Source organism: Streptococcus sp. 20925_1_77 (assembly GCF_041432125.1).
Lineage (GTDB): Bacteria > Bacillota > Bacilli > Lactobacillales > Streptococcaceae > Streptococcus.
The window spans coordinates 1-115,343 of record NZ_JAPVZB010000001.1; the positions used below are offsets into that span (position 1 = coordinate 1).

The 115,343-nt window shown below is 39.6% G+C and carries 118 protein-coding genes, 1 pseudogene, 1 riboswitch and 1 other annotated feature (1 of these 121 running past the window's edge); of the genes and pseudogenes, 16 read left to right on the forward strand and 103 right to left on the reverse strand.

Annotated features, from left to right (window positions below; all coding sequences use genetic code 11):
* Positions 1–28 precede the first annotated feature (28 nt).
* From glpK to O3626_RS00060, 12 genes are all read right to left on the reverse strand, one after another.
* Complete coding sequence (gene glpK / locus O3626_RS00005) at positions 29–1,537, reverse strand: glycerol kinase GlpK (protein WP_371494466.1); 1,509 nt, start codon at positions 1,535–1,537, stop codon at positions 29–31.
* Positions 1,538–1,721: 184 nt separating this feature from the next.
* Positions 1,722–2,396 (reverse strand): ankyrin repeat domain-containing protein, encoded by a 675-nt coding sequence (locus O3626_RS00010; RefSeq protein ID WP_155167768.1) that lies wholly within the window; start codon positions 2,394–2,396, stop codon positions 1,722–1,724.
* Positions 2,397–2,554: 158 nt separating this feature from the next.
* Entirely contained in the window at positions 2,555–3,310 is a 756-nt protein-coding gene (locus tag O3626_RS00015; RefSeq protein WP_371494468.1) for a CPBP family intramembrane glutamic endopeptidase, read from the reverse strand.
* Entirely contained in the window at positions 3,307–4,062 is a 756-nt protein-coding gene (locus O3626_RS00020; protein ID WP_371494470.1) for a CPBP family intramembrane glutamic endopeptidase, read from the reverse strand. The genes O3626_RS00015 and O3626_RS00020 overlap by 4 nt, the downstream gene beginning before the upstream one ends.
* Before the next feature lie 18 nt (positions 4,063–4,080).
* On the reverse strand, positions 4,081–4,500 hold the full coding sequence (locus tag O3626_RS00025) for a hypothetical protein (protein ID WP_371494472.1): 420 nt from the start codon (positions 4,498–4,500) through the stop codon (positions 4,081–4,083).
* 3 nt (positions 4,501–4,503) lie between these two features.
* Positions 4,504–5,391 (reverse strand): DUF4300 family protein, encoded by an 888-nt coding sequence (locus tag O3626_RS00030; RefSeq protein ID WP_371494474.1) that lies wholly within the window; start codon positions 5,389–5,391, stop codon positions 4,504–4,506.
* A gap of 201 nt (positions 5,392–5,592) precedes the next feature.
* Positions 5,593–6,366, reverse strand: a complete 774-nt coding sequence (locus tag O3626_RS00035) for an Ltp family lipoprotein (protein ID WP_239683564.1) — start codon at positions 6,364–6,366, stop codon at positions 5,593–5,595.
* 161 nt (positions 6,367–6,527) lie between these two features.
* A complete protein-coding gene (locus O3626_RS00040) occupies positions 6,528–6,839 on the reverse strand; it encodes a hypothetical protein (RefSeq protein WP_003003574.1) in 312 nt (103 codons plus the stop codon).
* A gap of 110 nt (positions 6,840–6,949) precedes the next feature.
* Positions 6,950–8,707 (reverse strand): glycoside hydrolase family 13 protein, encoded by a 1,758-nt coding sequence (locus tag O3626_RS00045; RefSeq protein WP_371494477.1) that lies wholly within the window; start codon positions 8,705–8,707, stop codon positions 6,950–6,952.
* Positions 8,708–8,909: 202 nt separating this feature from the next.
* Positions 8,910–9,416, reverse strand: coding sequence for a hypothetical protein (locus O3626_RS00050; protein WP_371494479.1), 507 nt, complete (start codon positions 9,414–9,416; stop codon positions 8,910–8,912).
* A gap of 8 nt (positions 9,417–9,424) precedes the next feature.
* A complete protein-coding gene (locus O3626_RS00055) occupies positions 9,425–9,637 on the reverse strand; it encodes a zinc-ribbon domain-containing protein (RefSeq protein ID WP_371494763.1) in 213 nt (70 codons plus the stop codon).
* A 286-nt stretch (positions 9,638–9,923) separates the two neighbouring features.
* Positions 9,924–10,319, reverse strand: coding sequence for a hypothetical protein (locus tag O3626_RS00060; protein ID WP_134974839.1), 396 nt, complete (start codon positions 10,317–10,319; stop codon positions 9,924–9,926).
* A 990-nt stretch (positions 10,320–11,309) separates the two neighbouring features.
* On the opposite strand from O3626_RS00060, the gene O3626_RS00065 reads away from it, so the two are divergent.
* Genes O3626_RS00065 through O3626_RS00075 form a run of 3 tightly spaced genes read left to right on the forward strand, consistent with a single transcriptional unit; the run spans position 11,310 to position 13,653 of the window.
* Positions 11,310–12,128: a MerR family transcriptional regulator gene (locus O3626_RS00065; protein WP_070660375.1), complete on the forward strand. Its 819-nt coding sequence runs from the start codon at positions 11,310–11,312 to the stop codon at positions 12,126–12,128.
* On the forward strand, positions 12,125–12,940 hold the full coding sequence (locus tag O3626_RS00070; protein ID WP_070660371.1) for an ABC transporter ATP-binding protein: 816 nt from the start codon (positions 12,125–12,127) through the stop codon (positions 12,938–12,940). Before O3626_RS00065 ends, O3626_RS00070 begins: the two co-directional genes overlap by 4 nt.
* Entirely contained in the window at positions 12,937–13,653 is a 717-nt protein-coding gene (locus O3626_RS00075) for an ABC transporter permease (protein ID WP_023917887.1), read from the forward strand. The genes O3626_RS00070 and O3626_RS00075 overlap by 4 nt, the downstream gene beginning before the upstream one ends.
* Positions 13,654–13,888: 235 nt before the next feature.
* Here O3626_RS00075 and O3626_RS00080 read toward each other — a convergent pair whose 3' ends face one another.
* The 10 genes from O3626_RS00080 to aac(6') form a co-directional block, all read right to left on the reverse strand.
* The gene (locus tag O3626_RS00080) at positions 13,889–14,332 is read right to left on the reverse strand and encodes a GNAT family N-acetyltransferase (protein WP_371494482.1); all 444 of its coding nucleotides are present in this window, start codon (positions 14,330–14,332) and stop codon (positions 13,889–13,891) included.
* Positions 14,333–14,347: 15 nt separating this feature from the next.
* Entirely contained in the window at positions 14,348–14,785 is a 438-nt protein-coding gene (locus tag O3626_RS00085; protein WP_023026904.1) for a hypothetical protein, read from the reverse strand.
* A 12-nt stretch (positions 14,786–14,797) separates the two neighbouring features.
* Positions 14,798–15,136, reverse strand: coding sequence for a type II toxin-antitoxin system RelE/ParE family toxin (locus O3626_RS00090; protein WP_371494485.1), 339 nt, complete (start codon positions 15,134–15,136; stop codon positions 14,798–14,800).
* Entirely contained in the window at positions 15,129–15,422 is a 294-nt protein-coding gene (locus O3626_RS00095; RefSeq protein ID WP_049474732.1) for a hypothetical protein, read from the reverse strand. Before O3626_RS00095 ends, O3626_RS00090 begins: the two co-directional genes overlap by 8 nt.
* Before the next feature lie 259 nt (positions 15,423–15,681).
* On the reverse strand, positions 15,682–16,419 hold the full coding sequence (locus tag O3626_RS00100) for a DUF4336 domain-containing protein (RefSeq protein WP_003003604.1): 738 nt from the start codon (positions 16,417–16,419) through the stop codon (positions 15,682–15,684).
* Between the two features lie 32 nt (positions 16,420–16,451).
* A complete protein-coding gene (locus O3626_RS00105; protein WP_371494487.1) occupies positions 16,452–17,228 on the reverse strand; it encodes an alpha/beta hydrolase in 777 nt (258 codons plus the stop codon).
* Between the two features lie 272 nt (positions 17,229–17,500).
* Entirely contained in the window at positions 17,501–17,992 is a 492-nt protein-coding gene (locus O3626_RS00110; RefSeq protein WP_195327069.1) for a phosphoribosylanthranilate isomerase, read from the reverse strand.
* 88 nt (positions 17,993–18,080) lie between these two features.
* Positions 18,081–18,833, reverse strand: a complete 753-nt coding sequence (locus tag O3626_RS00115; protein WP_371494490.1) for a lysostaphin resistance A-like protein — start codon at positions 18,831–18,833, stop codon at positions 18,081–18,083.
* Positions 18,834–19,013: 180 nt separating this feature from the next.
* Positions 19,014–19,622 carry a Type 1 glutamine amidotransferase-like domain-containing protein gene (locus tag O3626_RS00120; RefSeq protein ID WP_070465751.1) on the reverse strand — a complete coding sequence of 203 codons (609 nt, stop codon included), beginning with the start codon at positions 19,620–19,622 and terminating at the stop codon, positions 19,014–19,016.
* Between the two features lie 47 nt (positions 19,623–19,669).
* On the reverse strand, positions 19,670–20,098 hold the full coding sequence (gene aac(6') / locus O3626_RS00125; protein WP_002912789.1) for an aminoglycoside 6'-N-acetyltransferase: 429 nt from the start codon (positions 20,096–20,098) through the stop codon (positions 19,670–19,672).
* A 378-nt stretch (positions 20,099–20,476) separates the two neighbouring features.
* Between aac(6') and O3626_RS00130 the strand changes: the two genes are divergently transcribed.
* From O3626_RS00130 to O3626_RS00145, 4 genes are read left to right on the forward strand one after another with little or no spacing between them, the layout of a single operon-like run.
* Complete coding sequence (locus tag O3626_RS00130; RefSeq protein ID WP_001813542.1) at positions 20,477–20,722, forward strand: hypothetical protein; 246 nt, start codon at positions 20,477–20,479, stop codon at positions 20,720–20,722.
* A complete protein-coding gene (locus tag O3626_RS00135) occupies positions 20,719–21,054 on the forward strand; it encodes a hypothetical protein (RefSeq protein ID WP_000806926.1) in 336 nt (111 codons plus the stop codon). The genes O3626_RS00130 and O3626_RS00135 overlap by 4 nt, the downstream gene beginning before the upstream one ends.
* A 12-nt stretch (positions 21,055–21,066) precedes the next feature.
* Positions 21,067–21,435, forward strand: a complete 369-nt coding sequence (locus tag O3626_RS00140; RefSeq protein WP_000567222.1) for a hypothetical protein — start codon at positions 21,067–21,069, stop codon at positions 21,433–21,435.
* A complete protein-coding gene (locus tag O3626_RS00145) occupies positions 21,422–21,721 on the forward strand; it encodes a DUF5960 family protein (protein ID WP_001072467.1) in 300 nt (99 codons plus the stop codon). Before O3626_RS00140 ends, O3626_RS00145 begins: the two co-directional genes overlap by 14 nt.
* Positions 21,722–21,838: 117 nt before the next feature.
* Here O3626_RS00145 and msr(D) read toward each other — a convergent pair whose 3' ends face one another.
* From msr(D) to O3626_RS00220, 15 genes are all read right to left on the reverse strand, one after another.
* Positions 21,839–23,302, reverse strand: a complete 1,464-nt coding sequence (gene msr(D) / locus O3626_RS00150; protein ID WP_000420313.1) for an ABC-F type ribosomal protection protein Msr(D) — start codon at positions 23,300–23,302, stop codon at positions 21,839–21,841.
* Positions 23,303–23,421: 119 nt separating this feature from the next.
* A complete protein-coding gene (gene mef(A) / locus O3626_RS00155) occupies positions 23,422–24,639 on the reverse strand; it encodes a macrolide efflux MFS transporter Mef(A) (RefSeq protein ID WP_000417519.1) in 1,218 nt (405 codons plus the stop codon).
* A gap of 385 nt (positions 24,640–25,024) precedes the next feature.
* Positions 25,025–25,195 (reverse strand): hypothetical protein, encoded by a 171-nt coding sequence (locus O3626_RS00160; RefSeq protein WP_000873143.1) that lies wholly within the window; start codon positions 25,193–25,195, stop codon positions 25,025–25,027.
* 390 nt (positions 25,196–25,585) lie between these two features.
* A complete protein-coding gene (gene rlmD, locus O3626_RS00165) occupies positions 25,586–26,941 on the reverse strand; it encodes a 23S rRNA (uracil(1939)-C(5))-methyltransferase RlmD (RefSeq protein WP_371494492.1) in 1,356 nt (451 codons plus the stop codon).
* 62 nt (positions 26,942–27,003) lie between these two features.
* Entirely contained in the window at positions 27,004–28,320 is a 1,317-nt protein-coding gene (locus O3626_RS00170) for an LCP family protein (RefSeq protein WP_371494494.1), read from the reverse strand.
* Positions 28,317–29,171 (reverse strand): prephenate dehydratase, encoded by an 855-nt coding sequence (gene pheA / locus O3626_RS00175; protein WP_371494496.1) that lies wholly within the window; start codon positions 29,169–29,171, stop codon positions 28,317–28,319. Before pheA ends, O3626_RS00170 begins: the two co-directional genes overlap by 4 nt.
* Complete coding sequence (locus tag O3626_RS00180; RefSeq protein ID WP_371494498.1) at positions 29,162–29,647, reverse strand: shikimate kinase; 486 nt, start codon at positions 29,645–29,647, stop codon at positions 29,162–29,164. The genes pheA and O3626_RS00180 overlap by 10 nt, the downstream gene beginning before the upstream one ends.
* Positions 29,640–30,923: a 3-phosphoshikimate 1-carboxyvinyltransferase gene (gene aroA / locus O3626_RS00185; RefSeq protein WP_371494500.1), complete on the reverse strand. Its 1,284-nt coding sequence runs from the start codon at positions 30,921–30,923 to the stop codon at positions 29,640–29,642. The genes O3626_RS00180 and aroA overlap by 8 nt, the downstream gene beginning before the upstream one ends.
* A gap of 172 nt (positions 30,924–31,095) precedes the next feature.
* Entirely contained in the window at positions 31,096–31,434 is a 339-nt protein-coding gene (locus O3626_RS00190) for a YlbF/YmcA family competence regulator (RefSeq protein ID WP_003014453.1), read from the reverse strand.
* Between the two features lie 99 nt (positions 31,435–31,533).
* Positions 31,534–32,640 (reverse strand): prephenate dehydrogenase, encoded by a 1,107-nt coding sequence (locus O3626_RS00195; RefSeq protein WP_251457644.1) that lies wholly within the window; start codon positions 32,638–32,640, stop codon positions 31,534–31,536.
* A gap of 16 nt (positions 32,641–32,656) precedes the next feature.
* Positions 32,657–33,823, reverse strand: a complete 1,167-nt coding sequence (gene aroC / locus O3626_RS00200; protein ID WP_371494502.1) for a chorismate synthase — start codon at positions 33,821–33,823, stop codon at positions 32,657–32,659.
* Between the two features lie 6 nt (positions 33,824–33,829).
* On the reverse strand, positions 33,830–34,903 hold the full coding sequence (aroB, locus tag O3626_RS00205) for a 3-dehydroquinate synthase (RefSeq protein WP_371494504.1): 1,074 nt from the start codon (positions 34,901–34,903) through the stop codon (positions 33,830–33,832).
* Positions 34,904–35,064: 161 nt separating this feature from the next.
* Positions 35,065–35,937 (reverse strand): shikimate dehydrogenase, encoded by an 873-nt coding sequence (gene aroE / locus O3626_RS00210; RefSeq protein ID WP_371494506.1) that lies wholly within the window; start codon positions 35,935–35,937, stop codon positions 35,065–35,067.
* On the reverse strand, positions 35,927–36,604 hold the full coding sequence (aroD, locus tag O3626_RS00215; RefSeq protein WP_371494508.1) for a type I 3-dehydroquinate dehydratase: 678 nt from the start codon (positions 36,602–36,604) through the stop codon (positions 35,927–35,929). Before aroD ends, aroE begins: the two co-directional genes overlap by 11 nt.
* On the reverse strand, positions 36,601–37,764 hold the full coding sequence (locus O3626_RS00220; protein ID WP_371494510.1) for a class I SAM-dependent rRNA methyltransferase: 1,164 nt from the start codon (positions 37,762–37,764) through the stop codon (positions 36,601–36,603). The genes aroD and O3626_RS00220 overlap by 4 nt, the downstream gene beginning before the upstream one ends.
* Positions 37,765–37,994: 230 nt before the next feature.
* Here O3626_RS00220 and O3626_RS00225 point away from each other — a divergent pair, with 230 nt between their 5' ends.
* Positions 37,995–40,154: an LTA synthase family protein gene (locus tag O3626_RS00225; protein WP_371494512.1), complete on the forward strand. Its 2,160-nt coding sequence runs from the start codon at positions 37,995–37,997 to the stop codon at positions 40,152–40,154.
* 51 nt (positions 40,155–40,205) lie between these two features.
* On the opposite strand, the gene pulA is transcribed toward O3626_RS00225, so the two are convergent.
* From pulA to O3626_RS00245, 4 genes are all read right to left on the reverse strand, one after another.
* Positions 40,206–42,515 carry a type I pullulanase gene (gene pulA, locus O3626_RS00230; RefSeq protein WP_371494514.1) on the reverse strand — a complete coding sequence of 770 codons (2,310 nt, stop codon included), beginning with the start codon at positions 42,513–42,515 and terminating at the stop codon, positions 40,206–40,208.
* Between the two features lie 78 nt (positions 42,516–42,593).
* Positions 42,594–43,556, reverse strand: a complete 963-nt coding sequence (locus O3626_RS00235; protein ID WP_003014385.1) for a diacylglycerol kinase family lipid kinase — start codon at positions 43,554–43,556, stop codon at positions 42,594–42,596.
* A gap of 9 nt (positions 43,557–43,565) precedes the next feature.
* Entirely contained in the window at positions 43,566–45,524 is a 1,959-nt protein-coding gene (gene ligA, locus O3626_RS00240; RefSeq protein ID WP_371494516.1) for an NAD-dependent DNA ligase LigA, read from the reverse strand.
* A gap of 243 nt (positions 45,525–45,767) precedes the next feature.
* Positions 45,768–46,277, reverse strand: a complete 510-nt coding sequence (locus tag O3626_RS00245) for a QueT transporter family protein (RefSeq protein WP_003006740.1) — start codon at positions 46,275–46,277, stop codon at positions 45,768–45,770.
* Positions 46,275–46,381: riboswitch (PreQ1 riboswitch) on the reverse strand. It overlaps the preceding gene by 3 nt.
* A gap of 28 nt (positions 46,382–46,409) precedes the next feature.
* Between O3626_RS00245 and O3626_RS00250 the strand changes: the two genes are divergently transcribed.
* Positions 46,410–46,853: a GtrA family protein gene (locus O3626_RS00250; protein ID WP_021153029.1), complete on the forward strand. Its 444-nt coding sequence runs from the start codon at positions 46,410–46,412 to the stop codon at positions 46,851–46,853.
* Positions 46,854–46,878: 25 nt separating this feature from the next.
* On the opposite strand, the gene O3626_RS00255 is transcribed toward O3626_RS00250, so the two are convergent.
* The 17 genes from O3626_RS00255 to O3626_RS00335 form a co-directional block, all read right to left on the reverse strand.
* Positions 46,879–47,586 carry a B3/4 domain-containing protein gene (locus O3626_RS00255; RefSeq protein ID WP_070666048.1) on the reverse strand — a complete coding sequence of 236 codons (708 nt, stop codon included), beginning with the start codon at positions 47,584–47,586 and terminating at the stop codon, positions 46,879–46,881.
* Positions 47,583–48,047, reverse strand: coding sequence for a MarR family winged helix-turn-helix transcriptional regulator (locus O3626_RS00260; RefSeq protein ID WP_371494519.1), 465 nt, complete (start codon positions 48,045–48,047; stop codon positions 47,583–47,585). Before O3626_RS00260 ends, O3626_RS00255 begins: the two co-directional genes overlap by 4 nt.
* A gap of 249 nt (positions 48,048–48,296) precedes the next feature.
* A complete protein-coding gene (locus tag O3626_RS00265; RefSeq protein ID WP_195423047.1) occupies positions 48,297–49,268 on the reverse strand; it encodes a YihY/virulence factor BrkB family protein in 972 nt (323 codons plus the stop codon).
* Between the two features lie 83 nt (positions 49,269–49,351).
* Complete coding sequence (locus tag O3626_RS00270) at positions 49,352–50,212, reverse strand: methionyl aminopeptidase (protein ID WP_003003694.1); 861 nt, start codon at positions 50,210–50,212, stop codon at positions 49,352–49,354.
* A gap of 20 nt (positions 50,213–50,232) precedes the next feature.
* Entirely contained in the window at positions 50,233–51,510 is a 1,278-nt protein-coding gene (gene spxR / locus O3626_RS00275) for a CBS-HotDog domain-containing transcription factor SpxR (RefSeq protein WP_049515543.1), read from the reverse strand.
* Complete coding sequence (locus tag O3626_RS00280) at positions 51,503–52,054, reverse strand: GNAT family N-acetyltransferase (RefSeq protein ID WP_024055817.1); 552 nt, start codon at positions 52,052–52,054, stop codon at positions 51,503–51,505. The genes spxR and O3626_RS00280 overlap by 8 nt, the downstream gene beginning before the upstream one ends.
* Positions 52,055–52,110: 56 nt before the next feature.
* Positions 52,111–53,370, reverse strand: a complete 1,260-nt coding sequence (locus O3626_RS00285) for a UDP-N-acetylglucosamine 1-carboxyvinyltransferase (RefSeq protein ID WP_223325723.1) — start codon at positions 53,368–53,370, stop codon at positions 52,111–52,113.
* Positions 53,371–53,562: 192 nt separating this feature from the next.
* Positions 53,563–54,753: a methionine adenosyltransferase gene (gene metK / locus O3626_RS00290; protein ID WP_371494522.1), complete on the reverse strand. Its 1,191-nt coding sequence runs from the start codon at positions 54,751–54,753 to the stop codon at positions 53,563–53,565.
* Between the two features lie 409 nt (positions 54,754–55,162).
* Positions 55,163–56,389 (reverse strand): ABC transporter permease, encoded by a 1,227-nt coding sequence (locus O3626_RS00295; protein ID WP_371494525.1) that lies wholly within the window; start codon positions 56,387–56,389, stop codon positions 55,163–55,165.
* A gap of 264 nt (positions 56,390–56,653) precedes the next feature.
* The gene (locus O3626_RS00300) at positions 56,654–56,953 is read right to left on the reverse strand and encodes a hypothetical protein (protein ID WP_371494527.1); all 300 of its coding nucleotides are present in this window, start codon (positions 56,951–56,953) and stop codon (positions 56,654–56,656) included.
* Between the two features lie 136 nt (positions 56,954–57,089).
* Positions 57,090–57,530 (reverse strand): hypothetical protein, encoded by a 441-nt coding sequence (locus O3626_RS00305; RefSeq protein WP_070586085.1) that lies wholly within the window; start codon positions 57,528–57,530, stop codon positions 57,090–57,092.
* Positions 57,531–57,703: 173 nt separating this feature from the next.
* On the reverse strand, positions 57,704–58,171 hold the full coding sequence (locus O3626_RS00310) for a deaminase (protein WP_176745522.1): 468 nt from the start codon (positions 58,169–58,171) through the stop codon (positions 57,704–57,706).
* Between the two features lie 104 nt (positions 58,172–58,275).
* Positions 58,276–58,635, reverse strand: a complete 360-nt coding sequence (gene rplT / locus O3626_RS00315; RefSeq protein WP_000124830.1) for a 50S ribosomal protein L20 — start codon at positions 58,633–58,635, stop codon at positions 58,276–58,278.
* 49 nt (positions 58,636–58,684) lie between these two features.
* Positions 58,685–58,885 carry a 50S ribosomal protein L35 gene (gene rpmI / locus O3626_RS00320; RefSeq protein WP_003003453.1) on the reverse strand — a complete coding sequence of 67 codons (201 nt, stop codon included), beginning with the start codon at positions 58,883–58,885 and terminating at the stop codon, positions 58,685–58,687.
* 33 nt (positions 58,886–58,918) lie between these two features.
* Positions 58,919–59,449, reverse strand: coding sequence for a translation initiation factor IF-3 (gene infC, locus O3626_RS00325; RefSeq protein WP_003003721.1), 531 nt, complete (start codon positions 59,447–59,449; stop codon positions 58,919–58,921).
* Between the two features lie 16 nt (positions 59,450–59,465).
* Positions 59,466–59,594: a sequence feature (ribosomal protein L20 leader region), on the reverse strand.
* Positions 59,595–59,617: 23 nt separating this feature from the next.
* Positions 59,618–60,298: a (d)CMP kinase gene (gene cmk, locus O3626_RS00330; RefSeq protein WP_070586083.1), complete on the reverse strand. Its 681-nt coding sequence runs from the start codon at positions 60,296–60,298 to the stop codon at positions 59,618–59,620.
* A 14-nt stretch (positions 60,299–60,312) separates the two neighbouring features.
* Positions 60,313–60,768, reverse strand: a complete 456-nt coding sequence (locus O3626_RS00335; protein ID WP_003006692.1) for an SAG1386/EF1546 family surface-associated protein — start codon at positions 60,766–60,768, stop codon at positions 60,313–60,315.
* Positions 60,769–60,813: 45 nt separating this feature from the next.
* Between O3626_RS00335 and O3626_RS00340 the strand changes: the two genes are divergently transcribed.
* On the forward strand, positions 60,814–61,014 hold the full coding sequence (locus O3626_RS00340; RefSeq protein ID WP_003006690.1) for a ferredoxin: 201 nt from the start codon (positions 60,814–60,816) through the stop codon (positions 61,012–61,014).
* Between the two features lie 9 nt (positions 61,015–61,023).
* Here O3626_RS00340 and O3626_RS00345 read toward each other — a convergent pair whose 3' ends face one another.
* The 20 genes from O3626_RS00345 to O3626_RS00440 all read right to left on the reverse strand — a co-directional run bounded on the left by O3626_RS00345 (position 61,024) and on the right by O3626_RS00440 (position 85,057).
* On the reverse strand, positions 61,024–61,500 hold the full coding sequence (locus O3626_RS00345; protein WP_371494531.1) for an EbsA family protein: 477 nt from the start codon (positions 61,498–61,500) through the stop codon (positions 61,024–61,026).
* A gap of 94 nt (positions 61,501–61,594) precedes the next feature.
* Entirely contained in the window at positions 61,595–64,099 is a 2,505-nt protein-coding gene (locus tag O3626_RS00350) for an LTA synthase family protein (protein WP_371494533.1), read from the reverse strand.
* Complete coding sequence (locus O3626_RS00355) at positions 64,099–64,968, reverse strand: rhamnan synthesis F family protein (RefSeq protein ID WP_371494765.1); 870 nt, start codon at positions 64,966–64,968, stop codon at positions 64,099–64,101. Before O3626_RS00355 ends, O3626_RS00350 begins: the two co-directional genes overlap by 1 nt.
* Entirely contained in the window at positions 64,961–66,169 is a 1,209-nt protein-coding gene (locus O3626_RS00360; RefSeq protein WP_371494535.1) for a DUF6165 family protein, read from the reverse strand. The genes O3626_RS00355 and O3626_RS00360 overlap by 8 nt, the downstream gene beginning before the upstream one ends.
* The gene (locus O3626_RS00365; protein WP_023917808.1) at positions 66,169–66,978 is read right to left on the reverse strand and encodes an ABC transporter permease; all 810 of its coding nucleotides are present in this window, start codon (positions 66,976–66,978) and stop codon (positions 66,169–66,171) included. The genes O3626_RS00360 and O3626_RS00365 overlap by 1 nt, the downstream gene beginning before the upstream one ends.
* Positions 66,978–67,919 (reverse strand): glycosyltransferase family 2 protein, encoded by a 942-nt coding sequence (locus O3626_RS00370; RefSeq protein WP_371494537.1) that lies wholly within the window; start codon positions 67,917–67,919, stop codon positions 66,978–66,980. Before O3626_RS00370 ends, O3626_RS00365 begins: the two co-directional genes overlap by 1 nt.
* On the reverse strand, positions 67,916–69,064 hold the full coding sequence (gene cps2T, locus O3626_RS00375; protein WP_371494539.1) for a beta 1-4 rhamnosyltransferase Cps2T: 1,149 nt from the start codon (positions 69,062–69,064) through the stop codon (positions 67,916–67,918). The genes O3626_RS00370 and cps2T overlap by 4 nt, the downstream gene beginning before the upstream one ends.
* Positions 69,065–69,209: 145 nt before the next feature.
* Positions 69,210–70,457 (reverse strand): glycosyltransferase, encoded by a 1,248-nt coding sequence (locus tag O3626_RS00380; protein ID WP_371494541.1) that lies wholly within the window; start codon positions 70,455–70,457, stop codon positions 69,210–69,212.
* A gap of 9 nt (positions 70,458–70,466) precedes the next feature.
* The gene (locus O3626_RS00385; RefSeq protein ID WP_371494543.1) at positions 70,467–71,765 is read right to left on the reverse strand and encodes a DUF2142 domain-containing protein; all 1,299 of its coding nucleotides are present in this window, start codon (positions 71,763–71,765) and stop codon (positions 70,467–70,469) included.
* A complete protein-coding gene (locus O3626_RS00390; RefSeq protein WP_371494545.1) occupies positions 71,752–74,703 on the reverse strand; it encodes a rhamnan synthesis F family protein in 2,952 nt (983 codons plus the stop codon). Before O3626_RS00390 ends, O3626_RS00385 begins: the two co-directional genes overlap by 14 nt.
* A gap of 178 nt (positions 74,704–74,881) precedes the next feature.
* A complete protein-coding gene (locus O3626_RS00395; RefSeq protein ID WP_371494547.1) occupies positions 74,882–75,658 on the reverse strand; it encodes a glycosyltransferase family 2 protein in 777 nt (258 codons plus the stop codon).
* Positions 75,648–76,004, reverse strand: coding sequence for a DUF2304 domain-containing protein (locus O3626_RS00400; protein WP_371494549.1), 357 nt, complete (start codon positions 76,002–76,004; stop codon positions 75,648–75,650). Before O3626_RS00400 ends, O3626_RS00395 begins: the two co-directional genes overlap by 11 nt.
* On the reverse strand, positions 76,004–76,720 hold the full coding sequence (locus O3626_RS00405; RefSeq protein WP_371494550.1) for a glycosyltransferase family 2 protein: 717 nt from the start codon (positions 76,718–76,720) through the stop codon (positions 76,004–76,006). Before O3626_RS00405 ends, O3626_RS00400 begins: the two co-directional genes overlap by 1 nt.
* A complete protein-coding gene (locus O3626_RS00410) occupies positions 76,721–77,689 on the reverse strand; it encodes a glycosyltransferase family 2 protein (protein ID WP_371494552.1) in 969 nt (322 codons plus the stop codon). It lies immediately after the preceding gene.
* Positions 77,690–77,706: 17 nt separating this feature from the next.
* Positions 77,707–78,651: a glycosyltransferase family 2 protein gene (locus O3626_RS00415; protein ID WP_223344599.1), complete on the reverse strand. Its 945-nt coding sequence runs from the start codon at positions 78,649–78,651 to the stop codon at positions 77,707–77,709.
* A gap of 5 nt (positions 78,652–78,656) precedes the next feature.
* Positions 78,657–79,910, reverse strand: a complete 1,254-nt coding sequence (locus O3626_RS00420; RefSeq protein ID WP_371494554.1) for a polysaccharide biosynthesis C-terminal domain-containing protein — start codon at positions 79,908–79,910, stop codon at positions 78,657–78,659.
* Between the two features lie 331 nt (positions 79,911–80,241).
* Positions 80,242–81,279, reverse strand: a complete 1,038-nt coding sequence (locus O3626_RS00425) for an acyltransferase (protein WP_371494556.1) — start codon at positions 81,277–81,279, stop codon at positions 80,242–80,244.
* A 59-nt stretch (positions 81,280–81,338) separates the two neighbouring features.
* Positions 81,339–82,190 carry a dTDP-4-dehydrorhamnose reductase gene (rfbD, locus tag O3626_RS00430; RefSeq protein WP_049496057.1) on the reverse strand — a complete coding sequence of 284 codons (852 nt, stop codon included), beginning with the start codon at positions 82,188–82,190 and terminating at the stop codon, positions 81,339–81,341.
* Positions 82,191–82,251: 61 nt separating this feature from the next.
* Positions 82,252–84,135: a hypothetical protein gene (locus O3626_RS00435; protein ID WP_049496060.1), complete on the reverse strand. Its 1,884-nt coding sequence runs from the start codon at positions 84,133–84,135 to the stop codon at positions 82,252–82,254.
* Positions 84,128–85,057 carry a glycosyltransferase family 2 protein gene (locus tag O3626_RS00440; protein ID WP_371494559.1) on the reverse strand — a complete coding sequence of 310 codons (930 nt, stop codon included), beginning with the start codon at positions 85,055–85,057 and terminating at the stop codon, positions 84,128–84,130. Before O3626_RS00440 ends, O3626_RS00435 begins: the two co-directional genes overlap by 8 nt.
* Before the next feature lie 121 nt (positions 85,058–85,178).
* Between O3626_RS00440 and O3626_RS00445 the strand changes: the two genes are divergently transcribed.
* Together O3626_RS00445 and O3626_RS00450 are read left to right on the forward strand one after the other, a co-directional pair.
* Complete coding sequence (locus O3626_RS00445; protein WP_371494561.1) at positions 85,179–86,159, forward strand: Gfo/Idh/MocA family protein; 981 nt, start codon at positions 85,179–85,181, stop codon at positions 86,157–86,159.
* The gene (locus O3626_RS00450) at positions 86,156–87,241 is read left to right on the forward strand and encodes a DEAD/DEAH box helicase (protein ID WP_371494563.1); all 1,086 of its coding nucleotides are present in this window, start codon (positions 86,156–86,158) and stop codon (positions 87,239–87,241) included. The genes O3626_RS00445 and O3626_RS00450 overlap by 4 nt, the downstream gene beginning before the upstream one ends.
* Before the next feature lie 42 nt (positions 87,242–87,283).
* Here O3626_RS00450 and O3626_RS00455 read toward each other — a convergent pair whose 3' ends face one another.
* The 6 genes and pseudogenes from O3626_RS00455 to O3626_RS00480 all read right to left on the reverse strand — a co-directional run bounded on the left by O3626_RS00455 (position 87,284) and on the right by O3626_RS00480 (position 92,025).
* Complete coding sequence (locus O3626_RS00455) at positions 87,284–88,666, reverse strand: polysaccharide deacetylase family protein (RefSeq protein ID WP_371494565.1); 1,383 nt, start codon at positions 88,664–88,666, stop codon at positions 87,284–87,286.
* Positions 88,666–88,856 (reverse strand): annotated as a pseudogene (locus O3626_RS00460) (hypothetical protein). The gene O3626_RS00455 and the pseudogene O3626_RS00460 overlap by 1 nt, the downstream one beginning before the upstream one ends.
* Positions 88,857–88,935: 79 nt before the next feature.
* Entirely contained in the window at positions 88,936–89,316 is a 381-nt protein-coding gene (locus O3626_RS00465) for a VOC family protein (RefSeq protein WP_371494567.1), read from the reverse strand.
* Positions 89,317–89,348: 32 nt separating this feature from the next.
* The gene (locus tag O3626_RS00470) at positions 89,349–90,701 is read right to left on the reverse strand and encodes a sensor histidine kinase (protein WP_371494569.1); all 1,353 of its coding nucleotides are present in this window, start codon (positions 90,699–90,701) and stop codon (positions 89,349–89,351) included.
* Positions 90,685–91,365, reverse strand: a complete 681-nt coding sequence (locus O3626_RS00475) for a response regulator transcription factor (RefSeq protein ID WP_003003305.1) — start codon at positions 91,363–91,365, stop codon at positions 90,685–90,687. Before O3626_RS00475 ends, O3626_RS00470 begins: the two co-directional genes overlap by 17 nt.
* A 135-nt stretch (positions 91,366–91,500) precedes the next feature.
* On the reverse strand, positions 91,501–92,025 hold the full coding sequence (locus O3626_RS00480) for a hypothetical protein (RefSeq protein ID WP_371494571.1): 525 nt from the start codon (positions 92,023–92,025) through the stop codon (positions 91,501–91,503).
* A gap of 204 nt (positions 92,026–92,229) precedes the next feature.
* Here O3626_RS00480 and O3626_RS00485 point away from each other — a divergent pair, with 204 nt between their 5' ends.
* Complete coding sequence (locus O3626_RS00485; protein ID WP_070666117.1) at positions 92,230–92,763, forward strand: biotin transporter BioY; 534 nt, start codon at positions 92,230–92,232, stop codon at positions 92,761–92,763.
* Between the two features lie 141 nt (positions 92,764–92,904).
* On the opposite strand, the gene O3626_RS00490 is transcribed toward O3626_RS00485, so the two are convergent.
* Both O3626_RS00490 and O3626_RS00495 read right to left on the reverse strand, forming a co-directional pair.
* The gene (locus tag O3626_RS00490) at positions 92,905–93,627 is read right to left on the reverse strand and encodes an ABC transporter permease (RefSeq protein ID WP_371494573.1); all 723 of its coding nucleotides are present in this window, start codon (positions 93,625–93,627) and stop codon (positions 92,905–92,907) included.
* 1 nt (position 93,628) lies between these two features.
* Positions 93,629–94,585 (reverse strand): ABC transporter ATP-binding protein, encoded by a 957-nt coding sequence (locus O3626_RS00495; protein ID WP_371494767.1) that lies wholly within the window; start codon positions 94,583–94,585, stop codon positions 93,629–93,631.
* A 106-nt stretch (positions 94,586–94,691) separates the two neighbouring features.
* Between O3626_RS00495 and O3626_RS00500 the strand changes: the two genes are divergently transcribed.
* The gene (locus tag O3626_RS00500; RefSeq protein ID WP_070666125.1) at positions 94,692–95,402 is read left to right on the forward strand and encodes a LytTR family DNA-binding domain-containing protein; all 711 of its coding nucleotides are present in this window, start codon (positions 94,692–94,694) and stop codon (positions 95,400–95,402) included.
* Entirely contained in the window at positions 95,402–96,679 is a 1,278-nt protein-coding gene (locus O3626_RS00505) for a sensor histidine kinase (protein WP_371494576.1), read from the forward strand. Before O3626_RS00500 ends, O3626_RS00505 begins: the two co-directional genes overlap by 1 nt.
* 97 nt (positions 96,680–96,776) lie before the next feature.
* On the opposite strand, the gene O3626_RS00510 is transcribed toward O3626_RS00505, so the two are convergent.
* From O3626_RS00510 to truB, 13 genes are all read right to left on the reverse strand, one after another.
* Positions 96,777–99,320 (reverse strand): M1 family metallopeptidase, encoded by a 2,544-nt coding sequence (locus tag O3626_RS00510; RefSeq protein WP_371494578.1) that lies wholly within the window; start codon positions 99,318–99,320, stop codon positions 96,777–96,779.
* A gap of 130 nt (positions 99,321–99,450) precedes the next feature.
* Positions 99,451–100,104 carry a phosphate signaling complex protein PhoU gene (gene phoU, locus O3626_RS00515; RefSeq protein WP_021152974.1) on the reverse strand — a complete coding sequence of 218 codons (654 nt, stop codon included), beginning with the start codon at positions 100,102–100,104 and terminating at the stop codon, positions 99,451–99,453.
* 12 nt (positions 100,105–100,116) lie between these two features.
* A complete protein-coding gene (pstB, locus tag O3626_RS00520; RefSeq protein WP_003003393.1) occupies positions 100,117–100,875 on the reverse strand; it encodes a phosphate ABC transporter ATP-binding protein PstB in 759 nt (252 codons plus the stop codon).
* Positions 100,876–100,904: 29 nt separating this feature from the next.
* Entirely contained in the window at positions 100,905–101,708 is an 804-nt protein-coding gene (gene pstB / locus O3626_RS00525) for a phosphate ABC transporter ATP-binding protein PstB (RefSeq protein WP_003006600.1), read from the reverse strand.
* Positions 101,709–101,718: 10 nt separating this feature from the next.
* On the reverse strand, positions 101,719–102,603 hold the full coding sequence (gene pstA, locus O3626_RS00530; RefSeq protein WP_003006597.1) for a phosphate ABC transporter permease PstA: 885 nt from the start codon (positions 102,601–102,603) through the stop codon (positions 101,719–101,721).
* On the reverse strand, positions 102,593–103,504 hold the full coding sequence (pstC, locus tag O3626_RS00535; RefSeq protein ID WP_014713132.1) for a phosphate ABC transporter permease subunit PstC: 912 nt from the start codon (positions 103,502–103,504) through the stop codon (positions 102,593–102,595). The genes pstA and pstC overlap by 11 nt, the downstream gene beginning before the upstream one ends.
* A 3-nt stretch (positions 103,505–103,507) precedes the next feature.
* Positions 103,508–104,386: a phosphate ABC transporter substrate-binding protein PstS family protein gene (locus tag O3626_RS00540; RefSeq protein WP_371494580.1), complete on the reverse strand. Its 879-nt coding sequence runs from the start codon at positions 104,384–104,386 to the stop codon at positions 103,508–103,510.
* Positions 104,387–104,492: 106 nt separating this feature from the next.
* Positions 104,493–105,797, reverse strand: coding sequence for an RsmF rRNA methyltransferase first C-terminal domain-containing protein (locus O3626_RS00545; protein ID WP_371494582.1), 1,305 nt, complete (start codon positions 105,795–105,797; stop codon positions 104,493–104,495).
* Positions 105,798–106,568, reverse strand: coding sequence for an inositol monophosphatase family protein (locus tag O3626_RS00550; protein WP_371494584.1), 771 nt, complete (start codon positions 106,566–106,568; stop codon positions 105,798–105,800). It abuts the gene before it with no gap.
* Positions 106,558–106,836 (reverse strand): UPF0223 family protein, encoded by a 279-nt coding sequence (locus O3626_RS00555; protein WP_009732659.1) that lies wholly within the window; start codon positions 106,834–106,836, stop codon positions 106,558–106,560. Before O3626_RS00555 ends, O3626_RS00550 begins: the two co-directional genes overlap by 11 nt.
* Positions 106,837–106,848: 12 nt before the next feature.
* Positions 106,849–107,250 carry a Spx/MgsR family RNA polymerase-binding regulatory protein gene (locus tag O3626_RS00560; protein ID WP_009732658.1) on the reverse strand — a complete coding sequence of 134 codons (402 nt, stop codon included), beginning with the start codon at positions 107,248–107,250 and terminating at the stop codon, positions 106,849–106,851.
* 171 nt (positions 107,251–107,421) lie between these two features.
* On the reverse strand, positions 107,422–108,342 hold the full coding sequence (locus O3626_RS00565) for a bifunctional riboflavin kinase/FAD synthetase (RefSeq protein WP_371494587.1): 921 nt from the start codon (positions 108,340–108,342) through the stop codon (positions 107,422–107,424).
* A 4-nt stretch (positions 108,343–108,346) separates the two neighbouring features.
* Positions 108,347–109,243: a tRNA pseudouridine(55) synthase TruB gene (truB, locus tag O3626_RS00570; protein ID WP_371494589.1), complete on the reverse strand. Its 897-nt coding sequence runs from the start codon at positions 109,241–109,243 to the stop codon at positions 108,347–108,349.
* Between the two features lie 180 nt (positions 109,244–109,423).
* Between truB and O3626_RS00575 the strand changes: the two genes are divergently transcribed.
* Positions 109,424–110,740, forward strand: coding sequence for an FAD-containing oxidoreductase (locus O3626_RS00575; RefSeq protein WP_371494591.1), 1,317 nt, complete (start codon positions 109,424–109,426; stop codon positions 110,738–110,740).
* 32 nt (positions 110,741–110,772) lie between these two features.
* On the opposite strand, the gene O3626_RS00580 is transcribed toward O3626_RS00575, so the two are convergent.
* From O3626_RS00580 to pcrA, 4 genes are all read right to left on the reverse strand, one after another.
* Positions 110,773–111,573 carry an alpha/beta fold hydrolase gene (locus O3626_RS00580; RefSeq protein ID WP_371494593.1) on the reverse strand — a complete coding sequence of 267 codons (801 nt, stop codon included), beginning with the start codon at positions 111,571–111,573 and terminating at the stop codon, positions 110,773–110,775.
* Positions 111,574–111,603: 30 nt separating this feature from the next.
* On the reverse strand, positions 111,604–112,047 hold the full coding sequence (locus O3626_RS00585) for an N-acetyltransferase family protein (RefSeq protein WP_371494595.1): 444 nt from the start codon (positions 112,045–112,047) through the stop codon (positions 111,604–111,606).
* 9 nt (positions 112,048–112,056) lie between these two features.
* The gene (locus O3626_RS00590; protein ID WP_371494597.1) at positions 112,057–113,331 is read right to left on the reverse strand and encodes a DUF2130 domain-containing protein; all 1,275 of its coding nucleotides are present in this window, start codon (positions 113,329–113,331) and stop codon (positions 112,057–112,059) included.
* 370 nt (positions 113,332–113,701) lie between these two features.
* Positions 113,702–115,343, reverse strand: partial view of a DNA helicase PcrA gene (pcrA, locus tag O3626_RS00595; protein ID WP_371494599.1) — the 3' portion only. The gene runs 644 nt beyond the window's last position; the window shows 1,642 of its 2,286 coding nt (coding positions 645–2,286); its start codon lies beyond the right edge, outside the window; its stop codon occupies positions 113,702–113,704.

Below are 115,343 nucleotides of genomic sequence, written 5' to 3' on the forward strand. Positions count from 1 at the left end.
TCATAAACTATTCATTTGATTGATCCCTTTAGTCATCAGACTCCGCAAATACTTGAGTAGCTTTGACTGCTTTCTTCCACCCCTTGTACAGCTCTTCCTTACGAGATTCATCCATCTTGGGTTCAAAGATTTGGGCTGCTCCATGAAGAGATTTTAATTCTTCCAAGTCCTTCCAATAGCCTACAGTCAGACCTGCTAGGAAGGCCGCTCCTAAAGCAGTGGTTTCCAAGTTTTTGGCGCGAGCAATCGCAATCCCAAGAATATCTGCCTGAAACTGCATTAAATAATCATTTTTCGCTGCCCCTCCATCTACTTTTAGGACTGGGATAGAGGTTTTAGCATCTACCTGCATGGTGTCGATGATATCGCGTACTTGATAGGCAATGGATTGAAGGGTTGCTTTGATAAAGTCTTCCTTGGTCGTTCCCCGGGTAAGTCCGAAGACAGAACCACGCGCCTCTTGATTCCAATATGGTGCTCCAAGACCCGTAAAGGCAGGGACCACATAGATTTCATCCTGGTTCTGGGACTTCAAAGCATAGGCCTCTGACTCAGGTGAACTGTCGATCATACGCAGACCGTCACGAAGCCACTGAATGGCACTTCCAGCGATAAAGATAGATCCTTCAAGGGCATAGTAGACCTTACCATTAATCCCATAACCAATCGTCGTCAGCAAGTTATTCTCTGATAACTGCATCTCCTCACCTGTATTCATGATGATGAAAGATCCAGTTCCATAAGTATTTTTGACCATCCCAGGTTCAAAGGCCAATTGGCCAAAGAGAGCAGCCTGCTGGTCTCCTGCCATCCCTGCAATCGGCACTTGTCCACCGTAGAAATGGAAAGGAGCTGTCTTGCCATAGATCTCAGAGTTTGAACGCACTTCAGGAAGCATGGCTTTAGGAATGTTGAGAATTTCTAAGATTTCATCGTCCCATTTCAGTTCCTTGATATTGTATAGCATAGTCCGCGCAGCATTGGAATAGTCTGTCACGTGGGCAGCTCCATCCGTCAGCTTCCATACCAGCCAAGTATCAATGGTTCCAAAGAGCAATTCTCCTTTTTCTGCACGCTCTTGTGCTCCTTCTACATGGTCCAAGATCCAACGGACTTTAGTCGCTGAAAAGTAGGCATCGATAACTAGACCTGTCTTTTGGTGGAAGGTTTCTACATAGCCTTGGTTTTTAAGTTCTTCAGCCAGTGGAGCAGTTTGACGAGATTGCCAGACAATGGCATTGTAAATAGGAAGCCCCGTGTTCTTATCCCAAACAACTGTCGTTTCCCGTTGATTGGTAATGCCAATTGCTTCGATTTGATTGGGCTTGATGCCACTTTCAATAAAGACCTCAGCGATCACCGACTGCACCGAGTTCCAAATTTCATTGGCATTGTGCTCCACCCAACCAGCCTGAGGAAAAATCTGAGTGAATTCCTTTTGACTAGAGCTAACTTGCTCGCCTTTTTTATTAAAAATGATAGCCCGCGAACTAGTGGTTCCCTGGTCAATCGCCATGATGAAAGTTTCTTGAGACATAAACTGCCCTCCTAAATTAGATACTTAAAAATCTTGTTCTTTCATCAACTAGTATACTCTATTTCATCATGGATTTGTATCCATTTTTTAAAGAAAATTCGGTCTAACATTTTCCTAGTACTTCCAGCTCTATCAGACCAAGCAAAAAGAGCCCTAAGACTCTTCAAAGTCATATTTCAAACGCTTATAAAGATCTGCTCTGATCTAAGCGATTTAAGAATTCCATGGTAGGGCTGTCCTGGTAAAGTTCTTTAAGAGGAATGTTCTGATAGACCGCTATTTCGTCCGCAGTCACACCGTAACGAATTAATAGATCATAAATACGATTTAAATCATGACGTAATTCATCCGTTATGAGGACATTATCGCTTGTTTCTTTTGTTTTCCAATAATAAGATGGCAGAACTTCCTTGGTTTCAATTAAAATAGTTTGCAACAAAGTCCCACCATGGCTGTCCTTCTGAGAGATATCGGCCCCAAGTTCCAACATTTTCTCAAAAACCTTGAAAGACCGGTCAGCCTTTTCCTTAGACGAATACATCTCATATTGGCCATTCCAGCGTTTGATCATGCGCCTACAGTCAAATACAGCTCGTCCACCCGCTGTTTGGAGGACTGGTTGACAAAATGGATTCAGCTCTGTCGGCTCTTCAATAAAGTTAAGATCTGCTCCTCTATCAATGAGTAAGTCTGCAATATCTAAATGTCCCGATTTGATAGCGACTTGAAGGAGCGACTGCCCCTGATCTCTTTTAGGTTTGTCACCCGAAACAGCATTGACTTCTTCAGGCTTTTTATCCAATATCTGACGGACTCCCTCTATATCTCCTCTTCGCAACAACTGAAAGGTCTTTTGCATGTTTTTCCCCCTCTCTCATTATAGATAAGAATGACACTGTGTTGATACTTTGATCCTATCTCTAGGTTCTTCGTTAAACTGATTATAGCATTTTATGGACTCTACATTGAAGTCCTAAAGGCTAAAGATGACAGACTCCCACCGAAAGAGATTCAACTCTATTTCTCTGATTTTCGTGCAGCCACCAGCCAAGAGGCTACTAGAATTTCGAAAATAACTAGAAGGATAATCTGAGGAAGCGAGCTCTGAACCAGCATGAGGACAGCCAGACTATCAATTAGCATATGAGCAAGGATACAAGGAACAGCTCCTTTCGAGTACTCCTTGAGCGCTCCAAATAGGAAGGCATTCCCTAAAATCATCAGGTAAAAGATAAGATAGTTGGACGAACCTGCTGTAATCCAAGGGAGTTGATAGATAGGAATATGCCAGAGGAACCAGACAATGGAAAGAAGCATCATTTTAGGTATAAAGTACTTACTATAGGAAAGATGATCTTGTAAAAACCAACGCCAACCGACTTCTTCTAGGCCTCCATATAATAAGGTCCAGGGGAAATAAATGAAGAAGGCCAAGAGGGAGTTCCCAGTAAAGCGAACGTTCATAAGCAGGATGGAAATCCCATAATAGATGACGGGGATGAAGAAAGCTAGGATCCAAGATAGGGAACTTTCTTTTTGAAGAAAGACCTTTTTGAAAAATTCACCCAAGGAGTTGACTTCACTCAACACCAGAGAAAAGACAGCCGCCACAATCAGGGGAATCAAGTTCATTAGGATAAACAGTAGTGAGGTCCCCATACTACTTCCATCTGGGAAAAACCAAAGGATCACTTGCCCTACTAGAAAGGTAGCTAAGAGGGCAGTCATTGCATACCAACTAGCGACTGATTGTTTTGAAATAAATTTGCTCATTTTTCTTCCTTTACAGTTACATACTTCTTTCTTGCAATCATGATTGCTAAACTAATAATAAGAAATTTACTAACTATAGATAGCCATACATCTTCATTCACTATCATCTGAGACAAGGAATTGATACAGGCATGAGTCATGACACAGAGCCATAAATTTTGCGTTTTATGATACAAGGCCGATAAGATAAAGCAGTTAGTTAGCAGACCTACTAGAAACGGAAACAATTGAATGACAGCTAAAGAACCGTCGATATAAAAATATAGTAGATGCCAACTAGACCAAGCTAAAAAGGTGATCAAAGTAGCTGAAAAATAAGGTATTTTTTCCTGCAAAGTTGGTTGAAAGAAATAACGCCAGCCAATTTCTTCAACTCCACCAAAAAGAAGAGCCTTGAAAAAGAGCACTACTGGCAAGACCAACGATTGAGTGGTGATCTTACCACCTAAGATAAATGGGAAAAAGTCAAGCAACAAGAAAACGAGCACCAAGCAATAATTTGCCAAACTGTCTTTGACTTGAAAAAAATCTTTTAAAACTTGTTTGAAACTAGATTGATAGTAACTAATGCTTGCAAGACTCCCCCAAAAAACAGATGATAAGCCACCTACAATAATAGCGATGATCCCAAATGATGATGTAAAATCGACCTTGACTCCTCCTGCTCTTAAAAAACAAACCAGAAGGCTGACTCCTAATACTTGACCAAAGGTCCCTAACAAATACATAGATAGGGCTTGCTTTCTATTCATTCGTGATTCCTTTTTCTTTCAATAATTACCAGTGCTATCTACCTTAAACCCATACCTGCCAGCATTTCGTTTGAGCTTCTCAACCAGAGCTTCATTCCGCTTACTTTTTCCAAAAAAGAAGGGAATAGTCTTTCCGTTTCTAAGCTCGATATAGAAAGCATAGCGAGCCCCGCCACCAGATCGTCCACGAAAAATTGCATACGTGATTTGCTTGATCTCTTTCAGCGGGATCCTGCGACGACTGAAACACAGAGCGACATGGATATAGAAGATTCCATAGCTAATATGGAAAGGAGCAAAGAAGGGACCTCCACTACGTCTCACAATTGCCCTTCTTCTCAGGAAAAGGAGAAGACTGAAAAAGAGCAAGAAAATGAGCACATATAGAATCGGAGCATACTCCATTATCTTTCTAAATTCTAACACGCTGTCTTTCATCCTCTACTTCATCTCAACCCATTTTTCATTATCCATGATAAAGGGCTTAGCCAGACCTTCGCCTGTGTAGTCTTGGTACTTGGTCTCCAAGTATTTGTAGACATCTTCCTTAGTCGCAAACTTAATGGCTTGATAGGGCTCTTCAAAGGTCAGCTTTTCGACAAAGAGATAGCCGTCCTTAGCAGGAACCAAGACACCGACGTGACCGACAAAAAGGGTATTGCCATCTAGGTTATCATGAACAATAACAGAAAGCATGCGCGCATTTTCATTGAACTTGAAGTGAGAAAAATACTCTTCCATCTTCTTAGCATGGACCTTGACATCCGTTGTAGCTTCTGTCGGAACCCGTGAATACAGAATGTTAAAGGCTTCCTTGTCTGCCTCATCGAAGACCTTGCCTTTGTCAATGGCATCATTGTCCACGAACAAGAGTTCACTATCCGCTTTCATCTTAGGGATCTCGATGCGATTCTTCAGAAGAGTATAGCTATTGATCCGGCAGTTGGTCCCGACGAAATCGCCCTTTTTCTTGGTCCACAAGTCACTGATCTTCTCAACATTGTAGTCTGTTTTCTTGAAGGTGCTGAAGTCACCCGTTAAGCCGACCGAGCCGACAATGCTATCGTAATCTGTTACCAGACCCAAAAATTTATCTACACTGTCCTGATCCAAATAAGCAGACAAGAGAGTCCGCACTTCTTCGACACTCGCCTTGCTATTGAGGTTGCTGTAGCTTCCCTTGTAGCGCTCCTTATCTGAACTAGATTTCTGTACAGTGGAACTTGCCTGCTTTTCCTTGTATTGCTTTTGGTTGCTACTACAAGCCACTAAAGCAAAGATCGCCAAGGCACAGCTAGTAAGGTGCATGAATTTTTTAGATGGTTTCATAAACTGGTTCCTTCTCTATTGATTAAAATGTTTGTTCTATAAATTTTTCATATCGATAATCCTTTTCCTCTATTATAGTTTAAAACTAGCTTTGCTCCAACTATTTTTTACGAAATGAGAAAAGTTTATAAGTAACAAAAAAGAGCTGGCAGACTGTCCAGCTCTTTAATATGTTACAAAAATCAAAATTAAAATTATCGTTTAATCAGACCAATCTATTTTTGCATGTTCTATTGCGTACTCAGCTTCTTCCTGAGTAAATTTTCTATATTCAACAAGTATTTCTAATAACCTTTCTTTCGAAATGTTGCCACCGTTTGCATAAGATTCCGCTTTTTTCACAGCTTCCTCTTTCCAATCGAAATGACCTTGTTCTATGGCATAGTCAGCCTCTTCTTGAGTAAATTTGTCAATATTTATAAGTTGTTCAACTAATTTTTCTTTCGAATAATGAAACTCTTGATTTGATTTTGCTTTTAAAAGTGCTTGCTCTTTCCAGTTTACATTAAGCTTATTTAAAGCGTACTGAGTAGCATCCTCTGAATACCTATCATACTCAGTAAGATAAATTTTAATTTGCTGCTGCGATAAATGCTTTTTTGACCAAGATTTAGCTTTTTCATATGCCCTTGTATATTCTGGATATAGTAAAGTTGGAGGAAATAGTCCTTTCATAAACATATTCATTAATGATTCTAAATCATCCTTATTTTTTCTATCACTTGAAGAAGCGTATTCTTGTTTTGATGATTCGAAATCATCCTTATTTCCATCACTTGAGGTAGAGTAATTTTTTTCAGAATTAGTTACTATTTTTCCCGTATAGGAACTTTTCCATTCATTATAACTTCTTTCATAACTATATACCATAAAAGCTATCCATCCTACAAACAATCCAAAAATTGTAAAAATAACTATCAAAAATTTTTTCATCATGAATACCTTTACTTGTTTTTCTCCAATGGAATCTTTCATCCCTCTGGAACTGCTTTCATTAGTATTATATCATGAAATATTGTTCATTTTTATTTACTAGTGTAAAAGTCTCTATGGCTAGTAAATAATAAAGTGACTGCATTTCAACTGCAATCACTCGTTCTATTGTGAAATAAAAAATAACAAAGTGTAATAAAAGATTATTTAATCTTGTGTTTGTTCATCTTTTCTTCAAAGATAGCTGTCATAATCTTGCGGAGCTCTTCTCCTTCTTTTTCAGGAAGGTCCCCTTGACGTTTCGCCACGGCATAGAGTTCAGGGTATTGTTTGGCTACACGCTCAACTGTCTTAGTCGTCGCATGCCCTCTGACAAAGAAAGGAATGCGTTTAATCCATTCTTGCGGTACAAGAGCAAGCAATTTCTTCGCTGCTTCCTTATCAGAAAGCTCAGCCGTGCTCAATCCTTGCTTGATTTGTTCTTGTTCTTTTTCTGTAAAATCTTTCAATTCCATAGTAAACTCCTCATTTGTTTATCTAAGGACACATTATACACCTATGGAGGGGAATGTACAACTAAAGGATTTCGGAAAATAGCACACAAATGCGTCCATTAGAAATAGTTTTATACGTTTAGCTCTTCTCTATAAATAACAAATCCATTTGGCTGAATGATCACTCGATCATCCGATATGCTTCCAAGACTGATCAGATCAGCTTGTCCTCTTTCTATGACAAAGGCTTTCTTCGAATGGTTAAAGTAGGCTTTGAGAAGATGGCCTTCATGCCGCCATTCTACTGCTACTACATCTAGCTCTACTTCTTCCAGACTCACTTTTCCATGTTGGATCAACTCTGCCACTTCTTTTCGGAGCTGGATCAAGTCCTTCATAAAGTTCAGCATGTCATTGTCTTCTGACACGCGCTCCCAAGGCATGACACGCCGGCAATCCGGGTCTGGGCCGCCGATGAGGGCTAGCTCCGTCCCATAATAGATACATGGCGTTCCGCGTTGCAGATAGAGGAAGGCAAGAGCAGACTTGACGGACTGAAGATCGCCTTTGGCCGTCGTCAAGATGCGCTCTGTATCATGCGAGTCCAAGAGGTTGAACATCACCTCAGAGATTTGCTGCCTGTAGTACATCGACTGGCTATTGATCTCCCAAATGAAGCGTTGCGTCTCCTTATGCCCCCGCAGGAAATAATCCTTGATACTTTCAGAGAGGGGATAGTTCATCACCGCATGGAACTCATCACCATTGAGCCATGGTTGGGACGAATGCCAGATTTCTCCGAGGATATAGAGGTCTGGCTTCTTAGCCAAGACCGCCTTACGGAAATCTCGCCAGAATTGATGGTCGATTTCATTGGCCACGTCCAGTCGCCAAGCATCGATATCAAACTCTTCAATCCAGTAAGTCGCAACCTTCAAAAGATAGGCCTTCACCTCTGGATTAGCCGTATTGAGCTTGGGCATATAGCCCGCAAAGGCAAAGGAATGGTAAGACAAGTCGCGACTATTCCACAGATTTTCTGAGGAGACAGGGAACTCTTTAATATGGAACCAGTCCTTATAAATCGAATCCTCCCCGTGTTTGACCACATCCTGCCATTGGGGTGAATCATAGCCAATATGGTTGAAGACGGCATCCAGCATGATCTTCATCCCACGCGCGTGGGCCTCTTTCACCAGCTGGCGGAAGGTCTCCTTATCACCAAAATGTTGATCGATTTCAAAATAGTCAATAGTATCGTACTTGTGATTGCTTGGTGATTCAAAAATCGGGCAAAGGTAGAGCCCTGTAATTCCTAACTCTTCCAAGTAGTCCAAGTGATCGATGATCCCCTGCAAATCTCCACCAAAGAAATCCAACATGGTAGGGGCAATAGACGCATCCCAAGGACGGACACCTTCTGGAGAAATGGCTGGATTCCCATTGGCAAAACGCTCAGGGAAGATCTGATACCAAACTGTCTGAGCTACCCAATCCGGTACAGCGCACCCATCAATCTCATGGATAAAAGGAAGCTTAAAGCCATTCATGACGAAGTCCAGGTTCTCCTTGGTGTAAGCTGCCACACCCCGGTCTCCGTACAAGATCTTCTCTCCCGCTGTATCCTCTAATTCAAAGAGGTACTGGATCCGTGCATGGCGGACAGATACCGACACTTGCCAATAATCAAAGAGATCGTCGGTCGTCACCTTGTCCATTTCCTTGGTTGCCTCATATAGATCCTCTATAAAAATAAAGGGATCCCCATAGTGCAAGACAATCCGTTTGATATCCTCTTTCTTGGTCCGGATGCGAATGTGAAGCTGGCCGTCCTTATAAAGATAGGCGTACTCCGATTCAGGCCGGTGATAAATCGCTGTTAATTCCATCTGTCTCGTCTCCTACTTTTCTTTCTTTTCATCATTTACCAGTTTATGCAAACGATTACATCAAATCATTTTCTAGTATACAACTTTATAAATAGGTTTGCAAGATCTTGTGAGATAATTTTAGACTACTAACTTTTTAAGATTGTCATTCAACACAAAAAGCCCAGCGATTGGGCTTTCTCATTATCAAAATAACTGATCCTTATTCCTTACTTGTATGTCGCTTTCCAAGGCTTAGTGCTTGTTCTTCTGACATTTCAACTACTTTCGCAAAGTTGGTATTTCGTGGCATGCTATCTTTAGAATACCAGTAAACATCCGCACTCCCATTTCTGGCTACATAAACAACTGGAGCTAGTTGAGGAGTTGGTTCTGTAGGCTCCACAGGTTGAACTGGCTGAGCTGGTTCTACTGCTTGACTCGGTTGAGGAGCTTGACTTGGTTGGGTCTCGACAGGGGCACTTGAAGGTTGAGATTGGCTACTTGGTTCCGTTGGCACCAAGGACGGCTTAGCGGTTCCCTTCAGATAGTCAATGGTCGCATTCTTGGAATAATTATCCAAGGTAACGGTGGTGATCCCATAAGCATCTACTGACTCTTTGGGGCTGCTTAAATTGATTGGTAGAAGGTTGCCATCTCGATCAATTCCCACATATTGCAAGGTCACCTGCCGAGGAATCAATTCATCCCCCGCATAAACCGGAGTCACTCTGTAGTCTAACCAGTAATGAGGGTGAGTGGCTTATAGTCACTTGCCTTTCCAGACTTTTCTTCTTTGTTTAGAATTTGAAATTTAACGCTCGAACCGCAGTAAGAAGAAAATTTTACTCCTTCTGTCAACGCTGAACCACATTCACGGCAGTATCTTTTATCCATTGTAACTTTTGCTCCGCATTCTCTGCAAAATATAACACCCTTTGCAAGGTCGATTCCACAGTTTCAACACTTCATAATCCTCCCACTTTTTCTAAAAAAATGACACATAATAGAAACATGAAAAAAATTAAAAAAGTATCATCTTCATCAAAATCACTATAAGCATTAATTGAAGCAGTTTCAACCTAACTTTTTTTGTGGAAAGCAGAATTAAATCCGATGATATTACTGCCGTAATATTCACAACCACGGCAGTTCAATAGTATTGAAGTTTTTCCTTGATAATACTTCATATTTTCAAAGAAGTGAGCACATTAAGATTGACCATTTTTATTTTCGTTTAATTATTTTTACTATCACCTGACATTGCTGCAAATAAAGCTATCCACATAGCGACAACAATTACAAACATTCCAAAAAGACTCTCATTATCAAAAAACTCTGACACCACGCCAATCACTAGCAGTCCACCAGCAAGCCCAAAGGCAAAGTATCTTCCCTTACGGCTTATTTCTTTTTCCTTTTCTTCCAGTTCGAGTTCTTTAATTCGTAACATTGACCTAATCTCTGTTTCCTTAATACTTGCTTCATCAATGTAACGATAAATATACTCGTTATCATTTTGGATAGTCACCTTATTACCACAGTAGGAACAGAATAACTGTGTTCTTCCCTCCTCAACATCTAATGATGCTCCACAACCCGGACATTTTACCGAAATAAATTTAATTGCCATAGTATTATTGACCTTTTGAGTTTTTTAAAAGATAATTTACAAATTCTACTGAAAATTATAACACATAAAGATGATCAAATCCAGTTTCTGCACAAAGCGAAATGACTCTGTACATCCTATTCAAATGAATATTGAAATTCATTTATTTCAAGTATTTTAACCGTATTTTACTTACCTACCCGTAAGATCAAATTTAAACAAATTACATGTAGTACTAATAAATATTTATAATATAAATCAAAAAGGATTGGATATAGAATAATTCTATGAAACAATTTCTTTTTTTCTTATAGCTCTATTTATCTCTATATAATGAGGACAGAGTTTCTAATCAGGCTTTCCTAGGTTTCTTTTCCGAAATTCAGCATATATACCAATTATAAGTTCTTGAATGATATCCCTATCATTGAAGCAATTAAATACATGTATCATGGTCTTTAAACTTTCATACAGATAAAACAATTCGTAATCTGGAAGCGATTTCTCCGATGTCGGTGTTCTCTTATAAAACAGTTAATTATTTATAAATGTCACCTATCAACTTACCGTTAAAATACTCAAGATAGTTACACATCATAGATTTTCTGACAATAACTCCAGTATCAGAATACTATCATGAACATATTCCTTGCATTCATTCTTCTTTATTGTCTCCATCAACTATTAATTCACCTGGTTTTTTATATTACCTATATACACTTCTTTGTAGCTATAATATCAAATAATCTAATCTTGTCATCACAATCGTCCAATTTCTCTGCATTATATACTCCTTAATATTAAACATATGTTTCTTGTCATCATCCTCAAGAAGCATTTGTTTTGGGATTCTCTCATTCATAATTGTTTTTTAACCCTAAGACGCAGTTTTTCACATTCTTCTTTTATCTATGACCTCTCTTTCTTTTCTCGAAAATGAAAAAGTTTTTGTAAAGGAAATTTTTTAAAAATAATCTTGTTCATGACGTTACGTAACGATGTATAATAGGTATGAGGAGGGAAATAATTATGGCTAAATATAGAGCAATTCCGGAAGGATTTATGACAGTTGGGGAGCTTGCTAAGAAAATGGGCGTTACCATCCGTACTCTACAATATTACGATAAAGAGGGGCTACTTTCCCCATCGGCAGAAAGTGAGGGAGGTCGCAGGCTTTATACCGATAAAGATATAGTGCTACTCCATCAGATATTGTCTTTAAAATCATTAGGTTTTTCTCTCAAGGATATAAAGGGGCGTTTGATCTCTTTGAAAACACCTGATGATGTTGCCAATGCTCTTACAGAGCAGGCAGATGTTCTTCGTAAAAATATAGAACAACTTAAGGATTCTTTGGTCGCAATAGAGCAGCTAAAGGTAGAAGTTTTACAAATACAGACGGTCAATTTTAAGAAGTATGCAGACATTATTGTCAATCTACAGATGAAGAATGACTCCTACTCTCTCATTAAGCGCTTTGATGATGATACGCTCGACCAGATACGCAGTCGATTTGACAAGAAAAGCGGGCAAGATTTTATGGATAGGTTGAACCGCCTAAGTGATCAAATCGTGGAGCTTCAGAAAGAAAACGTACCAGCTGAAAGCGAACAAAGCCAACAGGTTGTGCAAGAATACTGGAGCTTGATTATGGAGTTTACAAATGGTGATATGAGCATGCTTCCGAAGTTGATGGAAGTTGGTACTATCGACACAGCCTCAAATGCTTGGGAAGAAAAGCAAAAAATCGTCAATGATTATATAGGACCCGCCCTACAAGTCTATTTTTCAAGGCTTGGAACAAATCCCTTTGAGGAGGTAGAACCATGAAAGACGCAATAGAGGTTTCTGGATTAAAGAAAAGTTATGGTAGCAATATGGTTCTTAGAGGTCTCGATTTTCAAATCAAACAAGGAGAAATCTTTGCTCTGCTCGGAGTGAACGGAGCTGGTAAAACAACCACGCTTGAATGTATCGAAAGCCTGAGAAAATATGACGAAGGCACTATAATTGTAAACGGGAAAACCGGAATTCAACTACAGTCCTCCTCTCTACCCATCCACATCAAACCGATGGAAGCTATAAAGCTCTTTGCAAAATGGAATCATACATACATTAATGATGCTATGCTAAAGGCCCTTGGCATAAAAGAAATGAAGGAGTCGCAATACATAGAATTATCCACCGGTCAAAAAAGAAGATTACATCTTGCTCTTGCACTTATCAGTAATCCGGATATTATTTTTCTCGATGAACCGACAGCGGGACTTGATGTTGAAGGAAGACTATCCCTCCATGAAGAAATCCGAAAGCTCAAATCACAGGGCAAGACAATTGTTTTGGCAAGCCACGATATGGCCGAAGTTGAAACCCTATGTGACCGCATTGCTATTTTGAATAGTGGAAAGATTGTCTTTTGTGGTACTCCTTCAGAACTGACAGACAGGTTGGGAAGAAAATATTTCATCCATTTAAAGACCCGGGACGGAGAGGAATCTTTTGAAACAGATACGATCGAGGATAGCTTAATTTCATTATTGGAAGAATGCAAACAGAAAAATATCCAGATATTGGATATCAAGGTTGATCGTGGCACACTGGAGCAGCATTTCATTGAAATGGCAAGGAGGGGTTTGGAATGAATGGTTTTTTATATAGCCTAACATTACAGTGGAAATTGGACATACGAAGTAAGTCTCTCTTGGTTACTTACTATATTGTACCGATTATTTTCTTTCTTCTCATGGGTGGTATTTTTACTTCCGTTATGCCTGAAATGGGTAGTACACTCATACAGTCAATGATTGTCATGAGTGTTTCAATGGGAGCCTTTCTCGGTTTACCGCCTTCCTTGATTGAAACATACGGAAGCGACATAAAAAAGATTTATAAAGCAAATGGTGTGCCTATTCATTTAGGATTGGTGACCATAGTTCTCTCTGCCTTTGTTCATTTGATAATGACTTGCATAGTGATCCTACTACTTGCTCCAATTTTATTTAAAGCAAGTCTACCAAGTCAATTTCCCTTATTCTTTCTCGCGCTTGCCATCTACATTTTTGTATCGTTGAGTATCGGAAGTATACTGGGCCTTACTGTAAAAAATCAAGCAAAGCTGACCATGATAGCGCAACTTGTATTTTTACCCTCAATTATGCTCTCAGGAATCATGTTTCCCATCACCTTACTGCCTGATTTTCTTCAAGCAATCGGGCGTCTTTTCCCCGCTTCTTGGGGATACCGCTTGATGCTAGATCATGGTTTTGGTCTTGAAAATCTTTGGTATCTGATTCTTGTATCTTGCATTGCAATAATATCATCTATCCTCCTGTTGAATAAACAAAAATCTAACTAGATGCCTGAATAATTCCATGCCAGCTTTTACTTTAAAGCAAAAGCGAGATAGATCGTAAAATCAAATGAAGAGAACACCAACAAAAAATCATCTGTTGGTGTTCTCTTCATTTTTAGATTTCTGAAAAAACCTCTTGTCCATGTATCAGTAGGTACCCTTTAACTCTATTTTTCATGAACATTGTTTTATAAACAGTAGATTACAGTCTTAATATATATGGAGATATACAACTGTTCTATATCAACGTATATTCATACAACTTTTCATCTACTTTCTGAAATCCCAAAGCCAAAAACATTCTTTGACTTTGGGTATTAAAAGGATAAATTTGAGCAGTTACCTTAACCATCTCTTTTTCTTTGGCCAGCTGTATCATTTTAGAAATACATCGTCTTCCGATCTGTAAATTTTGATACTCTTTGCTGATCACTATAGAAAGTTCTGAGTTATCTTGAAGTGTCACATCTCCAACTAACACACCCTCATATTGGATATAATAGCAAGATCCGTGTGAAGTTAGGTAATCATACATTTTATGAAGTTTTGTTAGATCGTAAATCTGATCAGTATTATCCACCTGTTTGCAAACCTCACTATCTTGATACCAAAGAAGGGAGATCTCATCATTCCTATAATAAGGAATAAGAGTGATCTGATCGTCTACTATTCTATTCATCATGAATTGTTCTTATTTCTATTTAGAGCTTTCTTCCGATACTTCAATATTCCCAATCAACCAATTGGACATCTTTTTGCCTTTGTCTTTATAAGGGTTGGGAGGAAACAAGGTAAATGGGGGAATGCTGGCATCTGGGAAGAATAGTTCTACGCTTATCGTTCGCTCGCGGTTATTGTTGACGTAGGCTGTAAAATAGATATGGTAATGTCCGCTCACATCACCACCATTATCATACTCTCCTCTAGCAGTATTTGGTAAGAGCGTCACAGATTTTATGTCTTGCCTTTCCTGAGCTAAGTGTGCGATGATTTCACTCTTAATAGCAGCCTCATGATTTCTGACAAAATTCCCATCATCACTATATCCAGGATGCTCACTAAGAGAATAGAAAATAATGACCATCAGAAAAGGTAGGGAAACTAAAAAAATAATCAGCTTATTCGATTTTAACATGGGGTCCTCATCCTACTTATAAAAAATCTTGACCAAATCCTGCTTTGCACTGAGGATACGAGCAACATACACTGTATGCTTCTCCATATAATAAAATGCGAGATAGTTCTCTATTGGTATATAACGATAGGGTTTCCCATCATTCGTCATCTCACCATAGCCCCGGCTTGATACCAGAGGACAGGCTTCTGGAAACAGTTCTAGGGTCTCAAGAGCACTTAATAGCAAATCAACTTTGCCATCTGCAGCTTGCTGGCTATAAAAATTCACAAGAATATAGTCGTGAATGCCACGCAAGTCCTGCTTAGCCTGATCTGCAAGAAAGACCTGATAGCGTTTCAACTTAGTCAAGACCAAATTCCTTTCTCACATCGGCTACAGAAGTGACTTTCCCTTGAGCAATTTCCTGGTGCCCAACTAAAATCTCCTTCTTCAAATCCTCAAAGGCCACTTGATACTGCGTGTTCTGCAAATCACTTGAAACAAATTCTCTTGGATCCACAGTCCCGTTAGCAATTTTTCGAAGTGCTGCATTTAGGACATCTGACACAGAAATTTTTTCATCAGCAAGTACCTCTTTTGTTTTCTGGTAAAACATCTCATCTGCTCGAAAATTCACTGCTTTCGTGTTTGCCATTTCTACCTCTCCTTTGTACATACAATTTGTATATACATTCTACCATACGAAAGAGAAGGGATTCAAGTGAAAAATGGATTCTTCTTTCACTAAATCTAATTAAGAGATACCGTTAGTTAATCTATATTCTTTCTCTCGTGTCAACTGATACCTCTTAGAATCAACAATTTAAGTAGATTCCACATCTTAATTTAACAACTCCAAGTAATTTTAGTCAATTATATTAGATATATTTTATTAATTTCTTTATAGTAAATTCCTATTTCTCTAGCCAAAAGAACGCTTGGTTTAACATCTCTTTTGTTTGTCCAATGATACACGGTCCATGAGAAATAATAATATTCTTAGGTTCCCATTTCTTTATTTTATGATAACTCTTCAATGCTTGTTTTTTACCAAATAAAAAGGTCATTCTTAAATCTCTTGGTGTTTTACCATTTGGATAGTGATTATCACCTATTTTTAACAGTAGCTTTTCAAAAATCGATAAATTTTCTGTTTCTATGTTTTCAATAAGATCCGTTAAAATTAGAGTTGAACTTTCAGTATGGAAAAAAACAACCTCTTTCACGTAAAAACTTCCCTCAAATGTTGTAAAACAAATTTCCTCGTTCCAATTGGCTTTCTCTAGTTCATGACCATAATATAAATTCATTCCCGATTTTCTGGCACGCTTTTGAACACCACTAGCTAGCCATACTTCTGCTTCCGGAAATAGTTCGTGCCACTCATTTATATAACTATAATGTAAGACATTGGGTGCAATAAGGTGTTTTACCTCACCTAATTGCTTGATTTCAAAAAGTAAATTATCACTAGGCTTAATCGGCGAATGCACCCAAAGACCACCATTCTGCAGACGGATAACTGTCATTCTAGTTGAAAAAGGCACTTTGAAGAGTTTGAAATTCATCAGTACTTCTTCCCCATCTACAATCCAGAGGTTATCTGCTATCTTTTTTAATGAATTGAGCGGACTATATTTTTTGACTTCCATGAAACTCTGCTTTCTAAATTAATAAAGTATAATCAATCGTTATTCTCCAAAAATGGTACCACCAAATCAATCCACTCTTGAGGCAGGTAAGCTGATAGATAGCCATGGTTATACCCCTTTGCTTCATACAGGATCGTGTTTTGATGTATTTGTTGAAATAATTTTGCCGATGCTTTCACACAGTTCAATTCTTTTTCACCGTAGATATACAGAACCTGCGCCTTACTAGCAGAAATCGTGTCCTTCAGCTTGTAACGCTCCATATAGGTTTTGTAAATAGTCACTAATGTTTTGATAGGCGTCCTTGGCAGATCCTCCAAATAATAAGCTTTTATTTCCTCTGGATAAGCCAGTTTAGGATAGAGTCTGTCCATCATGCTTAATTGGAGTTTGCAAGAGAATTTACTGAACATCAGTTTACCAAATAGGGATACTAGAAAGATGCTGATTTTAGCTAACCCTGGTTGAGGAATACAGAGGCTTCCGTCTATGATGGCCTTCTCAGCTATATTGCTATCTAAGGACAAAAGCTCCATAGCAATTTGACCACCAAGTGAAACGCCACCAATCGCAAACAATTTCCCACCACAGTTTGCTTTGATATAGTCTAGAATCTCCAAAGCAGAATCTTCAGTAGAAATATAATCAAGTTGATATTCTTCGCCGTGGCCATTCAAGGTGGGTAGAATGACACGGTATTCTTCTGACAAGATTCGTGCTTGACAAAGATAATTCCACCAAGAACTGCCACCGCCATGTAAAAGCAAGATAGAAGGCAAATTCTTATCACCAAATTCATGGAATTTCATATTTAAACTCCTTACTGTAAGACATTCCTAGCTACATCTTTGTTTAATCTGTTTGAACAAGCTGTGATACCACTTTAAACAGACAATCTCTAACATCGATTATCTAGATAGAATGTTACCTTTAATAATGGGTATCCTGATCTAAATTTTAAAATCCTTTTCTTTACTAATTCTATTACTAACCAATATAGTATAAATTAAATAAGCAATAAAATGATAATAAAAATAACATAGCAGCCAGTCTTACAACTTACTACTTTTCATATGATAATTTACAAATGTCTTTCCAGCCACTCGATCTTTTTAAAATCCTTATTGTTATTGTGATCATTTCGATAGGAGTCTTGAGAAGAAGCTTTGTAAATACTTAGATACTGCTCCATACTTGGAAGACGAAAAGTGATGTCTTCAATGTGAATAAGCTCTATATCCGATTCCGAAACTCCTGCAAAATCAGGTAAGGAATCGATACTTCCAAATTCAACACTCACTCGATCCTTTTGGAATTCATGCTCATGAATATCTATTAAGACGTAGCCTAAGTCTTTCATCACTTTCATTATCTTGTCCCAGTCATAAATTCTGAGATAATCAGGTGCTTCCCAACCTCTAGGGTCACCAGGCACATGAATGTCAATGTCAGACGGTCCCCAATTTTCTTTCGTTCTAAACTCCAATCCCAAAGACCCCATCAGTGTCGGTGTAATTCCGACTCGATTTAAATGGAAACAAATGGTTTTAAATTCTTCAAATAAGAGACTCATGTTTACTCTAAACCTTTCATCTAAATGTTCGTTATTTCTACTTTATTCCCTTGAACAAAATCATCTTCATTTTCTAGAGTATATCCTGTTATTTTGGATACAAATTCTTTTCCTTGCTAATTCTATTACTCGCCAATATAGTATAAATTAAATAAGCAATAAAAATGATAATAAAAATAAGATTAATTTTTAACACAAAATAGAGATTTAACAAATTTGCGAACGCATGAAATAATATACAGTAACCCACTGATTGGGTTTGACGGTAAAGAAGTCCTAAAGCAAAACTTAAAAATAATGTATATATAAAAAATAAAATAAAAGGAAATCCTTGATGACTTTCTCCAACTATAAACCATAAAGGCAGATGCCATATTTCCCAAATTGATCCTACAATCAAATTAGATTGCCAATATGTATATTTTTTATCAAGTAACGGCTGTAATATTCCTCTCCATCCTAATTCTTCATGTCCACCACCAAAAAAAATTAATTGAATAAAGAATAGTGGCATTAGATAAATGGATACTCCATTAAATTCTAAGGAAGATACAGAAAATAGTATCAAAATTGCTAACAAATGAATAATGAAATAAATACTACTATTTTCTTTCTTACTAAATAAAAAATGTTTAAATTTTATATTATTCCTTTTCAAATAAAAGCCACTTGCAATAGCTGGTCCAAGTGCACCTACTATATGTAATATTCTTCCTATGATTGTTTCTAATCCCAAAATATGAGATTGAGTAAAGATGGCAAGAATCCCCCAAGATATATAAGTAATTCCAAATGTACAATAAAGATATTTTTTTAAATTCTTTTTGTCAATTTCTGTCATTTTATTGCCCTTATTTTTATTATTTTATATGTAATATTTGTTACTGCTTCTTAGTTGCTCTCGATTATAACTACCTATATTCTATCACAAAAATGCAAAAAAAAGCCCTATAATCAAGGCTTTTCATTATTCATTTCGTCAATACTTTAGTTTCGTAGATTCAGATTCGCATGATTAAAACTAGTCAATTTTCTCAATAATGTTTCCAAGTTTATCTAATACAAGACAGGAATGATCATTTAGTGGAATTATGGGAACATTAACGAGTTCTTCAGCTCTATCCTTATTAGCTTTATCATTCCAGGAATCATAATGGACACTAATTAAAAACTGACTAAAGAGTCCTAATCCATTTTTTATCTTTATCTGATGATCTGAATTATCATTAGGTGAGATATAGACCTTTTCTCCTAATAATAGGGCTCCTGCAGAAAATCCCATAACTTTTGCCCCTTTATTCAGCATATGCTTGATATAATTTTTGAACTCTTGATTGACATAAGTAGCTAGATACTTTTCTGTATTTCCACCATCGATGATAATTAGATCAGCATCTAAATAGCTATCAAAATCAACCTGCTCAGAGTCCAAAAGTAAGTAATCAGTGTTTAGATTAGGAAGTTGACTTTGGAAAACTTCCGTGTACTTATTCATATACGGTTCCCAATTTTCTCGATAAACTGTAAAAATAACAAGTCTTCCAATCTTCCTTGATGACACAATTTTATGAACAATCGTATGGTTCTTTATCGGCGGATTTCCACCCATCAAAAAAATTTGTTCGTCCAATCTTTCACACTTCCTAAAGATACATAAATTTTGACCACGTACTGAAATTATAATTTCTTCTTAAAATGAATAATTCTATTTGCCTCCTGAAATCCAATATTGAGATGAAATCTTATAGAATCCGTATTCGTTAAAGTACAGTCACTTGCAAATTCCTTACATCCTTTATTTTTCGCCCATTCCTCACATTTTGTACAGAGATTTTTAGCAATATCCTTTAAACGATATTCCTCGTCGACAATAATCCCTTCTAAGAATCCAACAGGACTATATTTACAACCTTCAACATAATCAAATCTGAGTGAACATAGTGCTAGACCTACAATTGTGTCACCTTCAACTTCAGTAAAGATTGCAGTATTTTTGCCATTCGTATATCTTTTTACTTCATCAATAGCTTCTTTATCGGTTAATTGGGGCCATAATTGTTTCATTAGTTTAGCCGTTTTTATAGAATCTTTTGTTATTCCATCCATATTGATGTTCCTCCGCAAATTACAGGCAAATGTTTCAAATCATGCTGTTACTTTGTTACTCATTGATTGACACCAATACCATCCCCTTCTATTTATCGCTGTCTCAGATTGGAAGAGCAGTGATACTGCCTCAACTTGTGCTGAGAGCTTTCTTCTATACTAATAGACGAAAGGGTGTGAAAATGATTTTTAAATGATACTGTGGAACGGAACAGTAGCCCTAGTATTGACTACTGTCGTTTCTATTCATATTGGCTATTCTAGGACTGAGATGAAAAAATCTATAAATGCTCAGAATAAAATTGAACCCGCAAATCTCCCCAAAACAATGGTGAGTCATGTACTTGTATTATTCCGAAAAAATACACCTCTGGTGCAGTGAGACAAATTGGTGTATCTTATAGTGGCTTCGTAGATGAAAGCTATACTCTACTATCACTCTTTGATGATGTAGAACAAATTGAAAAAGATAATAGACTTCAGACAGCTATTGATGTTGTCAGAGAACAGTTTGGTTTTTTAGCCATACAAAAAGGAACCGTCCTAACTGAAGGTTCCAGAAATATTGAACGCAGTAAACTTATCGGTGGTCATTCCGCGGGTGGATTGGAGGGATTAAAATGAAACAAGAAAAAAATACAGTACAATTTTCAGAAATCCGTAGCAAAGGATGTAATGATATTGAAATGCTTGAAAGATTTTTACATGGAATCGTTGAAACAGCAACTTCAAAACTTCGTCAGAGAAAACTCAAAACAACTGAAATATCGATACGACTAGTACATGCTAAATCTGAAAACCGATTACCATTGGAATTTACATTTAGCATTAAGCCAACAAGCTCATCTGTGATAATCTATACTGAGGTAATCAATCGCTTTAAAGAATGTTACACAGGTGGGGGAATTCAAGGTTTTACGATTCAATTTGATAAAAATACCCTTGCCTCTGCATAGAAAGGATTTGATATGATTGACCGTTCATATTTACCATTTCAATCAGCAAGAGAGTACCAGGATACAAAGATGCAAAAATGGATGGGCTTTTTCCTATCTGAACATGCATCAGCACTCTCTGATGATACAAACAAAGTAACGTACATGTCTGACTTATCACTAGAGAAGAAATTATTACTCCTCAGTCAAGTATACGCCGGGCAGCTACGCACACGCATTCAAGTGATTGAAAAAAACAAGCGTGTTTCCTACACTGGAACAATACCAAGTCTGACCAAAGATTTCATTTTGATAAAAACTACAACAGGTCACATCAATTTGAAATTAAAAGACATTATTAGTATTGAACTTGTCGAGGAGGTGCTCTATGAATCAGCTTGAGTTTCAGCGTAATCACCTACAAATGGACTATTATAGCGAGAGCTACCAAGATTTTGAACGTGACTTCTACCGCTACTCTAACATGAATATTCCATTGACCTTCCTAACTGATGATATCCTAAAAACAATGGCGACTTCACGTAAGAATTACTTTGTCCTCAATAAGGAAAAGTCCAGAGATAACCGCGATCACTTCTTCATATTTGAAGTAAGTACCGTAGATGAGAATCCGCTAATCTATCATTATACATATAAGAAAACTACAATATATTTAGCAGAAAAATAGGAGCAGTTCAATTGACTGTTCCTATTTTTAATATTCATAAAATCTAAAGTCTTTATACTCTTTAACAATGGAGTCGCCAACCAGAACAGACTATACTGACCAGCGACTACCTTAAATTTAATGTTTCAGATTTATTTTCTTATCTCTAATTTCATAAACTACATCTGCTACATTTTCGAGTAATCGTTTATCGTGGGTGATAAACACGATAGTTCCGGTGTACTCCTTCATTAGTATTTCCAAAGCCTCTAAACTTGGTATGTCAAGGAAGTTACTGGGTTCATCCATTATTAGGATGTTATATCTACCCATGAGCATTTTAGCAAGCAACAATTTTATAATTTCTCCACCGCTTAAAACAGATAAACTTTTTCCAATATCGTTCTGTTTGAACCCCATAGATGCTAGCACTGAACGAATTTCTGATATATTGTAGTCACAATCCTTCTGCATAAACTCCATAACATTCTGATTACTGTTGTACTTGTAACCATTCTGTGCAAAGTAACCTATTTTTGCCTTAGGCGAAATAGAAATTCCTTCTTCATGGTTTAAGATCATTTGGATTAAAGTTGTTTTTCCGATTCCATTACCACCAGTTAACGCCACTTTTGCTCCTAACGGAATTTGAAAAGATGCATTTTCAAACAGAGCCTTATCCCCAAATACTTTATTAATTTCTGCACCGACTATAGGGTATGGATTATGGAGCTCCAATGCTTTACTTTGCCTGAAACGAATTCTGCGAATGCCTTCCGGAGCTTCTACTTTTCCTAAGGCCGCAATCCTGTGCTCTAGGGTTTTAGCAGCATTATACATCTTTTTTTCCTTACTTCCTATTGATTTTTGATGAGCTAAACGCCCTCCGTCTTCAGTACTTTTTTTCTTTGAAGAACCTTTTGCCTTCTGTTCTATTTTACGAGCCTGTTTTCGCTTTTCCTCCGCAGCCCTTTCCAATCGGGCACGTTCCGCAATAAATTGTTCGTATTCTGCAGCTTGGCTCTTACGTTCTTCCTCTTTCTGACGAAGATAATCAGAATAGTTTCCCCAATACTCAGTGATTTTGCCATCTTTCAGTTCCCATATTTTATCTACTATTTCATCAAGAAAATAGCGGTCATGGCTAATAACTAACAGTGCACCTGTAAAATATTTTAGCTGTCCTATTAGAAAATCAATTCCTTCACGGTCTAAATGGCTCGTAGGTTCATCCGCTAAAATACCATGAACCTGTGCCGATAAGGCCTGTGCTATTTTAAGCCTTGTTTCTTCACCACCGCTCATAGTCTGTATATTTAATTGCTCAACACCTAGCTTGCCTACAAGTGCAAAATCTTTTTCCTCCTGCAGAGTTACTTCGTCCAACTGGGGAATATAGGCAAGTTCACCCAGACGATTCATTTTACATCCTGGGGGAGTTAATTCTCCTAAAAGTACCCTGAGTAAAGTGCTTTTTCCAGCACCATTTGCTCCTACTAAACCAATACGGTCATAATCATATACTTCTAATTCATTTATATCTAAAACATCGCGTCCTTTGAATTCCACACGAATGTCTTTTGCTTTTAATATTAATTCCATAACATTTCCTCCTGTCTATAATCGCATGCTTTCATTTGCTTGTATGCAGGGAAAACCCTGCGATTTTAGCAGGAAGAGTTACATGAAAATAAGATACATAAATATTCCTCCAATATTGTTTATTTTAAATCTAATTTTCTAACCTCAGTTATCATTTGGCAAACTATAGCAATGCCAATAATTAAAATACCTGATAGTAAAAACCAATGATTTACACCGATTTTATCAGCAAAGAATCCAGAAAGAATTAACCCAATTGGCATAGCAAGTGACATGATACTTCCGATCAAAGAAAATACACGTCCTAAATATTCAGGCTTAATTTTCTCCTGAAAAAGAGCTGTTTGCACACCGCTATAAAATGGCACCGAAAGCCCCATTATTGCACAGCAAACTACGAATATTACAAATCCATTTGGAGGAAGTATTCCCGAAACGGCTAAACTGGTCCCCATTATAAAAAATGAACTTGTTATTAGTAATACATGCTTTTCGAAGCCCCCTAATCTTCCTAATAATAAGCCTCCTGCTAGCATCCCAAATGCAAAGGAAATTTCCGTAATAGAAATATGCACAGGCGTTCCATTAAAGTGTTCCATGCTTATTAAAGGAAATAGTGCATTGATTGGCATATAAACAAAAGTATATAGTGTTCCTAAGAGTAATAAGGCAAACAATCCTTTGTTTTGTCTCAGAACCACAACTCCTTCTTTCATCTCCCTTATGAAATTTGGTTCTAAACTTTGCACTTGATTACCCAGCTTAGGTATACGTACAATTGCTACCGTAATAGATGCAATCACAGCACCCAATACGTCGATGGCAATAATAGCATTTAAATCCCAAACGGAGTATAAGAGTGCTGCAACTGCCGGACTAACAATATAGCTTATAGACTGCAAAGACTGACTATAGCCTGCGCATTTCGTTAGCTGTTCTTCTGGTACTAAAAGTGGTGTAACCGCATTGAGTGCTGGGGTATGAAAAGCTGTTCCAATGCTACGGATAAACAATACTATCATAATCATCCAGACAGGTAGCTCCATACAGAATGCAACAATAGCAAGCACTGCACCAGCTGCTGCGATAATTAAATCGGCACCAATCATTATCTTCTTCCTATCATGACGATCCACTAGCACACCAATGGCAGGTCCCAAAATCGCATAGGGTAAAAAACCTACTAATGAAGCCATAGACAAGACCATCGCAGATCCTGTTTTTTCTGTAAGGTAAAAAATAATCGCCATTTGCAGGATGGCACTAGTGATTAATGATACTGCTTGCCCTGCCCATATTGCATAAAATTTTCGTTTCCAATTGTTGTATTTTTCCATTTATATTATCTCCTGCATATTATTTTGCTTGAATTTCTATTTTGAATAGCATTCTAGGCAATAAAAAATGCAGGCCAAACCCCACAATGTGGCTTTTGGTCTGCATACATACAATTTGGAAACATTCATATTAAAGACATAGTTAAATAAAGGTATAGTTAAATAACCAATATCCTCACCGTAACTAATGAATGCTCAATATCGTATAAATAAGCACAACAAAAAAGCCTATCATCGGGTATAGATTCTGCTTTTTTTATTGCCAGCTTATCTTAAACGCATTGAGGCTGTCATAGTTTCGGTTCCTCCTACATCTTTGTTTATATCAATTTATAGTATAACACAACAAGATGATATGTTCAATATAAAAGTTATGGAATGAGACTCATACTTCCAATTCGATGCCAGATTTAAAGGATATGACGAAGTTTTCTTCATAGACTGTAACGCTCTGGATTATCTTCCTTAGTAGCAAGCGATTAGCTTTCACAAAATCTTCTGTTTGTAGTTTTAAAAATTCATCAGGATTTTCTAACTCAACCTCAAAATATTTCATTTTACATTCCCTCATTTCATTTATTGATAAATTGAGTTTGCAAAAAAGAGTGGACAATTTTTGTCTACTCTTAACCTTTAAAATAGTTTTTTTTAATCGATTTGAAGTTGCCTAAATTATTACTTATTCGGTAAAATGAAGTATTGCTTTCAACAGATTTCCTTCAACTACACTTCACTTGATTCAAACAAGGTGGGTACATTTCTATTCCCACAAACTCCTTGTCAATGGAAACAAACACGTACCCACAGGGTAAATGGAAATAGAAACTGATAATTTCTAGCTATCACTTCTACTCATTCCAAAAATTTTCTCACTCTGATACTTACCCACCATAAAGCAAAAAGCCTTGCAATCAAGGCTTTCATTATCCCTTTCGTTCAAAGGTTTCTAAGCTTTTACGAGCAGAGCAACACACTCCACGTGATGCGTCTGCGGAAAAAGATCCACCGGCTGGATTTTCTTCAATTCAAAGCCCAACTCTTGATAGAGTTTGATATCACGTGCCATGGTTGCGACGTTACAGGAGATATAGGCGATGCGTTCAGCTCCTGTTTGGGCGCTTGCTTTGATAAAGCTTTCGGTCAAGCCCTTGCGTGGTGGATCGACCAGGATGGCAGTTGGTTGGATGCCTTCCTTGAGCCAATTCTTCATAGCATTTTCTGCTGTATCACAGACATAGTGGGCATTGGTAATGCCATTTAAGCTAGCATTCTTCCGGCTATTTTCTACTGCTTCGGGGATGACTTCTACTCCATAAACTTCCTTGACATGCTTGGCAACTGATAGGCCAATGGTACCGATTCCGGAGTAGGCATCAATCACCACATCATCTTCACTTAACTCCGCAAAGTCAATGGCTGTTTGGTAGAGCTTCTCTGCCATTTCAGTATTAACCTGGTAAAAGGCGGGTCCAGAGATTTGGAAATCATTTCCCAACATTTGATCCGTAATATAGTCTTGACCATAAAGCGTACGCCATTCTTTTCCAAAAATGGCATTGGTATTCTGGTCATTGATATTTTGCATGACGGATTTGATGGCTGGGAATTGCTTAATCAACTGCTCGATCAACTGGTCAACACGGAAAATCTTGGGACGAGTGGTGACCAAAATGACCATGATTTCTCCAGAATGATGTCCTCGACGAACGACAAGGTTACGAATCAAGCCAGACTGTTCCTTCTCGTCATAAGGCTTGAGGTCAAAACGACGAATCAAATCCCGAAGCGCCAAGACCACTTGGTCAATGACTGGATTTTGGATATAGAAATCTTCAATCGGCATCAAATCATGGGAGTTCTTCCGAAAGAAGCCTGTCTCGACCTGACCATTGACCCGACGAACAGGGACTTGGGCCTTGTTGCGGTATTGGACAGGATGGTCCATCCCCAAGGTCAGGGGCACTTCCATATCAGTGATTCCCGCCATCTTGTAGAGGCTATACTTGACCTGCTTGGCCTTGAATTTCAGTTGCTCCGGATAAGCTAGGTGGCCCAAGTCGGCGATTCCGCTTCGTAGATAGGCAAGATCAAGCTCTTCATTGCGGTGAGGCGATTTTTCTAGGTACTCCTCTACTTTTCCATAACCGATCTTTTTGTTGACTTTAAGCACGCGCATGCGGATCACTTCTCCTGGTAGGGCATTCTCCACAAAAAAGACCAGGCCATCGACCTTAGCCACTCCTGCTCCTTCGTGGGTCAAATCAACAATCTCAACGGTTACAATTTCATTTTTCTTTAACATGGTGTTCTATCTTTCTACAAATTAAAAGGGGTGGAGTCCAAAACTCCTATCCCCTTATTATATCATCTCAGTCCCATTTGGTACAATTTCTTTTTATAAGCATCGAAATCGACGAGCAAGCCTTGGCCCCCGTACATATCGTAGGCATCGACCCAATCCCCATTTTCTGGAATGGTCACTCGTTCAATTCCTTTTCCAGCACTACCAACTAGGCTAAGTCCATTGGTCAATAGGAAGGAGAAAGGTACATTGGTAGACGTCATAGCAAAGACTTTCCCAAGGGCTTCTGATCCCGTAAAGAGTTTGGTTGGATCCTTGATCTGATGCATGATAGCAGACATGACCTCTTGCTGGCGACGGGTTCGGCCAAAGTCCCCTTCATCATCCTTACGGAAACGCGAGTAATTGAGAAGAGTCCGGCCATCCATCCGTTGTTTTCCAACCTTGATGGTTTGTTGCGGAACGACACCGTCTTTCATGTTTAAATCATCTGGTACTTCTACTTCACTGACTTTTTCGCCATCAACCGTTGAAAATTGCGCATTCATCTCGACCCCATTTGGGAAGAGGGTATCGATCGCTGTCGCAAAGGTCTTGAAATCGACCATGGCGTAATATTGGATGTCAATGTCAAAGTTATCTTTGAGCATCTGACGCACCAATTCAGCCCCTTGGTTGTTATTTTGCTCCCCGATGGTGAAGGCAGTATTGAGCTTCTGGTCGTAGTAGCCATCATATTCAGGAATATTTTGCTGGCTGACACCATCGATATGGACCAGTGTGTCCCGCATGAAGCTGACCATCTTGATCTTGCCTTCTTTGTTATTGACATTGACCACCATGATGGAGTCTGTCCGTGTCTCATCTGACTTCTCACCGATCCGACCATCTGTCCCCAAAATCAGGATATTGACCCCATCTCGCGACTTCTTGCCGTTAAATTTCTCAACGACAGCCGGTTTGGCATCTGGACCTGTCGGCTTACTGTTGAGGCCTTTCACAAACATGAAGACCATGCCGCCGATAATGAGCAAGAAAAAGAGAGCAAGCCACTTGAGAATCCGTTTGACGCGGATCTTTTTCCGTGGTTTCTTAGGTAGATCGCTCGTCGCAGCGACTGCTTTTTTCTTTGTTTTTTTGCTACGTGATTGGTAAACAGGAAGGTCACCAATCGGTTCAGCAATCTCCCCTTGCACTTCTTCAGTAGCAGCTACTTCAGGCTGTTGAAGGGGTTCTGTTTCCTCATAAACTCCTTGACTTTTTTTGAGCAAATAATTGTATTCTAGTTGTTCTCGTTCATTCAAATAATGAAAATTTGAGTATAAGTACTCTAATCGCTTTCGCTCATGGTGAGATAGAAAGTTGGATTCGTTACTCATCTTTTCTCCATTCCGTTATCTTTTATGGTATAGACCTGATACTGACCCAAGACTTTTGTCTGAATACCCAGACTGTCTAATTCTTGATAGGCAAACTGCACTAGATCAGGCGCTTCATTTAGGAGGTCAATAATGAAAAAGTATTCTCCTAAAGCTGTTTTTAGGGGGCGACTTTCAATCTTGGTTAAATTGATTCCCCGCCAAGCAAAGGTGGACAAACCCTTATAGAGGGCTCCTGCCAGATTACTTGGCAAGGTTAAAGCCAAGCTAATCTTTTGACTCGAAAGATTCAAAGTTTCTGAAATCAAGGGCTCTTTTGCCCCTAAAATCCAAAAACGCGTGTAGTTGTCCTCGATTTCTTGGATGTCTTTGGCCTGGACTTCCAAACCGTACTCACTTGCTGCTGCCAGAGGGGCAATAGCTGCAATCTCCAATTCTGGATGTTCTGCTACATAGCGGGCTGCATAGGCTGTTGAAGCCGTCATTTCCATGGCCACATCTGGATAATGGGCCCTTAGAAAAGCCTTCCCTTGGGCCAAGGCCTGTGGATGCGAATAGACCGTTCGAATAGGCTGATCTTTTCTAGCCACCAAGAGCTGTTGCTTGATGGGATAGATCACTTCTGCAACGGCCTGGATGGTCCCTTGGTGAAAGAGGTAATCGATGGTCTCGTGGACACTGCCTTCGATAGAGTTTTCAACGGGGACGACTGCAAAATCAATTTCTTGATTTTCATAGGCCTTAATAACATCTGTGATCGTTCGATAGGCGATGCGTTCAGAAGTTGGAAAACTATGAGTCACCACATCGTGGGTAAAAGATCCCTTGGGACCTAGATAGCCTACAAGCATCGAATAATCTCCGCAATTTCGTCAGGTGTTTTGTCCTCAACATCCACAATATGGGTAGCAATCGCTTCATACAAAGGCAAACGGCCATCAAAAATCTTCTTGAATTCTTCTTTGGTATTGTTTAAAAAGAGGGGGCGTTGCATAACTTTGTCATTTTGAATGCGACTGTACAAGGTTTCAAAATCCACGCGCAAATAAATGTTGTGTGGATTTTTTTCCAAGAGGGCACGGTTATGAGGATTGACGACAATCCCGCCACCAGGGGAAATAATGGCTGCCTCGTTTTCCAATAAACGTTCCAGCATTTCAGCCTCGCGACGACGAAAGGCAGCTTCTCCTTCCACTGCGAAATAGTCATTGATTGACATACCGATCTCTTCAACAATTAATTCATCCATATCATGGAACTTTGGATCAAGAATGCGACCAACGGTCGTTTTACCTGTTCCCATAAAACCAAGTAAAATTTTAGCCATGCAGTAAGGTCTCCAAATCTTCAAAAAAACTAGGGTAACTGGTGTTAATGGCCTCTGCCCGATCCAGCATCACATTTCCTTCACTCACCAATAAGGCAGCAATGGCAGCCATCATCCCAATTCGGTGGTCTCCAAAGGTCTCTAAATCAGCTCCATGTAGAGGTGTCGGTCCAGTGATGACCATGCCGTCTTCCGTTGGCACGACAGTGGCTCCCATGGCATTGAGGCTATCTGCTACGACCTGGATGCGATCCGTTTCTTTCACACGAAGCTCCTCAGCATCCGCAATCACGGTCTGACCATTTGCCTGTGTCGCTAGTAAAGCAATAATCGGCAATTCATCAATCAAGCGTGGAATCAACTCCCCATCAATCCGAATCCCTTTTAAGGACGAAGTCTTAACAGTGAGACTTGCAGAGACCGCTTTTTCATCGCGATCCTCAATGGTGAGATCTCCCCCCATTTCTTGTATCACATCGAGAATCCCTGTCCGCGTTTGGTTGATGCCAACATTTTCAATCTTGATCACACTATCTGGCAGAATGAGGCCAGCCACTAACCAAAAGGCTGCACTGGAAATATCTCCAGGAACGATGACTTCTTGACCTTGGAACTCTTGTCCACCTTGGATGCAGATGGTTTTTCCGTCTACCTGGATTTCTCCGCCAAATTGGCGAATCATATCCTCCGTATGGTCACGCGTCTTTTCTTTCTCGATAATCCTCGATTCGCCCTCAGCCTGTAGAGCAGCAAAAATGAGAGCTGACTTGACTTGAGCCGATGCCACTGGCAAACGGTAATGAATGGGTTGAAGCTGATGGGTGCCTTTTTCATGTAAAGGCGGGCAATCGCGCTCTCCCTGACCAGCAATCTCTACCCCCATCTGACGCAGTGGAATCGCGACACGATCCATGGGCCGTTTGGAAAGGCTGTCGTCTCCAACCATGGTCACTGCAAAATCCTGACCTGCTAGTACACCTGAGATCAAACGAATAGACGTTCCTGAATTGCCCATATCAAGGGGAACCGTCGGAGCTTGAAGACCTTGAAAGCCTACTCCTTGAATCCGAATCACATCCCCATCATCTTGGATAGAAACTCCCAAGTCTCGAAACACCTGGATGGTAGAAAGCACATCTTCGCCTCGCAAGATATCATAGACCTTGGTTTCGCCCTTTGCAAGACTTCCAAAAATAATGGATCGGTGACTGATGGATTTGTCACCAGGGACTCGAATGGTTCCCTTTAGACCCTTGCTATTGGTTCTTAATTTCATTGCCATCTCCAGAGTGCTTTTCCACATATTCTATCATAAATAGGACATGAATTCAATTTTTGATCAAAAATTTGGAACAAAAAACGAATGTTTCCTAGCTTTTTTTGAGCCTCTTTTCTTCTAGTGGCGAACGAAAATACCAGAGTCGAAATGACAACTCTGGTAGTGGTTCTTATTTGTATAAATCTTGAATCGGCTCAAAGATAATCTTTTCAAGATCTGCAAGATAAATAGACAATTGCTGTTGTTTAGTGAAAAATTCATTCACAATCGGACTTGCTTGGATTTTTTCCATATAGTCCTTCATTTCTTGTTGCACAGCTTCTGTTGGAAGTTGACCGGATTGCATCAAGCCTTGCAGTTGATTTTGGAAAGCGACGTATTCGTCAAATAGCGTTTTCGCTTCTGGATTTGCTTCGATCGCTTGCTTGCTTTCTACGACAGCCTTGTATTCAGGAAGGTCTCGCAGGGTCCGAGAGAGTTCGTTTGCTACATCATAAATATTTGCCATTTTCTAGGCTCCTTTACTGATAAGATACTTCTATTATACTGCTTTTCCTTCAATATTCCTAAAATGAAGCGGCCTTTTGACGCAAATCCTTCTTTAGACCTAGCGAGCAAGGACGGTATAAGACGTCGCCTGGCTAATCAATGTTTGAGCCCGCTCCTGATCCTCTGCATTTTTAAAGGTCAGCTGCAAAATCCCGTGGATATCCTCCCGATTTTCTTCATTGATGTGAATATTAACCAAGGAAATCCCTTGTAAGAGTTGTAAGATTTCGAGGATCACACCTTCCTGATCGGGGACATCGATAAAGAGATCATAGGCACTATCACGTCCCGCACGCTGATGGATCTGCATTTCTTTTCGGTGTTTCCGCCCTTCATGGAAAAAGGTCCAAATAGCCTCTTCATTATCTGCTTGAATGGTCTCAGCCACTTGATCCAAACGCTCTTTGAAATCTGCAATCCGCTCTAATATCGCTTGAGGGTTGGATAAGAGAATAGAAGTCCACATGCCTGGCTCACTTTCCGCAATCCGTGTCATATCCCGAAAGCCACCAGCCGCAAAACGACGGGTCATTTCATGCTCTTCCCCATAAGCTACGGCCTGCTCGACCAGTGTCGAGGCTAAAATATGAGGAAAATGGCTGATCTGGGAAGTCACCCGATCGTGTTCCTCGGCATCGATTTCAATAAATCGAGATCCCAATCCACTCAGAAGCTCTTTCAACTCTTCCATGGCACCCCCTGTCGTCAAGCTGGAAGTGGTAAAAATATAATAAGCGTTCTCAAATAAGGTGGCATCTGCTGCTGCAGCACCTGTCTTATGACTACCAGCCATGGGGTGTCCTCCCACAAAGCGTACATCCTTGTCTGTAAACAATTTTTCAGCTTGTGCGACAATTTCTGCCTTGGTAGAGCCTGCATCTGTCACCAGTACCTGGTCTTTCAAATTCAGGCCAGCTAAGGTTTCTAAGTAAGACTTGGTTTGCTTAATCGGAAGCGCCAAAATAATAATATCCGCTAAAGGGGCAAAGGCTTCGAAATCATCCGTCACTTGATCCACCATTCCCCTTTCAAGGGCGATGGTTCGAGAGGCTTCACTACGATTGTAACCAAGAACGGTCACATGTGGATGGGCCCTCTTAATGCCTAGCGCGAGGGATGCACCAATCAAGCCCAAGCCTGCAATATATACAACTTTCTTCTCCAAAGGAAAACTCTTTCTCTTAAAAATTCTTCGTGAATTCCCGGTGCTTAGCAACAGCTTCTTTCAATTCTTCCAAGTTATCGGATGAGAATTTTTCAAGCACTTCTGTCGCAAGGACCGTTGCGACCACTGCTTCCATCACCACTCCTGCAGCTGGTAGAGCCGTTGGGTCGCTGCGCTCAACCGTCGCCTTATAAGGCTCATGAGTTTCAATATCCACACTCATCAAGGGTTTGTAGAGGGTCGGAATAGGCTTCATGACGCCACGAACCAGAATGGGCTCACCATTGGTCATGCCCCCTTCAAAACCACCAAGATTATTGGTGCGACGGGTATAACCGGTGTCCTGAGACCAGATGATTTCATCCATGACTTGACTCCCTTTTAGGCGACGTGCCTCAAACCCAAGACCAAACTCAACACCCTTAAAGGCATTGATAGAGACCACCCCTTGAGCGATTTTGGCATCCAATTTCTTGTCCCATTGCACATAGGATCCTAGTCCAACAGGCACACCACCAACCAAGGTTTCCACAATTCCCCCGATGGTATCGCCATCTTTTTTTACTTGGTCAATGTAGGCCTTAACAGCTTCTTCTTGTTCTGGCACAACGATCGAAACTTCCGACTTCGCTGCCTTTTCCTTGATTTCTGAAACGGTTAGATTCTCGGGAATTGCAATCTCGATTCCCCCAAAATTAACAATGTGACTGGCCACTTCAACGCCAATTTCTTCTAAAATCCGTTTAGCAACTGCACCAACAGTTACACGCATGGTCGTCTCACGTGCAGAAGAACGCTCTAGCGAGTTACGAAGATCGTCAAAACGGTATTTCATCCCTCCGACTAGATCGGCATGACCAGGACGTGGCTTGGTGATCTTACGCAGATTTTTCTTTTTCTCTTCGACCGGTGCTACATTCATGATCTCCAGCCATTTTTGGTGATCCAGATTGGTCACATTCAGAGTAATCGGACCTCCCATGGTTAAGCCATGACGGACCCCTGATGTGATCTCGACACGATCACTCTCAATTTTCATCCGAGCACCACGACCATAGCCACCTTGTCGACGTTTGAGCTCTTTATTAATATCCTCTTCAGATAAAGGAAGGCCTGCTGGAACCCCCTCGATGATGGCGGTTAGTCGAGGTCCATGGGACTCTCCTGCTGTTAAATATCTCATACGACATTATTCCTTTCTTTCTAAAAAGTCCTTCATTTCTTGAAGAGGGATTTGATGAATCGCTGCTTTCCCCAACTCTGGAACAATCACCAATTTCAAGCTGGTCCCACGGGCTTTTTTGTCATGGGTCAAAGCTTGATAAAGGGCTTCTTGATCCCATTGCTCATAGGCCACCGGAAGGCCAAATTTTCGGCACATTTCTTCGATTTTTTGAGTGATTCCCTTTGGCATCAAGCCTTTTTCTTCTGCAACTCGGGAGAGCTGCACCATGCCCATACTGACGGCTTCTCCATGCATAACCTGCCCATAACCAGCTGTTGCTTCAATGGCATGGCCAATGGTATGACCAAAATTGAGATAGAGGCGAATGCCATTGTCCAGCTCGTCTGCCACCACATGGTCACGCTTCACCAGGCAAGAATGAGAAATAATGCTCTCTGCATGCTCTAGAATACTCTCGATAGAACCATCCATGTCTTCCAATTCTTCCCAAAGTTCCGTATCTTGGATGAGACCATACTTGATGACTTCACCCATCCCCTCGATCAATTCACGGTGTCCCAAAGTGCTCAACACTTCAGGATCAATGAACACTCCATCCGGTTGGGCAAAGGTCCCTACCATGTTTTTGGCATAGGCTGTGTTGACTCCAGTCTTACCACCGATAGAGGAATCAACCTGCGCGGTCAAGCTAGTCGGGATCTGAACAAAGGAAATTCCCCGCATATAGGTCGAGGCAGCAAAACCAGCCAAATCACCAACAACGCCGCCCCCAAGAGCGACGATTCCATCACTGCGCGTCATGCCCTGGGTAGCTAGAAAGTCATAAACTTTTGAAACAGTGGTCAAATTCTTACTGGCTTCGCCTTCAAGAAACTCAAAGCGTACCACTTGAAAACCAGCTTTCTCAAGGCTATTCTCTACAATAGCTGCATATAGCTTAGCCACGCGGTTATCGGAAATGATAGCGACTTTTTTATTGCCCCAAAGAGTGCGCAGCCAGTCTCCAACCTGGTTGAGACCACCTCTTTCAATCACAATCTCATAGGAATGTCCTGGAATAGGTACCGATACGTTCATAGGAATCTCCTTCGTGTTATTCTTTCATTCTATCTTATCATGAAATAAGGCACATGTCTCAAACAAAATGAAAATGAGACTAGAGCAAGACTGTTTTTTAAAAATCAGTTCTTGTTCTAATCTCATAAAGCTTTTTCAATAGGAAAAGGTAAAACCCTCTCTTAGTCACATACAAATTGGTGATATTCTGTTGTCAATGCTTCCCATACAGACTCTGTAGGAAATACTTTCCCAGTCATCAATTCAAAGGCTGCTTCAGCTTGATAAAAGAGCATTCCCAACCCATTTACCCTCTGGTTTCCTTGATTCACTGCTAATTGCAAAAAGGGGGTCACTGCCGGATAGTAGGCCATCTCTACGATTAAGGCATGTGGAGGAAAGGTCAAGTGACTCGCTATCGGAAGAGACTGACCATCCATCCCAACACCAGTGGCATTTAAGATGAGATCTGCTTGATTAAAGGAGCTTTGAACATCTTCATTTTTCTCAATCGCATACAATTCTATCAAAAAATCAAAGCCATCTTCAATCAACTGAACAATTGAACGATAATGAACCAATCTCTCCTCTCTCACAAAGACAAGGATTCGTTTTACACCTAGATGAATGGCCTGCGCAATAATCGCTAGAGCTGCACCACCTGCCCCTAAGAGAACCATTGTTTTTCCCTTAATGGAGAAAGCTGGAGGTAAACTACGAAAGAAACCAATCCCATCCGTATTATAGCCCTTAAGCTTGCCATCACGGTGAACGATAGTATTGACAGAGCCGATCTTTAGAGCCATCTCATCTACTTCATCTAAGTAAGGAAAGACCTTTTGCTTAAAAGGCATGGAAATATTGGCCCCAATCATATCTAACTTACGAATTTGGCTGACAGTGCTTTCTAAATCTTCTTCAGCAATATCCCAAGCCAGGTAAGCAGCATTGGTCGCTGTTAATTCATAGGCTAGATTATGGATGAAAGGAGAGATACTATGACGAATCGGATGGGCAATGACTGCTGCCATCCGAGTGTAGCCGTCAATCTTCATTTAATAACTCCCGAATTCTTCTCATATTTTCAAGAGGGATTTGACCAGGCGCACTTCCTTCTCCGACTCTAGCATAAGACCAAGAAGAGCCTGTCAAATCAGCTGTCAAGCGCGAAATCTTCCCGACCTTACCCATGGAAATCGTTACATATTCTTGCTCAGGATTCAGCGTCTTGAAACCACGCGTAAAATTCATCAAGTCAAGGACATCTTGTTCATTGTGGGCCATGACCGATACCTTGACCAATTTTGGAGAAAAGCTAGTTAATTCCGATAAGATCTCCATCATATTTTCCGGTGTCTCTTGGAAATTATGGTAGCTGAGCACAAGATTTGAAAATTCCAACATCTCTTCAAAGACGTCACGATGGCTATAAAACTCGAAATCGATATAATCCGGATGATAGATAGATTGAATATCTTTCAGGATCCAAACATATTCCTCATTGGTCAGCTCCATCTCCCCACCTTCAGCTCGAGTCCGTAAGGTGAATAAAATTTCGCGTCCAGCAAATTTTTCAAATACTGCTGGAGCAACGGTTAAGATCTCGTTTTTTTCTAAAAAGTCCGCACGCCACTCAATGACATCCGCATCCTCGTAACGCGAACTATCTAGTTGTTGCGCCTCTTCTAAGGAGCGAGGCATAATCGACACAACTAACTTCATACATCCACCCTAATCGTAAATACTTTTAAGTAATTACTACTTTCTTCTTTCTTGTTCCATCGAAAATCTCCCGGAAGGCCGTATTCTGCTACATAGCGATGCTTACGCCCTTGAAATCCCTTTTCGATTTGTTTTTTAAATTTTTCTTTGGTCACATTTGCCGCATTGGTACTGAGAATCAAGGTCCCACCTGGATTTAAAATCTCGAGGGCCTCGCTGACCAACCGATGGTAATCTTTAGCGACTGAAAAGGTCCGCTTTTTATTCCGCGCAAAGCTAGGCGGATCGAGCACGATCACATCATAGCTTAGGTCATGGCGTTTGGCATATTTGTAATAGTCAAAGACATCCATCACGACAAAACGATGATCATCCAGCGCCAAGCCATTTGCTACAAAATGCGCTTCTGATAATTCTCTACTTCTCTTAGCCAGATCGACCGAAGTGGTTTCAACTGCTCCACCCATTGCCGCAGAAACAGAAAAGGCCGCCGTATAAGAGAACATATTGAGCAAGGACTGTCCAGCAGCTAAGCCATCGACCAAACTTCCTCGAACTTCATGCTGATCCAAAAAGATCCCCGTCATCAAGCCATCATTGAGAAAGACTTGGTAAGAGACCCCATTTTCCAGAATCAAAAATTCTTGCGGAGCTTCATCACCATACACATGGGCCGATTCATAGTCCAAGCCTTTAAAGCGAATCTTTTCATAGCCCCCTCGGACTTCAGGAAAAACTTCTTGAAAAGCCGCTAAAATGATTTCCTTGATCTGATACACATAAAGGTTGTACCAAGAAAAGACAACAAACTCATCATATAAGTCAACCGTAAAGCCGCCAAAACCATCTCCCTCTTGGTTAAAGAGACGAAAAGCAGTTGTCTTCTCATCCTCATAATAAGAACGACGATATTGCTTGGCTTTGATGAAAAGTTCCATAAAAAAGGCTTGATCAAAAGCAACCAACTCTTGAGAAACAAACCATCCAATCCCTTTATTCTGCTCAGATAAATATCCGACTCCGAGGGATTGTCCATCTCCTGAAAGCAATTGAACCGCTTGATCCAAAGCAGGAAGCGAATCAAAGTCTTGCTTTTCAAGGAGCGATTGTCCTTGTTTTAGTTTTCGAGCTACTTGCCGACTGACTGTGAGTTTTTTCATACCCTCTATTATAGCAAAAGTCTGCAGTTTTCACAAAGAGAGGCTTTATTTACTGGAACTTTTTTTACCATTTTATCGTAGCTCTCATCATTTAGCTTTGAACGATTTAAAATACCGGATCTCTCCTATTTCTTTCCTCTTCTTTACAGTCATTTTTTTCTTTCTCCATAAAAATGTGGTATACTGGTATATGAAAATTTTTAGGAAATAAGACAAGGAAGTAACATTTTGTGAAAAAAATTACGAATTCGATACTCAATTTCATGAGTACCAGACTAGGATTTGTCTTGACCCTTCTGTTGCTCTACTGGTTCAAAACCATGTGGGCCTATTCAGTTGATTTTAATTTAGACATTCAGGGACCCTATCAGATTTTTCTAGCAGTGATCAACCCATTGCCGATCAGTCTGCTCTTCATCGGTCTAGCACTTTATATCAAACGAACCAAGCTCTTTTATAGTTTGGCCTTTGGGATCTACCTTCTCTTATTTATTTGGTTGATTTCCAACTCCATCTATTATCGAGAGTTTACAGACTTCGTAACGGTCAATACCATGTTGGCTTCCAGCAAGGTTTCTGCCGGTCTCGGAGCTGCTGCTTTAGAATTGTTCCGCCCTTGGGATGTGATCTACATTCTAGATTTCCCCATTCTAGCTTTCTTCTTCTTTAAGAAATGGATTCGAATGGACAATCGTCCCTTCAATAAACGCGCTAGTTTTGCGGTTACATCCTTATCAGCTATGCTCTTTTCGGCCAACCTTTTCCTTGCAGAAATTGACCGACCTGAGCTCTTGACTCGTGGTTTCTCAAACTACTATGTCGTTCGTGCCCTTGGTTTACCAGCCTTTCTAGGTTATAGCGCTAATCAGACCTATGCTGCCAACAAAGAACGTTCCAAAGCCTCCGAAGCAGATTTAAAACCGGTGGAAGAATATATCCAACAGCATTATGCCAAGCCTAATCCTGAGTACTTTGGAATGGCCAAAGGCCGTAACGTCATCTACATTCACTTGGAAAGTTTCCAACAATTCTTGATCGATTACAAGTTGAAAGTAGACGATAAAGAATATGAAGTGACACCTTTCTTAAACTCACTTTACCACTCGAAAGAAACCTTTGCCTTTTCAAACGTCTTTAACCAAGTCAAGGCAGGGAAAACGTCCGATGCTGAGACCATGATTGAAACAGGCCTCTTCGGACTCAACCAAGGTTCCTTTATGGTGAACTATGGTGGAACCAATACCCAACAGGCTGCACCATTTATTCTTTCAAAAAATGGTTACAACTCGAGCGCTGTTTTCCACGGGAATGCTGGAAGTTTCTGGAATCGGAATACGGCCTATAAACAATGGGGCTACAATTATTTCTTTGATGCTAGCTACTTCACCAAACAAGACAGCAGCAACTCCTTCCAGTATGGTCTCAATGACAAATACATGCTCAAAGATTCCATCAAATACCTTGAAAGATTGCAACAGCCTTTCTATACGAAGTTCATTACGGTTTCCAACCACTACCCTTATACGACTAGCTTGTCAGGAGATGATCTTGGATTCCCTCTTGCTAAGACACAAGACGAAACCATCAATGGCTATTTTGCGACCGCTAACTACCTAGATTCTTCGATCAAAGCCTTCTTTGATTACCTGAAAGAATCTGGTCTTTACAAAAATTCCATCATCGTTCTCTATGGGGACCACTACGGAATTTCAAACTCTCGTAACCCAGCTCTTGCTCCTCTACTTGGTAAGAACTCTGAAACGTGGTCAAGCTATGACAATGCCATGTTGCAACGCGTACCTTATATGGTAGTCGTTCCAGGTATGGATAAGGGAGGCATCATTGATACCTATGGTGGTGAGATCGATATGCTCCCAACCTTAGAACATTTGCTGGGCATTGAGTCCAATAAATTTCTCCAAGTTGGTCAAGATATGCTCTCACCAGATCATGATCAAATTGTAGCCTTCCGCTCCGCTAACTACTTTGTAACTCCTGAGTATACGAGCTATAGTGGCCGGACCTATTACACAAAAACAGGTGAGGAAATCACTAATCCTGATGAAAAAACCAAGGAAGAATTGGACAAGATTAGGGAAGCTGCTAACCTTCAATTGAAGATTAGTGATAGCATCCAGACCGGTGACCTCCTCCGCTTCTTCAAGGGCAATGATCTTGGAAAAGTCAATCCAGAAGATTATTCCTACACCAATTCCTTCAAGGCATTGAAGAAGATCGAAAAGGAAAAAGGTGACAAATCAACCAGCCTTTATAACCAACGTGGCAACCAGTCCACTGTCGATCTCTTCAAGGCACCAACTTATAAAGAATTGCACCCAGAAGATGATAGTTCTTCCTCAACTGAGACGAGTAGCAGTTCTTCTAAATAAAGAGAATCCCTGAGTAAAAACTCAGGGGTTTTGCGATTTCTTAAAGAAGTATCATACCTTACTTTTATCTAAGACTTCAAAAATAGAAGCTGTTAAATTCTCCACATAGAAGGGACGTTTATGGCGACTATTACCAACCATTAATTTCAATTTATCTGAATTTTGGAGGTAATATGGAAGCCCGCTGGCATTAAATATCACCAAGTACTTCTTGTCTCCTGTTAGTTCATAGATGACAAGACCACTAGTATCTGTCGCAGATTGGATAAAGACTTGTTGGTAGATGTTATCATAGCTTTCAAGCCCTAAGACAGGAAGACTTGTCTTCAAGGCGATCAAGCTTCGGATGTAGGCGATTGATTCCTTATTCTGACTGACCAGATCCCAGTTGACCTGATTCACAAAATCTGGAGCATTGTAGGAATTCATGGCCCGTTCACGATCCAAAGGTGTGATTTCTCCATCAGGACCTGTCGCTACCAATTTGGTCCGCATAAACTCTTGACCCAATTGCATGAAGGCCATGCCCTGAAAGAGCAGATTCATGGCCGTAGCCAACTCTGAGCGCTTGACCAATCCTGCTACTTCTACATTCGGATGAAGGGTCTGAAGCAAGTCATAGAGATTATAATTATCATGAGCCTCCACATAATTCAAGACCTGATTGGGACTTAAATAATTGCCAAGCTCTGCACTACCTAGAACAGCACGGGCAACGATATTCTCCGTCGATTTTCGGCTGACAAAGCCACGTTTGATGGAACCATAAACCTCAGCCCCTTTAATGGCATCGCGCTCCGTATCATTAAAGAATCCAATTCGTGGCAATTGCGCTGCATTGTCTTTCTTAGCCTTGTCTTCTGGTGCGAGACCTGTCCCCATGTCCCAGCCTTCTCCGTAAAGAAGAATCCGAGGATCCAGAGCATCCATCGCCTCCCGAATAGCATTCATTGTCGTCACATCGTGAATGCCCATCAAATCAAAGCGGAAACCATCGATCTGGTACTCCTTGACCCAGTGCGTGAGGGAATCAATCATGTACTTGCGGTACATTTCATGCTCACTCGCCGTCTCATTCCCAACACCTGTCCCATTTTGGAAGCGCCCATCTGGCTCCATCCGGTAATAATAATCCGGAACTGTATTTTGGAAAGGACCATGCTCAGTTGAGTAGGTATGATTGTAGACCACATCTATGACTACAGAAATCCCAGCGTCATGATAAGCCCGGATCATCGTTTTAAGCTCTTGCATGGTTTGTTTGGGATTGGATGGATCTGTTGAAAAACTGGTTTCTGGTGCAGAATGATTCTGAACGTCGTAACCCCAATTGTAGGTCACACGACCTTCTTCATCGTACTGTTTATAGCGATCAGATATCGGCTGCAATTGCACGACATTGACCCCTAACTGACGGATATAATCAAAGGCAGTCGCATCTCCATGGCTATTGATGGTTCCTTCTTGGCAAGCCCCCAGATAGGTCCCACGCAAAGACTCGTCCACACCTGATGTCGGTGACTTGGTCAAATCCCGAAGGTGCATCTCATAGATCACTGCTTGACATGGATTGTCCAGGCGCCAGGGAGTCGCATCGGCGCCTTTTTTAGGACCCCAATCAAACTGACGATCTGCTCTTGAGAGAATGGCTGAGCGCATTCCATCGGCTGTCGTGGCAATGCTATAAGGATCTCGCGTCACTTGAGTCTGGTGTTCAAAATGGACACGATAGTGATAAGCCATGCCACTTAAATTTCCTAGAAAATCTAGAATCCAAACACCTTGGGTGTTTTCTGGATGGTAGCTAGACTCTTGTTTGCCTCGCATCATCGGAATAGTCTTCCAAATAGGCGCATCCAAGTCTGTTGATTGATAGAGCAACAATTCAACTTTCTTAGCGGTAGGGGCCCACAGCTTAAAGCAATACTCCCCTTCTTCTTCGCGATAACCAAGCCAGCCTTGATAAGCCCATTTGGTGTCAAATTCCTTGGCATGGGTCGCCATATCGTAGGCATGAGGCTGACGATGACTATAAGCATGACTCGTCAAAGCAGCTTGCAAAGAATAATAGACAGTATCATCCCCATCGAGAACCCAAACTTCTCGAACATGCCCTTCTGGTAAGAGTTCGATTTCAAAATCACGGGTTTGGGTGAGCCAATCTCCTTCTTTAACCAAGACATGACCCCGGCTCAAGGCATCCTCGCTCTCGTATACCAGATTTCCCTCTACTCCAAAATAATCCAACTTGGAGAAAGAGACTGATTTTCCTTCTACTTGATCCTGCCATTGCCACATATCATAGGCAAAATAATTTCCTTTTTGCTTATGAAAATGAAGCTTTACATGGTATTGTCGCATAACATTTTCCTATTTCCAATTTGATACCTAAGGAACCATTCGCTCGTGAAACACGTACATGGTTCCAACTATTTGTTTTTATTCTTCAGATGTGTGAACCAAAGCATCGTTGTTGATTTCATCAATATTCGCAAAGAATTCCAAGTGATTATGAAAGACTTCCAATTCAACTGGAGTATCTCCCCCATATTCGCCATCTAGATTGATGCGGAATGGTTGAGCATTTTTCCCTAACATTTCGATCGTCAACTTCTTGGTCTTGAGATATTCTACATTTTCATCGTGCACATGCTTGCCTCCATTAATGGCCTGAATCATCAAGGACAACATGTTAAAGAGCTTAGCAGTTTTTACGATAATCAAGGTGAAGTTTCCATCATCTAGCTTGGCATCCGGTGCGACACTTTCAAAGCCAGCAATAGAGTTGGTCAAAGCCACAAAAATCATCGAAGCTGGACCTTCAAAAACGCCATTATCGTGTTCGATCCGCACCTTACGAGCCTTGTTTCTCGGCAACATTTTAGCTGCTTCTGCCACATAGGCAAAGTAACCCAGGCGAGATTTGACACTACTTGGGACACTGAAGGTCAATTCTGTCATGGTCCCTGCTGCAGCAATATTGATAAAATACTTACTGCCATAAGCACGACCAATGTCCATTTGAATGGTTTGATTCTTTTCGATAATGCGGGCAGCTGCCACTGGATCTCCCATCGGGATCTTCAAGGCACGCGCATAGTCATTGGTTGTGCCTGTTGGGATAAAGGCCATCTGCGGACGATTCTCCAGACCAGCAACTCCATTGACCACTTCATTAATCGTGCCATCTCCACCAGCAGCAATGATTAAATCAAAGCCTGCTTTGGCGGCTCTTTCTGCTTCATTTTGAGCAGAAAATGGTTCTGGAGTCGTTTGATAGGCGCTGGTTTCATAGCCCACGTCTTCCAATACGTCTAAGACTTCCGCAATATTTTTCTTGATAATTTCTTGCCCAGAGGTCGGATTATAAATTAAACGGGCTTTTTTGATTCGTTCTACCATAAAGATCCTCTACAAACTTTCAAGCCAGGCCTCATCTTCTACCTGGATTCCTAATTCTTGTGCTTTGGTTAATTTGCTACCAGCGTCACTACCTGCTACGACCAAATCTGTTTTCTTAGAAACAGAACCAGTTACCTTAGCTCCTAGACTTTCTAATTTTGCCTTGGCTTCTGAACGTGTGAGGCGTTCGAGCTTCCCAGTCAAAACAACTGTCATCCCTGATAGGGCCGCATCAGCAGCAACTTTTTCACCAAGATAGGTCAGATTGACTCCAGCTTCTTTCAGTTCTTGCAGGAGACGCTTGGATCCCTCTTGTGCGAAATAACGCTTAAGGCTTTCAGCCACGACCATACCGAGACTATTAATGCTGGCAATCCGTTCTGGATCTGCTGTAGCCAATTGATCGAGGTCATGGAATTCTTGGAGCAAGATTTGACTAACCTTGCTACCGACATGGCGGATCCCCAAACCAAAGAGTAACTTTTCGGCTGAATTCTCTTTTGAAACTTGAATGGCTTCATAGAGTTTTTCAGCAGATTTTTCTTTAAAGCCTTCTAAGGTCAATAGATCCTCGACTGTCAGACGATAGATCCCAGCTACATCCTCTACCAACTGAGCTGCGAAGAGTTTCTCTACAACAGCTGGACCCAAGCCTGTAATATTCATAGCATCCCGACTTGCAAAGTGGTTCAATCCTTCCTTAATCTGAGCTGGACAGAGCGGATTGATACAGCGAAGGGCCACCTCATCCTCGAAATGAAGCAACTCACTCTGGCAGCTCGGACAATGAGTTGGAATGGCTAATGCTTGATCAGATACCCGTTTATCTTTGACGACACGTAAGACCGCTGGAATGATATCACCAGCCTTGTAGACAATGACGGTATCTTCCTGATGAATATCTTTTTCAGCAATATAGTCCACATTGTGCAAGGTTGCGCGACTAACGGTGGTTCCTGCTAGTTGGACTGGAGTTAGATTGGCAGTTGGTGTCACAACACCGGTCCTTCCAACGGTCCAATCCACCGATAGGATTTTCGCTTCTTTTTCTTCAGCTGGAAACTTATAAGCGACAGCCCATTTTGGAGCCTTGACGGTAAAGCCTAGTTCTTCTTGAACAGCTAGGTCATTGACCTTGATGACGATCCCATCGATATCATAGGGAAGATCCTCTCGAAACTGAGCTACTTTTTGGATAAAGTCCCAAATTTGCTCCATATCCTCTGCCAACACTCGCTCTTGGTTCACGACAAACCCTAAGCGAGCTAATTTCTCAAGCACGCCTTCCTGACTGCTTTGATCGGTCGGACTCACTTCTTGATACAAGAAGGTTGCGAGATTTCGCTTTGCCACGATTTTCGTATCCAATTGGCGAAGTGTTCCTGCAGCAGCATTCCGCGGATTAGCAAACTCCGGCTCGCCGTTTTCTTGACGGATCTGATTGACCCGATCAAAGGAAGCCCGTGACATATAGCACTCGCCTCGAACTGTGATGTTCACTGGCTCTGGTAACACTAAAGGAATGTCCTTGACCCGCTTGAGGTTCTCTGTAATATCCTCACCGACAGAACCATCTCCACGTGTCGCCCCCGTTACGAGGACTCCATTTTCATAGGTGAGGGAAATGGACAAGCCATCGATTTTCAGCTCACATACATAGCTGATAGAAGGAAATTCCTTACGGACACGCTGATCAAAGGCTTCTAATTCTTCACGCGAAAAAGCATCCTGCAAACTATAAAGGGGATACTGGTGCTGGTATTTGGTAAAGCCTTTTAAAACCACCCCACCTACACGGTGAGTTGGACTCTCTGGTAAGATTTCATCAGGATGAGCGGTTTCTAGTTCCACCAACTCCCGATATAATTGATCATATTCACTATCTGAAACAGATGGAGCGTCTTTTGTGTAATACTCGTAAGCATATCGATTGAGTAATTCCACTAATTCTTTCATTCTGGTTTTCATGTTCTTATTTTATCATAAAATCTTAATTTAGCCTTGAATTTACTGCATTCTTAGCATTAAAAAAAGGGGCTGGGACAAAAGTCCTAGCCTCTCAATTATTTTTAGATTGTCGAGCAAGACGCAGTGGTTGAGTGGGCTCTACTACGCTGATTTCATCAGCTTTTACAGCCCTACTCAACTGTGCGGAGGTGAGACGACGAAATCGAATTCTAAGGAATTACCGATTTCTGTCCCACTCTCTTCTTATTTTGTAAAATCGATCCGTTTAGAAAGTTGATTGATCACAATCGCTCCAAAAATCAAGGATGCGAATTCACCCAATCCCATAGTCAACCAGTTATAGAAGAATGGTTGGCCTTGAAGGTAGTATAGTTCCAAGGCAATCGTAAACATGGAGATGGAAAAGAAAATCGCAAACAAGAAATGGTCCAAGCGAATAAGACCGTCAAACAAGAACTTGTTTTTGAATCGACCAAATAGAATGAGTCCAAGTCCTAAGAAGACAAAGGTTGAACCTCCACCGACAAAGACATCGATCCATCCAAAACTAAATAAGTTAGCAATCATACAACCAAGCGTCACCGCAATCAAGTACTTCTTATTGTAAAAAGCTAAGAAATTCATCATTTCCGAAACACGGAATTGATAGCCATAGTAGGCCATAGCGTTGAGAGGTGGGGTAATGGTCAATACGATATAAATCGCAGCAACAATGGCAATTTGTGCCATATCACGAGCAGTTAACTGTTTCATCTATTCTCCTTTAGCGGTTTTCCCGCGTGTAATATGCTTGGCGAAAGGATCTTAAGCGCCAAGGGTTGAAGGTTTGATTTCTTCAACCTTTCAAGTATAGCATATTTTGAGGTTTTATGGTAGACTGAATTTATGAAAACACTAATTAAAAAATTTTTTGATAATGAAATTTTATCCTATCTCTTTTTTGGAGTTGCCACAACCATTGTTTCCGTCGGAACCCGCCTCTTCATCTATCATGTGTCTCGTGATGAACGATTAGCGACAGCGATTGGAAACATTGCCGGGATCCTCTTTGCCTTTGCGACCAACGATACCATTGTCTTTAAACAAGAAAGAAAGGGCTGGTTTCAGCGCTTGATCCGATTTGCGATTGCGCGCTCTGGAACCTTTATACTGGACATGGCCTTGACTGAGATTTTTGTCAAGCAGTTCCCAGGAATTATCGGGCAATTCGTCCACAATAACAAAAGTCAGATCAATCTGATTGAAACCCTCTTTGCACAAGTGGCCATTGTGGTCCTCAATTACGTCTTTAGTAAACTCTTTGTCTTTAAAAACAAAAACAAGGCTTGAAACGATTGTTTCAAGCTTTATTCTTTTAAACTTCTATACTTGCATGCTCTGCACTTAATTGATAGATGGTGCCTTCAACCCCAAAATAATCCTTGGCTAGATCTTTCAATTCCTGCATAGCTGTTTGTGCGCGTTTAGCCTGCTCTTCATTGATAGCTTCAATGACCAAAATAGCGTCCTTGGTATCTTCAGTTAGCATGGTTCTTTGAGCCTCACGCCAATTCAAACAACGGCAAACGGCGCCTTCTTGGTCGTAGTAGATGATCTCCCCTTCCAAAGCTGGCGCATCTTCGTCAGCTCCTAATGGAAAGAAAGGTTCGCCTCCTTTCGCTTGTCCTAGTGAGAGGCCACCCACCAATTTATCCATATCTTCTCCCCCACAAGGAAGGGCATAAGCCATCGACACGCTATTGTAAAGATCCACCAAAGGATTAATCGGATAGAATTCACGTCCCTGGTGAACCCGTTTTAAGAGTGCTTCGATGGAAGATCGGGCTCCTTTTTTTGTTTTAAACTTGCTAAAAGCTTGGCGCCACTCTTGAACGAACTCACTCTGGGTATAGTTTTCTTCATCAATAAATTCCCATGCTCTCTTGGTACCCTTGTCCAACAATTCTTTGAAATAAGGATCCTTGGCTTCATCTACTGTATTATCAATACCATACAAGGACATCACTGTAATTCTAGCTGTTGGAAATAAATCCCAAAATGCTTGATCGACTGTCACTTTCATTGCTTTACCTCACTATAATTTCTTTTTTGACCTTTTTTGACTAGCTCCCAATCCAAGGTGATATTCTCACGAACTCGGATGAGATACTCCTCTAACTGTGCGACTTCTTCTTTGAAAAATCCTTTTAAGGCAGTTTTTTCAGAGTAAAGATGCTCCCCTAAAATGAAGGGGTAAATCTGCTTACCTTTTTCAGTTAATTCCCATTCCTTGATTTTAAGGTTTTCACCCCTTGGACGCTGTTGAATCAAGCCTCGTTCTTCTAATTTTTTTACAGACCTTGCAACGGTGGATCGATCTACTTTTAAGAGCTCAGAGAGTTCTTCCTGAATCATTCCAGGTTGCTCGGCAATTCGCACCAAGTAGAGGTATTGACCACGCGCCAGATCCAAATCTCGAAATTCAATATTTGCTATAGAATCCAGTGCTCTCGCAATGATGCCTATCTCACGCAAAATACTCATCTCACTCCTCCTTTCCTATTGACAATAGCATAACACATTTTTGTTGCAAATGCAACAAAATGGATAAAAAAAGAGGCTGGGACAAAAGTCCTAGCCTCTCAATTATTTTTGAATTATCGAGCAAGACGCAGTGGTTGAGTGGGCTCTACTACGCTGATTTCATCAGCTTTTACAGCCCTACTCAACTGTGCAGAGGTGGGACGACGAAATCGAATTCTAACGAATTACCGATTTCTGTCCCACTATCCCTTATTCTATTTTATCTTTTTTTCTCAAGCGTAACCGTCGCTTTAATGTTTGTGAAGCTTCTTTATGCCGAAAAGCTACTTCTTCCGTTTTTAATTTGGAGACAATTTCTCCATTGCGCGTTTGGAACTTGGCTTCTCTAGCAAACTGGATACTGGCGTTTAAAATACAACCAATAATCATGATTTTAGCTACCAAGATGAACCAGAACATAATGACCGCTAGGACGACAGAACCGAAGAAACGAGCATCTAAGAAATGACTCACATAACGATCCACATATTTCCAAAAGATATTTAATATCGCATACAGGACAGCAACAACGAAGGTCGCCCCTGGCAATACATATCTAAATTTTGGAATTTTGACATTTGGAAGGGTGTAATAGAGCAAGACCAGACTGACAAATAGCAAAAGGTAGATGGTCGGCTCTGTCAAATTCAGTAAGCGCACATAAATCGTCCGATCAAATGAAAAGGTCCGATAGAGATAGCGAACGATCATTTTCCCAAACATGGAAAGAATGAGCGAGAGTCCAAACAAGCCCTGCAAGGCAAAACTGATCAGAAAGCTAAAGAGTCGCCCCCAGATAATACCACGCTCTTTTTCCACCCCATAACTCTTGTTATAGGCTTTTTGGAGGTAGGCAATGCTCTGAGAGAAGATCCACAAAGCAGAAATAATCGAGAAACTCAGTAAGCCTGTCGAAGGTTTGGTCAAGACACTCGAAATCATCTGTGCCACTATTCGATATAAGGAGGCTGGCAAAACTTTCTGTAAGCTCAAAAGAATCTGAGTGGGACGAATATGAAAGTAGGGTAAAATATTGGCTGCAATCAGCATCAAAGGAAAAATGGAGATCAGCAAATAATAAGCCACCGCAATACTGGTGATATCAGACTCTGCACTCTGATAAAACCGCACGAAGCCCTTTATAAATGGCTGTCCCAGTATTTTTTGTAGGACCTTTTTCATTCGTCACCTCCCCATTTTACTAAAAAAGAGCAAAGAGCGAAACCAGACACTTGCCTTCAGCTCCATTCTTTCCTCTCTATTTTTTAGTATGTTCCTTCTTCACCTTGACTAGTCAGGATTACCGGACCATCTTTTGTAATCACAAATTGATGCTCGTATTGACAAGAAAGGCCACCGTCGAGGGTCTTATGGGCCCAACCAGTTTCCATATCTGTATCAATCTCCCAAGTACCGGTATTGATCATTGGCTCAATCGTCAAGACCATGCCTTCACGTAAGCGAAGACCGCGTCCAGCACGACCATAATGTGGGACCATTGGTTCTTCATGCATGGTAGGCCCGACACCGTGTCCGACCAAATCACGCACCACGCCATAGCCTTTGCTTTCCGCATACTCTTGAATCGCTGCGCCAATATCCCCCAAGCGATTGCCAACGACCGCTTTCTCAATTCCCTTATAGAGACATTCTTTGGTCACGTCCATCAAATCTTTGACTTCTTGCGAAACATTTCCCACCGCATAAGCCCAGCAAGAGTCCGCCAAGCCACCACTATAAGACTCAGTGTATTTCTTCACTTGGGCTACATTATCAAAATCTAATTTCGATACATCCAAAACAGATTTATCAAGCGGTTCTGACAAGACCATGTCTACCTTGAGGAGATCACCATCTTTGAGAATGACATGACGTGGAAAAGCATGGGCTACTTCGTCATTCAAACCACAGCAAGTCGCATAAGGATAATCCATGAGACTGCCTTCTACACCGATCTGAAGCGGCAAGACATTGGCTTCTTTACAGCGACGACGGACATATTCTTCTACTTCCCATAGGTCAAGCCCTGGCTTGATCAAGTCACGTAATCCAATATGGATGCTGGCAAGGAAATCTCCTGCACGATCCATGGCTTCAATTTCACGTTGTGATTTTAATGTAATCATTGTCTCCTCATTTCTTTTGTTTAATTAATCTTAATCGTAATGGTTGCTTTCGCGACTAGCTGCAGATCTAAATACAAGCTAAAATCAACCAAGGCCGAACGTCTAGTTCGCCGAACAAGTTGGGGTTCAATGCGGATCACATCATCCACCTGTACTGCCTGTAAAAAATTGATGATCAACTGTTCGACAATCAAGCTACGCCCACTGTGTTGCATCATCTTGCGAATAACCTTCATCAGCACTTCGATCATGACCCCATTGGCCAAAACACCGCTTTTCTCCAGCATACTTGGCTCCACTGTGAATTGGTAATGGTCGTTCTCTGTTTGAATCTTTTGACCAATTTGCTCACTAAAGGTTGGTAAGCTCGAAAACTGCACCTTGCTAATCCGATCCATGACATCCCGACGCGTAATAACACCCAGCAAGGTCTGGTTATTACGAACAACAGGAATCATTTCATAATCTTCAGCGATCATCCGTTGGCTAATCGTCGCAATGCTGGTGGACAAATTAGTGGTAAAAATGGTCCGTGACATCACCTTATCAAGGGTCGTCTGAGGCGCCTTATCTCCAGCATCTCTCATGGTTACGACGCCCACTACCATCTGGTGCTGATTGACAACTGGAAAACGACTAAAGCGATTCTTTCGAACCAAATCTAAATAATCCCGGACCGTATCCGTCTCAGAAAGATAGCCGTACTCATGGAAGGGCCGATAGACCTGTTCTACTGTCAAGATATCCGTCTTGATCTGCATGTTAGACAAGGCCTTATTGATCATGGTCGCGACGGTATAGGTATCGTGTGAAGTTCGGATGACTGGGATTTGTACCTGATTGGCCAGATCAATCACATCCTCACTGACCTCAAAGCCACCCGTCACTAAGACCGCATTGTCATGCTTAAGAGCCAATCGTTGGATGCTAGTGCGGTCACCCACGATCAAAAGCCCCCCTTCAGACACATAGTCAAGGACGTGCTTTTCCGTCATAGCACCAATGTAAAATTTATTAAATTCTTTTTCGAGACCTTCCTCACCTGCTAATATTTCAGAACCGGTGATTTCTAAAATTTCCCGATAGGTCAAATGCTCTAGGACAGCTTTTTGCGATTTGACACGGATAGTCCCGCTTCTAGGACGCGTTTCGACAATTCCTTGATTTTCAGCTTCTTTAATAGCACGATAGGCCGTCCCATCACTGACATTCAAAAAATTGGAGATACTGCGGACACTGACCCGTTTTCCAATCGGTAATTTTTCGAGATAGTCTAAAATCTCTTGGTGTTTACTCATAGAAGTCCCCTCTACCTAGGCGGAAATCATAATAATCGCGCATTTTACGCGTATAGCGGTCACTCCCTTTGAATTGACGAAAGAGACGAAAGCCAGCCTTTAAAGCGACCTTTTGACTCCCTGCATTTTCAACATGGGTGACAATCTTAAGCTCCTTCAGTTGAAATTTTTCAAATGATAGATAGACCAACTCTTTGACCGCTTCTGTCATCAAGCCCTTTCCCCAAAAATCTTTGCGTAAAAAGTAGCCTAACTCAGCCTCACCCTTGATTTCATCCAACTTTTCAAACTTGATCGAACCGATCATCTGATTGGTTTCCTGATCACAGATCGCCCAAACCCCCAAAGGATTTTTCATGAAATAGTTGGCTAGTACATATTGAGTTTCAGAAAGATCGGCTTGTGCAGGAAAGATAAATTGTAGGTTATCAGGATTCGAAGCAATCTTATAAAAATCTTCCGCATCCTCAAAGAGAAAAGGTCGTAAATACAACCTTTGTGTTTCAATTAGTGAATAGGCAGCTAAGTGCGTCCAAATATTCATTTCAAACTCCATTGTTCGTGTATCCAGCCGCCACTATCAGATCCCTAGTTCTGTCACTATTCCTCTACCAACTGGATGTCTGCTCCAAGTTGGGTCAATTTATGAATAATATCTGAATACCCGCGAAGGATGTATTCCACATTTGTAATTTCTGTTGTTCCAGAAGCCATGAGACCTGCAATCACTAAAGCCGCACCAGCTCGAAGATCCGTCGCTTTCACACTGGATCCTGCCAATTGATTTGGCCCTTCATAGATAATGTGGTCGTTCAAGGTCGAAATAGTGGCCCCCATTTTAGCCAATTCTGGTACATGGTTGACCCGTTTTTCATAAATCGTATCAACGATTCGTCCACGTCCAGCAGCCGTTAGGAGCAAAGGTGTGATCGGTTGTTGCAAATCAGTCGCAAAACCAGGATAAGGAGACGTTTTGATCTGGATGGCCTTCAAGCCCGTCTGCTTTTCTACAAAGATACTATCTTCAGAAATGGTCATACGCACACCCATTTCCTCTAACTTGGCAATATAACTCTCTAAATGCTCATACAGGACATTGTTGATCTGGATACCTTCTCCAATAGCAGCTGCAAGAGCAATATAAGTTCCTGCTTCGATGCGATCCGGAATCACCTGATGTCTCGTTCCATGCAAATTCTGAACACCATCAATGATAATGATATCCGTTCCTGCTCCACGAATATGGGCTCCCATGTTGTTGAGCAAGGTCACCACATCGATAATCTCAGGTTCCCGCGCAGCATTTTCGATCACTGTCCGACCTTTAGCTTTGACCGCTGCCAAAATCGTATTGATCGTTGCACCGACACTAACAGTATCCATATAGATGTTAGCTCCTTGAAGAGGCTTGCCATCAGTCGCAAGTTTCATACTAGAGCCATCCATGGTCATAGCGGCTCCCATCGCTTCAAAGGCCTTCAAATGCAAATCGATAGGACGTGGTCCAAGGTCACACCCACCAGGAAGCCCAACCGTTGCTTGACCATAGCGTCCTAATAAGCTGCCATAGAAATAATAGGAAGCTCGTAAACTGTTGATCTTTCCAAATGGCATGGGCATATTCTTCACCCCACGTGGATCAATGATCAAACTGTCTTCTTTGCGCTCGATCTTAGCCCCCATGATGGTCATGATTTCAATCAGACTCGCCACGTCGGAGATATCCGGTACCCCATCAAGGGTCACGATATCATCCGCCAGAATGGTCGCCGGAATCAGGGCTACTACACTATTTTTTGCACCACTAATGGTCACCTCTCCTTTTAGAGGGCGACCACCATTTATTACAATTTTTTTCATCTTAATAATTTATTAGCTCTTTCAAGTCTTTTTCCTTTTACTATCGTTTTTTGCAACGGAAATAAAAGGGACAACGTATTCAAAATACTGCATCTATTATACCACAGATCGACCTATTTTTCCATCTGTAGGAATTTTCAAAACGAAAAAAAGCTAGGATCAACTTGACCCTAACTTTTCCATTTCAACTAATTATTTTACAGCTTCTTTCAAGGCTTCAACCTTGTCCAAACGTTCCCATGGAAGGTCGATATCTGTCCGTCCCATATGGCCATAAGCCGCTGTTTGACGATAGATTGGACGTTTCAAATCCAGCATTTGGATAATCCCTGCTGGGCGAAGGTCAAAGATCTCACGCGCTGCTGCTTCTAATTTGCTTTCAGCGACTGTTCCAGTACCGAAGGTATCAATACGAACAGAGACAGGTTGAGCAACCCCAATGGCATAAGCCAATTGCACTTCTGCTTTCTTAGCAAGACCTGCCGCTACGATGTTTTTGGCAATGTAACGAGCTGCATAAGAAGCCGAACGGTCCACCTTGGTTGCGTCCTTACCAGAGAAGGCACCACCACCGTGACGTGAATAACCACCATAGGTATCGACGATGATCTTACGACCTGTCAATCCTGAGTCTCCTTGAGGACCACCTATAACAAAGCGTCCTGTTGGGTTGATGAAGAATTTTGTCTCATCATCTAGGTAAGAAGCTGGAATCACTTCTTTAATGACCTTATTAATCACATCTTCGTGGATTTGTTTATTGCTGACATCTGGATCGTGTTGGGTTGAAATAACAACCGTATCCACGCGCACTGGACGATCGTTTTCATCGTACTCAACAGTGACTTGTGATTTGGCATCTGGACGAAGATAGCTAATTTCCCCAGACTTACGAAGCTCTGCCAAACGACGAACCAACTTATGACTGAGTGAGATTGGCAATGGCATGAGTTCTTCTGTTTCATCCACCGCAAAACCAAACATGAGACCTTGGTCTCCTGCACCAATCAAATCGAGTGGATCTTGATCCGTATTCCCACGTACTTCTAGGGCTTCGTTTACCCCTTGAGCGATATCAGGAGATTGTTCCACCAATGATGGGTGTACTCCAACAGTTTCAGCAGAGAAACCATATTCTGTATTGGTATAGCCAATTTCTGCAATCGTATCGCGAACAACACGGTTAATATCGACATAGGCATTGGTTGAAATTTCACCAAAAACATGGACTGAACCTGTATAAACAGCTGTTTCAGCCGCAACGTGTGCTTCTGGATCTTGCTCTAAAATAGCATCTAAAATAGCATCTGAAATTTGGTCTGCAATCTTATCTGGATGCCCCTCAGATACTGATTCAGACGTGAAAAGTTTACGTTCTGACATAAAAATGTCCCCCCTTAAAAAATATTGTTATAGAGTTACAAAGTACTGATAGACAGTCTATCATCTTATCGGGACCATATAACACTTCATTATAACACATTACAAATGATATGGAAAATGATTTTTCAAGAAGCCCATTAAATCAGCTTTTTCGGGCTATGCGCTATCTAATTAAATCGACTTAAACAGTCCTCAAAGTTCCTAAAAAGTACTTAAAAAAGTTGACAAAAAATACCCCGTAGGGTATCTATCAATTTACGAGTTCAGTAGGCAAGATCTAGCACCCTCACACGGTGCTTTTTTTATCTTCAAAAATGGTAGGCTACCGCGCACCTATTGGTGCTCGATGACCTACCATCTACTTAAATGATAACATATCTTTAAAAATTTTCAACCCTATCTACTTTAATCAGTCTCCATTTTTCAATAATATAGTTCCAATAAATACCAAGACTCCCAGAATAAAGGATAATATATTTGGACCTGTCCAATAAGGATCTGGCGTACCTATAATGGAAATAACAAATAAGATAGCTGCGGCATTTAGGAGTCCTTTACTTCCTTTTCTCATACCAATGAAAAGTAATATAGTCGCAATCATAAAACAAATATAATGGATGGCACCAATATATAAGATCAGTAGATACATGGGGTTTCCTAAAAATAAAGGAAAAATCATAATACCAAGGTGACAGACTGCTATTATAAGGGCGCTCCATAACCAAGACGACTGAAGAATAATTCTTTTTGGCGAATTTTCTTTATCATTGTTTGATCGTATCTCAGCATTCAACTGATCGTTTACATCTATCTCTCCTTTTACTTGAGGGTATTCCATCTCTGGTTTAGTTTCAATAGATGATACATCTTGTACTTTCACCTTGGACTCCCAGCTATCTGCAACTTTATCAAACAAACCAAAAACACGACAAACAATATAAATCGATAAGAGAAGATAAAAGAGACCGTAAAAGCTTATACGAGAGATAAAAGAGTATACTACACCTATCTCAACAAGAGAAGATAAAATTAGCAAAAGAGAAAAGACTTTCTGAAGTTTATCACTTGTACTTGTGATCATAACATTAATCAGAATTAGAAACATTAACTCCATTACAGTGTATTGAAGTGTAAAAGCGTAAATTACACTCGTTCTATCCATACCAAACAATATAAATAATGGAGATATATTGGTTGAGGCAACAAATAGTACTAAATAAGTTATCGTTGATTTCCAACCATCTTTACTTTTCCAATCGTTTAAAAGCTCCCTCATTTCTACATTCTTTATAAGCAAGCAAATCCATATTAAACAAATGATATTTAGCACAAAGGAAATGTTCATCAGATTTGTTAGGGAGAAAGGTGGTAAAAAAAACATCAGTAGTTGAGTAATTGAGAGGAGAAGAACAGCTATCAATCCTTCAACATTTAAACGTTGCTTCATGATTCTCCAAATTAACCAGCAAATAATCATTCCATTCCATATAGAAAAAATACTAGAGGCATTGAACAGTGGTGTATTTCCATTTAAATTTTGAGCATTATAGCTCTCTACTAGACTACTACCATAAGAAACAAGATAAAGAATTGCTTCAAGAATTAGCAGTATACCATACCATTTTTTTCTAGACATAGATTCTCCTCCACTTTCTAAATAAAGTATTAAACTATTCATTTTATTTAAATTATAACATAGTTTGTAATCGTTTTCCTGGCGTATTATCAGTAATAAATAAAAAAGATAGGATTGAACACCCTACCTCCTATCATCACTCTTCATTTTTTAACAATACAGTTCCAATCAATACCATCACTCCTACCACAAGCGGTGGTATATGATTAATCAGCCAATCTGGATCACCCGCAGCAATAAATGAAAAAACATAAATAGCTGCTGCTATAGAGTTGCTTTATTGCCGTTCACATTTCCATTCCAAAGCAGGATAGTGGCAATAACAAAGCTAATAATATGGATTCCCAAAAAGTACAAAAAACTACCAACCCATGATCCTAGTGAAAAGAGACCTAATAAAAGCAAAACGATATAAGCAATGGCTAGGACCGAGGCAAAAGCAAGTATTCCAGATTTCCCAATTCTCTTTTCTGAATCAAATTCACCAACAGGTGAACGAACTTCATCTGTAATCCTTTCCTCTTTCTCTTTTTTTACTGCAGAATGTTTTGGTTGATCTGACATTTCATTTCTTCCTAAAGTTCTTAGTTATCTTTTAAAATAATAGTACTCAAAAATCGACAAAAAGAATTGATTTAACTATCGCTTTGATCGACCCAAATACTTTTTTTAAGTAAAGTGGCCCATACCTATCTTTTAATTAAAAGCTTTTCTCTTCTTTAACCAGGAGTGTTCCGATTAAATCCAGAACACCAAAACATAAGGGAGCAATTCGAAATATTTCCCAGTCTGGATCAAAAGCCAAGATGATTGACAGCAGATAGAGTCCAATACTCGCATAAAGAAGGCTTTTATTCCCCTTCTTCATCCCTAGTCGAATTAGAAAGGCCCCAATCGCAAGACTTAATAAGTTTGGACCAAGGAAAATCAAAACGACAAATCCCCATCCATAACCCGAAAGTGCAAAGAGAGAGACAAACAATACAAGATAGATAATGGATAAGTAAAAGGTCACTGAAAGAAGAATAGAATGTAAGCTATTTTCTTTTGGAGGATTCTGAACAAATACAGAATTAGGATGATCTTCACTGATCTTACTATGTTCGTTATTTTCTTCAAAATGTTTCTCTTTGTCTGTCATCACGGTTTCCTACCTTTCATATAACAACAACCCCAGGTCCCTGGGCGAATAAGAAAATTAGATAGCAAATTTTACGTATCATCACACTCTTCTTCCTCTAGACGAATCAGCCAAGCGTGATCTCAAAAACAAGCTTTCTATTAGATCTATATCAAGTTTCAGACAGGATTTTTTTAAATGAAGTCTGCCTTTGCAATAGCTTCTTTAACCACTTCCAATGGGAGATGAACCAGTTCTACTTCTTTTTCACGGTAGAGGTATTCGGCATATTCATCGATGCGGTATTGATGGATGTATACCACCCGCTTGCAGCCAACTTGGAGTAACTGCTTAGTACAATTGAGACAAGGAAAGTGCGTCACATAAGCTGTGAAGCCTTTGGGAATCCCTCTTTCAGCTCCTTGCAAGATCGCATTGACTTCCGCATGAATCGTACGGACACAGTGTCCCTCGACCATGAGGCAGCCATCTTCTAAACAATGATCTGTTCCAGAAACAGATCCATTATAGCCGGTTGCAATGACCTTATTATCCTTAACCAGAACAGCCCCTACTTTCGCCCGATTACAGGTCGCCCGATTCGAAATCAGTAAGGCCTGAGCTGCAAAATACTCATCCCATGCAAGTCGATTGTGTGTCACCTTTAGGTCCTCCATCTAATATGATTACTCCTATAATTGATTTCATTATAGCATGAAATCAGCAAGAAAAAAAGACTGAGAAAATCTTCCCAGTCTTATAAACATTATTTACCAAGTTTTGCTTTAGCTGCATCTGCAAGAGCTGTGAAAGCTGCTGCATCGTTAACAGCCAAGTCAGCAAGCATTTTACGGTTAACTTCGATCTCAGCTAATTTCAAACCATGCATCAATTGTGAGTATGAAAGTCCGTTCAAACGAGCTGCCGCATTGATACGTGTGATCCACAATTTACGGAAGTCACGTTTCTTTTGACGACGGTCACGGTATGCATAGTAGTAAGAGTTCATTACTTGTTCTTTTGCAGTACGGAACAAGATATGTTTAGCTCCATAGTAACCTTTAGCTAATTTAAGAATACGTTTACGACGTTTGCGTGATACAACGCCACCTTTAACACGTGCCATTTATATTTCCTCCAATATTTCCTAGAATTCTTTACTTACGAATACGCGATTATTTCAAGCGAGTAAGCATTGCTTTGATACGTTTGAAATCTCCTGCATGCACCATAGATGCTTTACGAAGATGACGACGTTGTTTCTTAGTTTTTCCGTGGAAACGGTGAGAAGTGTAAGCACGGAAACGTTTAAGTCCACCAGAACCTGTACGTTTGAAACGTTTAGCTGATGCGCGGTGTGTTTTTTGTTTTGGCATGATATTTTCTCCTTTTTTTAACTTTCTGACAGATTATTTCTTGTCAGTTGCTGGCGCCAATTGCATAAACATTTGACGTCCATCCATCTTAGCTCGTTGTTCGATGATCGCCACATCTTGTGTCGCTTCAGCGAAGTCGGCTAAAACTTTAGCACCAATCTCTTTGTGGGTAATCATACGACCCTTAAAGCGAATGGATACCTTCACTTTATTTCCTTTTTCAAGGAATTTGCGAGCATTGCGAAGTTTTGTATCGAAATCACCCTTGTCAATCACTGGGCTCAAACGAACTTCTTTCACGGTCACAACGCTTTGTTTTTTGCGTTGTTCTTTTTGCTTCTTCTGATACTCAAATTTGAACTTACCGTAGTCCATAATTTTCGCAACAGGAGGTTTAGCTTGAGGTTGAATGAGAACCAAGTCAACATTAGCATCGTCCGCAAGTGCTTGCGCTTCGCTAAGTGGTTTGATACCCAATTGCTCACCTTCAAGACCGATTAAGCGAACTTCACGTACACGAATTTCATCATTGATGAATAAGTCTTGCTTTGCTATGGTTTTCACCTCTTTTTTATTATTCGAGAAAAACAAAGAACGGACCTGCAAAACAGGCCCGAACTACATGATGTATTTCATTACTGAAACTTGATCCGTAGGGGCCAGGCAACTTGCGTCACAAGGCGAGAAGTTCTCACTTCTGCTTTTCTCAACTTTTATATGATATCAAGTTTTTTATTCTTTGTCAAGAAGTTTTTTTGCTTTTTCTTCAATAAATGCAACAACGTCTGCAATTCCAACACCCGTTGTGTCAAAATGAATGGCATCAGCTGCAGGTTTCAAAGGAGAAACGGCACGGTGGCTGTCCTTATAGTCCCGCTCAGCGATTTCTTTTTTCAACAATTCAAGATCCGCTGTGATGCCCTTTTCAACATTTTCCTTATAGCGACGTTCTGCCCGCTCCTCAACCGAAGCAACCAAAAAGATCTTCAACTCTGCATGTGGAAGGACGACTGTCCCAATATCGCGTCCATCCATAACGATGCCCCCCTCTGCTGCAATTTCTTGCTGTAGAGTGACAAGTTTTTCACGGATCGGCGCAAGCGCTGCAACCCATGAAACATTGTTGGTCACTTGGTTATCGCGAATTGGGTGGGTAATATCCACGTCTGCTACAAAGACAAGCTGCTCTCCTTCTTCTGAACGACCGAAACTAATTGGATACTGATCTAAAAGGGCTAAGAGGTCATCAACCTGTTCAGCTGTCAGATTATTTTGCAAAGCTAGATATGTCGCTGCACGATACATAGCCCCCGTATCTAGATACGTATAGCCTAGATCCTTGGCAATGATCTTTGCAACTGTGGACTTTCCACTAGAAGCCGGTCCATCAATGGCAATTTGAATTTGTTTCATGCTATCCTCAACTCCTACTGAATCTTAACGACATCACCAGGATTGGCATACCATGATCCTGTAGACATGTGAGATGGATTTAACTGTTCCAATTGGGCAATGGAAATACCAGCACGCGCAGCAATCGCTGCTTCCCCTTCACCTGCTTGAACAGTGATCGTACCTTCTTCAGAGTTCTCATCTTTTGAACTATCGTCTTTAGCCGCTTGGTCAGTTTGTGCTGCAGGGGCTGATGATTTCTGTTCAACCTTAGTCTCTCCATTGTAGAAACCAGACATTTGTTTTGATTTATTGCTGCCACCTGTTGAAAGGAAAATTAACAAGCAGACCATCGCCACTACTACTACAAAGAAAATAATGGCTAAAATCGTCAATAGACGATCTGCCTTGATTCCGTTTAACTTACTCGTTCTTTTCAATGTTTCTTCTCCATCATCGTAAATATCTTCTTCCCATGGTTCTTTTGCCATGACTTCCTCCTTGTTTTTTCTCGTAAAAATCATTACAATAGAAGTATGAAAGTTACGTTAATTCCAGATCGTTGCATCGCTTGCGGTCTCTGTCAGACCTATTCTGAATTATTTGATTACCATGACAATGGCATCGTTAAATTTGCTGCTGAAGAGGACGACCTCCTCGAAAAGGAAGTTCCTGTCACAAACGATGTTCTTGAGGCTATTAAAGAATGCCCCACTCATGCTCTCTTAAAAGATTAAGAGGGCTTTTTATTTGTTTGCATAATACATCTCATAGTAATCCACATGGATGAAATTGTCCGTCAAGATTACTTCTCCCTTAAAATAAGGATTTAAAGCAAGCGCATTGATAAAGTATTTTTTCGGCCATTTACGCATACAGAATGTCCGACTGCGCGAACCATCATTAAAAATGAGCTTGATCGACTTCTTATTTACTTCGACCTTTTCGATCGAGTCAATCTTCACCTTGATTGGAGTAAAAGGATTGGCAGTAATAATCCGCAAGATCCCATCCTCATAAATCGTGAAGTAACGATGGACCCCAATCGCGAGCAAGGCCATAAATAAAAAGAAAGAAAACAAAACTAGCGTTGGCACACTAGAGCTCTCATACATCAAGGCCAGTCCAATAAAGACCGGAATCACTGCAATGGACCAATAAGTCACAAGAACAGATAAGTCCGGTTGCCAATGATAATGGACCTTTCCAAATATCTTAATCATGAGCGTACCCCCATCTAATAGTTTAGCATAAAAAACAAAAAAAAGGGAGCCTGACAGCCAAAATCACAAAGATTTTTAACTGCTAGCTCTCCTTTTAATTGGATTTGTTGGTTGGGACTTTAAAGAAGTCTTTAGAAAGGTAACCTTTCCCACTAATCAGGTCATATTCAACCATTTTCAAATCCTCTGCAATCTCTTGTGCTTCCCCTTCTAAGGCCTTTTTATCGACACTTGCTTTTTTCAATACTTCCGTCAACAAAGCATAGTAAGGTGAAACTTTTGAATTGGTCTGTTCAAAGACCATAGCAGAGAAATCACTTGAATTGACCAAAGGATAATTCAATTTCGGTGCATCAAAATTACTCCAAATAAAGTAGTCTGTCTGATACTGACTCTCCGGATTATTCTTAAAGGCCGACTCAGGATAGAGACCTGGTAAGTGATCCCCATAGAATACCACTGTAATTTTCTTATCTATTTTAGAAAGACTTTCCAGGAAGGATTGGGTGGCGGTGTCGGTTTGTGAAAGCATTCTCACATACGATGATAAAGATTTGTTTTGTCCATCCGAAAATCCTGGATAACTCGCACTCATATCTATAGGATTCAGTTCCGTCCACGGAGTATGGTTCTGCATTGTAATCACAGAGAAAAATTGACTATTCTTATTTAGATTTTCTTCAATTAAATGATAAGTTGAATCATCACTATAATTCCCACCAACATTATATCCTTTATTTCCTTTGTTTCCATAATGTATAAATTTATTAAATTTTAAATTCCCATATATTACATTTCTTGAATAATTACTAGGACTTGCAATATGAATAACATCCCGATTCTTAGGTTCAAAATAATTACTTATAGATGGAAAATATTTCATATTAGGTGCTACTTGAGTATATAGAATAGAAATGCTTGGAGAAAGGTTGTACATTGGCAATCCTGTTAACGTTTGAAATTCCATATTAGCAGTCCCACCTCCATACCCATCAGATTTCATCAATCCACTAGTTGTTCTGCTCTTGATTCCTTGAATTTTAGGAATTGGATTTGATGAAACTTGAACTTTTTCTATTCTTGATGGATCTGAAAAACTTTCACTTAATACATAAATTACAGTTTGTTCATTGATGAATTGATTTCGATATTTATTTATTTCTTCTGATTTTAAATGGTACTTTTCTTCAATCTTTTTAATAGAAGTTTTACTGTACTTTTCAGGTTTATGCATAATATCGGATGTCATCTGAGAAAACCATACATAGCTATTTGATTTCATTTGCGCATTAACTGTATTTCCAAACCATGCAATATCATACCGATTATTTAAGTTTGCTAATACTGGAATATGTTCACTCATTTTACCATCTTGCCTATTTTTAAAGGAATAGTAGACAGTAGTAAAGAAAAATAGAATAAAAAGAATTGTTACAAATCTAACCAGTTGTGCTTTAAATATTTTACCATAAAGAATTATATCTTTAAAAAACCAATAAATAAATGAAAAGAAAACTATTAATACAAAAACATATAAATAAGAACTTGATCCAACAAATCCTAAAAGCGATCCTGGATTTTTCAACCAACTTAAATCACTTGGTAACAATGGTTCTTGGCGGAACTGATATTTTAAATAACTTGAAATTGAAATTCCAATAATAAACAATACATTTATGATGGTAGTCAACAGATACTCGTTGATAATAGAGTAAAGAAACAAAAACACAGCAAAAAAAATGCTAATTTGAAACAGTGTAGCCCCCGGAAAAATATGTTTTTCCATTACGATTACATCTGTTCGTATACTATATTGAAGAAAATAATTTAATAGTATAGAAAAAACAACACTCGTAAGAACCACCAAGCCAAATCCCGGTTTATTATTTTCTAATTCATTTATCCCTTTTACAATATAACAAGAAATAAAGAAAAAAATGATAACCAAAGTTAAAATCAGTTTATCTAGTTCTATTAAAGTAGGAGTCGTGAGTTTTATAATATTATTTTCAAGAAATTGAGTAATGAAATTACTCCCCATTACCGCGTTAAAAAATTTACTATCAGTAAAACAAAAAGCTGTTAAAGAAAATGCATAGAAAATAGATGTATATATTTCTCGATCATTCGAAATTGGAATTAGATATTTTTCAAAAAATGGGAAAAATACAGAAATCAAATAATGATAGACAAAAGCAACTAGAAAAATTAATACAACATAAAATATGAAATCTACTTTTAAAAAAGAATATTGCAAATATTTAAAAAAAGTAAACTGCTTCTCATTTAATTTTAAACTAACATCAAGTATATATGAGAAGAACAAATACAATACATAGATCACTCCAAATTTAATAAAAAATTTCTTACTCCAAATTTTTGATAATATCATTCCCAAATAGATACTAGAAATACCGATTAATAATATTGAACTATTAAAATAAGGAACCTCTTGCATACGATAATGTGACTTGACTGTAAACTGCATATTAATAACATTTAAAATTAATAATGCAAACGCAAGAGAGAATAGAATAATTTTTAAAATACGTTTTTTAAGATAGTTATTATAAAAGCTATAAATCTTCTTTAAATCCATTATCCTTTTCTTCCTATTGTTCTTTTAATTTTGTTTCGCACTTTTTTTAATAAAGTGTATTTTTCTGTTTGTTCATTTTCAACAGAAAAAAATTCTATTGAAGAATAGACACTATTTAAAATTTCAATTGGAAATTCTGTAACTTCTCTTATTTTATTTTTTAACTGATCAGCTTGAAGAGGATGCGCCTGAATTGCTTTAACTTTTAAAACTGGAACGCGATGTTCTAATATTTTAAAAGGTTTATAGTAAGAAAAATCAGGATGAACCATTCCTTCAGACTGTTCGTTCAAAGTATTAAAAACAACTTTATAATTGAAGCCTGATTTTTTTAGTTTAGATGTCAATTTGGTTTCATAGTTATCAATTACTTGTCTAACATTTTCAAAATTTTTTATACTCGTCCAAAATTTTTGAAAAACTTTAGATAATACTACCGCTTGAGAATAAGATACAAAGTAACTTTGGACATGTTCTTGAAAATACTTCGTTTTTTTAAAGTTTGTCATTCCCCAAAAATCGCAATCTATAGCAGATTCAAATGATCTAAAATAAGGTTCCAATGACCAAAGAGGGCCAATACATGTATCATTCATCAATGTCACAGAATCATATTTTTTCAAATGATCAAAACCAACGTATTCCATTCCATCTCGCCAAGCTGCAAAATCAAATCCGATATTTTCTCTTTGAATAACTTCAGTTATTCCAATCTTGTTCAATTTTCGCATATAATTATTTTCTAAATAACTGTTGGATATCAGAATTATTCGTGAGAAAAGTGGCTTTATTTGCTCTAACTGATAAAGAACATGCTCACTAACCTCATCAAATTTATTATAATGAATATACAAAAGAATTCTATTCATCAACTAAAGTCTCCCAACTACCATTTCTCTGAATCAATCCAGTGGCAGAGTCTTTCGCAGAAATATCATCATCAGAAATATCTGTTCGATTTAACAAAATTATAGGTGAATTATCTCCCTTAGCAAATGCAAGCATTGTATTAGTATTATCTCTTACAGAAACCTGTAATTTCACTTTTATATCATTTAGGCAAGACAAACTACATGAGTAACGAAATCTTTTGTTACCACATCCCTTAGTCATAACATCCAAGGAATTATCATTATAGATCCAAAGACCTCGATCAATCTCCGTCAGTGAAAATGCAATATAGGTTTGTATGTCTTGATTGACATCATAAGAAATCTCAAACTCTATTGGAGCCTCAGGTTGAGTCATCGTATCTGAAAGCAGTTTTACACTTAAATTGGTGACTGCTTCATGCTCTATTGTTACATCATCATTAGAAACTGTTTGGCTGGCTGCATTATCATAACTATATTGGTTCGCGACTTCATCAGGATCACCAACTACTTTGACAAGACCATTTTCAATTAGTACTGCCTTGTTACAATATTTCTTAACCGCATTCATATCATGAGTGACAAGAATGGTAGTTTTTCCTGACTTTTTACGCTCCATAAAGTAATCATTACATTTACGCTGGAAGGCCTCGTCTCCTACTGCAAGGACCTCATCCAAAATCAAGATATCCCCTTGAGCCTTAATGGCAACTGAAAAGGCTAAGCGAACCTGCATCCCTGATGAGTAGTTCTTAAGCTTTTGGTTCATGAAGTCATGCAACTCAGCAAAGTCTACGATGTCATCATACATGGCATCAATTTCAGCTGTTGAGAAGCCCAGCATAGCACCATTCATATAGACATTTTCTCGACCAGTCAGTTCAGGGTTAAAACCGACGCCAAGCTCGATAAAGGATACCAACTTCCCATCGATTGTGACGGAACCTTTTTCCGGCACATAAATTTCTGAAATAATTTTTAAAAGAGTCGATTTCCCAGAACCATTTCGACCGACAATACCATAAAAATCTCCTTTTTGGACTTCAAAGGAAATATCACATAGAACTTCTTGCTTTTTATAACCTTTAATTCCTTTAAAACGGTTCACTAGTGTTGTGCGTAAACTTTGAGTTGACTCTGTTGGTAACTTAAAAAATTTACTTACATGGTCTACCTTAACTGCTACATTACTTGACATTATAAAATCTCCGCAAATCGTTTCGAATTCTTATTGAATACAATTAAACCAATCACAAAAATAAATACAGGAATACAATATGGAATACAAGCTATCATTTTATTCTCAAAGATATCCCAACCACGTGGATTGACTGGATCAATAATAAAATGACGCATATCTTGTAACATTTGAGCTATTGGATTCATCATCAACATTTTAGCAACTGCTAAATGATTTCGTTGCAATAGATAGGTAATCGAATAAATAATAGGACTGGCGTACATACCTGCTTGAAGAACAACTTCCCAGACCGGCCCGATATCACGATATTTAACAAATAAGGCCGATAGAATAAAGGCACACCCCATAGCTAAGATTAACATCTCAATAAATAAAGGAATAATTATTAGAGAATGAATACCAAATGAAACATTATTTATAAGAGCAAACACAAATACTACTAGAAGATTAATAGAAAAATTTATTGCGGCTCCCAAAACTGAGGAAACAACAATTGTTTGCTTAGGGAAATTTAATTTGCGTAGCAAATCTCCTCTTGAAACAATTGATAACATACCCATATTCGTTGCCTCTGTAAAAAATGTCCAAAAAATCATGGACAAGAGAAGTCCAACTGCATAATGTGGAGTTCCATCATCAAACCTCAAAAAACGAACAAATACCACATACATGATACTAAACATCATCAAGGGCTTTAAAATCGACCAAAGATAACCAATTGCTGATCCTTGGTAGCGTAATTTAAAGTCTGTTTTAATTAATTCTCGTAATAAAATTCGATTTTTCTGACTAAAAACGTCAAACATTATTTTTTACCTCGATATGCAAACTTTGTCAGAATCAAGCTGGTAAACACAAAGGTGTGGAAGGCTCGGTTCTTACGATAACCATATTGACGAATCCGTCTCAAACGTTCTCTTAGAGTTACGTCCATGATGGTCACAAAGTTTTCAATAATTTCTTTATTTTGGGGACTGACTGGCAGATCCAATAAATTTTTTGCTTGTTCTTGACTGGACTCGATGAGATTCCAATATTTAGCAAACAAAATATGAGGGCGAACCCAGTTTTTAACCCGTTTTCTTAGGGTTCGAGCTCCAAGAACGTTGCTACTGTGCTGACGGTACAACTCTGTCGGTTGATCGATATAGATGAGCTTCCCGAAGGCAGTTGCCAACAAGGCCAAATACCAATCATGCATGAGAAGCGCATGTTGTTCCTGACCTGTCCATAATTCCGCCAGGGCATGGTTAATCATAGCAACTCCACCAGTTACTGTATTTTCTGTCAATTCTTGAATCAGTTCCGTATTGGCATGATCAGACTGGGTACGAATCATGCTTTCGTGCTGCACATTCAAGTTTTCATCAACCACTTTTAAATCTGTGTAGACCAGCAAAGGCTCTTCTTGCAGATGTTTCTCTGCTTCTTCCACTTGTAGGGCAATCTTTTCAGGAAGCCAGACATCGTCTTGGTCACTGAAGCAATAAAGATCAGCCTTTTCATATTTCAGAAGCGCATGGAAGCTCTTGATGACACCCAGATTTTCGATGGCTCCTTGATTGATAAAGCGAATGCGCTCATCCTGAGCTACTAGCTCTTGAATAATCTCTACCGTACCATCTCTTGACCCATCATCCCGAATCAAGAGTTGCCAGTCCTGATAGGTCTGGTCTTGGATACTTTTGACCTGCTCTTTTAGATACTGCTCACCATTGTAGGTGGACAACAAGATATTTACTTTCATGATAAGAATAATTCCTCGTACTCACCTACAATTTTTTCCCAGGTAAAGTTTTGCTTCATGTTGGCTTTGGCTAATTGACCCCATTCAGATATATCTTCTAAAAAATCAACCTGGTCAATCAAATGCGCCAAATTCCCAGTTTCTTTGGTCCAATATTGGGCTGTGTCCTTTGCGACCGTTTGGTTAAAGGAAACACCTAGAACCAAATTCAGATCCGTCTGAGCAAGAGCCTCTAGGAGACCAGGATTGGTTCCACCCACTTCATGACCATGAATATAGGCGAATGCTTCTTTACGGATATACTTCAACAGGTCTTGATCGTAGACCGTTCCTACAAATTTTACACGTGGGTCCTGATCAAAGCCCGTTCGAGCTCGAAGCTCTTCAAAATAGGGATTGCCTTCATGGTTACAAATGATGACCAAATCCCGCTTGGTTGAAGAGGCTATGAATTCACGAATGGCGGTCTCATAATTGTTTTCTGGGACAAAGCGACCCAAGATCAAGTAATAGTTTTTCTCCTGTGTCTGCCATTTCTGATAGAATTCTCTGACCTTCCTATCCTGACTGGTCAGACTGGTCGGAGATAAGTCCGTCCCATAGGCAATATAGGTCGTCTTGGACCAAGGGTAGGCTTCTTTGATATAGGACTCGATTCCTGGGTTGTCAGAAATCACCAAATCTGCGTGGCGCGTCATGATCTTTTCAGAATACTTGAGATAGGCTTGGATCGGTTTGGCCCACTTGGCCCGCTTCCACTCCAGTCCATCTGGATTGATATAGAATTGACCACCCATTTTATGGATCTTGCGCGCAAAGGGTGCCACAAAGGACCCGATTGTATTACCCAAAACATAAAAAATCGGTTGTTCAATCCCTTGATTCTTGATAACCTTCAAGGCATAGTTGATGGCCATCATATCATAGGCAATGACGCGAGCTGGCCCAAGTTTCGGTGCTTTAATCGTAAAACAATCGACACCCTTGTAGTCAAAATGATGATAGGCTTGATCATTAGAAAGGCAGGCAACATGGTACTGTATATCTGGAGACACTTGATGCGAGACCAATTGGTCCACAAAAGTCTCAAAACCGCCATATTGAGCCGGAAGTCCACGACTTCCGATAATAAAAACATGTTGCATAGAGTTCCCTTTCAAATCATTCACAGTCTATTCAATTATACCATTTTCTAGGCTTTTTGCCTAATCCAAACAGAAAAGGGAATGGTACGGGAGGAATATTTAAATAAAATTCCTTTCTGTACCACTCCCTCATAGATTAAAAATTCTAACTAAGTTTTTTCAGTCGTAATAGTTTTTTTAGAGTAGATTGAACACACTTTTTAAAAGCTTTTCTACTATTTAGAAAGATTACATCTGCCTGATTTACTTTTTTATGATTCATTTTGCTGTCCTTAAGCTTCTCAACAATTGTAGAATAAACACTCTCAAGAGAATATCTTTCTTTCAAACTTGGAACAGCTTGTACTGCTTCAAGTTTCTCTTGATTAAATTGAGCAAGAGTATCTGAAATTGTTCTTGTTAATGCATCTAAATCACCCAAACGATACATATGGCCTTGCTCATTCATATATTCAAAAGCAGATTTATGTCCCGCATTATCTGACAAAATTGTTGGAATACCATTTAAAACAGACTCAACATAAACAAGACCAAACGTCTCCATTCTAGATGTAAAAACAGCTAAATCCTTATCAGTAATCTCCGACCAAGGATCATCTAAATACCCCAAAAATGAGATATTTTTCAAATCTTGCTCTGCAATATAATCATCACAGAGTTGTTTGTAATCCTCATCCCATGCGCCTAAAAATACAAGTTCAGTTCCTGCTCGATTAAGCATCTGAAAAGCTTTAATTAACTCAAGCTGATTCTTTCTCTGAGTCAAGCGACCAACCGAAACAATACGATGTTGGTCATTAGATTCAGTTTTTACATCTTCTTTTGGTTCAATTTGAGTATAAGGTGCAAAGGAATAAATCTTCCTATTTGGAAAATACTTTTCTAAATCCTCGGTTAAAGCTCCTGTTACAGCAAAGATTTCATCAGAAAACTTATCTATAAAGTCTAGTTTTTCTTTGAAGTAACCGAACTCCCCCTCAGGAAATTCATGGATTAACCAAAAATGTTTGACATTCTCGTAAGCTGCAGCAAGTGCACCTTGAAAAACATTGACTGTATTACTGATGACAAGGTCCACCTGGTTCTCTACAATAATATTGCGAATATCTTTAATATTCTTATTGTAAGAGTTCACTCTCATAAAATGATTACCTGGTGAGCCACCTGGTGCATCTTCCCACCACCATTTGACTGCTGAAAGACCATAGGTTTCAATTCCTGCATTCTGTAATGCTGTTTGATACTCTTCCTGAGATGACACTTTATAATCTGGAAAAACATTTAAGACACGATAACCTTTGTCTACTAGAAATTTCATTAAATTGACAATAGAAATTTCAGCACCATTATCCAGAGTCCCTGTTGGAGAAATAAATAGAACTGTTTTACTCATAGTTTTCACCTACATCCAATAATAAGGAATGATCAAAAAAATGGAAATAAAATAATTTACTAGTAATGCAACCGTTGAAATTTTTAAAACTTTATTTTGTGTGATTTCAAAATTACCTAAATTCGCTACTAAAGGTAAAAAGAGTATCAAAAATGGTGTAAAATATCTTCCTTGTGAGCCAACTGAAATCGAAGCACCATGGCCAAGAACAATAGGAGTCCATTGAAGATACATAACTGTTACTGTAGCAATAACTTGAATAGGAAATAACCAGGCTGCAAGAATTGAAAAATCTTTTGAAAAGAAATCTTTTTTTTCTGCTAAAAAGATCAAAAACAATACCGCTACATCAACAAAAATCAACCATAGAGGTAATTGCAATGTAAAGTTTCCTAAAAAACCAAAAATTCCTATTGTGAGAATGGAGTTTAAGTCTCCATTTTGCTTTGCATCTACAAGTGTATTTAACAGAACATGAATATAATGGAAGAAACCACCTTCATTTCGCATTAAAAATTGTAAAATGAAACCTATTGTTATAAGTAGTAAAAGATAAAAGACAAACTTATATCTAGAAACTATAAGCTTTAATGACTTAAAAGGTCTATTTAAAACTTTTAATACACCCTTAAATTCAAATGGTATAAAAGGTATCAAACCTAATAACAAAATATTATTTGGTTTTGTCGCTAGAAGCAAAATCGCAAGGCCTATCACTTGAACAAAATTACGATTGGTAAATCGTTTTGAATAAGCGAGATTCGTTATAAAACCAAGAGCCAGCATCACTTCCAAGTAATTCATCACATCATAAGACAGAGATGATGCTTGTTGGACCATAATAGGTAAAAGTGATATAAACATCAAGGCTGTCTTTCCATACTTGAAATAGCGTATTAAAAAGTATAGCCCAAGTATGTATGCTAATGCATTAAAGATACGCCCCATATAAATTATCATACCTACTGTGGGACTAATCCAACTTCCAATCGTCATTCCAATTAATTGAGGTATAAAAGAAATTGTTTTGAGACTAATACCGAATCTAAATGGCTCATTCTTCATCTCAATTTTACGTGCTAGAAGCTGTTTATATTCCCTTGGTTTAACTTTATCATTACTTGGGATCTCATCCATCCACTTAAAGGAAGTCTCCGTTGGTTTGTGTAAAGTCTCCCAAGTCATACGCGCATGATTCATTTCATCTGGTACACGATTAATAGGAAACACAATCATAAATGAGAAAATAAAAATCGTTGCTAAGATGAAAAATATATTTTCAACTTTTATCTGTTTAATTCTGTTCAAAATAAGTCACCATTTCATCTTTCTTACTTAAGGTACAATTTTCAAGGACTGCTCGATAAGCTGATTCTGCTAACTTTTGTCTTGATTCTGGAGCTAAAACCAAAGCTTCTAGCTTGTCAAACCACTGATCATCAGTAGCTAACAGGCCTGTCTCACCATCAATAACCATATCCGAGAAAGCTCCTATCTTGCTTGCTACTGTTGGCACTTTCACCAAAGCAGCTTCAATCCACTTAATCTCAGATTTGGCACGATTAAAGATAGAATCCACAAGCGGTGCCAGGTTAATATCAACCTCGCTAATCAAGGCAGGCAGTTTATCCCAGTCCACATAATCGTGAGTGACAATTTGATTTTCAAAGGGCTTCATATCTTTTGGAATATCAAGAATTCCGACAATATGTAATTGAACATTACTATATTTCTTAAGCAGTTGCTTAATAGCTGGTTTAATCAATTCAAAATTCTCATTATGACTAATTGAACCAGAAAAATAACCAATCTTAACCACGTCTGAGACTTGAGAATAGTCCTTAAGAAATTGACTACTGATAGAGATTAACTCATCAGAGGCTAGATTACGATTCAGCAAAACCTTGCTTTTATACTTCTTCAACTCCTCTTGCAACTGATTCGTTGAAGTAATAGCACCATCACAGTTCTCTAACATATAACCGTAATTACGAACTCCGGCATCATAATTCCCTTTTTTAACCGGATCAAGACCTTGCGTATAACTCAATTGGTCCGTGTAAACCGTATCAAATACCAAATCATCTATATCAAAGAAAACAGGTTTTCCATAATCCTTAGCCAAATGACAGAGACGCAAAAGTTCAGGTGAGATTGGTGACCGATATATGATAATATGACTTGCATTATGAGCTTGAGTCAATTCGAATTCTGATAAATTTACTACCTTAACTTCAAATCCATGTTTCCGTAATTGTTCTGCCTTGTTCAAGACACGATAACGGGTACATTGCGGAATAATATTTTCAACCCCATCAATCAATAGAATATATTGATCACGTGGAACCGCCTTAAATTTATTCACAATATCTTCCAGAATCGACACTGGGTAGTCTGTTTCTTCTGCAACAAACTCTAACAAGTCAGGGACTTCTGAATCACGATCCAGACCTTGCCACAAGAACTGGTCTTCATCATAATTTTTCAGAGCCGTGTATTTCACCAAAGGACTACCTGCTTTGAGCATCTTAAGCGGGTGGATATACATGGCAGAATCTTCGTATTCTTGCACGACCGCATCATAACGATAACCTAAATCAGCAAAATGCTTGGTAAAACGTGTCTCATGTCGACCAATAGCTTTATCACGAGAATCTGTATCCGTCAAGTGTGTCCAGTACTCATAAAAGTCATCATCGTTTAGCATGAGCTTTTCAATAACTAGGAAATAAGATTGAAGATGCTTAGGAATGTAGCCATAAGGATTCTCCTTAGTAACATCTTCTTGCTCTTCTCCAAAAGAAATTCCCCAGAAATCTAGCTGCTTGTCAGCCATTTCCTGGAATACTTGAGACAAATCTCTCATCGGACCAATGTTAGTATCATTCACCAAGAGGAGCTGGTCATAATCTTTAAGCTTATCTTTACCAAAGGCAAAAATCCCTTCTCTAAAGGCCGCAGTATCATATCCCTTGTTATCACGAATCAAAACCTTACCGTAGACCCCAAGGGTATTAATATCATCATCGTGAAGCTGTCCATTGACAACTACAATAACATCATCTACCAATGGAGCTAAGGCTTGTAAGAAACGTAATTTGTATTCTTGTAAACGATTTTCAGATTCAAAAATGACATAGACTAGTGCTCTTTTACCAGTAAATGACAGAGCAGACCGTTGGCTATTTCTAAGACAACGTAACCGACGAACCTTAAGTGGGGTCACATGACGACGTAATCTAACAATTTTCTCCTTTGTAGCATTTAAATAAGACTTGATTTTTCGTGGATTTTTTAATAAAACCTTCGTAATTTTAATAGGTTTAATCAGAGAATTCCCTATACGATACGAAAGAGAACTTCGAATCAGTTGTATTTCTTTACGAGCCTCTTTCAATTCTACTACTTGCGTTTGACTCTTACGATGAAGTTGATTCTGCTTTCTTTGTAATTCTTTTACATATTCAGAAACATCATTATGGTGACTAATTAAACTTTCTAAACGATCTTCTAAAGTCATGAGATTATCACAAACTGCTTTATAAACCTCATGAGGAAGTTTATCCAAATACTTCTCAAGGATCTCAAGATATATTTCATAATGATATTTGACTGAATTACGTAAAGAAATAGATCCTGTTTCAAATACTCGATAAAATAACTTTGTATTTGGTTGGTAACAAGCTTTAGCATTTCTATTAATTACAAGATTTAAGAAAAAATCATAATCTTCTAATTTTTTTCCTGATAAATGTTCATCATATCTGATTTCACCAAGAATATCTTTTCTAACTAACGAACAATTGGAAATATAATTTGCTGTCAAAAAGCTATATATTTCAAAATTTCTAGCTTTTAAATAAATTTCATTTTTTTCAAAATCAAACAAATCACAATAAACAATATCCGCCTGTTGATTTATTGCACATGAATAAAGTTCTTCTACATAGTCATCTGGCAAATAATCATCACTATCAACAAAGAGAAAATATTTTCCATTAATAAGTTCTATACCTTTATTCCTTGTTTTTACAACCCCCATATTCTTATGAGATTCAAACCTTACCTCGAAAGGCGAGTCCTTTAAAGTTTTAAGAATAATCTGCTTAGATCCATCTGTAGAACCATCGTCCAGAACAATTAGTTCGATATTCTGATAAGTCTGGTTAAAAACACTACGTAAACATTGCTCAATATACTTTTCGTGATTATAACAAGTTACAATCACAGAGATTAAATTTTTCATTATTTCCGTCCATTTTGTTTAACAAAACATCAATTAGTATCTGATAACTACTAATACTACTGTACTTCGAGGATTGCTTTCTAGCAATCTTTAAAAGTATAATCAAATTAATTATACTATATTTTAACCAAAAAAGAAAAGCAGCTCTACAGCTACTTCTATTTTTCAAAACAAAAAATTAATTATTCGTCTTCTGACTCTTCACATATTGTCTCATTAGCAACTTGGCCATCCATTTAGGCCAGAAGAGTTCATACATGTATAGATCTTCTTTACTACGCGTATTGTCTGCAATAGTTTTTGATGTTTCAGACTCTCCATGGATACGGTGGCACATGAGCTTGTCAGATACATAAGCAAAACGACCTTTATATTCGCTGATCTTATACCATGCGTACCAATCCAAACTCACTCTCATCCCTTCATCAAAAAAGAAATTCTTCAAATTCTCACGGTTATAGGTAACTGCAGGACAACAAATCGGATTTCCAAAAGCCATCACACGATTGCGCCAGAAATGACTTGCTGGAAAAAGATTCATGGTTTTTAACATTAAGGTTTTGATCTTCAGATTTGTATTAGCAGAAATTTCATGGCCGTCTTTTTCTTCAAAATAATCAGAATATCCGATTAAAACATCAGAATTCCTTTCCATTTTGCCCAATACTTTCTCAGCATATTTCGGATCATAATAATCATCCTGATGAGCGATAGTAGCATACTTCGTCTCTACAAAAGACATAGCATTGTTCCAATCCTTCCCAATTCCTCCACCTTGTTTGGTATGAAAGGGAATATCGTAACGCTGACAAAGTTCTTTAATCGAGTCCAGTGGTGTTGAACTATAACAGATAATCTGTGATTGGAGAGTTTGATTCTTCAAAGATTGAATACAAGCTTCCAAGTATTCGCTCTCTCCATAAGCACAGATCACCCAAGTATGATTACTGTTCATCATTCTCCTCTTTCGTTTCTACATGACTTTTTAAAATAGATAATTCTTGAACTAAATGCTTTATCTGCTCTTTTTGTTTTGACAAGGTCATGGTTTGTAAAAAAGCGATAACTAATAAGAAAAATATAGCAAGCGACAGTAAAAAATTCGATGTCAATTCAAACCCAAGTAAACTAGCAAAATAGCCAGGAATAACATCAAAAATAGAGATGATAATCATGACCAGACTGATGACAATCCACATGAATGCCTGTTCAAATAAAATATTATTCTTATTAATATTTCTAATGACTAGATAAAGGAAAAAGATGGAAGCTACCAACATCACAAAAGATAAAACTGACATTATTCACTCTCCCTCATAAAGGCTGCAATAACAATCGACGAACACACTTCAAGCATATATCGAATCGATTTAATTGGCGTAATGGAAGAAACACCACCAGTACGTTCAAACATATTTGCTGGTCGTTCAACAACTCGATATTTACGTTTCAAAATATGAACAATAGTCTCTGGTTCTGGATATTTGATTGGATAACGCTTAGCAAACTGTTTAATAACATTTTTATCAGCCAAACGGTAACCCGAAGTTGTATCTAAAACTCTTTGTCCAGTTGTCCATTTGATAAGATTGGAAATAACACTAATTCCGAAGCGCCTCATAAAAGTTGTTTGAAATTCAGACTTAACATCACCAACAAAACGAGAACCAATAACTAGATCTGCTTCATTTTTTCGAATTGGTTCTAGCAAATCTGACAAGGATTCAATATCATGCTGGCCATCGCCATCAAATTGAACTGCTACATCATAGTCATGCTCTAGTGCATATTTATATCCTGTTTGAACCGCACCGCCAATTCCAAGATTCATTACGAGATTAACAGCATTAAAATGATTCTCTTCCAGAATATGTTTTGTCTTATCTGTTGATCCGTCATTGATAACCACATAGTCCAAATCAAAATCAACCTTTTTACGGTAATGCGAGATACTTGTTACCGTGTCAAAAATACTTTCCTCCTCATTGTAGGCAGGAATTATCATTAATACTCTCAACTACTTCTCCTTTCCTTTACAGTAAAATCTCGAAAACAGTGAAACTAATCTTAAATGTTCTAAAGTTCTAAAAGCCATTACCGAAATAACTGTTTGAATTCTTTCTCCAGTTATCTCAGAAGATAATGGTGTTAAATTTGAATCAATTTTTTCTTTAGAAATCCATTTCTTAATTCTTCTATATTGATCCATAAATGACGAACTTGAAGCTGCTCTTCCAGAAAAGAGTAAGTACCAAATGTAATATCTCTTTATAAAATAGCGAATATATTTTGAATCGCCAGCAACTTGAAGCAAGTGACTTAAGAAATACACAATATCTATTTTGGGATTAAATCCTCTTTGAGATGTGTTTGAGATACTCTTCTCGTTAAAAAACCAATTATAGCCGTTATAATCAATAATTTTAACTTTTTCTGTCAAATTGTAAGCAGTCAAAGTAAAAACAATATCTTCACCTATTGGATAATCAAAAAACTGGATATTATTATCTATCAAAAATGAAGTTCGATAAATACGTGCCCAAGGTGCAACGACTATATACTTAGACCATTCAGATTGTGTTAAATCTTGCTTAAAAAGTGTTTTCATTTCCTGATTAACACGCTTATAACCCCCAAGAACAATATCTAGTTGTTCTTGATCTATTGCATTATAAAAACGCTCTAAATAATCTGAATCAACAAAATCATCATTATCAATAAAGACGAGATACTCGCCCTTAGCAAGTTGTATACCCTTATTTCTAGTTTTAGCAACTCCCTCATTTTCTTTATCTATTACTCGGATAAAATCATTAGCATCCGCATACTCTTTAATAACTTCTAAACTATTATCAGTAGAGCCATCATTTATAAGAATAATTTCAAAATCTGTAAATGACTGATTCAGAAGAGAATCTATACATTGTTTAATTCCCTCTTGTGCGTTATATACAGGAATTATGACTGAAACGGTTGGATTAAACATACTATACTTTCTATCTACTATTTTTTATAAAATTTCAGAAGGTAAGAAAATAACCTTGTTGAGATATTAATTCCAAAAATCGAAGTAAAGATACCTGTCATTTTAAATGATTTGTTATTTATATGACTTGAATTTTTCAACAAATACTTATATTGAATTAGTAAGTTGCGTATTTCTTTATTAAATAGATATGGCTTAACATAAGGTAAAATCGAAATATAAGAAATTGTAAAATAGGTATTTAAGGCTTTACGTTTAACTTCAGAAAGTGACTTTTCATCAGATAAACCTCTACTAATTCCCACAAGAGTATCTAAAACATTTCTTTCTTTCACTACATTTGTTAAACTTCCAGCTCTGTTCTGACGATACATATACTGAGTGCTAGTAATTACAGAAAAACTTTCCATCATTTTCATTATCGATGAACAGTACAAACTATCTTCAGAGACTAAATCCTCAGGAAAACTTAACCCCTTATTAATTAAATCCTTTGAAATACATTTATTCCAATTAGGGCCATTAAATAAGCCAAAATTAGTAGCTTCATCTAAGTCTTTTAACCGAGATATCGGAGATTCTTTAATTTCTTTATCGTAATAATAACTATAACCGAAAATAATAACATCTACAAGTTTTATAGTAAGCTCACTAGCAATCTGTTTTAAAAAATGACTATCACTCCAAAAATCATCGCCATCTAAAAACAAAATATAATCACCCGTAGCTCTCTTCATTCCAGTATTACGTGCTTTCGAAGCACCACCGTTAGATTGGTGAACTACATTAATTTGCTTAGATTGTGTCAATAGTTCATCTGCTACTTTACCTGTCTCATCAGTTGAACCATCATCTACAATTATAATTTCATAATTATCATATGTTTGTATAAGAATACTCTCTACACAGTTTTCTAGATAATCTGCCACATTATAAGCTGGAATAATGATAGAAAATTTCATGTCAATTATTTTTTCCTTCTAAAGATTGTATATGGGTTTGTTACAAAATAAATTACTAGTGAAGCAAGTAGCCATGCGATCATTGCACAAAGAAATGAAAGTGAGGCTCCAAAAATTTCAAATTTTGACACTAGAGGCTTGGCAGTTAAGATTGACACAATATAACCCACAATAAAGGAAATAACCAAAAAATGTTGCTTCCTAAATATTGTCAAAATATTATCACATACAGTTGAAAAAGTACTTGCAATTCCTCCAAGCAACAAGACGATAAAACTCGTCTGATACTGCTTAAGGTTAGTCCCGTATACAATATCCAAAGCTGGGATGGCTATAAAAGCACCAATTAGAAATATTAATGTACAAGTTCCAAATAAAATCTTGAAGAGATTATTCTTGTAAGTGACAAAATGAGAAATCTTCTTTTCTTCTAAAAAGACTGCAAGTTGTGTAATCATTGGTCTAAGAAACACAATCATAAGATTCATGGCAAAAATTGGTGTAAACAAAATACTAAAATCTCGCTGAACACCATTTCCAATCAAACCTTGATTAAAAATATCATTCAAAGCATATTTAGGCTGATTATAAATTGAGACCAACAAAAAAGCATTAATAAATAAAGGTAAACAATCTTTCAACACATTGATAATATTACTCAACCTAACACTCTTAAGATTTAAGCGATGGAAGACTTTTGAATTAGGATAATCAAATAGAGCAATAAAAATAAATGAACTGATGGTTTGTGCGATCACAGACCACAATAGATTTTTAGAGATAACTAAAGTTAAAGCAAATACAATTGTTGAAATGGTATTTCTCAGGAAAAGAGACTTCCCTGCAATATCCAGACGTTCTTTCTGCTGAAACAATCCTTGAAAAACATCTGATAGGGCTTCACTAACTCGGAAAAAAGATACCCAAAAAATTATCCCTACATTTGAGTGAGTATTAATATTAAAAATTAAATACGTCACTAAAAGAAGAACCATTGCAACATTAGAAATGATTCTTGTGACAAAATAGGTGTCAAAAGAATACTTTTCTCTTATATCTGTTGCTTGAAAATCTCTGACTTGAAAACTTGCTACAATAACAAAGAGGTTCGCAATTGCATAGGCAAAACTATAGGTATCCGCTGAAGCACTATTTAAAGCACGTGTAACAATAAAAAGAAGTATAACTGAAACAGCAGCTGAAGACAGACTTCCTAAAATATTCCAGAAAAACACCTTTTGGGCAGTTACTTTTCTCAAGTTTTTCTACTCACTTTCTATAAGCACATTCCATTAATTATACCATAAAGACAATAAAAAAGAGAGTAGCTTATGATATACTCCCAATATTATGATTAGTAATAATACTGGTTTGCTGCGGCCGAAAAAAATATGTTTGATATTTCAATAGTTAAAATTATTACTACATTATTTAAAATTTCCAAAAAAACAAAGGGAAATGTTTCTTCTAATCGAGAAACAGTCCCCCTTAATTTACTTTATTTTCCACTTTACAAATTATAATGAAATGGACATAGACACAAATTGCAAATATTACAAAATCCCATTAATTTTCAGATTCATTAGTCTATTACTTGTTATATTTAACAATCATACTTTGAACAAATTTTAGAACTCGAGTAATGACGTAGGTGATAAAAAGAGATTGTAAAAACAAAAAAATGACTATAAAAGGAAATTTTGGTAAGATGTTTGCAAAATCTCCCCATTTCTCAACTATTTTAGGATACCAATATAAATCTCCAATCACAGATAGTAAATAAATAGGAAGAGTGTTCTTAGAGATAAATAGGACAACTTTTTGTAGCCAATCATTTTTAATATCTACTCGTAGTTGAATAACAGAATAAAAAATTAATGAAGACAATAGAAATACTGGAAGAACACCGTATTCTATTCCAAAACTAGATCCTGATATTACTGATAATCCCAAAACACTTAATATATCGAGAATTAAAATGACTAAAAAAAGTTCTTTAATAGTTGACCTCTTCTTAGAAGAAGCAATAAAAGCACCAACAAGATAATATGTAATAGGCCAGAGTCCCTTCCAATAATCAGGAATTAGGTGAGATACAATCATAAAAATTTGCTCATTGTTATTAAACAATGAAAGAGTGGCTGGGAAAATAGTTAATAATACTAGAACACCTAATACAATAGCTTGATTTCTACGATTATTAAATGATTTGAAACCTGCATTTAAAAATGGAATCATTATATATAACCCAATATACATATTTACATACCATGCATAGTGGCTAAAGGAAAATATATTTACTAATAACTTACCAAGATAATCTATATTAAAAACTCTAACGTCGAAAAAAGTATAGATAGAAGTGGCAAGACAGTAAATTCCAATTACTGGTAGTAATTTGATAAAGTAAGTTTTACTATAAGTCTTATCTTTCATTAAATAACCTGTAGTCATGATAAATATAGGAACACAGGTCATAAAAATCATCCAAATAAAAGATGATAAAAATATACTTTTAAAGGTATAGGGACGACCATAATAATTGGTATGAAGAAAAAAATGCACAGCTACTACAAATACTATTGCAATACATTTTAGTATATCTATATTTAGTTTTCGCTCTTTCATAAATCTCCTTATTGTATTACCGAATGAAAAGATGGTTTCGCACCATCTTTCCATTTTAATTATTTCACTTCTTGTTTGTAAAACTCTTTCAAGGCATCTTGCCAAGTTGGAATAACGAATCCTGTAGCCTTAGCCTTAGCCAAGCTCATCGTTGAGTTCAGTGGACGTTTCGCTTTAGCTGGGAATTGGCTGGAATCCACTGGCTTCACTTCTACATCAGTATCTTTGAGGATTTCAACTGCAAAGTCATACCAAGTTGTATCTTCTTCAGCATCATTTGATAGATGGTAATAACCATATTCTTTACGGTTTTCAGCCAAATAAGTCATAAACTCTGCGAGAGTACGGGTCCAGGTTGGACGCCCGTGTTGGTCATTAACGACTGTAAGTGTTTTGTGAGTCTTCGCAAGGTTTTGCATGGTGAAAACAAAGTTCTTACCGTAGTTTCCAAAAACCCAAGCTGTACGGATGATATAGAAATTAGACACATGCTTCTCAACCAATTCTTCCCCCATACGTTTGGTACGACCGTACTCTGTTTGAGGATCTGGTTGATCGTCTACTTCCCATTCTTGTCCCACTGGTTTTTTCCCATCAAAAACGTAGTCGGTTGAGATATAGACCAAGGTTGCACCGTGTTTTTCAGATGCCTTTGCTACATTTTCCGTACCAGTCACGTTGATGGCGTAGTCCAACTCTTTTCCTTCGTCTTCTGCCGCATCCACTGCAGTGTAAGCTGCACAGTGGTAAACCAAACTTGGCTTCACTTCTGCGAACACTTCGTCTACTTTCTCAGCATTTGTGATGTCCATTTCCACTACGTCTACTGCTACATACTCTTCGTTGCGTTCGTCAAGAAGGTGACGAAGTTCAGTTCCGAGTTGGCCATTTGCACCTGTTACTAGAATCATAATTTTCTCCTTATGTTTAGATTTTCAATTAAGAGCCTGTTTTATAACTTTAAAAAAACTATCAATTTTCTAACACTTTTTTACATCTATTAGATCGTGTTAAAAAGACACCGAATACGATTAACCAAGAAAATGTTTCAATACAATATCCTAAATATTGCAAGAAAGTCTTATGGTAAGAAATCGAGATATGTCCTGGTTTATTTATTTCTATGTAAATCTTACCATCATTTAAAACTTTTTTATTTTCATTTGGTTTCCTCAGTTTTTGATTTTCTCGATTTTCTTGAGCGGTGAATGGACGAGTTTTCATCACTGCTTTAGAACCAGAGGCACCTCTCGAATAGTCTACTTGGTAGCCTTTATACCATATTAGAGGAACAACAAGACTACTCCTATTTATATTATTTTTAAAATCTACATCAAATTCTAAAAGATTATAACTTTTCTTAATATTAGAAATAGTTAGTTCTCCATCATCCGAGAATTCTGAAAATTGAGGATCACGCACATGCACATTATCAACATTTATATTATAATACTCGTCTCCACTGGTATCAACAAATTTCGTCTTGTCTCCCATATATACTGCTTTTAACAATTCCTCACTAAGTTTATTTTCATTTTGCATTTGACTATAGGTCTTCGATGAACTAAAGTACTGTGGTAAAACTTGGTAATAATAAAAAGTTAAACTAGCCATACATAAAAGAAATGGTAGAAAACCTTTTACATTTGCAAAAGCTAAAAATAAAATAAATATTAATGGTATAAAAAACAATAATCGTCCAGAATATTGCATGCTTCCTAGGAAGGTCTGTTTCAGCATAGAATTCCAAGGTAAAACACTAGTAGCAGAGAAGTACAATATCCAACAACTAAGAAAAAGTGTCTTACTAAGGGAAGTCATACGTCGATATAGTAAAAAGACTATAAAACTTGAAATGAGCAATCCTATACTTATTAAATGATGGATTGGCCATTCTAGTGGAGTGAATGGCTTATAAAATCCTGAGTTGTCTCCTTGAAATGGATAAGGTACAGAGAAAGTATCATTTACATTAACAGGAAAATTTCTTCCTAACCAAGAAAAGAGAAAATGTTGAGAAGAAACTTGCTCTATGTATTGCAAGATGTATCCAGCAGATAGAAATAAGGCAATCAAAACCGATAATATAAATGAAACTAACTTTTTCACGCTTATCATATTGAAATTTAGTAATAAAAAGATAAAAGAAAAAATGGCTAATATTATCGTGGAAAGTATATGAGTTTGAATTAATAATGCTACTACAATGCCTAAATATATTGGATTTCTTCGGTTTAAGAAAAGTATTCTATAAATTGAATAAATAAGTAGAGGAACTAACGGAACTACCATTGTCATACCATACCCAAATAATGTATAGTAACACGGTACTGTAATTGCAGTTATAATTCCTAACATTTTATTCTTAGAAATTTTTTCAACCACAAAATAAACAGTGATAAGTGTAGATAGTATAATCAAATGGGCAAATATAGAATAAGATACGTTACCATTTTTTGTGACCATATATACTAATGCTGATGGATAAAATTGCCAATTTCCATAAAACATAGGTGAGGCATAGCCTGTCCCATAGGCGTATATATAATTCAGATTTGGAAGAAAATCCAGATGTCTTATAGACTCCGAAAGTCCAACAATCCTAGATAAATGAAAAACATAATCATATGTCCGACTTTGAAAATTTATTAAGTTTAAAGATAAAAACGTAAATACTATTGAGTAAGTAATTAAAAATAGATAGTAAACTCTATCACTAATCAAATTACAGAAATTATTTATTGATTCAAATTTTTCTTGAAATCGTTCTACAAATTGTAAATGAGCAACCTTATCAAAAAAAACGTCAATTTTATCATTGAAACTAGATAATGTTTTTTTAAGTATCCTAATCATCACTTTTCTCTTTCACAACATAAACTGGCCGTTTCTTAGTTTCCATGAAAATCTTACCAACATATTTCCCTAAAATTCCAATGGTGAGTAATTGGAAGCCTCCAAGGAAAAGAATCACTGTCATGAGGGATGGCCACCCAGAAGTTGGATCTCCAAACACTAAAGTGCGGATCACAATCAAAATAACCATTATAAAGGCCAAAATCCAAGATAACAGTCCACCAATAAAGGCAATGTTTAGTGGGGCGTCTGAGAAGTTAACAATCCCTTCAATCGAGTATTTGAAGAGGGACCAAAAATTCCAAGACGTCTCTCCTGCCACGCGCTCAACATTTTTGTATTCTAGGTATTCTGTTTCAAATCCTACCCAGGCAAAAATTCCTTTTGAAAAGCGATTGTATTCTGATAACTCTAGAATCGCATCGACCATGGGACGGCACATCAAACGGAAATCACGCGCACCGTCGACCATTTCTACTTGACTGATATGATTGATCAATTTATAAAACATCCGTGCAAAGAATGAGCGAATCGGTGGTTCACCATCACGGGTTACGCGACGGGTTCCGACACAGTCCAATTCTGAGTTTTCATCCAATTTTTGCTTCATTTGAACCAATAACTCAGGAGGATCCTGCAGATCCACATCCATGACAGTCACGTATTCACCACTAGCACGCTCAAGCCCAGCATAGAGTGCTGCTTCTTTCCCGAAATTCCGAGAAAAAGAAAGGTAATGCACATTTGAATCTGTAACATGTAACTTTCGAAGCACAGATAGCGTACTATCGGAAGAGCCATCATTTATAAAAATATATTCAAACTTTTCTCCCATCTCCATCCGAACACGTTCCATCGCTTGATAAAATAATGGAATCGATTCTTCTTCGTTAAAACATGGAACTACAACTGATAGGGTCATTTCTTACTCCTTGACTTATTCACTTTCTATTGTAACAAAAAACTCTCATAAACCCTAGTATTTTTCACCCTGCCCCCTTTTCATGGTATAATAGAGTGAATCGATTACGGAAGGACACCTTATGTTAAAGCTGGGAATTATTGGTACGAGTTGGATTTCACATGAATTTATTACAGCTGCTCATCAGACAGGCCACTATCACTTGCAGGCTGTGTATTCGAGAAAGATGAAGACTGCTCAAGAGTTTTGTGAGCCTTATGGAGCGATCTCTTGCTACACGGATTTCATCGACTTCTTAGACAGTGAACTGGATGTGGTCTACATTGCTAGCCCCAATTCTCTTCATTTCGCTCAGGCCAAGCTTGCTATTCTGGCCAAGAAGCTTGTCATCATTGAAAAACCCGCTGTGACCAAGCCTTCTGAATGGAAGGAACTGGTCAAGCTTGCTAATGAGCACCAGGTCTATCTCTTTGAAGCTGCTAGAAATTACCAAGAAACAGCCTTTCAAGTGGTTAAAGACTTCCTCTCTAATCAGGAAATACTAGGCGCCAACTTTACCTTTGCCAAATATTCTTCCAAGTTGCCTGCTCTTCTAGCAGGTGAGATACCCAATATTTTCTCAGATGTCTATGCAGGTGGGGCCTTGATGGATCTGGGTGTCTACTGCCTCTACCTGGCCATTGGCTTCTTTGGAGTTCCAATCTCCAGCCACTACACCGCTCAGCATTTACCCAATTCGGTTGATCTCTATGGTCAGGGTGTCTTGATTTATCCAGAGTTTCAGGTTGCCATTCAGGCGGGGAAAAATATCACCAGCCATTTACCTGCTGAAATCTATACCAAGACTGGAACGCTGACTCTAAATGCTGTAGCAGCTATCAACCAGGCCCAATTTGTCAGCCATTCTGGTGAAGTCATCGATCTTCCTCTCACGCCTTGTAGTCATGTCATGCAAGAAGAGGCGGAAGCCTTTGCCCGTGCCATAGCTGGTCACAAGGAGGCTGCTTATCTCGAATGGTTACAAACGGCTGCGCAGGTCCATGAAACCCTCTACCAGATGCGTCAGAGCGCTGGAATACAATTTAAGGATGAAAAAGAATGAAAGAACAATTTCCACAAAGCTGGAAAGATCAGCTAGAAACACTCGGATTTGATACATTCACTGAAATTCAAGAGCAAATCTTCACCCCTATCTATGAAGGAGAAAATGTCCTTGGGATCAGTCCTACCGGTACTGGTAAGACACTTGCCTACCTCTTTCCAAGCTTGCTCAAACTCAAACCGAAGAAGGCCCAACAACTCTTGATTCTAGCTCCTAATACAGAGTTAGCAGGACAAATTTTTGATGTCACCAAGCAATGGGCAGAGCCTCTTGGGCTCCAGACCCAACTCTTCCTGTCAGGATCCAGTCAAAAACGGCAAATCGAACGCCTCAAAAAAGGACCTGAAATTCTAATTGGGACGCCTGGTCGGATCTTTGAACTGATCAAGCTGAAAAAGATCAAAATGATGAATGTGGAAACCATCATTTTAGATGAATTTGACCAATTACTGGGTGATTCTCAGTACCACTTCGTCGACAAGATCAGCCACTATGCTCCCCGCGACCACCAACATATCTACATGAGCGCCACAGCCAAGGTTGATCCAGACCAATTAGAAGAAAATACCCTTCGCATTACGGTTGATGGAGTTTCTTTGGACAATATCCAACATTTTTATATGCAAGTGGATCGGCGTGACAAGGTCGAATTGCTCCGCAAACTCGCCTACGTCGAAGATTTTCGTGGTCTGGCTTTTTTCAACAGCCTATCTGATCTGGGTAGTGCTGAAGAAAAACTACAATACCGGGGTGTTGAGGCCGTGTCGCTGGCTAGTGATGTCAATGTCAAATACCGCAAGGTCATCCTGGAACGCTTTAAAGACCATCAGCTAACCCTCTTACTGGCCACCGATTTGGTCGCTCGTGGAATCGATATTGAACATCTTGAATGTGTGATTAACTACGATATCCCCCGTGATGTAGAGACCTATACCCACCGTGCTGGTCGAACAGGTCGAATGGGGCGTGATGGCTATGTGATCACCTTTATCACCCACCCAGAAGAACTCAAATCCTTGAAAAAATACGCTTCTGTTCGTGAACTTGTTTTAAAAAATTCCGAACTATTTTTAAATGAATAAGAAAATCCTCTGCTAGTAAATTTACTGCAGAGGATTTTTACGTTAATTTCCATTGTAATAAATGCGATGACTTTCAAGTTGATAATCCAACAATTCATCTACCGTTACAAAGGTATAGCCTTGTGATTTAAGGTAGTCAAGGACGGTCGGAAGAGCATCAATTGTGGTTTGATGGATATCATGCATGAGGATAATCGAACCCGGTTTGACTTCTTTTTTCACTTCATTAAGAATAGCCGTCGTATTATGAGTTTTCCAATCCAGGCTATCCACATCCCACATAATGAAGGACTGGTCTACACTGTATTGGATGGCGTTATTGATGGCTCCATACGGAGGACGCGTGATCTTAGTTTGAACGCCTGTCGCTTTTTGAATAGCTTCTTGGGTATCCAAGATCTCTTTTTTAGCATTATTCAAGCTCAATTTTGGCAATTGAGGGTGATCCCAGGTATGGTTCCCGATTTGATGACCTTCTTTGCGGACTTGCTTAGCAATATCAGGATTCGCACTGACATTTTTTCCGACCATAAAGAAGGTAGCTTTAGCATTGTATTTCTTCAAGATAGCCAGCGCCTGAGGAGTCGTCGTTGGATCCGGTCCATCATCAAATGTCAGGGCAATCATCTTACGATGGCGTTCTTCAATATAGGATTGGTAAGAAGCTAGATCATCAGGAAGCAAGCGCTCTGTATCAATCACATCATAGAATTTAGATAAGGGAACAGTAAATGTATCGTCTCCTTTAACCTTGCTTGGAAATGGAATGGTGAAATTTCCTTTTTCATATTGGAATTCCCATTGGCTCAAATCCAACTCTGAAAAATGAGTAACTATTTGATCAATACTCACTTCATCCAACTGACGAAATTCCAAATTCCCTCGTAGTTCCTCCAAAAAGATCTGCTTGGCTCCATCTGGATCTGCAAAAACTTGGCTCAGGGTCAGAGGATTGCTCTCATCATCCAAGTAAAAGAGAGGCAACTTCACCGTCTCATCTTTGATGAATTTTCCTTTTTTGTACTGGTATTCAGCCCGTTTGATTTGGATAGGATGATAACCAACAAAAGGAGCTTCTGCTTCTTCACTATGGTAGAAGGTCAGATGTTTAGGCTCCTTGGTTTTCTCATCGGTTCCTAGACGCTGAAGGTCTTCTTGGATCTTCTCTTTAATAATCTCAACAGGCTGTCCATCCTTAGTAGGATAAAAAGCAGTCACATAAGAAGTTCCTAAAATTCCTTCTTGAACCTGGGCATCTTTTCCTTTTTCAGAGCTTTTCTCTAGTTGGGTGACCTTGGAAAACTGATCCTGATAGGCTTTTTGTTCACGAAGCCTTTGAATCTTTTGATACCCGATATACAAAAGACTCAGAAAAAGGAGATTTATAATGATTAATAAAATAGTTTTCGTGTGTTTGAATCTCATTACTTTATTATAGCAAATTTCTCTCGAAAAAACATTCCTTTTTTGTAAATGGTTTCATAAAAAAGAGAGAGTGGGACAGAAATCGGTAATTCGTTAGAATTCGATTTCGTCGTCCCACCTCCGCACAGTCTCCGCACAGTTGAGTAGGGCTGTAAAAGCTGATGAAATCAGCGTAGTAGAGCCCACTCAACCACTGTGTCTTGCTCGACAATCCAAAAATAATTGAGAGGCTAGGACTTTTGTCCCAGCCCCCTAATTTTTAATCACTCTTATTTTTCACGAATGACTTCTACTTTATAACCATCCGGATCTACAACAAAATAGTAATTCGGTTGTGATCCTGGAAGACCTTTTGGTTCCGTCACTTCATAGCCTTTAGCCTTGTGTTCGGCATTCAAACCTTCTAGATCAGGAGTACTCAATGCGACGTGAGCATAGCCGTCTCCAATCACATAAGGACCATGATCGTAATTGTAAGTCAATTCTAACTCATAGTCATCTCCAGGCAGGCCTAAGTACACGATAGTAAACTTGTAGTCTGGGAAATCTTTCCGACGTTTTTCTTCAAAACCAAATGCATCTTGGTAAAAAGCGATTGATTTTTCTAAGTTTTCCACACGAAGGCAAGTGTGCAACATTTTTGAACTCATAGGTATTCCTCTTTTCTATTTTTAAAAAATTATCAACGATTTTTTTTACGACTTTCCGTCTTAATGGATAATTTCACTTCAAAGATGGTCCCTTTTGGTTTATTATCTTTGACTTGGATGGTCCCTTTGAAGGCTTCTACAATCTGCTTAGCGAGGGATAACCCCAAACCAAATCCACCTTTTTGACGGGTTCTGGCCTTGTCGACCCGGTAAAAACGATCAAAGATCCGTTTCTTATCCTCATCTCGAATCCCTGGACCATTATCCAGCACCCTCAAAAGTAGATTTTTGTCCTTCAATTGAACTTCAAACTGGATCTCGCCATCTTCATCGGTATATTTCAAGGCATTATCATAGAGAATGGTCATCAATTGCTTGAGAAGCGTTCTATCAGAACAAATGACTTTGTCCACCTGATTGTCTCCTCGGAAGAGTTTGCCATTTTCTTCTGCAATGATCTCAAAATTCGAGAAGGTCTGATCGAAAAAGCTTGGTTCGATCTCTTCCATCTCCGGCTTCAAGCCATCATCTCTTCGGGCGATATTGAGAAGGTTGGTGGTCAAGAGCTTCATATTTCGCACTTCATCCAAGCTAGATGCAATGCTCTCGCTTGACTCCATAATGGTCGCTTCGGGCTTTCTAAAAAGCGTTTCGAGGCGATTTTGAAGGACTGCTAGAGGCGTCCGTAATTCATGTGAAGCATTTTCCACGAATGCCTTTTGCTTTTGCATACTCTCAAGAAGAGGCTTAACACTGAGACGTGCTAGGAAGAGACTAGCGAATAAGGAGATTCCCCAGAAGCAAATCATGACGAGTGCGATCTGGCTCTCGTGCTCCTCACTGGTCTGTTCTAGCTGACTGATATTGGTCATGACAACCGCATACTTGACGTCGCTATCTCCGTCATCAGACAAGCCCAAATCCGTCATGTAAGCCCGGTAACTTTCTTTTTTCCCGTAACTATTTGTGATTTGGAGTTGGGAAACCTTGTTAAGCAATTTACGACCAAAAGTTACAGTTTTGAAGTTTAAAAACCCATTTCCCGTTGTTAAGTTTTGATATTTTTTGTTCAGTAGAACAACAGTGGTATTGGAAGTAACGTCTCCTTTTGGTTCCGATTTATCAGGATTAGGCATCATCATCTCATGCTCATCACCCTCTTTGGAATTAGACTGTTTCTGATCCCGGTTGGCAATAGCTATAATGGAATAAGGATCCTGACTAAGAGTCTTAAGGTTCTCATCGACCGTTGTATAGAGACTCGAGCGCATGACCTGAATAATAATTAAGGTCATGGCTGAGAATATCAAGGTGAAGAGACCAAAATATCGGATGAAGTAAGAAAAGTCATCTTCTCCGACTGTTTTCTTAATCCTTGTTAGCATCTTTTAAGATATACCCCACACTGCGTAATGTTTGCAAGCTCTCAACAAAATCAGTACCTTTTAATTTCTTACGGATTTTTGAAACATAGACTTCAACCACTGAGATAGTTGTGTCACTGTCAAAGCCCCAGAGACGATCGAAGATCTGTGTTTTCGGAAGGATGACATTTTGGTTTTGAAGGAAGTAGACCAAGAGATCAAATTCCTTCCCAAGAAGTTCTACTTCCTTATCGTCCACGTAAGTCGAATTGGTAGATAAGTTGACCTTCAAATTGCCATAATTGAGGGTGTTTTCATTGACCTTGCCTGAGCGCTTCAAGAGAGCTTGAATCCGCATCTTAAGCTCTTCAAGATAGAAAGGCTTGGTCAGATAATCGTCTGCACCTAGCTCAAAGCCGTGCCCTTTGTCATCCAGACTTTCTTTAGCTGTCATGATTAAAACAGGGGTTGTCACGCCTTTTTCACGCAATTCTTTCAAGACATGGAAGCCGTCTTTTTCAGGAAGCATGAGGTCCAGCAGAATCAAATCATAGATCCCGCTTTCTGCTTCGTAAAGACCTTCTTCTCCGTCAAAGACCTGCATAACGTCCGCAAAATCATCTAAAAAATCAAATACTGAATTTGATAAACCAAGGTCATCTTCGACCAATAGAATTTTAATCATCGTCGTATCCTCTTCTCTTTCCTGAGCGAGTCTTTCTAATCTATTCTTAACCATTATAACACGACTTACCTTCATTTCCTATAGTTTAGAACCTGGTTTGATGATCAAATTCAGTCTATCAGAGGAAGGCTTGTTTTATGAATTTGTCGTGTTTTCTTTGTTATTCTGACTGTCACTCGTCTTGTTTTTATTCTTCGAATTCTTTTTGTTGGACTTGTTAGAGGAATCCTGGTTCCCTTTTTGTTGTCCGCCAGATTGGTTCATGCCATTTTCTGGACCATTCCCTTGAGGACCACCATTGCCTTCCTGTGGCATTTGACCAGGTCCACCTCCTTGCGGGCCACCTTGAGGACCACCGCCTTGAGGACCGCCGTCCTGTGGGCCACCAGTTTGCTGGTTTCCTTGTGAAGCATGGCCATTTTGACTATTTTGTTGCTGATTGGATCCTTGGTTCTGACCCGTTTGAACCGGTTGAGAAAATTGTTGGCTATTGGAAGATTGTGAGGCAATGACACCGACCCCAAAGCCACTTCCAGCACCGACCAACAAGCCACCAACTGCTGCCATACCGATCCACCACTTAGGACTTCGTTTGAGGACGACCATTTTTTCTTTGGATTCTTGCGTTTCGACTACTTGTTTTGTTTCTTTTTGATTCATCTTTTTACCTTTTATCTTTTTTACAAGTACTTGTCTTTTAAATTTTAAAGGGAGCTCGATCCTTTAAGTAAGGCGATTATACTTTAGAAGTCTTAAACAGGCCTAAATTTTTACTTAAAACAACCTAAAACGACTGGGAGTATTGACAGGATGAAACCGATATTGTAGAATAGTTACCATAAAATAAAATAGAGGTTAACTGTTATGAAGAAAATCTTTCCTTTAGTGCTCATCTCCATTGGAGTAGCTATGATCTCCGTCCTATCTCAATTTACCCTTCCATTTGGTCCAATTCCTTTAACCCTGCAAACGCTCATGATCGGGATTATCGGGACCATCTATAAACCCAGTCATGCCTTTGTCACAGTCTGCCTCTACCTACTTCTAGGCTTCTTAGGTTTCCCAGTATTGGCAGGTGGTGCTAGTGGTGCTTCGCATTTCCTTGGCCCTACTGCTGGTTTCCTCCTCTTCTTCCCATTCCGAGCATGGATCACGTCTCTATTTACAAATGCTAAATCCAGCGTGCTGACCATTTTCCTTGCTAATTTGTTCAGTAGTGCTCTCCTCTTTGTAGCTGGAGCTATCGGCTTTATGCTGGTCACGCATACCGATATCCAAAAAGCATTTGCTTTAGTCGTTGCTCCCTTTATCCTTGCCGACCTCATCAAACTGATCATCATCACGATCACCAGCAAAGCTATTTTTGCCAGCCTCAAACACCACTGGTATTTCAAATAAGATACAAAGGGTACGAACATACTAAAATAAGCAACATCTGAACACAGTTGTTGCTTTTTGTTGTAGGTATATCTCTTCAATTGAACTCCTTTTAAATGGATGACTGTTTCATAGAAGAACCTTCTATCTAACCTCCTTCCTTTATTTTTCCTTATAAAGAACTCTCAAGATCAGTAACTGTGTTAGCAAAATCCAGATAATCAGAATAGTGAAGTCAAAAAATGAGACGTGACCATGACTATAGACGCAAGCTCGTAGGAGGTTGACAGAAGGGACAAAAGGAAAAATATGGTAGAGATGGTTTATCCAATCCGGAAGACGACTTGCAGGGTACATGATTGGTGAAAACATCAAACCAATCATAAGAATCAACTGAGACATCAACGTGACAATATTGGGAGAAAAAGTATACGCAATGGCAAATCCAAGACTGATCATTGTAAGACAGATAAGAAATAGGATGAAAACAGCCAGAATAGATACATTTAAGCGGACAGAAAAACGAAAATAGCCCAGTATAACAGAAAAGAACACTCCAGGTAAAATAGCAATCATCCACATCCAAAGATCTGCTAAGGAAATAAGAATTCGAGGTATTGGAAGGGCTCGTACATAGTCTACATGTCCTTCTGACTTCGCATTTGCTATAACAGGTGATGAGATAGTACATCCAATAGAAATAATTCCTATCAGAACTGAACCAGAAGAGAGATAGTAGGCAGCAGTCGTATCAATCTCACCTATCACTAGTGGATAACCAAAAAGAAGTGAAATGGATAACAGAACTTGAGCTAGCGTAAAGAGTAAAAATAAATCTTTTTGACGAAGATAGTTCCAACGAAGTAAGTAAAAAAATTGAGTCATATCAGTTTGTCAACTCCTCTCTATAAAGATCTGAAATGGATATGTTTTTCTGAGTAAGTGACAGATTTAAAATATTCTTTCTATCCAATTCCTGCGTGATTTTTGGTAGCAGTCTCGTTAACTCCTTCTCTTCTATTTCAATACGACAAATTGAACCGTTGATAATGGTGTAATCTTGAAATAGAGCTAAGCTATCTTTATTCCTAAACTCAAAAGATATTTGATACTGTTTTTGATAGGTTATTTGCTGAACTGGTCCTGATTTGATTAACTTCCCATGGTTAAATAAGGCATAGTTGTCAGCATATTTTTCAACTTCTAAGAGATTATGCGTCACAATAATAATGGTATGACCTTTATGCGCTAGCTTCTGTAATAATTGCCATTGTTTTTCACGACGTATTGGATCAACATCGTTCGTCGGCTCATCAAGAAGAATGATGGTCGGAGATCCGATTAAAGCCATTGCAAAAGAGGTCAGACGCTTTAAACCACCTGAAAGGTCCTTTCCTTGTTTTGCCCGGTACTCCTTAATTTCTAACTCGGTTAAGAGCTGATCCATTTCTTTTTGCAAATCCAAGGTGTTTAACCCTCTCATTCTTCCAAGCATTTCTAAGTTTTGTTCCACCGTCAATTTCTCAAGTGGGGCATACTGTTGAGACATATAGCTCATCATTGAGCGAGCTCGTTTACGATTTTGAACAAAAGAAATATCTCCATAGCAAACGTCTCCTTGATCAGGTTTGGTAAAACCAATCATTTGATTTAAGAGGGTGGACTTACCAGCGCCATTGTGTCCTAAAAAAGCTGTAATTTTAGCAGCTTCTATTTCTAAGGAAATATGATTATTAGCAAAATGTTGCTTATCGAATGATTTTGTCAAATCTCTAATAGTCAGTGTCGCAAATGTCTTCATCTCATCACTCAAGACTGAGAAGATTTTCCCAGCTTCCTTCATTTTTGATAAGATTATTGTATAATAAACATATGACTTTCCAAGGTTTACGTCATGATTTACCATTTTAGTGTCATAATTAGCCAACTCAATTTGATAAGGGGGACTTATGTTAAACGTCGTTATTTGTGATGACTCAACTAGAGATGCTAGTCAGTTAGAACAGTATTTACTTTCTTACGACAAGGTTCCTGTAGAAACAAAACTATATACCAATCCACAAAAGATGTTAGAGCAGTTAACAAGGGATACTCATTGTGTCTTTTTGGATATTGATATGCCACAAATTACTGGAATTGACCTTGCTCGTGAAATTCGGCAGTTCAATCCTTTTATCCCTATCATTTTTGTGACCAGCTATCGTGATTACATGGAACAAGTTTTTGAAGTGCAGACTTTTGATTACTTAGTAAAACCAATTGAACCTCAAAGACTAAATAAGGTAGTAGACAGAATTTTACGTTATCTAGATTTAGGACAAATCATCTTTAACTTCTCATTTGGAAAACAAAGTTACTCTATTCCTTTAAGTGACATTACCTATTTTGAGAAAGATAAGCGATCCGTTTTTATTTACACGCTAGCAGATACCTATAAGTCCTTACTGAAAACTCAAGACATTTTAGATAAACTACCTGATTATTTTATTCAAATTCATGCTTCTTATATTGTAAATCCCAAATATATCAAAGATTTTGATGCGAAAACAGTGACTATTTTGCTAAATGGAACCGAGGAGCATTCACTTCCAATTAGTCGTAAGTTCCAGTCTTCTTTTAAAGAAAAATACTATAACTACCTCAGTGAAAGGAATTTCTAATGCTAATAGGATTGCGGATCATTAGTATCTTGTTCGACTTATTTCTGGCAAGTGTTTTATTTTTTAGGTCAATATCCAAAAGTAAACAATCAAAAAAGACACTTTTACTCCTTTGTTGTTGCTTTCTTCTTCATGTGGCTTTTGTGTTTATATTTTTAGAAAGTCGCGTTTTTTTAGTGAGCAATCTCCTCCTTAGTATTGTAGAATCCTCTCTTGTAGGACTCTATTTTGGCTACTCCTTTCGTGATTCTTCCTTTTGGATATTCTTACAGACAAGCCTGACATTATTAGCAGGAGCTGTCCTCAATCAAGTTATCCAACTTTTTCTTCCACTGTCAAAAGTATCGAAAAATTTAGGACTGATTAGTGGTTACCTTGCCATTAGTTTTCTTTTTTCAACCGTCATAACACTTGTTCTTCGACAGTTATTCCGAACACATCAAAAGTTAGGCATGGCAACATCTAAAAGAAATTGGCTGTATCTATTTATCGTGCCGATTTTATCGATTATTTTTGCCTTTACTGTATCAGCTATTCAAGGGCAAGTATTTGGACCAGATTATCTTTCTGTCATTTCACTCTTGTCTCTTATTGTATTGTCGTTTTCCTCACTTTATTTTACCCTACATCTTTCTCAACAACAGCACGCTTATTATCAAAATAAATTAGATAAAGAACAGCTTCAATTCCAATTAAGAGAAACACAACAGTCTCAAGAGGAATACCAACGATTGCAAAGTCTTCGGCATGACTTAAAAAATAAACATTTAACTCTGTTGGCACTTCTAGAAGAAAATCCTGATGAGGCTAGAGAGTACCTTCAATCGTTAACCGATAGTATTTCAGGAAAACAAACCTTTTACTCAAAAAATCCAACGGTTAATTATTTACTGAATCAAAAACTTCACGATGTGGAAGATGAAATTGAATTGGAAATTAACTGCTTTATCCCACAAGAGTTATCTATTCAGCCAGATGTTCTAGCTGTTATTTTAGGAAATTGTTTAGATAATAGTATTTCAGCCTGTCTTCGATTGACTGATAAATCAGAGAGAACATTGGCTCTAAATATACGTTATTTTCAACAAAACCTATTTATTTCGATCAACAATACCTTTAATGAACAAGAACAAGAGACTCGTAAAACACGTCAAAGAGATGGTTGGGGCTTACGAAACGTTGATGCTCTAGTACAAGAATACCAAGGAACTGTCAAGCGTTTCAAAGAAAATGGCCACTATCGAACGGAGATTCTCTTACCAAGTCCAATAAACTAATGATCCTTCTCCTTCGATATCCAATACAAATGATTCATTGAAAAACAAAAGATGCTACAGAATGAATTCTGTAGCATCTTTTATAAATTTATTTCATTTATTTCGTAGCAAGGATAGCGGCTTCTACTGCTGCTTTTTCCCGTTGGATCAAATCCACACGCGCTGCAATTTCCTTGATACCCATGCTGATGTTTCGGCTGATAGCCATATCATCCAATTGAGGCTCAAAGAAGGCCTTGTATTCATCCAAGCGTTCACGGGTCTTGAAACAGTTAGCTGGATAGATGACAAACTTATCAAAGCTCATATCACCACCGAGGGCTTTCTTGACCCAATCCCAGTTTTCACGCGCCCAAGTCCAAGTTCTTCCTTGGGTAAAGTCATCGTGTAAGAAGTTGTAGTACCAACTCATAGCCAAGTCCTGAGGTTTCACCACATCCTTGTTCTTCCACTCCTTCAATAGAGCTTCCAAAGTTTCCTCATCCTTGGTATAAGAAAGTGCAGCCGCCAACTGGCGTTTAAAGTTCCCATCTACTGTCTTAACATAAGTATCCAGGTATTGTTGGCTAAGCTCCTTGGTTTCCTGGTGCTTGATTTGGTTGACCAAGATTTGCAGGCGGATGGCAGCTGGAAGTTTTTCCAAATCATCTGCATGTGCTTCAAAGATAGCGCTCGCTTGAGCTTTTGCAGCTTCATCATTGGCCTTGATCATATTAGCAATCATTAGCTGACGAACTTTTTCGTCTTCTTCTGTTTCACCAGGCTTAGCTTCTAGACCCAAGCGTTCAAAGTTGTAACGGTTCAAGCGTTTCAACAACTCATGGAAGGCAGCTTCTGTTTCAGTTCCTTCATCCACAAAGAGACTGATTCCAGCTAAGACGCTCGAAACAGCTGAAACAACCAAGTAGGAACTTTCTTCTGTCAAGTGTTCAATCACTGGCAAGAGGCTTGCATAAGAAATTTGACCACTTTCAGCTAAAAGACGACGTTCTTGAACCACTTGTAATTTTGAAGTGCTATCCAAGCTAGCAAGGTCAGCAAGGATGTCTTCCAACAATTCCCCACGGTAGTCACTGATATAGTGAGCTGTATTTTCTGTATTGAAGCGAAGAGCTCCGCTGTTAGCTGCTTTCAAGGCACTGTAGTTTGGAATTTCTAAGACTTCAGTTTCCAAGGTATCTGGAATACCCGTCCAGTTGCTATTTAACGGAACAACCCACTTGCGTCCTTTTTCTTCTCTATCTCCGATGAAGAACTGCTCTTGACGGATGATCAAGGTATCGTTTTCCACAGAAGCTGAAACAACAGGGTATCCTGGTTGCTCCAACCAAGAATCCATAAAGGCTGCGACATCACGACCTGAAGCTTGCCCAAGAGCATCCCAAAGGTCACGACCGATAGTATTGCCGTATTGGTGTTTTTCAAAGTAGATCTTCAACCCTTTGCGGAAGGCGTCATCGCCTAACCATCGACGAAGCATGTGCATAAGACGGCTACCCTTAGCGTAAACGATTGCTGGGTCAAAAAGAGTGTTGATCTCGTCTGGGTGTTTGACTTCCACATGGACGGATTGAACGCCATCTGTAGCATCGCGTTTCAAAGCAGCAGGCACTCCAGTTGTTTGGAAGTCTTCAAAGATATTCCAGCTTGGTTCAATGGCATCCAAGCTGACATATTCCATCATATTGGCAAAGCTTTCATTCAACCAGAGATCATCCCACCATTTCATGGTCACGAGGTTTCCGAACCATTGATGAGCCAATTCGTGAGCCACCACCAAGGCTACTGTTTGACGGCTTTGGGCCGTAGAGTTTTCATCTACTAGAAGGTAGACTTCACGGTAGGTTACCAAGCCCCAGTTTTCCATCGCTCCTGAAGAGAAGTCTGGAAGGGCGATATGAAGGGATTGAGGGATTGGATACTTCACACCATAGTAGTCTTCATAAAATTCAATAGCACGAACGGCAATATCCAATGAGAAGTCCAAGTTTTCTAATGGGTGAGCTTTGGTAGAGTAGACACCGACTAGGGTTCCATTCTTGGTCTTAGCTGTCACTCCTTGAAGATCTCCAGCAGCAAAGGCAAGGAGGTAAGAAGACATCCGTGGAGTCGTATCAAACTTCCAAATTCCTGTTTCTTTGCGGTTTTCCACGTCGATTTCAGGCATATTTGAGAGGGCAATTTCTCCTTCTTCTTGGTCAAACTTCACAGCTAAATCAAAGGTTGCTTTGGCTTCAGGCTCGTCCACACTTGGAAAAGCTTCACGCGCAAAATGGCTCTCAAACTGAGTAGAGAGGACTTCCTTCTTCACGCCATCAATGCTGTAGTAAGATGGGTAAATCCCTGTCATATTGTCTGTGATCTTACCAGAATAGGTCAGAGTAACTGTCACTTGACCTGTTCCTTCCAATTCAACATAGACTGCTTCATTGTCATCATCAACCGTAAATGGACAAGCTTGACCTGCTACTTCTACTGTTTCGATGGTCAAATCCTTTTGGTGAAGCGAGATCTTGTCCGCCTTGGCTTGACCCGTGATCACCACACGACCGCTAAAGGTCTTGGTTTTACGACTTAAATCCAAAAACACTTCGTAATGTTCTGGAACGAATGTTTCTACAAAATGTGCAACTGCTTGCATAATTTCCTCCTTTAAATGTTTTACGCTTTTCCAATGAAAAGCCCTCATAAAACTATTTTATCACAAAGTTAAGATAAAAGAAAAGACAAGCATGACAATGCCTGTCTGTGATCGAAAAGACTCCATGATCTTACATTTCGATAATTTTACCTGTTTCGAAGTAAACCACCCACTCACAGATATTTTTTGCATAATCTCCGATACGTTCCAAGAAGTTGATCACTTGGAAATAATCCCGTCCGGTCACGATGGACTCAGGATTTTTCCGAATTTCTTCTGTTGCTAATTCTTGGATACTATCGAAGTAATGGTTGATGACTTCGTCTCGTGTCGCAACTTCATAGGCCAAATCCACATCGCCTTTGAGGTAAACATCTAGTGTCGCTTCGACAAAATCTTTGACTTCACGGCCCATCTTGCTGATCTCTTCCTCAACAGATTGGATGCGGACTTCCCCTTTCATGCGAATCGTTGCCTTGGCAATTGATACTGCGTGGTCACCCATCCGCTCTAAGTCAGAGACCGCTTTTAAGACAGTCATCACGATACGAAGGTCTTGTGAAACGGGCTGTTGAAGGGCAATAATCTCAAAGGATTTACGCTCTAATTTCACTTCGTAGTCGTTGATCTCCGCATCATCTTCGATAACTTGGCGGGCCAATTCACGGTCATGGGTCACGAAAGCGCGGACCGTACGGTTGATCTGACTCAACACTTCATTTCCCATTGCATAAAACTGGTTATGCAACTTCTCTAAATCTTCTTCAAATTGAACTCGTAACATTTTATTTTCTTCCTATCCAAATTTACCAGAGACATAGTCTTCTGTTTCTTTCTTAGCTGGGTTCAAGAACATTTCATTGGTGTCATTGTACTCAATCAAATCGCCATCCAAGAAAAAGGCTGTTTTATCAGAAATCCGACTCGCTTGCTGCATGGAGCGTGTCACCAAGAGCATGGTGTAGCGGTCTTTTAGTCCATATAAGGTTTCTTCAATCTTCCCAGCTGAAATCGGGTCCAGCGCTGAAGTTGGTTCATCCAAAAGAATAATCTTTGGACTAGTCGCAAGAACCCGCGCCACACAGACCCGCTGCTGCTGACCACCGGAAAGTCCGATAGCTGAATCATGCAGGCGATCCTTGACTTCATCCCAGATGGAAGCACGTTTCAATGAAGTTTCAACCGCCTCATCTAAGACAGCCTTATCCTTGACACCATTAATCATCAACCCATAAGTCACATTATCATAAATGGACATTGGAAAGGGATTGGGCTGTTGGAAGACCATTCCGATTTCCTTACGCAATTCGACCGTATCGGTCCGTGGTCCGTAGATATTGTGACCGTTGTAGAGGATGGTTCCTGTGGTAGTGACCTCATGGTTGAGGTCCCCCATGCGGTTAATGGCTTTTAAAAGGGTAGATTTCCCTGATCCTGAAGGACCAATCAAGGCTGTAATCTCCTTTGGAGCAAAATCCAAAGAGACACTATTCAAAGCCTTCTTTTTATTGTAATAAACCGACAAGTCCTTGACTTGCAAAATTGGTTCTGTCATTCTATTTTCCTTTTTGTTGTCATATTACTTTATCCAAAGTGACCCGATACATAATCGTTGGTCGATTGCAATTTCGCATTTTGGAAAATATTCGAAGTCTTATCGTACTCGATGAGGTTTCCCAGATAAAAGAAACCGGTATAATCACTAGCACGGGCTGCTTGTTGCATGCTGTGGGTCACAATGACAATGGTGTAATCTTTCTTCAGCTCCAGCATGGTTTCTTCTAATTGCGCTGTTGCGATCGGATCAAGCGCTGAAGCTGGCTCATCCATGAGCAAAATGTCTGGCTTCACCGAGATAGCCCGCGCGATACAAAGTCGTTGTTGTTGACCACCTGAAAGTGTCAGAGCTGATTTGTGAAGATCATCTTTTACCTGATCCCATAGGGCTGCCTGTTTCAAAGAAGTTTCGACCAATTCGTCCAAGATCTTCTTGTCTTTCACCCCAGCACGTTCATGCGGGAAGGTGATATTTTTGTATATTGATTTGGCAAAAGGATTGGGCCGTTGGAAAACCATCCCAATATGCTTGCGCATTTCATAAACATTGATATCTGGACGGTTAACATCGATTCCTTCATACCAAATTTCACCCGTAACACGCGCAATATCGATGGTATCATTCATCCGGTTCAAACTACGAAGATAGGTTGATTTCCCAGATCCTGAAGGACCGATCAAGGCTGTAATCTTATTCTTTTCAAACTGCATGTCGACGCCTTTAATGGACTCGTTAGTTCCATAATAGACATGCAAATCTTTGGTCGATAGGACCACCTTTTCTTCAGGAAAAGTAATGATGTGTCTCTCATCCCAATTGTATTTTGACATTTCTTCTCCTTTAAGCAGATGTTAGTTTTTTATGGAGGTAACTTCCGAGTTTGCGGGCTCCAAAGTTAAAGATCAAGATAAAGATCAAAAGAACGGCGGCAGAACCAGCTGAGACTTCGATCGAGTCTGGAATGGTTCCTTCACTGTTGACCTTCCAGATATGGACGGCCAAGGTTTCAGCCTGACGGAAGATAGAAATCGGACTGGTCACACTAAAGATGTTCCAGTTTGACCAATCAAGAGCTGGAGCCGATTGACCTGCTGTATAGATCAAGGCAGCGGCTTCCCCAAAGATCCGTCCTGATGCCAATACAACCCCAGTGATAATGCTTGGAAGAGCCTCCGGTACCACGACATGAATCACGGTTTCCCAGCGAGACAAGCCCAGTGCTAAACCTGCTTCGCGCTGCGTATGATGAACGTGCTGCAAGCTATCTTCGATATTGCGGGTCATCTGGGGCAAGTTAAAGACGGTCAAGGCCAAGGCCCCTGAAATGATCGAAAATCCATATTTGAACTGGACAACAAAGACCAAGTAACCAAAGAGACCTACAACGACAGATGGCAAGGAAGACAAGATCTCAATACAGGTACGAACCAAATTGGTCAAGCGCCCTTTTTTTGCGTACTCAGAAAGGTAAATCCCAGCCCCAAGAGAAAGTGGGAAGGAAATCACCAAGGTAATGACTAAGAGGAAAAAGGAATTATACAATTGAATTCCGATCCCTCCTCCTGCTTGATAAGAAGAGGATTTCCCAGTCAAGAAGTGCCAGGATACATGGGGCAAGCCACGGACCAAGATATAAAGGATCAATGAGGCAAGAATCGCAACGATGATCCCTGAAATAGCATACAGTACTCCTGTTGCAATTTTATCCATTCGTTTAGCGTGCATAGTTCTTCTTACCTCTTTCTTTCGTAATCAGTTTAATCACACTGTTAAAGGCAAGACTCATGAGGAGCAATACCAAGGCGAGTGACCAAAGAACATTGTTATTGACCGTACCCATGACGGTATTTCCGATTCCCATGGTCAAAATAGAGGTGAGGGTGGAAGCTGGTGTTGTGAGCGAGGTTGGCACCACTGCAGAGTTTCCGACCACCATCTGGATAGCCAAGGCTTCCCCAAAGGCACGCGCCATTCCAAAGACGACCGCTGTAAAGATTCCAGAGCGGGCTGCCTTGAGCGTGACATGCCAAATGGTTTGCCAGCGGGTCGCTCCCATTGCCATACTAGCTTCCCGATAATGACGGGGTACAGCTCGGAGGCTATCGGTCGTCATAAAGGTAACAGTTGGTAGGATCATAACAAAGAGGACAAAGACCCCTGAGAGGATCCCAAAACCAGTCCCCCCAAAGAGACTACGGGTAAATGGGACGACCACTTGAAGACCAATGAATCCATAAACAACTGAAGGAATTCCCACCAAAAGCTCAATCGCTGGTTGCAAGAAACGAGCTCCTTTGGGCGAGACTTCTGTCATGAAAACTGCTGCACCAATGGCAAACGGCGTTGCCAAGAGGGCAGAAAGCAAGGTTACAATAAAGGAACCTAGAATCATGGGTAGGGCTCCAAATTCCTTCGCAGCAGGATTCCAAGAGCTCCCAAATAGAAAACTAAAGATATTGACTTTATTAACAAAGAAAGTCGATAAACCTTTTTGGGCCACGAAAATCAAAATCATGGCAACGACGACAACAATCAAACTCATACATAGAAAGGTAATGGTTTTCCCAAATTTTTCTAGGCGGGAGTTTTTTGATTTCGTCAGCATTTTTTTTGCTACTTCGTTCATTTTTTACCTAATTCTTTTATTTTTTGTCACATTCCCTTTTAAATCACGGGTGACTTTCATATCATTGATTGGAATATAGCCCATCTTGCCAACAACTTTTTGCTGAACCTCATCCGTCATCATGTAGTCAATGAATTTTTTAGACAACTCATTAGGTTTTCCCTTGGTATACATATGTTCGTAAGACCAGATGGGCCAGTTATTGTTGACGACATTGGCTTTGGTTGGTTGATAACCATTGAGCTTCATGGTTTTGACACTGCTATCCAAGTAGGTAAAGGCTAGATAAGAGATGGCTCCTGGAGTTTGAGAAACGATGTTTTTCACCATTCCATTAGAGTCTTGCTCTTGGGCCTGCTTGGGTTGTTTGCCATCCATGATAATGGCATCAAAGACAGCACGGCTACCAGAACCTACGGCACGGTTCACAATCGTGATCTCAAGATCTGGACCACCCAACTGCTTCCAGTTGGTATATTCGCCTGTAAAGATCTTTCGCAATTGCTCCGTTGTCAGATTGTCGATCGAGATATTTTTATTGGCAATGATGGCTGTTCCTGCTACGGCTACCTGATGATCGACCAGACTAGAGGCATCGATCCCAGACTTTTCCTCTGCAAACAGGTCACTATTACCGATGTCCACAGCACCTGATTGAACTTGTGAAAGTCCTGTACCAGAACCTCCTCCTTGTACATTCACAATCTTACCAGGATGTTCTTCAATGTAGCGATCTACCACTCCTTCAACCAAGGGTTGCAAGGCAGTGGATCCAACAGCAGTGATGGATTCTCCGCGATTGATCCAAGAAGCACAAGCAGATAAACTTCCTGCTAATGCGATCGTCGCTAGTCCTAGGATCAGCTTTTTAGACTTTTTCAAATCATGTCTCCTTGATATTTCACTATTTCACTTATGATTTTGACAAGTTTTTTTCAAAAAAACTGTACTTCCACTATATCATAGAACGGGTTCTTTGCCCAGCATTTTACCTAAAACGAAGCCCCTTTGGATAGAAATTTTTCAGGGTTTGCCCGGTCACTTTGGCAAAGCCCAAACCATTGCCTTCTACCAGGACCTGGTACCATCCATTTGGATGCGATTCGTTCAATTGAACTGTTTCTCCCGCCACATAATGAACAAAGTCCTCAGGCGTGATCGAAACGGTCTCTTTGACTTCACTCGGTTTCAGAGCTAGACCAAGGGCAAAACTAGGTTCAAATCGATTTTTCTTGAAGGTTCCTAGGTGCAAGCCATTTCGGGCAATTTTTACTTTTCGCAAATCAGGTAAACCAAGTGGAACCAAATACAGCTCGTCACCAAAGATTTCAAGGACCCCTTCTAGAGTAATCTTCAAATGTTTCTTAGCAAATTCCTGCCACCATTTCTTTTGTTCAGCAGATAATTGGTCCTTTTTGGAAGGGATTTTAGCAGGCCGATTCTCTCCTAGATAACGAAACTTAGCGACAAATTGGCCCTCCCCTTTAAAGCGATGAGGATACATACGCGCGGTTTCTGGATAGTCAATGCCTTCTGCCATACCATTGATCTTCTCGATCGTTTCCAGCTCCAGCTCATAGTTTTCCAAAAGCCAGGATACAATTTCTTCATTTTCCTCTGGAGCCCAGGTACAGGTTGAATAAACCAAGGAACCACCTTGGACCAACATCTTGAGGGCATTCTCCAGAATTTCTCTTTGAAGAAGACTACACTCTCGAGGATATTCGACAGACCAATAGTCCATGGCATCTGGTTGCTTACGAAACATCCCCTCACCCGAACAAGGAGCATCTAATACAATCAGATCAAAAAAGCCTGAGAAAACTTTGGCCAGGCGATCGGCTGACTCATTGGTCACCAGCACATTTCGAGCACCAAAGCGTTCGACATTCTCTACGAGAATTTTCGAGCGTCCCTTGTGGATTTCATTGGAGACCAAGAGTCCTTGATTGTCCAAATAAGACAAGAGTTGCGTCGTCTTACCACCAGGTGCTGCGGCTAAGTCTAGGACCTTCATCCCAGGCTTTGGTTGGGCGACTTGGGCCACTATCTGAGCTGCTGGTTCTTGTGAATAGACCAAGCCCGTCGCGTGTTCGATGGATTTCCCTGAGACCTTTCCATAATGGCCCCAAGGAGTATTGGGAATCGGATCATCAAAGACTTTTTGTGCTTCTTTCAAAGGATTGGTGCGAAAGGCTGCTACTGCTTCTTGATCAAAGGTCGCAAAAAAAGCAGCAGCATCCTCACCTAGAAGATGCTGGTATTTTTCTTTAAAACCATTGGGAAAATTCATTTAACTTCTCCCTTTCTTAAGATAGGTTTGAATCTCTGTTAACTTCACTTTTGGAACCATCATAATAGGTTCGACTGTCTGGTAATTAGGTTTATCCCCATTTAGATTTAGGACGGTATAGCCTAACTGTTCTCCCATGATCGCTGCGGCTGCATAGTCCCATGGCCAGATATAGCTAAAGTAAGCTAAAATACCACCTGAGAGAATTTTTGAAAAACTAATACCGGCACTGCCATAGACCCGGATTCCTAGTGAATCCATTCCAAGATCGGCCATTCCCCAGTCATTTTTCTCAAGCATACCGACATTTGACGCAATCAACAAGTTTTCCAAAGGTTGGTCCACAAAGGGCGTCAGTTCAAGATCATTGCGATAAACAGGGAATTCTCCACCCCCGTAAAAAAGGTAATCCCGCATAACATCGTAGATCAGGCCAAACCGACCGATTCCGTCTTCGAAATAGGCCACCATGACCGCAAAATCTTCCTTTTGGGTCACAAAATTATTGGTCCCATCAATGGGATCAATCACCCAAACGGATCCTTCTGAAATCGGTGAACGAAGGCCATCTTCCTCCGCAAAAATTCGATCTTCTGGGTAGCGATTTGTGATTTTTTCAACCAAATCATTTTGAACCTGTTGGTCCATCTGGGTCACCAAATCTGTCGGCCCAGTCTTTTTTGAGATCATCAAGTCATCATGGAGATGAAGACGCAAGTAGTCTCCAGCCTCTAAAACTATTTGTTTGGCAAACTCTAACTTATTCTTCAAGAGAAAACCATCCTTCCTCTTTTTGCTTTGCAGCCTGGGTCGCACGATAGAGAGAATAACCGCTCACTTCTTCGAACTCCCGTCCGAGACGTTTTTCTTCTCCAATACTAGGCACGACCTTCTTAAAAGCGCGGTAGGCTTCCATGTATTCTTTGGCCTCTACCTTACTTTCATAGGCTTCTTCAACTTTATTGTAAAAAGAAAGCACTGAAGCAAGCTCTTCAGTGCTCCACGATAAGTCCAGTGGGTAACTATAATTTTTTTGCATTCGACATACTTCTTAGTTTATTTCTGCTCTTAGAGTGGCAGAGCGTAACTCTTGTTTACGATAACTCCGCGGCAAGAAGGCACGAATTTCGTCTTCGTTAAAGCCGATTTGCATGCGTTTGTTATCTAAAATAATCGGTCTCCGTAAGAGACTTGGATTTTCCTCAATCAGATGAATCAAGGCTGAGATCGATAAATCTTCAACATCAACATCCAATTTTTGAAAAATTTTTGAACGAGTTGAAATAATGTCGTCTGTTCCGTTTTCGGTCAAGGCCAATATACTTGTCAACTCCTGTTTGCTCAAAGGACTTGTCATAATATTGTGTTCTTTAAATGGAACATCGTGCTTTTTTAACCAAGCCCGAGCTTTTCGACATGATGTACAACTCGGTGATAAAAATAATGTAATCATGTGGTTCACTTCTTTTTTATATATAACTATCTGACTCTATTATACAAAAAAAATAGGTGCTTGAAAAGCGCTTTTTTGATTTCTCGACGATTTTTCTGAATTTCAGTAGAAAAAAAGAAACCACTTTCATTATTCCCCAAAAGACAGCAGAAAAAAGGACTAGGTAGCTTCCTAATCCTCGGTCCAGTTTCGTGAAACTGCTTCATCTTCTTCTAGTTGAGCCACTAGTTGATCTATCCCATCAAATTTGACCATTTCTCGAATCTTATCTAACCAGTGAATGGTCAGGGTATGACCGTAGATGTCTCCTGAAAAGTCAAAAAGATTGACTTCAAACCGAAGCTCCTTCCCATCAAAGGTAATATTCTTCCCGACAGAAGCCATGCCCCGATAGGTATGCCCTTTAAAATCGACATCAACTACATAGACTCCATCTGATGGTAGATAGGTCCGATCAATCGGTGCTAGATTAGCAGTAGGGTAGCCAATGGTACGGCCACGCGCATCCCCATGGACAACAATTCCCCGACTGGATAAAGGGTGACCAAGTAAACGGGCAGCTTCTTTGACCCGTCCTTCTAGGACAGCTTGACGGATGCGGGTCGAACTGATCTTTTCCCCCTGATCCAATACAGGAGAAATGACTTCCACCTGACCATCAAAATAAGCAGCTAAGTCAGAGGCTGTTTTCTTATCAGAGCCAAAACTATAATCAAATCCAGCAATTAAAACTCGGGCTCTCAAGGCTTTTACGAATTGATCAACAAATTCTTTAGCTGTTTTAGAAGCAAAATCAGTCGTAAAATCAATGAGAAAGAGCTCATCCACTCCTAGTTCGTTTAATTTTTGGAACCGATCCTCAGGGCTTTGCAAATGGAGCAACAATTCTGGTTGGTAGCGAACAAAGGCCAACTTAGGAGATTCAGGGAAGGTTAACAAAGCAACCTTCAAGCCTTTTTCATCCGCGATCTGACGCGCCTTTTTAAAAAGTTCTTGGTGCCCCAGATGCAGGCCATCAAAGTAGCCCAGAACCAAAACTGTCTCATTCTCCAAGTGGATCTGGTTAGCAGTAGTTATCGTACGAATATTCATGAATTTATTGTAACACACTTTCTGTTAGAAAAACTTTTCGAGGTTTGTAAAGTTCTTCTCTTTTTTCTAAAATGGCTACCAATTTTCCTTGGTAAAAAGCAGCCAACTCTCTGGCTTCGCTCTCGACTGGAATAAAGCGTCCTACTTGGACTTCGCCAACCTCTTCTGCTGTCAGCTCTACTTTTTCTAGATCTCCTGTCCCAATTTCAAGAGGATGAAGGAAGCTCAAATCTCCTTTCGCTACTTTTTCAGCAAGCTCTTCCAAGGTCAGGGCATCATCCAGTGACAATCCAGCGGCACTAGTTCGTGTCAAGTAAGACATATGAGCTGCATAGCCTAGCTTTTGTCCCAGATCCACCGACAAGGTCCGGATATAGGTCCCCTTGCTGCATTTAACCCGGAAGCGAAAACGGGCCAGGCCTTCTTCATAACGAATTTCGCTTGTGCGCGTGAATTCATAAATGGTCACTTGTCGGACAGGCCGTTCCACTTCTTCACCTGCACGCGCATATTCATAGAGCTTACGCCCATTGACCTTGACCGCTGAGTACATAGGCGGTACCTGCTCGATCTCTCCCACCATCTGGGCAATCATACTGTCTACCTCTGCTGCATCTAAAGGTGCTTCTACTGGCGTCCGCTCGACAACTTCCCCGCTGGCATCTTCCGTCGTGGTAGAGAATCCCAAAGTGATTTCTCCCTCGTAGATTTTACCCTCATCCTGCATAAATTCGACCATTCGGGTCGCTTTTCCTACGGCAATCGGAAGTACCCCCACCACATCCGGGTCCAGAGTTCCTCCATGGCCAATCTTCTTGGTTCCTAAGATTTTCCGCAGTTTAAAGACCACATCATGTGAAGTCATCCCTGCTTCTTTTTTTACATTAATAATTCCGTCCATCTGGTTTGCTCTTTCTAACTCATGTGTGACCATCCGGGTCACCGACCTCTTATTATACCATGAAAGCAGACTTCTTGTCCCTCTTTCCCCCTTCCCATGAGCTCCTAAAAAATCCCGTAGCAGATTTCAGACTTTTTAAAATGGGTTTGATACAATAGAAGACGAAAGAAGGTGTAACATATGTTAATGTATGATGTTATTGTGATTGGATTTGGTAAAGCTGGTAAAACACTCGCAGCGAAATTATCAAGCCAAGGGAAAAAAGTCGCTCTGATTGAAAAGAGCAAGTCTATGTATGGTGGTACTTGTATCAATATCGCTTGTATTCCCACCAAGACCTTGATTGTTGCCGCAGAAAAAGGCTTGGATTTTGAACAAGCCATGAATGAAAAAAATGCGGTCACTACTCGTCTCAATGGCAAGAACTACGCAACCATTGCTGGAACTGGTGTAGACATCATCGACGCTACTGCTCGTTTCCTTTCCAACAAGGTCATCGAAATTCAAGCTGGAGATGAAAAGGAAGAATTGACAGCTGAAACCATTATTATTAATACTGGTGCGGTGCCAACTATCCTTCCAATCCCAGGACTGGCTGAAAGCAAGTTTGCAGTGGATTCAACCGGTATTCAACGTTTGGAAAATCTACCTAAACGCTTGGGTGTCCTTGGTGGTGGACCAATCGGATTGGAATTTGCCCATCTCTACAATACCCTGGGTAGCCAAGTAACGGTACTAGACGCTTCTGAAGCATTCTTGCCACGGATCGAGCCAAGCATTGCAGCTCTTGCAAAAGGCTACCTTGAAGAAGATGGCATTCAATTCTTGCAAGGCGTTCATACCCAAGAAATCAAAGATGGTGAAGCTAGCTTAACCCTTGTAACCGATAAAGGCGACTTCGAGTTCGATATCCTCCTCTACGCAACTGGACGTAAGCCAAATACAGCTGGTCTTGGTCTTGAGAACACAGACATCCAAGTCACTGATCGTGGAGCGATTCAAGTCAACCGACATTTGGAAACCAGCGTCCCTGGTGTCTTTGCAGTTGGAGATGTCAATGGTGGTCCTCAATTCACTTACATGTCACTCGATGACTTCCGCATTGTCTTCAATTACCTTACAGGAGATGGTAGCTACAATATTGAAACACGTGGAAACTATGCGACAACACTCTTCATTGCTCCTCCATTGGCCCAAGTCGGCTTGACTGAGCAGGAAGCACGCGACAAAGGACTTCCAGTTGCTGTCAAAGAATTGCCAGTTGCTGCCATGCCACGTGGCCATGTCAATGCAGACCTTCGAGGTGCTTTCAAAGCCGTAGTCAATCCAGAAACCAAAGAAATCCTTGGAGCAACTCTCTTTGGAGAAGCTGCAGGCGAACTCATCAACCTGATCACCATGGCCATGGACAACAAGATCCCTTATACATACATCGCAAAACAAATCTTTACCCACCCAACCATGGCAGAAAACCTAAACGATCTCTTTGCGATTTAACTAACATAAAAAGCTGGAAAATTCCAGCTTTTTTAGTTTAAGAATCCACAGACAGCCTCTTGAAATGCTTTATTTTCTTCATACAGAGCATGCCCTGAATGCTTAAGAATAAGGAGCTGACAATCCGAAATCGCTTTCGCCAGTTCCTTGGATCCCTTCACACCGATCACTTCATCTTCAAGGGCACCAAGAACCAAGGTCGGACAATGAATTTCTTTTAAGACCTCAAGGCTATTATGTTCCAGGCAAGACTGAGACTGAATGACAATTCGTTTTTCATCTTTAATTCGACCCAAGCGACCCATAATATTATAAAGCAACCGCCACTTTTGATAGCTCTTTTGCGTGTAAGAGTGCTGTGCAATATCCAGCATGAGATGCTTAAAATTTCCATATTGACTGAGTTTTTGCCAATGCTCAATTCGCTCTTTAGCAAGTTGACTAGGCTTCGCTGTTGTCACAGCTAGGATGAGCTTTTGAACCCTTTCTGGAAACTCTGCAGCTAGCCATTGAGCAATCATTCCACCTTGTGAAATCCCTATGACATAAGCGGTATCTAGGTTTAGTGTCTCCATTGCTTCTGCTACATCTGTTGCCATATCCCGTGTCGTATAACCCTGCCTCAACTCATTGATTCGAGAAAAAACATAGATTTTATAGCGCTTAGCAAGTAGACGATAAGAGAGGGAAAAGAGCTGGGCCTTACCTTTAACCGTCTGCAACCCATCCCCCAAGCCTGGTATAATTACTAGAGGTTCCCTTCCTTTTCCAAATGTCACATAGTCCATGCTCTTTTCGTTAAAATATAAGGTTTTCCCTTTTGTTGAAGACATTACTTCGTTCCTCTACTATTTTTTCATGATTTATTTAGGTTGAGTTTTTAAATGCAAGGCAAAGCCGGCAGTCACTTTTTCAAATCCTACTGCCTGATAAAACTGATGTGCAGCATTTCGTTCAGCGGTTAATCCACTATTTAGAGCCAGTGCCTTAACTCCTTCTTTTAGCGCTTGTTTTTTCAATTCATCAATTAGCCTACTAGCAATTCCTTGTCGTCTTGCTTCTTTTGCAACTGACAAAGCCAAAATACGATAGTAAGATCCATCTGCTTCAAAAAAGAAGAGCTTTGCATAACCTAAGAAACCTAAAATTTCTCCGTTTCTTTCAGCTAGAAGACAGCCATAATGTGGCTGAGAAAGAATCATTTCTAAACGTCGAGACAGCTTAGAAGCGGTCGTTGGATAGCCCAAGTCTTCGTATAAAGACAGTAGGGCTTCAGCATCTTTCATGGTTGCTTTACGTATCTGCATAGGATCCTCCTATTCCCCCTTCAAGGCATCAAACTTAGCCTTCATGGTTGGATTCTTCCGGGTCAATTTTTTGACTGATACATCATCCAGCTTATTATTGGCAAGTCGGAGTTGATTTTCGGATGTGGTGAGGAATTTCTTGACTTCTTCCATCCGCTTGATGGCCTTGTCGATTTCGTCGATGGCCTTACCGAAGTTGACGGATGCTGAATTGTAGTTCTTAGCAAAGGCAACCTTGAAGGCGTCTAGGTCTTCTTCAAAGTGGGTGATGTCAATATTTTGCTCACGGATAAGTGCTAGTTCTTGCTTGTATTTAAGAGAGTTAAGAGCCGCATTGCGTAAGAGACCAATCAACTGGATAAAGAACTGAGGACGAACGACATACATCTTCTCATACTCGTGGCTAACATCGACAATCCCTGTATTGAAGTAGTCATTATCTGCTTCAAGCATACTTACCAAAACAGCATACTCACAGTTTTTTTCTCGACGATCCTTATCCAACTCCTTGTAGAAGTCTGCATTCTTATGCTTCTTTTCAGTCCCGTCAGCTTCATTTTTCATCTCAAACATAATGGAAATGAATTCTAGCCCATTTTCATCAAAATCACGGAAGATGAAGTCTCCTTTAGACCCACGCGCAGAAATCTTGTTGTCCTTTTCGAAATAGGCATTTGGGAAAGCGAAACTACGAACCTTGTTAAACTCGCTCTCCGCATACTGTTCTAAACTTTCACCAATAGCTTTTGTAGATTGTTGGGCCTTGAAATTCTTGTAAAACTCAACTTGCTCACTAGCCGCCTTGAGCTGTGCTTCATAGTTTTGTTTCACCGAAGTCAGAGAAAGCTCGTTTTCTTTTTCTTGTAAAAGAAGCTGATTTTTGACCTGATCTCTTTCTTTCTCTAAGTCAGAAAGCGTCTTTTGCAGTTGGTTTTCATGCTCCAAGCGCAAGGTCGCCAGCTGATTCTCCAGTGCCTGAACTTCTTTTTCTTTCTCTAGCAGACTTTGGCTAGCGGTTTGCTCTACTTCCTTTTTCGCCAATTCTTTTTCCGTATCAAACTGCTGAATCTGGTTTTGTAACTGGGCAATTTCTTGGTCCTTCTTGGCTAACTTCTCTTGCTGCTCATTAAGGGCTTTTTGCTCAGCTAAAGCCAACTCTTGCCGAATTCGCTCATGAATTTCCTTGTCAAACTCAGCTGTCCGTACCTGTGACAAGAGCTCGCTGTATTGACTTTCATTAACTGTAAAAACTTCCCCACAGTTGGGACACTTGATTTCGTTCATAGCCTGCCTCTTTCTCTATTCTTAGTATATTATATCATGCCACCAGTAAAATCAAAACCAGCAAACGAGGCTTGCTGGTTTCAACTGAATATTCATTCCTCTATAGAGACTTTTCTTAGGTGAGGACGGACGGCAGCGACTCCCTTGGGGATTCCATACCTTAGATTTGAGCCTCACGTCTCAAATCTACCGAGCACCAGAAACTGATGTGTTTCTGGTGCTTTCCTCACGGCGAAAAGTCTCAACCTATTCTGCACTATTCCCAGAAGTTCTTTTCTTGGAACTTTTTCTTGCAGTAACAAATTAGATCCTCAAGGAGATAGTGCATGTTTATGATCTGAAACAGTACACTTAGCTTACTGGCTCCAGTTTATTTCTTCTCAATCGGCGCGACACTTGCCAAGAGTTTCTTGAGCCCCACTTCTGGGAAGTTGATCTTGAGCTCTTGGGTGTTGCCACTCCCTGATACCTCAAGCACGGTTCCTTCGCCCCACTTCTTGTGAATGGCAATGTCGCCAATAGACCAAGCGACAGTTTCTTTGGCACCCGCTCGGTTACTATTGCCAAAGGGGAGGCTTGATGACGTAAGAGCACTTGGAGCTGCTTGTCTCTTGCGCTCTTGAAGGGCTTGTGACAGACTCATGCCTTTTCCAAAGGTCGTTCCGCCACCATTGCTATAAGAAGCCTTAAAGCTAGTGTTGGCCGGACGCGCTAATCCTTGGTAGCTTAACAAATCTGAGCTAATTTCATTGATAAAGCGCGTCGGACGGTTGTAGCTGGTCCGCCCAAAGAGCAAACGAGAATTGGCATTGGTCAAAAAGAGAACCTTCTCTGCCCGCGTGATCCCCACATAAGCCAAACGACGTTCTTCCTCCAACTCATCCGGATCCTCTGCCGCCCGACTAAGAGGAAAGACATTTTCTTCCATTCCAATTAAGAAGACGACTGGAAACTCCAAGCCTTTAGCCGCGTGAAGGGTCATCAAGGTCACTTCTGAAGTTTCTTGCGCCCCATCATCTGTATCGGCAATCAAAGCTAAATCGTTCAAGAAACGACTCAAGGTTTCTACACCTGTTTCGTCTTCGACGGTCTCCCCGTTTTCATCAAAATTCTTGGTAACAGATAGGAACTCTTGGATATTCTCGATACGGGCCTGACTTTCTAAATTCCCCTGATTGGTTAGGGCCGTCATATAACCTGTCTTGTCAAGGACTTCTTCGACCAACTCTGTAATGGTCAGCTGGTCCAATCTTTCTCTCAAATCAAGAATGAGATTGGCAAAGTCCCAGATAGCCTGGGCTGCCTTTCCTTTGATGCCTGAGAGCATGATATTGGCCGAAGCATCCAGGAGCGAAGTCTCTTGCATTTGGGCAAAATCGCGAATCTTATCCACTGTACCTGGCCCGATTCCCCGCTTAGGTTCATTGATAATGCGCTCAAAACTGATATTGTCACTGAGGTTAGCAATCAAGTTCAGATAAGCAATGACATCCCGAATTTCCTTCCGGCTGTAGAACTTGGTGCCCCCTACCATAGTGTAGGGAATGTTGGACTTGAGCAAGGCTTCTTCAATGGTCCGTGACTGGGCATTTGTTCGGTAGAGAACAGCAAAATCACGGTGTTTGTACCCAGCTTCGCGACTAAGCTCTTCAATCGTTTTAGCAACAAAGACCGCTTCATCCTGCTCATCATTAGCCCGGTAATAGACAATCTCTTCTCCGTCTTCATTTTGTGTCCAGAGATTCTTTGGGCGGCGGTGGCGATTGTTTTTGATAACATCGTTAGCTGCTTGCAGGATGGTTTTAGTGGAGCGATAATTTTCCTCTAACAAAACGACCTTGGCATCGGGATAATCCTTTTCAAAGTCCAGGATATTCTGCATATCTGCTCCCCGCCAGCCATAAATAGACTGGTCAGCATCCCCTACAACACAGATATTTTTAAAGCGAGAAGCCAAGAGTTTGACCAATTGGTATTGGGCATGGTTAGTATCTTGGTACTCATCTACATGG

What these genes read in the sequence shown, in the direction of transcription:
- aroB (WP_371494504.1), bottom strand. Translation starts at nt 34,903, where the DNA reads ATGAACGTATCGGTACCTATTCCAGGACATTCCTATGAGATTGTGATT.
- O3626_RS00490 (WP_371494573.1), bottom strand. Translation starts at nt 93,627, where the DNA reads ATGACTCAATTTTTTTACTTACTTCGTTGGAACTATCTTCGTCAAAAA.
- metK (WP_371494522.1), bottom strand. Translation starts at nt 54,753, where the DNA reads ATGTCAGAACGTAAACTTTTCACGTCTGAATCAGTATCTGAGGGGCAT.
- O3626_RS00395 (WP_371494547.1), bottom strand. Translation starts at nt 75,658, where the DNA reads ATGAACAGTAATCATACTTGGGTGATCTGTGCTTATGGAGAGAGCGAA.
- O3626_RS00070 (WP_070660371.1), top strand. Translation starts at nt 12,125, where the DNA reads ATGAAAGACGCAATAGAGGTTTCTGGATTAAAGAAAAGTTATGGTAGC.
- O3626_RS00010 (WP_155167768.1), bottom strand. Translation starts at nt 2,396, where the DNA reads ATGCAAAAGACCTTTCAGTTGTTGCGAAGAGGAGATATAGAGGGAGTC.
- O3626_RS00340 (WP_003006690.1), top strand. Translation starts at nt 60,814, where the DNA reads ATGAAAGTTACGTTAATTCCAGATCGTTGCATCGCTTGCGGTCTCTGT.
- O3626_RS00470 (WP_371494569.1), bottom strand. Translation starts at nt 90,701, where the DNA reads ATGCTAACAAGGATTAAGAAAACAGTCGGAGAAGATGACTTTTCTTAC.
- O3626_RS00270 (WP_003003694.1), bottom strand. Translation starts at nt 50,212, where the DNA reads ATGATTACATTAAAATCACAACGTGAAATTGAAGCCATGGATCGTGCA.
- O3626_RS00370 (WP_371494537.1), bottom strand. Translation starts at nt 67,919, where the DNA reads ATGAAAGTAAATATCTTGTTGTCCACCTACAATGGTGAGCAGTATCTA.
- O3626_RS00115 (WP_371494490.1), bottom strand. Translation starts at nt 18,833, where the DNA reads ATGACAGAAATTGACAAAAAGAATTTAAAAAAATATCTTTATTGTACA.
- O3626_RS00135 (WP_000806926.1), top strand. Translation starts at nt 20,719, where the DNA reads ATGAAACAAGAAAAAAATACAGTACAATTTTCAGAAATCCGTAGCAAA.
- O3626_RS00180 (WP_371494498.1), bottom strand. Translation starts at nt 29,647, where the DNA reads ATGGCTAAAATTTTACTTGGTTTTATGGGAACAGGTAAAACGACCGTT.
- O3626_RS00475 (WP_003003305.1), bottom strand. Translation starts at nt 91,365, where the DNA reads ATGATTAAAATTCTATTGGTCGAAGATGACCTTGGTTTATCAAATTCA.
- O3626_RS00170 (WP_371494494.1), bottom strand. Translation starts at nt 28,320, where the DNA reads ATGAGTAACGAATCCAACTTTCTATCTCACCATGAGCGAAAGCGATTA.
- aroD (WP_371494508.1), bottom strand. Translation starts at nt 36,604, where the DNA reads ATGAAGTTAGTTGTGTCGATTATGCCTCGCTCCTTAGAAGAGGCGCAA.
- O3626_RS00140 (WP_000567222.1), top strand. Translation starts at nt 21,067, where the DNA reads ATGATTGACCGTTCATATTTACCATTTCAATCAGCAAGAGAGTACCAG.
- pulA (WP_371494514.1), bottom strand. Translation starts at nt 42,515, where the DNA reads ATGCGACAATACCATGTAAAGCTTCATTTTCATAAGCAAAAAGGAAAT.
- spxR (WP_049515543.1), bottom strand. Translation starts at nt 51,510, where the DNA reads ATGAGTAAACACCAAGAGATTTTAGACTATCTCGAAAAATTACCGATT.
- O3626_RS00365 (WP_023917808.1), bottom strand. Translation starts at nt 66,978, where the DNA reads ATGTTTGACGTTTTTAGTCAGAAAAATCGAATTTTATTACGAGAATTA.
- O3626_RS00350 (WP_371494533.1), bottom strand. Translation starts at nt 64,099, where the DNA reads ATGGATTTAAAGAAGATTTATAGCTTTTATAATAACTATCTTAAAAAA.
- O3626_RS00565 (WP_371494587.1), bottom strand. Translation starts at nt 108,342, where the DNA reads ATGAATATTCGTACGATAACTACTGCTAACCAGATCCACTTGGAGAAT.
- O3626_RS00095 (WP_049474732.1), bottom strand. Translation starts at nt 15,422, where the DNA reads ATGGCAAACACGAAAGCAGTGAATTTTCGAGCAGATGAGATGTTTTAC.
- ligA (WP_371494516.1), bottom strand. Translation starts at nt 45,524, where the DNA reads ATGAAAACCAGAATGAAAGAATTAGTGGAATTACTCAATCGATATGCT.
- O3626_RS00035 (WP_239683564.1), bottom strand. Translation starts at nt 6,366, where the DNA reads ATGAAAGATTCCATTGGAGAAAAACAAGTAAAGGTATTCATGATGAAA.
- O3626_RS00435 (WP_049496060.1), bottom strand. Translation starts at nt 84,135, where the DNA reads ATGATTAGGATACTTAAAAAAACATTATCTAGTTTCAATGATAAAATT.
- O3626_RS00410 (WP_371494552.1), bottom strand. Translation starts at nt 77,689, where the DNA reads ATGTTTAATCCAACCGTTTCAGTCATAATTCCTGTATATAACGCACAA.
- rplT (WP_000124830.1), bottom strand. Translation starts at nt 58,635, where the DNA reads ATGGCACGTGTTAAAGGTGGCGTTGTATCACGCAAACGTCGTAAACGT.
- O3626_RS00160 (WP_000873143.1), bottom strand. Translation starts at nt 25,195, where the DNA reads ATGAAATATTTTGAGGTTGAGTTAGAAAATCCTGATGAATTTTTAAAA.
- pstC (WP_014713132.1), bottom strand. Translation starts at nt 103,504, where the DNA reads ATGAACGAAGTAGCAAAAAAAATGCTGACGAAATCAAAAAACTCCCGC.
- O3626_RS00500 (WP_070666125.1), top strand. Translation starts at nt 94,692, where the DNA reads ATGTTAAACGTCGTTATTTGTGATGACTCAACTAGAGATGCTAGTCAG.
- O3626_RS00295 (WP_371494525.1), bottom strand. Translation starts at nt 56,389, where the DNA reads ATGTCTAGAAAAAAATGGTATGGTATACTGCTAATTCTTGAAGCAATT.
- O3626_RS00260 (WP_371494519.1), bottom strand. Translation starts at nt 48,047, where the DNA reads ATGAGTATTTTGCGTGAGATAGGCATCATTGCGAGAGCACTGGATTCT.
- O3626_RS00510 (WP_371494578.1), bottom strand. Translation starts at nt 99,320, where the DNA reads ATGCAAGCAGTTGCACATTTTGTAGAAACATTCGTTCCAGAACATTAC.
- rfbD (WP_049496057.1), bottom strand. Translation starts at nt 82,190, where the DNA reads ATGATTCTAGTAACAGGTGCAAATGGCCAACTCGGAACTGAACTTCGT.
- pstB (WP_003003393.1), bottom strand. Translation starts at nt 100,875, where the DNA reads ATGACAGAACCAATTTTGCAAGTCAAGGACTTGTCGGTTTATTACAAT.
- pstB (WP_003006600.1), bottom strand. Translation starts at nt 101,708, where the DNA reads ATGTCAAAATACAATTGGGATGAGAGACACATCATTACTTTTCCTGAA.
- aroE (WP_371494506.1), bottom strand. Translation starts at nt 35,937, where the DNA reads ATGAAGATTGACGGCTACACTCGGATGGCAGCAGTCATTGCCCATCCG.
- cmk (WP_070586083.1), bottom strand. Translation starts at nt 60,298, where the DNA reads ATGAAACAAATTCAAATTGCCATTGATGGACCGGCTTCTAGTGGAAAG.
- O3626_RS00560 (WP_009732658.1), bottom strand. Translation starts at nt 107,250, where the DNA reads ATGATTACATTATTTTTATCACCGAGTTGTACATCATGTCGAAAAGCT.
- O3626_RS00020 (WP_371494470.1), bottom strand. Translation starts at nt 4,062, where the DNA reads ATGAATAGAAAGCAAGCCCTATCTATGTATTTGTTAGGGACCTTTGGT.
- O3626_RS00085 (WP_023026904.1), bottom strand. Translation starts at nt 14,785, where the DNA reads ATGTTAAAATCGAATAAGCTGATTATTTTTTTAGTTTCCCTACCTTTT.
- O3626_RS00485 (WP_070666117.1), top strand. Translation starts at nt 92,230, where the DNA reads ATGAAGAAAATCTTTCCTTTAGTGCTCATCTCCATTGGAGTAGCTATG.
- O3626_RS00505 (WP_371494576.1), top strand. Translation starts at nt 95,402, where the DNA reads ATGCTAATAGGATTGCGGATCATTAGTATCTTGTTCGACTTATTTCTG.
- O3626_RS00145 (WP_001072467.1), top strand. Translation starts at nt 21,422, where the DNA reads ATGAATCAGCTTGAGTTTCAGCGTAATCACCTACAAATGGACTATTAT.
- O3626_RS00285 (WP_223325723.1), bottom strand. Translation starts at nt 53,370, where the DNA reads ATGAAAAAAATTGTAATAAATGGTGGTCGCCCTCTAAAAGGAGAGGTG.
- pstA (WP_003006597.1), bottom strand. Translation starts at nt 102,603, where the DNA reads ATGCACGCTAAACGAATGGATAAAATTGCAACAGGAGTACTGTATGCT.
- O3626_RS00280 (WP_024055817.1), bottom strand. Translation starts at nt 52,054, where the DNA reads ATGAATATTTGGACGCACTTAGCTGCCTATTCACTAATTGAAACACAA.
- O3626_RS00450 (WP_371494563.1), top strand. Translation starts at nt 86,156, where the DNA reads ATGAAAGAACAATTTCCACAAAGCTGGAAAGATCAGCTAGAAACACTC.
- O3626_RS00250 (WP_021153029.1), top strand. Translation starts at nt 46,410, where the DNA reads ATGAAAACACTAATTAAAAAATTTTTTGATAATGAAATTTTATCCTAT.
- aroA (WP_371494500.1), bottom strand. Translation starts at nt 30,923, where the DNA reads ATGAAATTAAGAACCAATAGCAAGGGTCTAAAGGGAACCATTCGAGTC.
- O3626_RS00585 (WP_371494595.1), bottom strand. Translation starts at nt 112,047, where the DNA reads ATGCAGATACGTAAAGCAACCATGAAAGATGCTGAAGCCCTACTGTCT.
- O3626_RS00390 (WP_371494545.1), bottom strand. Translation starts at nt 74,703, where the DNA reads ATGAAAAATTTAATCTCTGTGATTGTAACTTGTTATAATCACGAAAAG.
- O3626_RS00265 (WP_195423047.1), bottom strand. Translation starts at nt 49,268, where the DNA reads ATGAAAAAGGTCCTACAAAAAATACTGGGACAGCCATTTATAAAGGGC.
- aroC (WP_371494502.1), bottom strand. Translation starts at nt 33,823, where the DNA reads ATGAGATATTTAACAGCAGGAGAGTCCCATGGACCTCGACTAACCGCC.
- O3626_RS00045 (WP_371494477.1), bottom strand. Translation starts at nt 8,707, where the DNA reads ATGGAATTAACAGCGATTTATCACCGGCCTGAATCGGAGTACGCCTAT.
- O3626_RS00400 (WP_371494549.1), bottom strand. Translation starts at nt 76,004, where the DNA reads ATGTCAGTTTTATCTTTTGTGATGTTGGTAGCTTCCATCTTTTTCCTT.
- O3626_RS00455 (WP_371494565.1), bottom strand. Translation starts at nt 88,666, where the DNA reads ATGAGATTCAAACACACGAAAACTATTTTATTAATCATTATAAATCTC.
- O3626_RS00575 (WP_371494591.1), top strand. Translation starts at nt 109,424, where the DNA reads ATGTTAATGTATGATGTTATTGTGATTGGATTTGGTAAAGCTGGTAAA.
- glpK (WP_371494466.1), bottom strand. Translation starts at nt 1,537, where the DNA reads ATGTCTCAAGAAACTTTCATCATGGCGATTGACCAGGGAACCACTAGT.
- O3626_RS00480 (WP_371494571.1), bottom strand. Translation starts at nt 92,025, where the DNA reads ATGAATCAAAAAGAAACAAAACAAGTAGTCGAAACGCAAGAATCCAAA.
- O3626_RS00105 (WP_371494487.1), bottom strand. Translation starts at nt 17,228, where the DNA reads ATGAAATTCCATGAATTTGGTGATAAGAATTTGCCTTCTATCTTGCTT.
- O3626_RS00100 (WP_003003604.1), bottom strand. Translation starts at nt 16,419, where the DNA reads ATGGAAGTCAAAAAATATAGTCCGCTCAATTCATTAAAAAAGATAGCA.
- O3626_RS00065 (WP_070660375.1), top strand. Translation starts at nt 11,310, where the DNA reads ATGAGGAGGGAAATAATTATGGCTAAATATAGAGCAATTCCGGAAGGA.
- O3626_RS00030 (WP_371494474.1), bottom strand. Translation starts at nt 5,391, where the DNA reads ATGAAACCATCTAAAAAATTCATGCACCTTACTAGCTGTGCCTTGGCG.
- O3626_RS00345 (WP_371494531.1), bottom strand. Translation starts at nt 61,500, where the DNA reads ATGATTAAGATATTTGGAAAGGTCCATTATCATTGGCAACCGGACTTA.
- rpmI (WP_003003453.1), bottom strand. Translation starts at nt 58,885, where the DNA reads ATGCCAAAACAAAAAACACACCGCGCATCAGCTAAACGTTTCAAACGT.
- O3626_RS00445 (WP_371494561.1), top strand. Translation starts at nt 85,179, where the DNA reads ATGTTAAAGCTGGGAATTATTGGTACGAGTTGGATTTCACATGAATTT.
- O3626_RS00110 (WP_195327069.1), bottom strand. Translation starts at nt 17,992, where the DNA reads ATGAGTCTCTTATTTGAAGAATTTAAAACCATTTGTTTCCATTTAAAT.
- O3626_RS00255 (WP_070666048.1), bottom strand. Translation starts at nt 47,586, where the DNA reads ATGAAAGTGACAGTCGATCAAGCATTTTGGGATTTATTTCCAACAGCT.
- O3626_RS00235 (WP_003014385.1), bottom strand. Translation starts at nt 43,556, where the DNA reads ATGGTAGAACGAATCAAAAAAGCCCGTTTAATTTATAATCCGACCTCT.
- O3626_RS00555 (WP_009732659.1), bottom strand. Translation starts at nt 106,836, where the DNA reads ATGCAAAAAAATTATAGTTACCCACTGGACTTATCGTGGAGCACTGAA.
- O3626_RS00590 (WP_371494597.1), bottom strand. Translation starts at nt 113,331, where the DNA reads ATGAACGAAATCAAGTGTCCCAACTGTGGGGAAGTTTTTACAGTTAAT.
- O3626_RS00300 (WP_371494527.1), bottom strand. Translation starts at nt 56,953, where the DNA reads ATGTCAGATCAACCAAAACATTCTGCAGTAAAAAAAGAGAAAGAGGAA.
- O3626_RS00015 (WP_371494468.1), bottom strand. Translation starts at nt 3,310, where the DNA reads ATGAGCAAATTTATTTCAAAACAATCAGTCGCTAGTTGGTATGCAATG.
- O3626_RS00075 (WP_023917887.1), top strand. Translation starts at nt 12,937, where the DNA reads ATGAATGGTTTTTTATATAGCCTAACATTACAGTGGAAATTGGACATA.
- O3626_RS00440 (WP_371494559.1), bottom strand. Translation starts at nt 85,057, where the DNA reads ATGACCCTATCAGTTGTAGTTCCATGTTTTAACGAAGAAGAATCGATT.
- O3626_RS00190 (WP_003014453.1), bottom strand. Translation starts at nt 31,434, where the DNA reads ATGGCAAATATTTATGATGTAGCAAACGAACTCTCTCGGACCCTGCGA.
- rlmD (WP_371494492.1), bottom strand. Translation starts at nt 26,941, where the DNA reads ATGTTAAAGAAAAATGAAATTGTAACCGTTGAGATTGTTGATTTGACC.
- O3626_RS00425 (WP_371494556.1), bottom strand. Translation starts at nt 81,279, where the DNA reads ATGAAAGAGCGAAAACTAAATATAGATATACTAAAATGTATTGCAATA.
- O3626_RS00580 (WP_371494593.1), bottom strand. Translation starts at nt 111,573, where the DNA reads ATGTCTTCAACAAAAGGGAAAACCTTATATTTTAACGAAAAGAGCATG.
- O3626_RS00060 (WP_134974839.1), bottom strand. Translation starts at nt 10,319, where the DNA reads ATGGCAATTAAATTTATTTCGGTAAAATGTCCGGGTTGTGGAGCATCA.
- O3626_RS00415 (WP_223344599.1), bottom strand. Translation starts at nt 78,651, where the DNA reads ATGAAATTTTCTATCATTATTCCAGCTTATAATGTGGCAGATTATCTA.
- cps2T (WP_371494539.1), bottom strand. Translation starts at nt 69,064, where the DNA reads ATGCAACATGTTTTTATTATCGGAAGTCGTGGACTTCCGGCTCAATAT.
- O3626_RS00040 (WP_003003574.1), bottom strand. Translation starts at nt 6,839, where the DNA reads ATGGAATTGAAAGATTTTACAGAAAAAGAACAAGAACAAATCAAGCAA.
- O3626_RS00355 (WP_371494765.1), bottom strand. Translation starts at nt 64,968, where the DNA reads ATGAATAGAATTCTTTTGTATATTCATTATAATAAATTTGATGAGGTT.
- O3626_RS00080 (WP_371494482.1), bottom strand. Translation starts at nt 14,332, where the DNA reads ATGATGAATAGAATAGTAGACGATCAGATCACTCTTATTCCTTATTAT.
- O3626_RS00380 (WP_371494541.1), bottom strand. Translation starts at nt 70,457, where the DNA reads ATGAGTAAAACAGTTCTATTTATTTCTCCAACAGGGACTCTGGATAAT.
- O3626_RS00360 (WP_371494535.1), bottom strand. Translation starts at nt 66,169, where the DNA reads ATGTCAAGTAATGTAGCAGTTAAGGTAGACCATGTAAGTAAATTTTTT.
- O3626_RS00245 (WP_003006740.1), bottom strand. Translation starts at nt 46,277, where the DNA reads ATGAAACAGTTAACTGCTCGTGATATGGCACAAATTGCCATTGTTGCT.
- O3626_RS00025 (WP_371494472.1), bottom strand. Translation starts at nt 4,500, where the DNA reads ATGAAAGACAGCGTGTTAGAATTTAGAAAGATAATGGAGTATGCTCCG.
- phoU (WP_021152974.1), bottom strand. Translation starts at nt 100,104, where the DNA reads ATGTTACGAGTTCAATTTGAAGAAGATTTAGAGAAGTTGCATAACCAG.
- O3626_RS00220 (WP_371494510.1), bottom strand. Translation starts at nt 37,764, where the DNA reads ATGAAAAAACTCACAGTCAGTCGGCAAGTAGCTCGAAAACTAAAACAA.
- pheA (WP_371494496.1), bottom strand. Translation starts at nt 29,171, where the DNA reads ATGCTTGTAGGCTATCTAGGTCCCAAGGGATCTTTTACCCACGATGTG.
- O3626_RS00495 (WP_371494767.1), bottom strand. Translation starts at nt 94,585, where the DNA reads ATGAAGGAAGCTGGGAAAATCTTCTCAGTCTTGAGTGATGAGATGAAG.
- O3626_RS00465 (WP_371494567.1), bottom strand. Translation starts at nt 89,316, where the DNA reads ATGAGTTCAAAAATGTTGCACACTTGCCTTCGTGTGGAAAACTTAGAA.
- O3626_RS00305 (WP_070586085.1), bottom strand. Translation starts at nt 57,530, where the DNA reads ATGACAGACAAAGAGAAACATTTTGAAGAAAATAACGAACATAGTAAG.
- O3626_RS00545 (WP_371494582.1), bottom strand. Translation starts at nt 105,797, where the DNA reads ATGAATTTTCCCAATGGTTTTAAAGAAAAATACCAGCATCTTCTAGGT.
- O3626_RS00335 (WP_003006692.1), bottom strand. Translation starts at nt 60,768, where the DNA reads ATGGCAAAAGAACCATGGGAAGAAGATATTTACGATGATGGAGAAGAA.
- truB (WP_371494589.1), bottom strand. Translation starts at nt 109,243, where the DNA reads ATGGACGGAATTATTAATGTAAAAAAAGAAGCAGGGATGACTTCACAT.